We start from the raw sequence: 115343 nt of genomic DNA, 5'->3' as shown, positions 1-115343 counted from the left end.
AATTATCGCTAACCTAAATTAGTCCCCAATCCTTATGACAATCACTGATTGCAGGGTTGCAAATGGCGTGTATGCGACGCCGCTTTACAACCATTAAAAATTTAATGAATCGCTGATGGTCCAGGGAGGCCGCCCGTTACGCTCCGCAAAATATTTTTGCGTCTGGCGTCCAGTTTCCGAACCCCGTCGCGACCATATTTGCCATCACCCGGCAGACATATCGCTTCTGTGCGGGATTGTTGTTCGGGCCTGCATGATAGCGCGCGACAGCCATCGTCCAGTTGCCTTCACGAGTGTGAAGCTGCTTGAGAAAGCGCGCCGCGTAATCGACATTGAGGCTCGGCATCAGCATGGCTGCGACCGATGGAAATTCCTGCCCGTGATAGTAGTAGTTGATCTGCATGCAACCGAGATCGATGAGCTTGGCTCCCCCGGCGCGCACCTCGGTAAAACGCTTGAGGGCGGCCCCTTGCGACGGCAGAAATTCCGCCCGGCCCTCAATATTCATCGCATAGGGTTGCAGTGAATTCTTGCGCCCGGTTTCCGTCAGGCCGACAGCGTAGAGGATGCCGAGCGGCACGTCATAGCGCGCCGAAGCGCGATGCATTTCGCGCTCGCAGACATTCTCCGCCAGAGCGGCACTGGCGTTACACAACCAGACCGCGACTGCGGCCAGCAGTGCCTGCAACAGTGTCGCGCGCCGCAGTTTCGGAACCTGTCTGCTTGCCGGACCGGTCTTGTCCCGTTTGGCTGGAATCACCATTCTGCCTGCCCTCGCCGCTTGCAAACTGAGCCTGTGCCTGAGATTGCGCGCCATTGCGGCCATCGAAGCCGCCTTGCATATTGAAGGCCTGTTGCTGGCCGGATGATTGCTGTTGCGCGCCGGCCTGCTGCTGGCCAGCGCCTTGCCCCGCCGCCGTGTGCTGCACCGCGCTTGCCGCAGTGCGGTCTGTAACCGTTACGGAGATGCGGGCATCGTCCGCGATACCGGCACTTTTCAGCGCCTTCTCGATGATCGAGCGGTCAGCGGAAAGCGCTTCAGCGGCCTGCGCCTTATCCGCGACCAGATGCACTTCTACACCGTCCGGCACAACGCGGATGCGCGCCGTCACCTGCCCCAGATCGACGGGATCAAGCCGTATTTGAAGCGTCTTCACCGAACCAAAGCTGCGCTCGGAAACCACCTGCACATCCGCCACGCGAACCGCCTGCGGCGTGGCAGTCGCCACCTTGCCATCCACCGGAGCAGCGGACTTGCCAGCGGCTTGCAGCGGCTGGAAGACACCGCGATCAGCATTGCTGGAATTAGCCGGCTGATTACCCGCTGGCTTTTCGGCTTTCAGCAGATCGGTAAGGTTTGCATCGGCATTTTCAGTGGGCTTATCCGACTGCGCGCCATTCGTGTCGCCCGACACCGCCTCGCCGGATTTGGAAGACGGCTTTCCACTGACACCAGGCTGGAGATTCTGAGCTGCCTCGGCCTTCCGCCTCATGTCGCTGACGGTATCCGCTCCGACCTCAGCACCCTCGCCTTCAACAGCGTTCGGATTCATGTCATCTGATTGCGCCAAAGCAGCTATTCCAGCCTTTTTCGCGAGATTTTCTGTGGCGGAATTGTGGCTTTCGCCGTTCAAATTGGGCATGTTGGCGGCCAAAGAAAGGACATTCTGTGTCACGGCCCAGTTTGTCCCTTGCGTGGACGCATCCGCTTTCTGCTCATCCTGCTCATCGCTGAGCGCAGTATCGGCGTCATCGCCCTTCGCGACCGGTTTGCCATGCGGCTTTTCCAGAAGCGCGCCAAACAGCTGCGACGGCTCGGAATTTTCCTGCCCATCCACATTTGCCTTGCCTTGCCCATTGCTTTGCTGGGGCGCCAGACTGCGGGTCGGCGACGCCATCCGTCCGGCCTGACCGAGCAAAATATCCACGCTCATTGAATGGTCTCCCCTAGCAAGGCGTCGATCTCGGCAAGCTTGCGCCGGGCATCGTCCATGGTCTTCTGCAAATCGTCTGTTGGCTGCGCCGGTGTCGGGTTCCAGCCCGCAACCGGCGACGAAGCCGGTATTGCGGCGGGCGCGGTAACGGGTGCGTCCGCCACTGCCATAGCAGGCACCTTGCGGTCCTCCACAGCGGGTTCAGGCGCTGCTTTTGCTGGCGGCAGTGCGCTCGGCGCGCGGGTCACGACCGAGCCCACCGTCTCGGCTGCCTTCAACAGTTTGCGGTCAGGTTCCTGCAGGCGATCAGGCGAAATCTGCGACAGTTCACGCAAGGCGCTGCCCGCCGAATCGGAGGCGACATCGCTTGCCGCCGCATAGAGATTGGCGCGGGTCGGATCGGCTTTGAGTCGGTCGGCGAGCTTGCGCGCCTCCGCAGACATGAAACGCGCCCGCTCCGTCTGGCCGTCCACCAGAGCGCCGCGCGCAATCTGGAGATAGAGCGAATATTGCATCACCGGATCGGCGGCTGCGATCAGCTTTACCAGTTCGGCATTGCCGATGCGGTCATTGAGCTTGAGCGCCGCGCTGACGAATTGTCCCATGAAATCACGCATATAGGGCGAGCGGGGAAAGCGCTGCAGATAGTTGCGCGCCAGCATCCGGATCTTTTCCGCATCGCCAAGCTTGGCTGCAATCGGCATCGAACGGCGGATCGCCGCTTCCTCGAACAGCGTGCCCGGCGCTTCGAGCCGCACCTGATCAAGCCGCAGCAGCGCGGTCGCCGGATCGAAGGCTGTCATCTGGCTTGCGGTCACGAGCACGATGGAGGCTTTCAGCTCCGAAGGCACATCCGGCGACAGCGGAACGGAGAACAGCTTGACCACTTCGATCATCTGCCCGGAGGCATAGGCCAAAGCACCCTTGACCAGTTCCTGCGGCACGACATCCGACTTGAAATCGGCCAGAACCTTGCGCACCGCGTCGGGATTACCGCCATTAAAAAGATAGATGATCGCCGCATAAATGTTTTCGGGATTATCCCATGCTTCCTTCGGCGCGCGCGCCATGTCGGCGCTGATGAAAGCCAGAAGCTTGTTCAGCATGACCACGGCTTCCGGCTTTCCCGCCACCACCTGATCCTGCAACATGCGCAGCGAACGCACGAGCTTGTAAGGCTCAAGCACCGGCAAGGCTGCGCCCGCGCTGCCGCCCTGTTGCGCCTGTGCAAAGACATGCACCGGCGCTCCGGCCAGCGGCAGGCTCATGGTCAAGGCAATCATCAGGGAGCGCTGAACAAGCCGCTTCATGGGGCAGACTTGAGGAAAATATCGATGCGGCGGTTTTCAGCCGCATTCGGGTCATTGGCGATTTTCGGCTGGCGGTCGGCATAGCCTTCAACGCGCAACACGCGCTTTTCATCCAGCCCGCCGCGCACCAGCATGTAATAGGCCATCTGCGCACGCGCCGACGACAGACGCCAGTTGTCATAGCTTGCGCTTTTGAACGGGCGCGAATCGGTGTGACCGCTGATGATGACTTCGCCGGGCTGGCGGGAAATCACCTGCGCTATGCGTTCCAGCATCTGCACCACGCGCGCATCAGGCTTGGCGGAGCCGATTGTGAACATGCCGTAGTCGATCTTGTCGGTCAGCTGGATCATCACCCCGCCATCCACCGGAACCACCGTTACATCCGGCATCGGCTCAGCCTTGCTGCCCGGCCTGGCCGCAGTGGACTTTTCGCCTTCCGCAGCCTTTTTCAGTTCCGCAATGAGCTGTTCCTGATCTTTTGCAGGCGCTTCAGCGGGTTTTGCTTCCGGCGTTTCCGGCTTGGGCGGCGTGGAGGGCGCGGCATTCGGCGGCGTCAGCTCGTCCACGGCCTTGCTCGACCAGTAATCCGGGCTGAAAGGATCACGATAGGCATCGCCGCCATCGGCACCTGTGGCAGGGCCGGATTGCGACGTGCCGCCGTCACCCTTGGCAGACTGATTCTGCAACACACCGGTTTCATGCGCCAGTTCCGACAAAACCGCATAGGGCTCACGGAAAAGCTGGCGCTCCTCCTGCTCGCTCGGCGGCACGGTCGTGGCGTCGTTGATGACCTTGGTGCTGTTTTCGACCTGCTGGTCGCTTTCATAGCGAACCTTGCCATCCTTCTCATCGACATCCTGCACGCCCTTGGGGCTGGAATGCCGGTCCATCAGCTTGACGGGATTAAAATAGCTGGCGACAGCCGCCTTGGTTTCCTCATTGGCGGCATTGATCAGCCACATGACGAGGAAGAACGCCATCATGGCGGTCATAAAGTCGGCATAGGCAATCTTCCACACGCCGCCATGGTGGCCGTCATGGTCGTCATGCCCGCCACGGCGAACAATGATGATTTCGCGCTTGGTTTCGGGATCGATGCTCATTGGACCGCAGCCTTCAATTCATCAAGAAGCGGCGCGATGCGCGTTTCTAGCACCCGTTCGCCAAAGGAAAAGGACAATTCGTCCGACGCATTTTCGACAAACCGGCAGCCGGAGGGCAGCAGCGCTGCATGGTCGCGTATCGGGGCCAGCAGTCCTGCCGGACCGGAGATTTCCGGCGCTTCGCCTTCCAGCGCCAGCGCCGCAATGCGGTGGGCAAATTCTGCAACCGCGTCCTGTTCAAGCTTTCCGACGAGAAGCGGCGCTAGAATCTCGGCAATCTGGCCGGAGAAGCTCTGTTCCAGCGCGGTCAGCGCTTCGGTCAGGCTGCGCGCCAGCAACAGCGCCTGCTCCCGCGAAAACGCGGCGCGAAGATTTTCGATTTCCGTCTCATGCTCGCGCAAAAGCCGGGCTTTCTCAGCTTCGTAAAGCGCCTCGGCTTCTTTATGGCCTTCCTCGCGGCCAAGCGTATGGCCTTCGGCATGACCGTTTTCAAAGGCGGAGCGCTTTTCTTCCTCGGCTGCGATGAGGGCCGCCATTTCCGCCTTTTCGGCAGCGGCAAGCTTATCCGCAAGGGCCGCCGCTTTCGGGTCAATCGCTTGGGTGCGACGAACCGGCTCCGGCTTCAACGGTTGCGACGGCGCAGGGGCGGCGATGATCTCCACAGCCTCATCCGCCACGCGATGGGTCGAAAAATCAGGAAGGTAACGGCTGAGGGAGAGCGCGCTCATTATCAGGCAGCCTCAAGCTCCGGTGCATCGGCCCGTTCGGCATGGACAGGCTGCTTCACGGCGTTTCCGTTGATCCATTGCTTGAGAACGGCGGCAACGCGCTCCTCATCCATCTCGATCATCTGTTCCAGACGAAGCTTGGCGGGCATGCGCATGCGCTGGCGTAAATCACTGAGGCTGGTCTTCATCTGGTCGGCATAGGCTTCCGGCCCGCCGATCACAGCCTGCTGGCCCTCGCTGCCTGCTTGTGTACCGACGAAATTCGGCGTGGCAACCTCACCCGCTTCGCGGATGGCGACTTCCGTGCCTGCCGGTTTCGCGGTCTGGTCACGCAGCAGCGGACGCAGGCCAAACCAGATCAGAAGACCAACCGCGGCGAGGATGGCCAGCGCGTTGACATAGCTTCCGCTCTGGCGCAGCAGCGTATCGGTCCATGGCGCCGAAACCGGCTCCATATCCGCACCAGCCGGATCAAGGAAATTGACGGCGGTTACATTGATGACATCGCCGCGATCCGCATTGAGACCGGCAGCCGTGGCGACGAGATCGCGGATTTTGGTGATCTGCTGATCGACGAAATTGGCAGGCGGCGGCGTGGTTCCGGCCGTTTGCAGCAGACGCGCCTGATCGATGACGACGGCAATCGACAGACGCTTGACGGAATAACCGTCGCTCACCGTCGCAATCGTCTTGCTGTTCATTTCGTAATTGGTCAGTTCCTCGCGGCGGTCGGTCTTTTCCGACGAGGTTTCGCCATTGCGGTTCTGGATTTCTTCCTGCGGGATGTTCTGTTCCACACCCGTCGCGTTGTTATCGCGGTTGTTGCGGGAATCGCCGCTTTCGCGCACCACGCGGACCGAACGTTCGACACGCGATTCGGGATCGAAGGTCGTCTCATTGATCTGGCGGCGGTCGGTGTCGAGCGTCGCCTGCACGCTGGTCTGGAAATGGCCAAGACCAAGATAGGGTGCCAGCGCCTTGCGGATGCTGTCGTCCACATTACCAGCAACCTGCTGTTCCAGCGAGGCGGTCATGAGAGCCGCGCCATTGGCGGCCTCGCCAGCGGAGGCGAGAAGCCGGCCATTGGTGTCGAGGACGGTGACCGACGATGCATCGAGCGACGGCACGGCGGCGGCAACGAGCTGGCGAATCGACTGCGCCGATTCGGCGGCAAAGCCGCCTTCCGCGCGGATGACCACCGAAGCGGACGGCTTCTGGTCGCCACGGCGGAACGAGCCTTTTTCAGCCAGAACGATGTGCACGCGGGCGGCCTTCACGCCGCGAATCGCCTGAATGGTGCGGGCGATTTCGCCTTCAAGCGCGCGAACGCGGGTGATTTCCTGCATGAAGGAGGTGAGGCCGAGTGAGCCCATATTGTCGAACAGCTCGTAACCGGCATTATTGGAGGTGGGCAGGCCCTTTTCGGCGAGATACATGCGGGCGGTTTCCGCCTTGCCGATCGGCACCAGAATGGACGAACCATCCGACTTCACATCGAAGGGAATGCCTGCTTCACCGAGCGCAAGGCCCATGCGGTTCACGTCATCACGCGACAGGCCGACATAAAGCGTCTCATAGGAGGGGCGGCTCAGATAGAAACTCGTGTAGAGGATCGCCCCCATCAGGGCGGCCCCCACAAGCCCGAGCGCAACAAGCTTGCGCACGCCAAGCTTGCCAAGCGTTCCCCTGAGCTGTTCGATCAATTGCTGGATATTCTGCTGCATCGACACCACCGCCATCATGATGGATGCAAACTAGACCGCGAAGCTTGCGCGAAAGTGGCGGCTGATAAAGCACGTGCTTTCTGAACGCCGAAACGAAGCGGGGCGCGGAATTGATCCCGCGCCCCTTTTCCGCCCAAAGGCATCCGGTCCGATCAGGTCGGTCCGGATGCGAACCCCTGATTTGCCTGAGAACTCGCGAGAGCCGGTGACCCGGCTCTCCGTTTTATCTACTCAGTTACCGATTAGCCGCGGAACAGCGACAGGATCGACTGGTTCGACGAGTTGGCAATCGACAGAGCCTGAACGCCGAGCTGCTGCTGAACCTGGAGAGCCGACAGACGTGCCGATTCCTTGTTCATGTCAGCGTCAACGAGCGTGCCAACGCCCTTTTCGATGGAGTCCTGAAGACCGGACAGGAAGCTCTTCTGGCTGTCGATCTGCGACTTCGCTGCACCGAGCGTTGCTGCACCGGTTGCAAGGCTCGCGAGAGCCGTTTCAACCGTGCCCAGAGCCGTCGTGATAGCAGCGTCGTCCGTAGTGGACGTGAAGAAGCCCGCGGCAACGATCGAGGCAACCATGGTCTTCGCATCGGTGTCGCCAGAAGCGACGGTGATCTTGTCAACCGTAACGGTGGCGCCGGAACGGTTGTACGAAGCAACAACTTCGAGATCGTCCGTCGGTCCGTTCAGCAGGTTGGAACCAGCGTAGTTGGCGTTGCTCAGAGCCGAGTTGATGTTGGCAACGATCGACTTGATTTCGGTTTCGATCTTGCCCTTGTCTTCTTCGCTTGCACCAAGAGCCGAAACCAGCTTAGTCTTGATATCGTCAACGGATTCACGGATCTTGTTGATCGCGGAATAAGCGGTGTCAACCTTGCCAGCGCCGAGGCCGAGAGCGTCCTGAACGGCCGAGTTGGCCTTGTTGTCGGACTTCATCGACGTAGCGATGGACCAGTACGAAGCGTTGTCGGAAGCTTCACCGATACGCAGGCCAGTCGAAATGCGGTTCTGCGTTGCTTCCAGCGACTTGTTGGTCGAAGAAAGGGTCTGAAGAGCAGTCAGAGCTGCCGAGTTGGTCAGAATGCTAGCCATTATTTTGCCCCTTGGGAAAAATCATACAGAGGGACAGGCCGGACTTACCGGCATAGTGGAGCGGCATCATGCCTGTCTCCGCTCTCGCAGAGACCCACCATGTGCCGACGTTTAAAACCCAAATATTAAAGTAATGCTAATTTATTTTGCCGAATTTTACCGATCTCTCAGATTTTGACGCCGAATTTTGCCGGACGCTTTGGCAACTGTTCCAAATCGGGTCAGGAGAACGAGCGAATCAGGCTTCCGACCAGAATATTCCAGCCGTCGATCAGCACGAAGAACAGAATCTTGAACGGCAGCGAAATCACTGTCGGCGGCAGCATCATCATGCCCATGGACATGGTGAGCGTGGCCACGACCAGATCGATCACCAGAAACGGCAGCACGATCAGGAAGCCGATTTCAAAGCCGCGACGAAGCTCCGAAATCATGAAGGCCGGGACCAGCACGCGGAAATCCACAACACCGTCCTCGCCGGTGCGGAAAGACGGATCGGCAAGGTCTTCGAACAGGCGCAGATCCTTGTCACGCACCTGACCCATCATGAATTCGCGAAAGGGCTGCGAAATCTCGGTCAAGGCTGCCTGTTGCGTTATCTCGTTACGCATCAGCGGCTGCAAGCCATTGTTCCAGGCGCGGTCGAAGGCGGGCGCCATGACATAGAAGGTCATGAACAGAGCGAGCGAGATCATCACCATGCTGGCAGGCGCGGTCTGGAGACCAAGACCCGAGCGAAGCAGGGAAAAGGCTATGGCGAAGCGCGTAAAGCTCGTCACCATGATCAAAAGGCCGGGCGCGATGGACAGTACGGTCAAAAGACCGAAGAGCTGGACAATCTGGCCGCTGGCCGCACCGCTGCCTGCGGGTAGCAGATTATCCAGCGTCAAGGCCTGTTGGGCCTGTGCCGAAACGGTGAGTGCGAGCGTCAGGAGAACGCTTGTACCAAGGAGTTTTTTCATTCTACGACCAGTGCCGAAATAAAGACCCGGTCCACCGCGCCTTCCGAGCGCAGGCGGGCGCGTTCTTCGAGATCGGCGCGCAGATAGGCAAGCCCTGCCGCGCCTTGCAATTGCATGAGATTGACACTGCGCAGGAAGCTCAGAAAATCATCGCCGACACTGGCCGCCATGGCCGCCGGTATTTCATGACCGGGCTTGGCGACCAGCGAAGCTTCCAGCCGTACCCAAGTGTTCTGCGGAATGCCGAGATTGGTGATGATCGGCTTTAGCGGCACAACCGCGCCGATGGAGCGCGATTCGAAATCGCCCGGCTTCGGCTTGTCTTCCTTGGCCGTGGTCTTGGCAAGCGCCTGCTGGTCGGCGGAAATCATACCGCCCAGATACCAGCCGCCACCGGCGGCGATAGCGGTAAGAGCAACGACCGCCGCCAAAAGCCCCATCATGGAGCCTTTGGCCTTGCCGTCTTTCTTGTCCAGTGCCGTGTCGCTCATCGATGCTCAGCTTTAAAAAGGAGAAACCTGATCGAGAATTTGCTGGCCGTATGGCGGCTGCTGCACCTCGCTCAACCGTCCACGACCACCATAGGAAATGCGGGCTTCGGCGATCTTGTCGTAGGAAATGGTGTTGGAACCGGAAATATCCCGCGGACGCACGACACCGGCGACATTCAGCACACGCAACTCATTGTTCACGCGCACCTCCTGCGAGCCGCGAATGATCATGTTGCCGTTCGGGAGCGTGTTGGTGACGATGGCCGCAACCTGTAGGCTGATATCCTCGCTGCGCTTGATTGTGCCCTTGCCCTTGGACGAGCTGTCCGAATGGGTGTTGATGGAACCGTCCATGTCGCCGCCAGCACCGGCGCCCGTGCTGCTGCTGGTCGCGAACGAGCCGCCCGCGCCATAAATGCCTTTCGACACCCGCTCGCGATCGGTCTTGTTGTCGAGATTGGCGCGGTCATTGATGGAAATGATGACGGTGAGCACATCACCCGGCTCGGCCGCGCGCGGGTCCTTGAAGAAATTGGTCGAGCGCTGGTTCCAGAGCGAATAATCCGGCTTGGCCGGACGCGACGGATAACCATTATATTGCGGATTGTTGTTCATGCCGAGATTGGCGGCAACCGGCGACAGGTCCGGCGCACGACCGATTTCTTCCGGCTTCATGGCGCAACCGGCCAGAAGCGCCAGAGCGGTGGCGGCGAAAATGGTCTTGTTCATGCGTCCTGTCATTGCACCGTATTCCCGGTTTGCGCCTGAGCGCGCTGGTCCTTCACCGCCGGTGGCGTTGCGCCCGTGCGCTGCGATCCGACGATGATGCGTGCGAGCTTTGCTGCCTTTTCCGGCGGCATTTCATTCAGAATGATGCTCGAAACACGCGGGTTGAGCTTGAGGATCAGGGCTGCCGCCGCCTCATCGCCGATCATGGCCATCTGGGCTGCCGCTGCATCCGGCTTCATCTTGGAAATGATGTCGACCAGCGAATCCTGCGCCTTGCTGACGAACTCGTCGCGGCGCTTCAGCCACATCTCGTATTCCTTGCGCTTTTCTTCCAGCGCCTGCATCCGCTCGTCCACCTCGGCCTTGAGGTCGGTGAGCTGCTTGGCCTGCAACGAATAGCGGGCGTCTGCGGCCTGATTGTCGATATTGCCGCAGAACTTGCGGATTTCATCCAGATTGCCGAGGTTCGCAGGTGGCGCGGAAACAGGAACCGCCGCCGTTGGGGCCACAGTTGGCGCTTGCGGTGCAGGCGATGCCACCTCCTGCGCCAATCCCGGCAAGGCGCTGGCAAAAAGCAGCGCCAAAGCCGAACCGGTGCGGATTGCCAGTTTCACGATCATGTCTGCTGTCATCCCCGGCCTCATCATTGCACTACCAGTTCTGCGTGAAGCGCGCCGGAAGATTTGATCGCCTGCAGGATGGCGATGATGCCGGTCGGCTTCACACCCATCTGGTTGAGGCCCTTGACCAGATTTTCCAGGTTGGCGCCGGTCAGAATCCCGATCTTGGCATTGGGCTGGTTGACGGCGATATCGGTGTTCGGCTCCATCGCCGTCACGCCGTCACTGAACGGTTCAGGCTGCACGACCATCGGCGTTTCCGTCACGCGCACCGTCAGGCTGCCATGGCTGATTGCCACTTTGGAAATGCGTACTTTCGAACCGATGACCACCGTGCCGGTACGCTCATCCACCACCACGCGCGCCACCTCATCCGTGATGATCGGAAGGCCCTCCAGCTCCGCGAGAAAGCGGGCGGCGGGCACATTTTTCGGACGGGACAGGCGGATGGTCTTGGCATCGCGGGCAATCGCCACACCGCGCCCATAGCGGCGCTTGGCGAAGATATTGATCGTATCGGCGGTACGCACGGCAGTCGTGAAATCGGGATCGCGCAGCTCCACGATCATCTCGCTGTCCTTGCCGAAGTTTCCGGCAACCTCGCGCTCGACCAGCGCACCGTTTGGAATGCGGCCCGATGTCGGCACACCCTGCGTCACGGTGGCTGCATCGCCTTCGGCGGTAAAGCCGGACACAATCATATTGCCCTGCGCAACTGCATAAATCTGGTTGTCGGCGCCCATCAGCTGCGTCATGACCAGCGTGCCACCCTGCAAGGAGGTGGCGTCGCCGATGGACGAAACCGTCACATCGATGCGTGAGCCGGAACCGGCAAAGGCGGGCAGATTGGCGGTCACGATGACCGCTGCCGTGTTCTTCGAACGCGTGGAATTGCGCGGCGCATTGATGCCGAGATTATCGAGCATGGCGCGCATGGACTGTTCGGTGAAAGGCGAGTTGCGCAGGCTGTCACCCGTGCCCTTAAGGCCGATCACCAGACCGTAACCAACGAGCTGGTTTTCACGCACGCCCTGAATGGTCGCGATATCCTTGAGGCGTGCCACAGCGCTGCCACGACCAAGCTCAGCATAGGCCATCTTGGACGGATCGCCGCCTGCACCCAGCCAGTCGGCGTCCGCTTCGACGGCGGTGCCGAAATCCTTCACATTCTTGGCCGACTCATCCGCCAGAACCGCAACAGGTTGAAGCGCGAGAGCCAGAACGGTGATCAGCGTTGCCCAGGTTTTTCTCACCGCATCCCCACTTGAACACGGCCATCGGCCAGTATCGTGCCGGGCACGATGACGCCGCTGTCGCTGTTGCGTACCTTGATGAAATCGCCTGCCGCCCCGGACTCGAGCGGTATGCCGACGGCTGTGATCGTCATGACACCGGTGGAGAACACCATCGTCACCGGCTCGCCACGCTTGACCAGCGACGGCTCCGAGAGGGCGGCGACGAGGATCGGCTTACCCGCGATCAGCGTCTTGCGCGCGACCTTGCCGTCAGCCTGATCCACCGACAGCACATATTGCTGCGCGGCGGGCGCACTGATGTAGAACTTCTTCTCGACCAGCGCGATATTGCTGACGACCTGTCCGGGATAAACGGTCGCCGAAGGCACAACGAAAGCGATGCGGTCGGTGGCCGAAGCCCCCGAGACCGCAGCAGTGGCAAAACCGGCCACTGCGGCAGCAGCCAGTGCGGCGCGTCTGAACCGTGAACGGGCTTTGATGTCGTTTCCTTGGGCGCGTTTCATGGCGATCACCGTCAGCGCATGTTCTTCGATACGGTCGCCGCCATTTCGTCGGCGGCCTGAATGACCTTGGAATTCATTTCATAGGCGCGCTGCGCCGTAATCAGATCGGTGATTTCTTTCACCGGATCGACATTTGATGCTTCGAGATAGCCCTGCTTGACCGAACCGAAACCTGGATCGCCCGGATCGCCGACCAGCGGCCCGCCGGAGGCTTCCGTTTCGCGATAGAGATTGTCGCCCAGCGGTTCGAGACCGGCTTCATTGGTGAAATTCGCAAGCTGAAGCTGGCCGAGCGGGGTGATCTGGATGCCGTTCTGTTCCTGAATCTTTGCAAAGACCTGCCCGGTATCGCTGACGGTTACTTCAAGCGCATTTTCAGGAACCACGATGCCCGGCTGGACAATATTTCCGTCGAGCGTCACCAGCTGGCCATCGGCATTCTTGTTGAATGCGCCAGCGCGGGTATAGAGCGTTTCGCCGGTCGGGCTCTGGATCTGGAACCAGCCCTGCCCGGTCAGCGCCAGATCGAATGGATTTCCGGTCTGGTTGAAGCTGCCCTGAATATGCAGGTTGCGCACCGCCGCCGTCTGGACGCCAAGGCCGACCAGCGCGCCTTCGGGCACAATGCTCTCATTGGCCTGATTGGGAACGCCTGCCGTGCGCTCGGACTGATAGAGTAGGTCCGAAAACTCGGCACGCGCGCGCTTGAAGCCCGTTGTATTGATATTGGCAATATTGTTGGCGATCACTTCCAGATTGAGCTGCTGGGCGTTCATGCCGGTTGCGGCAATCGTCAGGGCTTTCATGGCGCTTCCTTGATCTGCTGGGCGTATGCGGGATGAGAGCGGCTCAGTTAAAACGGTATTGTCGAAGCCGCTCTAACCATTTGTTTTTGCGCATTATCCTACGCAAAACCACTTCGCACTTTTGCTGGAAATGCTTTAAATCGACATGCGGCTGATCTCGAGATACGCTTGCACGATCTTGTCGCGGATCGCGATTGCGGTCTGGAGCGACTGTTCAGCTTCCATGACGGAGCTGACCACCTCATTCACCGGCGCATCGCCCTTGATGCCCTGAATGGAGGTGGCTTCCGCCGCCTGCAATTTCTGGCCGACCGAATCCGTCATCTGCGACAGGACTTCACCAAAGGATGCGCCCGGCGTTGCGGGAACAGCCTGTGGAGCCGCCGTGGAAGCGGCAGAACCGACGCCATTCCCGGCGACGGTTTCGGAAAGGCGCGACAGCGCATTGCGCGCCGAAATGCTCATGATCGAGTCGTACATTATGTGCTCCTCAGGAGATCGATGGTCATCGAGATCAGCTCACGCGCCTGCCTGACGACCTGCAAATTGGCTTCATAAGAACGGTTGGCTTCACGCATGTCCGCCATTTCGACGACCATGTTGACGTTCGGGTAACGGACATAGCCGCGCGCGTCGGCGGCGGGGTGGCTCGGATCATATTGCTCGACGAAGGGCGAGGTATCCTTGCCCACTTCGGCCACGCGCACTTCTGCGGCACCCGTGCCATGCTCCAGCTCGGTGCGGAAGGAAACGGTCTTGCGGCGATAGGGATCGTCGGTCGCCGTCTGGCCCGTCGACTGGGCATTGGCGATGTTTTCCGAAACGATACGCAGACGTGTCGATTGGGCCGAAAGGCCGGAGGCTGCGATCTTCAGGGAATTCTGCAAGGCGTCGGAAGACATGGATTATCCCTTCGCGACCGACAGCATCATGCGGTGGAACGCTTTGACGATGCTGGTGTTGAGCGAATATTCGCGGGAAATCTCGCCTGCCTTCATCATTTCCTGTTCGACATCGACGGTATTGCCGGAATGGGTTTGCTCGGTGATGTCGTCGGGACGCAGGCGTGCGCCTGCGATGCCGTTTGCCTCGAATTCCAGATGCTGCGGACTCGTCGCAGCCATGGTGAGCTGCGTCTTGTCCAGCACATCGGTGAAGGGTTGAACGTCGCGCGCCTTGAAATCCGGCGTGTTCGCATTGGCGACATTGCCAGCGACGGTGGCCTGTCGGACCGACAGCCACTGCACTTGCCTTGCGGCCAGATCGAAAAGATGAATGGAGCTCATGGAGTTTCCCGCCTTTACCGTTGGTTAACTTACGGGGCGGAACTTGCGTCAAGCTTGCGAAGGTTAAGGGAGTAGGGGAATAGGGCAGTAAGGGAATATGTTTTTGGGGAATGGTATATCGTAGTTTCCAAGAGAGCGCTGATCGCGCAAGGCCAACATACTCCCCTATTCCCTTACTGCCCTACTCCCCTATCTCCGCATTTCAATCACGTCGCCTGACGACGTGGTCAATTGCCAGGTTCCCGACCCCCGACCGATGGAAACAAGGCGACTGCCATCGGGCAACAGAGATCCTTTTTCCACGAACCAGTAGCCGGACGTATCCTCGATCATTGCCATCCCGCCGACGACCTCGCGCAGCGCGAAGACCGGCTTCGGGAAAGCCTGTCCATCGCCGCCGCCTGCGCCGCCAGTGCCAGCGCCAGTTCCCGGCAGGCCCTTGCCGTTGGACATGACCGAACCGGTCATGGTGTTATCGATATCCGCACTGGGGGAAACGCGATCCGACGGGCGGAAGGACGGAAAGCGGCGCACCGTTTTCTGCTCCGAACGGTCCAGCGGATCGATGATCTTGCGTTCCGCCTTTTCGGCAGGCGCAAGCTCCATGCGCTGGAGATAGGTGATGAAGGGCAGCATCGCGCAGCCAGCCGCCAGCGTGACCGCCGCAATCTTCAGATAGCGGTCAACCTTGCTGTGGGGTTTCTTGCCACCTTCCTGTGCGGCGGCGGCGCTCACTTCCGCTTCCAGATCGGCCAATAGCTTTTCTTCGGCGTTTTTGCGTCGGTTCTTGTTGCCCGTCATCATGGATTGGATGCCTGTTTTTCCCCGCGCAAGGCGGCGGCGAGTTTCTGATAGGGATCGTCTGAACGCGGTGTCTCTGGGGACTGCTGCAAGGCATCATAGATGCGCGGAACGAGATCCACCGCCTGATCCAGAATCCCGTCATGCCCCTTTTGATACGCGCCGATGGCGCGCAGATCGCGCGTTTCCTCGAAGCGGGCCACCATGCTGCGAAGCTGGCTGACAAGCTTGCGCTGTTCCGCCGTCCAGTTGTGCTTGGCGAGGCGTGAAACCGAACCCGGAACATCGACCGCCGGAAAGCGCCCCAGCGCCGCAATCGTCCGGTCGAGCACGATGTGCCCGTCCAGCGTGCCGCGAATGGTGTCGGAAACCGGGTCATTGTGGTCATCGCCATCGACGAGCACCGAGTAGATGCCGGTAATACTGCCGCCTGAATCGGCGCTGCCCGGCCCCGCCCGCTCCAGAAGGCGTGGCAACTGGCTGAACACGCTCGGCGGATAACCGCGCGAAACCGGCGGCTCTTCCGCCGCAATCGCCACCTCGCGCGCCGCATGGGCAAAGCGCGTGACGGAATCGACAATCAGCAGCACATTCTGGCCGAGATCGCGGAAATATTCCGCAATGGCCGTCGCGGTATTGGGCGCAAGACGGCGCATCATCGGGCTTTCATCGCCGGTTGCAACGACAGTGATGGTCTTGTCGAGATGGCCAACCATGGTTTCTTCCAGCATCTCGCGCACTTCACGTCCGCGCTCGCCGGTCAGCGCCAGCACCACCGTGTCGAAATCGGCGGCGCGCGTCATCATGGCGAGCAGCGTGGATTTGCCGACGCCGGAACCGGCAAAAATGCCGATGCGCTGGCCAAAGCAGAGCGGCGTGAAAATGTCGATCACGTCAACGCCGGTGCGAAGCCCGCGATCCACGCGCCCCCGGCGCAGCGCGGCTGGTGCCAGATTTTCGGATGCCATCGGGCGTGGACCGGGCAAAAGCGCACCCCTGCCGTCAATCGGCTGCCCCAGCGCATTGATCACCCGCCCGCGCCATTCGAGCGCCGGACGGATGCTGAGCGGTCCTTCTTCGAAGACCGCTGCACCCAATGAGGGAATGATCCGGTCGTCGAAAGGTTTGACGAGAACCTGCCTGTCGGCAACGCGAATGATTTCCGCCAGACTGGTGCCGCCCACAGCCCTTATCGCCACCGCATCGCCAAGCCGCGCATCGCGTGACAGCCCGCGCACGGCAATCGCCGAGCGCGACACGTCGCTGACCGTGCCGCCGATACCGGACACGGGCTTCGGCTCTACGGCCTGTTGACGGGCAAAGGCGGCAAGCCGCGCGAGCGGTAGGTCTGGCGTCATCCGTTTTTGGAGCCCAGCGTCTTGATCGCTTCAGACACGGTCGCTTCCTGCTGGGTCAAAAGATTATTGACCTGCTCAAAGGCCCGGCTGACGCTGATGAGACGCGTCATCTCGGTCATGGCGTCGACATTCGAGCCTTCGATCATGCCCTGCACAACGCCGATGCTGTTATCGTCGAAGATCGGCGCCGCAGCCTTGTTTGGGATCACACCGGAATTGCCTGCATATTTCAGCTCGGCATCGGCGGGAATGGAGTAAAGCCCGAGAGCGCCGATCTGCGCGCCATTCTGATAGACCGCGCCATCGGCGGAAATCTTCGGCGCGCCACCATCCGGATTGAGCATGATCGGCGCGCCGCCGACATCGAGCACCGAATAGCCCATCATTGAAACCAGCTCGCCGGTCGCCAGCATCTTCATACGCCCGTCGCGGGTGAAAATTTGACCCTGCGGTGTGTTGAGCGACAGCCACGCATCGCCCTTGACCGCAATATCAAGCGGGTTGTCCGTCTTGACCAGCGGGCCGGGTTCGGTGCGGATATAGCTCTTGCCGGCGCTGGCAAAGCTCACATCGTCGCTTGCCTTTTTAGAGACAATCGAATCGAACTTGGTGCCCTCGCCCCGGAAACCGACCGTCGAGACATTGACGACATTCTGGGCAATCGAATCCATTCGCCGTTCAAGCGTAATGAGCGAGGAAAGCCCGACATAGATCGAATTATTCTGCATGGATCAGCGTCCGCCCGGCTTGAAGCTTTGCAAGGTGGTAAGAATATCGGTCGAGATGCCAACCGAAGACGCGCTGCCGAGCAGCAGCGAGGCGATGGATGCCGGGCTGCTTGAGGTCGGGTTGTTCATTTCATACATGGCCGTGAAACGCGAAATGAGTTTCGAGACATAATCGGGATCGGACATTTTGGAAAAGTCGATCTTGGCCTCAAGCATCTTGGCCTGCTTGTCCACATCGGCATTGGACATGGCCGCAGGCCAGCTGAATATCGTCTGCACCGTGGTCAGCAAGGCCTTGTCGCCGAGGATTTCATAGGCATTGGTGATCTTCGAAGCCTTGCGCTCGAAATAGAGCGCCAGACGCACGCCTTCGTTCTGGCCACCGGCTTCGGTTTCCAGCGTCTGGCGCAAATATTTGTCCACCACACCCTGCTGCGCCTCGGTGCTTTGGGTAGCCTCGGCGCCCTTGCCCGCAAAGTCGAAGACGGTCGCGAATTCCTTGTAGCGCTTGTCGGTCAGCTTGTTGGCCATGGCGTCGTCGCTCGTGACGCCTTCCGTCAGAATCTTGCGCACGAAAGCCTTTGCATAGGCCATGTCTTCCAGACCGAACGCCTTCATCGCATAATTGTAAAGGCGGCTGTCGGACATGAAATCGTCAATCGATTTCACATTGCCGATGTTTTCCTGGAAATAGGCCGTTTCGCGCGACACCAAAGGTTCTTTCGAAACGCGCTGCAAAGACCGCGTCATATCCGACGCGATCAGGCGATAGCTCGTCATCGTATCGACCATAGGCATGACCCCCTGCTGATAGTTGCGCCCTTTATGCGCGATCAAGCTTGTCCGAAGCTGATGGCGCCCAATAGTCCTCGGGCGACCTCGGCAAGCTTCGCGCAAGCCGCGCTGCCTATGTTCGGCTCAAAGAACTATTCTGCGGGAGTCTCGGGCTTTGGGCATTATCATCGGTCTCGCCATCACACTGGGCTGTATGCTGGGCGGTTTCATCGCCATGGGCGGACATGTGAGCGTGCTCATCCAGCCTTGGGAATTCGTCATCATTCTGGGCGCAGCGCTTGGCACGTTCTTCGTCGCCAATCCGTTTTCGCTGGTGAAGGATACCGGTCGCGCCTGCATGGAGGCGTTCAGCAACGCCGTGCCCAAGCAGCGCGATTATCTCGATCTTCTGGGCCTGCTCTACAGCCTGATGCGCGAATTGCGCGCCAAGTCGCGCAATGAAGTCGAAGTCCATATCGACAATCCCAAGGAATCGCCGATCTTTCAGGCCTATCCGAGCGTTCTGAAAAACGAAGACCTCACCCATTTCATCTGCGATTACTGCCGCCTCATCATCGTCGGCAATGTGCGCTCGCACGAGATCGAAGCGCTGATGGACGAGGAAATCCACACCATCGCCCGCGACAAGCTGAAGCCCTATCAGGCCATGGTCACCATTTCGGAAGCCCTGCCTGCGCTCGGGATCGTCGCCGCTGTTCTCGGCGTGATCAAGGCCATGGGCGCGCTGGACCAGTCGCCGGAAGTGCTCGGTCATCTGATCGGTGCAGCCCTTGTCGGCACCTTCGCCGGTATCTTCTTTTCCTATGGCGTTGTCGGTCCCATCGCGACCAAGATCAAATCGACCCGCGAAAAGAAGAACCGTCTCTATGTCGTCGTGAAGCAGACGCTGCTTGCCTATATGAACGGCTCGCTGCCGCAGATCGCCGTGGAATATGGGCGCAAGACCATCTCCGCTTATGACCGCCCGACCATCGATGTGGTGGAGCAGGAAACCATGGCCAGCGCGCCCACGCAGCAGGCCGCATAAGATGACGACGCCCGAAACCACCCCTGAAACGTCGGTTGAAACGACCATGGCGGAACAACACCGCAAGAATAACGTGCTGGCCGACAATCTGCTGCGCGCAGCCGGATTGTCCGGCGACGATCTGAAGTCGCTTGCCCATGTGTTCAAGGATGCCTCCACGCATTTCTGCGAGCGGCTGAAACATGGTTGCGCGGCGGCTTTCGAAGTGGAAGCCGGTGCGGTGGAAAGCACCGATGACGCGGGTTTCGCCGCCATTCTCGACAGCGCCGCCATCATCGCGCCGCTTAAAGTCGAACGCTGGGGCTCGACGCTTTATCTGACCGTCGATGCGCCGCTGGTCTTCTTGATCATCGAGGCCATGTATGGCGCGCAGGGTAATCTGGGCCAAGTCGATGTCGAGCGCCCGTTCGGCATGGTCGAACACAAGATTTCCGCCCTTCTTTCCGGCCATCTCGCCGGTGCGCTGGATCAGGTTTTCAACGCCGGTTCCCTATCGGGCTGGGTGGCAAATGCGCAGTCGATGTTCGTTGCCGGTGAATGCATCGATATCGCCGAATTCGACCGCACCGATTTCGAACGGTCGCGGCTTTTCGCTTGCCGGATCGATGTGACGGCGGCGGGCAAGACCGGACAAGTCCACCTTCTGCTGCCCCGCAGCACCCATAAGCCAATGCAGGATGCCGTCGCCGCTTTTCTGCGCCGCCCCATGAACCAGGCCGATCCGAGCTGGGCCAAGAAGCTGCGTCAGGAAGTCAGCCGCGCCCGTATCGAGCTTGAAGGCTTCATCCAGCAAGGTTCGATGACGCTGGATGCGCTGTCGAAACTCGAGATCGGACAGGTGTTGAAGCTGCCTGCCGACGCCATGGAGCAGGTGCGTCTGCGCTCGGGCAACCAGCAGCTTTTCAAATGCTCGCTCGGCAAGTCGGGCATTCATTTCACCGTCAAGGTCGGCGACCCGGTCAATCAGGAAGAGGATTTTATCGATGAGCTTGTTGCTGGCTAATATTCTTTCCACGCTGATGGCCCTTGTTTCGCTGGGCGCGCTGATCGTGGTCGGGCGCAAGGCCAACGAAACGATCAAGCTTGGCAAGGTGCTTGCGCTGCGCGTCGCGGCTGCCTCCAACGGTCTGGAACGCGCCGTGAAGGCGATCCAGAGCGAGCGCACCGATCTTGTCGATGAAAATGTAAAACTCGAAGCCCGCCTTGGCGAAACCCAGCGCGTGCGCCGCGAGATGGAAGAAGCCATCGAGGAACTGAACCGCTTGCGCAAGGCGCTGACCCGCGACATGCGCGAAGCGCGCACCGTTGCCGACAGTGCCGTTCGCACCCGCGAACCGATTGTCGAGCAGAAAGAAAAGAATGCGCTGCCGGTGTTCGTGCATCGCGCGGTCCGCAAGGCAACCGTTGATATTGCGGGGCAGGCATGAGCGCTGACAACAAGGACAAGAACATGCAGCAGGAACTGGACGAAGCCATCGAGGAACTGCGCGAGGAAAAGCCGCGCAGCGCGCAGAAAGGCGCTTCCAAGCCTAATCTCGAACTCATCATGGGCATTCCCGTCGATGTGCAGGTGGTTCTCGGCGGCACGACTATGCCGGTGGCCAATCTGATGAAGCTCGGTCGCGGCGCGGTTATCACCCTCGACAAGCAGATCGGCGATCCGGTCGATATCGTCGTCAACGGTCGCGTGATCGCTCGCGGCGAAGTCATCGTACTCGAAGATGATTCTTCGCGTTTCGGCGTCAGCCTCACCGAAATCATCGGCAAATAACGGATCGGCCCGGATATCTCCATGACCGAAAAAGAGCAGCAGGCCATCACTGAAGAAAGCGCGAGCGGCATCATCGATACGCTGAGCGGCGCACAAAAGGCGGCAGCCATTCTCGTGGCTATTGGCCGTCCGGCTGCGTCACGCCTTCTCAAGCATTTCAGCGCCGAGGACCTGCGCAAGCTTGCCGGTCATTCCCGCACGCTGGACCCGATCTCGCCGCTCGATTTCGAACAGCTGGTGAAGGAATTCGAGGATTCATTTGCCGAGGGCGCGCCCGTTTCGGAAGCCGCCCAGCGCTTCGAAGGTCTGCTGCGCGATACGCTGCCGCAGGAAGAAGTGGATGCCGTGTTCGAAGAACGCGTGCAGCCGCAGCTGGTGCAGGAATCGGTCTGGGTGCAGCTCGGTCGCCTGCCGGTTGACAGCCTGCAAGCCTATCTGGCCGACCAGCATCCGCAGATCATCGCCTATATCGTCTCCAAACTGCCGTCGGACCTTGCCGCGCGCCTGTTCGTCGCCCTGCCGCCGCAGCTGCGCAATGCCGTCGTGCAGCGCTCGCTGCATATCGGCAATGTCGCGCCCGCCGCAGCCGAACTGCTGGAAGATGTGCTGCGCCGCGATCTGCTTGGCCGCAGCGATTCCGGCCCGGTCAAAGCCCATCACGGCCAGATTGCCAATATCTTCAACCAGCTCGACAAGAACGAGATGGAAGAACTGATGGCGAGCCTTGAAGATCTCAATCGCGACGACCTCAACCGCATCAAGGCCAAGCTCTTCACCTTCGAAGATATCGAGCGCCTGTCGCAGCGCGCGCGTCTGCTGCTCTTCGATGAAGTGCAGACCGAACAGATCGCAACCGCGCTGCGTGGTGCAGACGCCAGGCTTCAGGAACTCGTTTTGTCCTCGCTCTCCACCCGTGGCCGCCGCATGGTGGAAACGGAGCTTGGCGCCGAGCAGGGCAATATCACCGCCCAGAATATCGCAGACGCACGCCGCACGATTTCGCGCATCGCCATCGACCTTTCCGAGCGGGGCATCATCACCCTCGACGCCAACGAAGCCTCTGCGTGAGTGCGCGTGTGACGCATGGCGGACGATACCGATAAGGAAAGCAAAACAGAAGAAGCGACCGAGCAGAAGATCCGCGACGCCTTGGAAAAGGGCAATATGCCTTTCTCCCGCGAAACGCCGATACTCGCTGGCGTCGCCTCGTTTCTGGTCATCGCCGTGTTTGTCGCCGCACCCGCCACGACAAAGCTCGCAGTCTTCCTGCGCGAACTGATCGACCGTCCCGAGGACTGGGTTCTCAACAGCGCCGAGGATGCTAGCCGCCTGTTCAGCGTGCTGGCGCTGGCGGTTGGCGCAGCCCTTGTGCCGGTCTTCATCATCATTCCGCTGGCAGGCATAGCCTCGTCCGCCTTCCAGAACGCGCCGCGCATTGTGGGCGAGCGCATTCGTCCACAGGCTTCGCGCATTTCGCCGCTCAAGGGGTGGCAGCGCATTTTCGGGCGCTCAGGTCAGGTGGAATTCCTGAAATCGGTGGCGAAGTTTCTCGCCGCCAGCCTCATCGTCTTCATCGTGTTCTTTCAGGGCAACAGCCTGTTCACGGATGCAATTGCGACCGAGCCGAGCGCGCTGCCGGAATTTCTGCGCGAGAACATGGTGCGCCTTCTGGTCGCCAATGTGCTGGCGATCACCGCCATCGCTGCTTTCGACCTTGCCTGGTCGCGCATCCACTGGCGTCAGGAACTGCGCATGACGCGGCAGGAAGTCAAAGACGAGCTGAAGCAATCGGAAGGCGATCCGCTGGTCAAATCGCGCCTGCGCTCGCTCGGACGTGACCGCGCGCGCCGCCGCATGATCAGCGCCGTGCCGACCGCCACCCTGATTGTCGCAAATCCGACTCATTTCTCCGTAGCACTGCGTTACAAGCCGAATGAAGACGCCGCTCCGGTCGTCGTTGCGAAGGGACAGGATCTGATCGCGCTCAAGATAAGAGAAGTCGCCGCCCAGCACTCGATACCAGTCTTCGAGGACGTGCCCCTGGCACGTGCACTTTATAAGCAGGTGAATGTCGACCAGATGATCGCACCGGAATTCTATAAAGCCGTTGCCGAACTCATCCGCATCATCAATACGCGGCATGCGGTACACTAATGGTACAACTATGACTTTGCCCTATTCCCAAATATTATTGGCCCGTTCTTATGGATCGATGGTGACACGATGAAGAGCCTGCAATTTTCGAACGAACGCGAAGCGATCATCGCCGAGAACCTGCATGAAGTGGTGGCGGAGCTGCGTCTCGTCGATCCGGCTGACTATATCGCCTTCATCCGCTGCGAGCTGTTTGCCAATATTGCCGATGTCGTGAGCTCCGCGACCGAGCTTTATTTCTTCCCCGGCACACTGGAGTTGGGCCATGGCGGCGACTATCGCTGCGACTGGCAATCGCCTCCATCGGTCGTGCTGGATATGGAATTCCGCAATCAGGGTGTTTACGCCTATTTCCGCTTGATCCTCAGCGACAAGACGGCGGGTGTGGAGTTGAACCACATCACCTTCGAAGACGCCGATCAGGACCCGGCGAAGAACACGGCGCGTTTGCGAGCCGCTTTCAGCGCCGCGAGAATGCCATTGAAAAAAAGAGCCTGAATACAAAACACCGGACGCGAGCGAACGCATCCGGTGTCATGCAAGCAGTTCAAGCGGCTAGTGTATTTTCCAGCAGGGCTGGAACGCCCTGCGTTCTAAAATGCAATCAATAAACACAATAAATAAAGTAGCCTGCGCTTCCTTTTTACCCGGAAGCGCCATGTCTGGCTCGCCAACGAGCCGCGTTTGCCTGAATTACATGAGATGCTCGGTGCCCGGCATTTCGATGATGCCGAGCGACAGAGCCGTCGCCACCGCCGAAGTGCGGTTGGAGCAATTCAGCTTGATTTTGGCGTTCTGCAGATAGGTCACCACTGTCCAGCGGGCGATGCTGAGAATATCGGCAATCTCGCCATCGGTCTTGCCATTGGCCGCCCAACGCAGGCAATCCACCTCGCGCGGAGTGAGCAGGCTTGCCACTGAGCTGGCGTCCTTATGGCCGCACAGCGCGTTGTGAATGACGCCCGAGACGCTCAACAGACGCGGACGCATCTTCGCCACGAACTGTTCGCGATCCTCGTCCTTGTCGATCTCGAACGAGAACAGCGTGCAGCCGGACGCGCCTTTCGGATTGCGCGCGGAAACGGCAATGAAAATATTGCCGAGCCCGTGCTTTTCAGCGTCCTGCAACAGTTCCGCAACCGCCGGGCAGATGGCGGCATCTTCCTGCAAATCGCGCACGATGCCGCTGCCATCGTTTGAGAAATAGGGCGCATCCTCCTGGAAGATCGGGTCGATGGCGAAGTAGTTCTTCGTCGAATAGCGCGCCGACCAGGCGGTCGGAACGGTCATCACCAACGTCAGATCGGAGGAATTCAGCTTGGCACACTCGTTCATGCGGCCACGATAGGCGTGCATGATGTGCCGGCAGCCGACTTCATCGCGGATGCGGGTCAGAAGTGTGAGCGTGTCGCTCTGAAATGCCGCTCCAAAAAACGTTTTCTTGAAATTAGGAAAATGAATCAGGTCAAGTGTCATGCGAAATATCCTTAAGAATCAAGCCGCTTAAGCTTTCGTTCTGTCGCCTTATGTCCTGCTGGCGACTATGTTTCGAATCGCGCCCGACAAACTGCTTAATTGTTTATAAGTGACAAAAAAAATACGCCTCATGGCAACTCGCAATTATTGTGCCGCAAGTTGTTACACACAAGAACAGAGTGAAAATAAGGCACAGTTTCGAAAAGCATGTTCCCTATTGGTACAAATACGTGATGTCAGCTTCTCTTGCCGTATGCTCTGAAGAAGAAATCGACCGCTGTTTCGACATTCTTGCGGATAGCTTCTTCTGTTGGCTCGTCAGCAATCACGCCGAACAGACGCGGACGATAAAGCCCGGCAAGGAAAAGATCGGAGAGCTGATAGGCAACCCGGTCAACCTCGAACGGCTCCAAAACGCCGTTCTCGATCATCTTTTCCAGATATTCGGCCATGGCGACCAGACTGCGCTTCGGACCCCGATCATAAAACCGCGCCGACAGTTCCGGCTTGCGCTCGCTCACGCCTAAAACGATGCGCTGGGCGCGAATGGCGGTCGATGAGGTTATTAACGTCACCAGCGCAATACCGAACTCCGTCAGTTCCTCACGATTGGAGAAACCATTGTCCAGCTTGCCGATCAGGGCGCTGAACATGGTATGGCGGTAATGCTCGCACAAGGCGACGAACAGGTCTTCTTTGCTGTTGAAATAGACGTAGATCGTGCCCTTCGACACGCCCGCCTCACGGGTGATGTCGTTCATGCTGGCGGCGTCGAAACCCATGCGCAGGAACACGCTTTGCGCGCCTTCCAGTATCTGGCTGCGCTTTGCCGGATCTTGGCCAGCGCCAAGCCTCGTGCGTCCGCATTCGGTTTCAGGCGCGCATGCAAATGAACCGGCTTTCAACTTTTCCGATTTTGGCAGCTTTTCCGACTTTTTGCCCGTTCCGGCGAAATTGGCCGCAGCTCCGCCCGCATCATGCCGATCAAGATCAGGCGTGGTAAGCGTGTCGGGGCTTTCTTTGGTATGCCGTTCGGGCTTCATATCACAAAACTCTTACATATTTTTCGAACCGAGCGGTTCGATATCGCTTGATATGCGCATCTTATTGGATTATGTCAACATCGAACCGAGCGGTTCAATCCACTGGATGTGCAGAAAGTTTCACCTATGACTGCCAAGAAGTCTGTAGATCAGGCCGATATTCGCCAGTTTCCCACGGCCCAACTTCCCACGGCCAAGACCTTTGCGCCGGGTGATGCACCCGAGACCAACGAGGCGCCAAAGAATGAGAGAACGCAGCCTCATGCTGTTCCCAATGCGCGCCCGCAGGAAGCGCCGCATAAGGATACCGCAAAAGGTGGCGGGAAAAAGAGTTTCGGCAAGCGCGTGGTGCTGCCGGGCGTTTTGATCGTGGCTGTGGCCGCAGGCCTCTGGTATGGCTATGATTATTGGACCGTTGGCCGCTTCATGGTTTCGACCGACGACGCCTATGTGCAGGGCGACATTGCGTCCATCGCACCGAAGGTGACGGGCTATATCGACAATATTCCGGTTGCCGCAAACCAGCGCGTCAAGGCTGGCGATGTGATCTTCCAGCTTGATCCTGGCGATTACCAGATCGCGCTTGATGAAGCAGAAGCCAAGCTTTCCACGCAAAAGGAAACGCTGGCCCGCATCGTCGCGCAGACGACGGCAGCCCAGGCAACCCAACAGCAGGCGGAAGCCCAGAAGCAGGCGGCAAGCGCCGTTCTGACCAATGCGCAGTCCACCCTGACGCGCGTGCAGAAACTGCACGAAACGCGTTTTGTCGCCCAGGCCGATCTCGACACGGCGCAGTCGTCGCTCGACCAGGCACGCGCCAATGTCGCCAATGCCGATGCGCAGATCGCTTCCGCCAAGGCGAATATCGACGTTCTCAAAGCCCAATATAAAGAAACGGACAGCGGCACGAAATCGCTAGAACTTGCTCGTGATAAAGCTGCCCGTGATTTGGCTTTCACTACATTACGCGCGCCGTTCGATGGCGTGGTTGGCAATCTGTCCGGCAAGAAAGGCGACCTCGTGTCTCCCGGCCAGAAGATCGCGGCGCTGGTCCCGGTTGGTGAGCTTTATATCGATGCCAACTACAAGGAAACGCAGCTCGCCGAGATCAAGACCGGCGAGACGGCGCACATCTATGTCGATGCCATTGATGGCACCAAGTTCGACGGCAAGGTCGTTTCGGTGGCCCCGGCCTCGGGCGCGGTGTTCTCGCTTCTGCCGCCGGAAAACGCCACAGGCAACTTTACCAAGGTGGTGCAGCGCGTGCCTGTTCGTATCGCCATCCCGCAGGATGCGCTGGACTCCGGCAAGATTCGCGCCGGCCTGAGCGTCATCGTGGACATCGATACGCGCACCACCCCTGAAGACAAGGCGAACTAACCGTTCGGCTATACGACTGTCGCAAGAATAAGCAGCGGCGCGGCTTTTAACTCTGCGCCGTCTTCTCTTTCATTCCGGAGTGCGCCGTTATGGCCGCAGACACCACGATGGGGCCTATGACCCCGGCAGACGACCGTATCGACCCCAAAAAGGCCGTCGCCTTTCTGGCCATGGTCTTCGGCATGTTCATGGCGATCCTCGACATCCAGATCGTCTCGGCATCGCTTTCCGAAATTCAGGCAGGCCTGAGCGCCAGTTCCGACGAAATCTCGTGGGTGCAGACATCCTACCTGATCGCGGAAGTCATCATGATCCCGCTGTCCGGTTTCCTCGGGCGGCTTTTGTCGACGCGCGTGCTGTTTACGCTGTCGGCAGCGGGTTTCACGCTGGCCAGCATGCTCTGCGCCACCGCGACGAATATCGATCAGATGATCGTCTATCGTGCCATCCAGGGCTTCATCGGCGGCGGCATGATCCCCAGCGTGTTCGCGGCAGCCTTCACCATCTTCCCGCCGTCCAAGCGCTCCATCGTCTCGCCGATGATCGGTCTTGTGGCGACGCTTGCGCCCACCATCGGCCCGACAGTCGGCGGTTATCTCAGCCACGCTTTTTCCTGGCACTGGCTGTTTCTGGTCAATGTCGGACCCGGCATTCTCGTCACCATCGCCGCCTGGAACCTGATCGACTTCGATGAAGGCGACAGCTCGCTTTTGAGCAAGTTCGACTGGTGGGGTCTTGTAGGCATGGCAGCCTTCCTCGGCTCGATGGAATATGTGCTGGAAGAAGGCCCGCGCAACGACTGGCTGCAGGATGAAGCCATCTTCATCCTGTCCATCGTCATGACCGTCGGCGGCATTCTCTTCTTCTATCGCGCCTTCACATCCGAAGAACCAATCGTGGATTTGCGCGCCTTCAAGAATGTCAATTTCGCGTTTGGATCGCTGTTTTCCTTCGTGATGGGCGTCGGGCTTTACGGCCTCACCTATCTCTATCCGCTCTATCTCGCCAGCGTGCGCGGCTATGATGCGTTGCAGATCGGCGAAGCGCTGTTCGTCAGCGGTCTGGCCATGTTCATGACGGCGCCGGTTGCGGGTTTCCTGTCCAATCGCATGGACCCGCGTTTGATGATGATGATCGGCTTCCTCGGCTTTGCTGCCGGAACGTGGATGGTCACCGGCCTGACCGCCGACTGGGATTTCCACGAGTTGCTGCTCCCGCAGATCCTGCGCGGCTGTTCGCTGATGCTCTGCATGGTGCCGATCAACAATCTGGCGCTGGGCACGCTGCCGCCTGCCTTGTTGAAAAACGCCTCGGGCCTTTTCAACCTGACGCGTAACCTCGGCGGTGCTGTCGGCCTTGCGGTCATCAACACCATCCTGACGCGCCGCGGCGATATGCATTACGACCGGCTTGCCGAACATGTGCGCTGGGGCAATGCGGAAGCCGAGCAGATGGTGGCCAATCTGACGGCGAAGTACAACGCCGCCGGTCTCGACGGCCCGACCATCGCCCTTTCCAAACTTTCCGGCATGGTCCGGCAGCAGGCAACGCTCCTGTCCTTCATCGACGTGTTTTTCATTCTGACGATGATGTTCTGCACGCTGGCCGTCTGCGCCATCCTGTTGCGCAAGCCAAAGCAGGTCGCCGGTGGTGGCGGCGGGCATTAACCCTCGAAAGCATCCTCCCAGGCTTTCATACGAAACCCGAAAGGTTCAAACACCTTTCGGGTTTTTTCGTTTTTCGCGGAGAAAAATACAACCGCGCCGCGAGCAGGCAAATCCTTGTCGTAGCGGGAACAGCTTCCGTTTAAAATGTGACAACCGCGAAAGCTCTGTCACATTTCTTGTCATAAAAATGTTCCTCCCCCACAGGGATGAATTGCTAAGTCACTGAAAACGTGTTTCACTTTCTGTTGTTGGCAATTTGTGACAAGCAGCAAACTGTCATCCAACCGTCATGTCGGGCGGGTAACGGGTAGGCGCGGGCTCCGGAATTGGCCGGGGGCTTTCGCCGACCTAATATTAGGGGAGTCAAACAATGCTTAGCTATACAGCGCGTCTGCTATCGCTTTCGACCGCTATCGCCGTTGCCGGAGTTTCCATCGCCGCTGCCGAGCCGTCAGCCGAACTGATCGCTGCAGCCAAGGCAGAAGGCGAACTGACCACCATCGCCCTCCCGCATGACTGGTGCGGCTATGGCGAAGTCATCCAGAGCTTCAAGGACAAGTACGGAATCAAGGTCAACGAACTGAACCCGGATGCCGGTTCGGGCGATGAAATTGAAGCCATTAAGGCCAACAAGGACAATAAGGGCCCGCAGGCTCCGGACGTCATCGACGTCGGCTTTGCTTTCGGCACCTCGGCCAAGAAAGACGGCCTGATCCAGCCATACAAGGTTTCGACCTGGGACGAAATTCCGGATAGCGCCAAGGACCCTGAAGGATACTGGTACGGCGACTATTACGGCGTTCTGGCCTTCGAGGTGAACAAGGACATCATCAAGGATGTGCCGCAGGACTGGGCTGACCTCCTGAAGAGCGACTATGCCAACTCCGTTTCGCTCGCTGGCGATCCGCGCGTTTCGGCACAGGCTATTCTCGGCGTTCATGCTGCCGGTATCGCAGCCGGTGCAGAGCCAGGCGAAGCCGCGGGCAAGAAGGGTCTGGAATTCTTCAAGGACCTGAACGCGAAGGGCAACTTCGTGCCGGTCATCGGCAAGGCCGCGTCGCTGGCGCAGGGCTCGACCCCGATCATCATCCGCTGGGACTACAACGCGCTCGCGGACCGCGACACGCTGAAGGGCAACCCGGAAGTTGAAACCATCATCCCGAAGACGGGCGTGATTGCTGGCGTCTATGTGCAGGCCATCAGCGCCTACGCACCGCATCCGAACGCTGCGAAGCTGTGGATGGAGCACATCTATTCGGATGAAGGCCAGATTGGCTATCTGAAGGGCTATTGCCACCCGATTCGCTTCAACGCGATGAGCAAGGCTGGCAAGATCCCGCAGGATCTGCTGGACAAGCTGCCGGACGCAGCCGCCTATGAAAAGGCAATCTTCCCGACCCTGGAACAGATCGACGCCGCGCAGGCAACGATCACCAAGGAATGGGATAGCGTCGTCGGCGCCAACGTCAAGTAAGCGACTTCGTTCGTTTCTGACGATGGTTCTATGAAAAGGGCGTTGGGCTGAACGGGGATTTCCCCAATCGGTCCAACGCCGATTTTCCCTTTTTGTGGCCTCTACTCGACCGATCTGTCGTGTATCTTGCCTGTTTCCGCACGCTTCGCGCCACAAGCCGAAATGCAGTGCGAAACGAACAGCCGAAGAAAGAGCGCATGAGTTCAGTAGCCGATACAGCAGCCCCAGCCAGTCCGGTCGGTAGCGTGCGCAAACGCCGACTACCGCTGACATGGCTTGGCGTGGCGCCGTTTTTCCTCTTCGCCATTCTCTTCCTGATCTGGCCGACGATGTATCTCATCATCGGCGCGTTTCAGGACCCGGCGGGCAATCTCACGCTCCAGAACATCAATGATCTGTTCCAGCCGCAGATCATGAGCGCCTACTGGATTTCGATCAAGGTCAGCCTTGCATCGGCCATTGGCGGCGCGATCATCGGTTTCTTTCTGGCCTGGGCGGTGGTTCTAGGCAATCTGCCGTCCTGGCTGCGCCCGACCGTGCTGACCTTCTCCGGCGTCGCGTCCAATTTTGCCGGCGTGCCGCTCGCCTTCGCCTTTCTGGCGACGCTGGGGCGCACCGGCTTCGTGACGATCCTGCTGCGCGAATGGTTCGGCTTCAATCTCTACGCGACCGGCTTCAACCTTTTGAGCTTCTTTGGCCTGACGCTGACCTATCTCTTCTTCCAGATTCCGCTGATGGTATTGATCCTCACGCCGGCGCTGGACGGTCTGAAGAAGGAATGGCGCGAGGCCTCCTCGATCCTCGGTGCAACCAATGCGCAATATTGGCGCATGGTGGCCTTTCCGATCCTGTGGCCAAGCCTGCTCGGCACCACACTGCTGCTTTTCGCCAATGCGTTTGGCGCTATTGCAACCGCCTATGCGCTGACCGGCTCGTCGCTCAACATCGTGCCGATCCTGCTTTATGCGCAGATCCGCGGCGACGTTCTGCATAACCAAAACCTTGGTTATGCACTGGCGCTCGGCATGATCGTCATCACCGGCATTTCCAATCTGATCTATATCTGGCTGCGTATGCGTGCCGAAAGGTGGCAGCGATGAAAGGCTCGACAGCCCAGAAAATTGGAGCGTGGATCGCCTTTTTCATTGGCGCGGTCTACTTCCTCGTCCCGCTCATTGGCACGTTCGAATTCTCGCTGCGCATGCGGCGCGGCGAATATTCCTTCGACGCCTATCGTGTCGTGTTCACCGATCCGAATTTCCAGGCAACCTTCGGCTATTCGATCCTGCTCGGCATCCTGACCATCATCTTCGGTGTGCTGCTGGTGGTGCCGACCGCCTATTGGGTGCGTCTGCGCCTGCCGCAGTTGCGCCCGGTGATGGAATTCATCACGCTGATGCCGCTGGTCATCCCGGCCATCGTCATCGTGTTCGGCTATCTGCGCATCTATAATTCGTCGTCATGGCTGCCATTTACGGCGTCCACCCGCGCGACCGACCTGCTTTTGATGTTCGGCTATATGACCTTGTCGCTGCCTTACATGTATCGCGCCGTCGATACGGCGATGCGCACCATCGACGTCAACACGCTGACCGAAGCCGCCCAGAGCCTTGGCGCAAGCTGGCCCACCATCATGTTCAAGGTCATCTTCCCGAATGTGATTTCGGGTGTGATGAGCGGCGCTTTCATCACCTTTGCCATCGTCATCGGCGAATTCACGCTGGCTTCGCTTTTGAACCGTCCGGCTTTCGGGCCTTATCTCCAGCTGGTCGGCGCCAACCGCGCTTACGAACCGTCCGCGCTGGCGATCATCTCGTTTGGCATTACGTGGCTCGCTATCATCATGTTGCAGCTCGTTTCGCGCCTCAATAAATTCAAGACAACCGCCGGGTAACGTTCATGGCTTTTCTCAATATCAAGAACCTGAAAAAGAGCTTCGGCGCCAATACCGTCGTCCACGATTTCAACCTCGCCGTGGAAAAGGGCGAATTCGTCTCCTTCCTCGGACCGTCGGGCTGCGGCAAGACCACCGTTCTGCGCATGATCGCCGGTTTCGAAGACCCGGATAGCGGCTCCATCGAGATCAACGGCACCGACGTGGTGGACCTTAAGCCCAACCAGCGCAATATCGGCATGGTGTTTCAGGCCTATGCGCTGTTTCCCAACATGACGGTTGCGCAGAATGTCTCGTTCGGCCTGCGCGTTGCGGGCAAGCCGAAGGCGGAAATCGATGCCACGGTGAAGGAAATGCTCGGCCTCATCCGCCTCGACCATCTGGCGGACCGCTATCCCTACCAGATGTCCGGCGGCCAGCAGCAGCGTGTTGCATTGGCCCGCGCGCTCGCCACCAAGCCGCAGGTGCTGCTGCTTGATGAACCGCTCTCGGCGCTTGATGCCAAGATCCGCATCAGTCTGCGCGAGGAAATCCGCACCATCCAGCAAAAGCTCGGCATCACCACGGTTTTCGTGACGCATGATCAGGAAGAAGCGCTGTCGATTTCCGACCGCATCGTGGTCATGCATGAAGGCCGCGCCGACCAGATCGGATCGCCTTTCGACATTTACAACCGCCCGGCCTCGCGCTTCGTCGCCTCCTTCGTGGGCACGCTCAACATGCTGGAAGCTTCGGTCAGCGAACCGGACAAGAACGGCATCGACCTTGACGGGCGCATGATCACCGTGCGCGACACGCTCGGCCATCATCCGAAGGGCAAGCCGGTCACGCTGGCGCTGCGCCCGGAAGCTGTCAGCCTCGAAGCGCGCAAGAGCCACGACACGTCGCTGGATGCGACCATCGAGGATGTGCATTTCCTCGGTTCCGTCATCCGCACACGCGTGGCGCTCGGCAAGAACCGCCTGTCCTTCGATACGTTCAACGACCCGACACAACCACCGCCGCAGCGCGGGGATAAGGTGACGGTGCATTTCGCCTCGCACGATCTTCTGGTCCTGGCGGACTGAACCACAAAACCCCGCGCAAGCGGGGTTTTTGCATTCTGACGGTGCAATCACAGCCTGTCATACACGCGTCATGCAATCCGAATAGAAGCGGCGAAACCGTTTTGATTGCAGGCAAATGTTACATAGCCGTCCAGTTTCCGCAGATATTGCCGTTGAGACGGCAGGTCTCAGCCTTGCCTATGGCCCGGCGACCATTCTGAACCACATCAGCCTGACGCTTCCCAAGGGAAAGACCCTTGCCCTGCTCGGGCCATCGGGTTGCGGAAAGACGACACTCCTGCGCCTTGTCGCGGGCCTGCTCGCACCGACCAAAGGTTCCGTCACGATCAATGGCGTCACGGTTGCAGATGCGGCCAGCCGCAGTTTCGTGCCCCCGGAAAAGCGCCATCTCGGCATGGTGTTTCAGGATTATGCGCTCTGGCCGCATATGACGGTTTTCGGCAATGTGTCTTTTCCACTCGAAATGCGCGGAATCAACCGCGCCGACCGTGAAAAGCGCGTCACCGCCGCGCTGGATCGCGTCGGGCTGACTGGCTTCGGCAATCGCTCCATCAGCGACATGTCCGGCGGGCAACAGCAGCGCGTGGCGATTGCCCGCGCCATCGTCGCCGAACCGGGACTGGTGCTGTTCGACGAACCGCTTTCCAATCTCGACCGTGAACTGCGCGAAAACATGGTCACGGAAATCGGCCAGCTCGTTTCCAATCTCGGCCTGACCGCCATCTATGTTACCCACGACCAGAGCGAGGCTTTCTCGCTGGCCGATCAGGTTGCCGTGATGCGAGGCGGCGTGATCGAGCAGCTTGCCGCACCCGAACTGCTGGTGGCCCAGCCGAAATCGCCGGAAGTCGCCGATTTTCTGCGTCTGGGCTGCGTCGTGCCGGTCGAACGGTATAACGATGCCTATCGCATCACCCAAACCGATATCCGCATCGCCCATACTGAAACCCCGGATGGGGTAACGCATGTGCTTTTGCCGTCGCGTTCCGTGCGCAGCGTACCACTCAATGACACGGCGATCCCGGCCACGGTTTTGCGCAGCCAGTTTCGCGGTGACGGCCATCTGACGACGGTTCGTATCGGCGACCAGAATGCCGGGCATGACCTGACCTATCTCGATGCCGTCCGCCTGTCGCCGGGTGTTCCTGTCGGCATCGCCATCGATCCGGGCCAGCTGCGCTGGTTCTCAAAATAAGACCATCACAGGCAATATCTCAGGAGGCACACATGACGAAATCCATTCTCGGCGCAGGCGTTGCGCTTATGACCGCATTGCTCGCCAGCACGGCGGCTTATGCCGACATCACCGTCTATTCGGCAGGCCCGGGCAGCCTCATCGAAAAGCTTGCCACCGGCTTTACCGCCAAGACCGGCGCCAAGGTCAATGTGTTTCAGGCCACGACCGGCAAGGTTATGGCCCGCATCGAAGCCGAGGCCGCCAATCCGGTGGTGGACGTGCTGATCTCGGCATCCTGGGACACGGCAACCGATTTCACCAAGCGTGACTGGCTGGTTGCCTATACCAGCCCCAATGCCGAAAAAGTGCCAGCGTTCCTGAAAACCGAAACCGCCGTCGCACAGGGCGTTTCGGCGCTTGGCATCGCGTGGAACCCGGCCAGCAAAACGCCGAAGCCAACCGAATGGGCCGATCTCGCCAAGCCTGAATACAAGGATCTGGTGAACCTGCCCGATCCGGCCCAGTCGGGCGCAAGCTTCGAACTGGTCGCCGCCCTTCAGTCGCAGCAGGGCTGGGATTTGTTCAAGAACCTGCGCGCCAATGGCGCGACCGTCGCCGGTGCCAATGCCGAAGCGTTGAACCCGGTGCTTCAGGGTGCTAAGGCCGCCGTTTTCGGCGCGGTCGATTACATCTCGCTTGCAGGCAAGGCCAAGGGCGAATCCATCGACGTGATCTTCCCGACTTCCGGCACGGTTGTCGCGCCGCGTCCGGCCATGATCCTGAAATGGTCGAAGAACCAGGACGAGGCCAAGCAGTTCATTGATTACATGCTGTCCGACGAAGGCCAGAAACTGGTTGCCGCAACCTATCTGATGCCATCGCGCACCGATATTCCGGCCAATCGTCCGCTGATCAACGACCTGAAAATCCTGACCATCGACGCCAAGGAAGTCTATGGCAAGCGCAATGAAACGCTGAAGGAATTCGGCGCGATCTTCGCAGCCAGCAATTAAGAAGCATCGTCATGAAGACAAATAGCAGCGCTGGCGCCAACCCGCTCGGACTTGTCGCCACCGCCGGACTGGCGCTGGTTGTGGCCGTGCCTTTTGTCTTCATCGTGCTTCAGGCTGTCTTTCCAAAACTGGGACAGGGCTCGCTGGCCGAGCCCTTCCTGCATCTTCCGGCCTTGTTCGGTGATCCGAAGCTTCTACGCATGAGCGCCAATACGGTGCTGCTTGGCCTTTGCGTGGTCGTGCTGTCAGCGCTGATCGCGTTGCCGCTCGCGGTGTTTCGCGCGCTTTACAAAGTGCCCTTTGCTGTTGTCTGGGACGTGCTGATGCTCGTTCCCTTCATGATCCCGCCTTATATTGCGACGCTTGGCTGGATCATGACCTTGCAGCCGCGCGGCTATCTCGAACAGCTTGCCGGATTCCATCTGGCACCGTTCCTATTTTCGCTCGCGGGCATGAGTTTCGTTATGGCGCTCAACACTTTTCCGCTGGTCTATTTCGCGGTATCGCGCACCATCGAAGCGGTTGGTGCGCGATACTCCGATGTGGGGCGTGTCTTCGGCGCCTCGCCATGGCGGTCCTTCTTCCGCATCACCCTGCCGCTCGCCACACCGGGACTGGCGGCAAGCCTGCTGCTCGTCTTCGCGGCAGCCATCGAGGAATATGGCACGCCAGCAGCGCTTGGACGCCGCTCGGGCTTTGAAGTGCTGGTGACGGAGATCGACCTGCGCATTTCCGACTGGCCGATTGATCTGGCCGGGGCCTCGGTCTTTTCGCTCACGCTGGTCTGCCTGTCACTAGCGGCTTTCCTCATCCAGCGCTGGATTTTGACCCGCCGCTCCTATGTGACCACGGGTGGCAAGCCGCAATCGAAGGACAAGCGCCCGCTGGGCGCCATGACCGCGCCGGTGGTGGCGCTGTTTGCGCTGGTCGCTTTTGCGGCCACCGGCATTCCATTGCTGGCGATCCTCGCCACGGCTTTGTCCAAAACCGTCTCCGGCGGACTGACGCCCGCCAATCTCGGCTTCGACAATTTCGCAGCCATCGCCGAAAACAGTGCTGGCGGCATGCGCGCACTGTTCAACAGCCTGTCGCTCGGCCTCGGCAGCGCGCTGTTGACCGGGTTCCTTGGTGCCGTCGCCGCCTATGCGGTGGTGAAACTGCGGTTTCGCGGGCGCTTCTGGCTTGATGTGCTGACCGTCCTGCCCAACGCCCTGCCCGGCGTCGTGGTGGCGGTTGGTCTCATTCTGGCATGGAACCAGCCATCGCTGCCGGTCTCGCCCTACAACACGCCGCTCATATTGCTACTCGCTTATTGTTGCATCCTGCTGCCGCAGCCGATCCGCTATGCCACCGCCGCCTTTCACCAGATCGGCGATAATCTGGAAGCCGCCGCCCGCGTTTGCGGTGCCAACAGTTTTATGGCTTTCCGCCGCATCATGCTGCCGCTGATCGCACCAAGCCTGATTACCGCCATGCTGCTGGTGTTTGCGGTCGCAACGCGTGAACTGGTCGCCTCGGTTCTGGTCGCGCCTGTCGGCATGCAGACCATATCCATCTTCATCTGGCGTCAGTTCGAACAGGGTTCGGTCGGCCTTGGCATGGCGATGGCCTTCATCGCCATCGTGATTACGACATTCGTGCCGTTGTTGCTGCTGGGTGTGCTCAAGCGCTTCGAGCGATAGCAGCAACTTCGCCAAGTCCGCCGCGCACGCGCTTGATCACTGTCACGGCCAGCAGCAGGCACAGCAGCGGTTGAACCCAGAACGCCCAGCCCGGCAACCCGCCGTCAACGGCGATCCACGCGCCAAGAACTCCGAAGACCACCGCGCGGTCGCTCTTGCCCATCGGGCCGTCATAACGGCGGCTTGCGCCCAACGATGCGCCGGTAACGCCCACGAACTCCGTCAGAACCGCAAGCAGGACGATGGCGAACATCCATGCGCCGGAAAAGGGTGCGACAATGGCGAATGGCGCATAAAGCGCGGCATCGGAAACGACGTCGCCAACCTCGTTCAGATAAGCGCCGAGTATACTCTTCTGGTTGTGCTCCCGCGCCAGCATGCCGTCCACCGCATTGAGCGCCATGCGCAGGAAAAGCCAGACAGGCACCAGCGCGAACCAAAGCGCACCGCCGCTGCAGAAAAGCAGCGCACCAAGTATGACCGACCCGAGTGCTGCGCCTATTGTGACCTGATTGGCCGTCATGCCCGCACGGGCAAGTCGCACCACCAAAGGCCGCAGTAAATTCTGGAATTGTGACTTTAGCTGATAGACGGACATCGAGAATCTCTTGGGAAATGAACAATATCGGACAAACAGCTATTTGCGGTTCGCATTTGCTCGTTTATTCAAACATTCTACTGCACTCAATACTAATTGGGGTTAATTGATTGCGGGCAGCTTGAATTAAGCAATTGGGAGGGACCGGATGAGCCAGCATGCAGAAATGCCGACGCACAAGACGGCGCATCGCGAAGCGACGGAAGCCCGGTTTACAACCCATGACGGTACATCGCTGTTCTACCGTGTCTGGCCCGCTGCCTCCGCCAAGCCAAAGGGTGTGATCGTCCTATTGCATCGCGGCCACGAACATAGCGGGCGCGTTGCGCATCTGGTCGATGAACTGGGCCTCGATGATTTCGCCTTCTATGCATGGGATGCACGCGGCCACGGAAAGTCCCCCGGCGAGCGCGGTTTCTCGCCGTCCTTCGGCGCATCGATCCGCGATCTCGACAGCTTTGTCGCGCATATACGTGAAGAAACCGGCGTGGCCATTGAAGACGTCGCCATCATCGCGCAGAGCGTGGGCGCAGTGCTTGCCGCCGCATGGGTGCACGACTATGCGCCGAATATCCGGGCGCTGGTGCTGGCGTCGCCCGCCTTCGACATCAAGCTCTATGTGCCTTTCGCCAAGGAAGGCATTGCACTGTGGCAGAAGCTGAAGGGCACGTTCTACGTCAATTCCTACGTCAAGCCGCAGTTTTTGACCCATGATCCCGAACGGATCGAATCCTATCGCACCGACCCGCTGATCACCCGCCCCATCGCCTCGCATATTCTGCTGCAACTTTATGAAGCGGCAAAGCGCGTGGTGGATGATGCACGCGCCATCACCGTGCCGACACAGCTTCTGATTTCCGGCAGCGATTTTGTGGTGCGCCCCACGCCCCAGCATCGCTTTTTCGAAAATCTCGGCAGCCGCATCAAGGAACGGCACGTGCTGAAGGGTTTCTATCACGATACGCTGGGCGAGAAGGATCGCAAGCAGGCTATCGACAAGATCAAGACCTTCATCGACCAGCGCTTTGCCGAAGCGCCGCAGCGCGCCGACCTGACCGAAGCGCATATTGCGGGCTATACACGCGACGAAGCCGACAGGCTTTCCAGTCCGTTGCCGCTGTTGTCGCCGCGCGGGCTTTACTGGGCCTCGACCCGCTCGTCCATCGCCTTTGGCGCGCTTTTTTCCGAAGGGCTGAAAGTGGGGCGGCGCACCGGTTTCGATTCCGGCTCGACACTCGATTATGTCTATGAAAACGAAACGCGCGGGTTTGGCCCTGGCGGCAAGCTGATCGACCGGCAGTTTCTCGACGCCATTGGCTGGCGTGGCATCCGTCAGCGCAAGGTGCATCTGGAAGAGCTGATCGGCAAGGCGCTGGCCCGCCTGAAAAGCGAAGGCCGCCCCACCAATATCCTCGATATTGCCTGCGGCCATGGCCGCTATGTGATCGATGCGGTGGCGCGCGCGGGCATCATGCCCGACAGCATATATTTGCGCGATTATTCGCCGATCAATGTGGTTGCCGGGCGCAAGCTGATCGCCGATCGCGGGCTGGAAACCATTGCCCGCATGGAAGAAGGCGACGCCTTCGATGCGGATAGCCTCGCCGCCATCGAGCCACGGCCAAATCTGGCAATCGTATCCGGCCTCTATGAGCTTTTTGCCGACAATGCGCTGATCGAGCGCTCGCTGTCGGGGCTGGCGCGGGCGCAAAAGCCCGGCTCTCTGCTGATTTACACCAACCAGCCATGGCATCCGCAGCTTGAAATGATCGCCCGCGCGCTGACGTCACATCGCGGCGGCGAAGCCTGGATAATGCGTCGCCGCACGCAAGGGGAAATGGATCAGTTGGTGGAAAAGGCCGGTTATCGCAAGCTAGAACAGCGCGTCGACCAGTGGGGCATTTTCACCGTTTCCATCGCCGAGCGCATCGGAGAGCCGGAAGCGTGACAGCAGCATTGGGCGGGATCGACGGTTCACCACGGCGGCCGGTCATCCGGCGCGCCATTCTATGGCTGTTGTTTCTCGGTCCCTTTTTCTACCTGACCTATGGCACCGCCAATTGGCTCGCTTCGCTGCGCGTCGAAGTTCCCAATCTGGCATTTGGCTGGGAAAGCCGAGTCCCGTTCATCGCGTGGAGCATCGTGCCCTACTGGTCGGTGAACCTGTTCTATGCCATTGCGCTTTTCGTCAATGAAAGCCCCGAACAGGTGGACCGTCTCGCAAAGCGCTATCTGACGGCGCAGATCATCGCCGTTATCTGCTTCGTCGCCTTTCCGCTGACCGCGACTTTCGTGAAGCCCGAGACCTCCGGCCTGCCGGGCTTCATGTTCGATGTGCTGGGCGGCTTCGACAAGCCGTTCAATCAGGCGCCTTCGCTGCATATCGCGCTGTTGATCGTCATCTGGGATCAGATGCGCCGCATCATGCGCGGCGGCACCCGCACCGTCTGGCATATCTGGTGCCTGCTGATCGGACTGTCGGTGCTGACAACCTATCAGCACCATGCAGTCGATATTCCGGCAGGGGCACTGCTTGGCTTTTTCGTGCTCTGGCTGTTTCCGCGTACCGGCCCATCGCCACTTGCCGGTTTTCGTCTGACGGATAATGCAAAAGCACGGCGTCTCGGCAGTTATTATCTGGCGGGTGCGCTATTGTTGCTGGCACTTGGCATTCATGGCCTGACGCTGACCGGCTATGCGATTTTCTGGTTCTGGCCAGCCCTTGCTCTCGCCATCGTGGCGGCGGGCTATTTCGGGGCCGGTCCCGACGTTTTCCAGAAACGGACAGACGGCACAGTCAGCCTTGCAAGCCGGTGGCTGCTCGCACCATACCGGCTGTTTGCGCGCCTCAATATCCTTTTCTGGACACGGAAATTACCGCCTTACATTGCTCTGACCGACACTGTGTTTCTCGGTCGCTTCCCGTCGAAAAGCGAAGCCCGCACCTTCTCAACCGTCATCGACTTAACTGCCGAACTGGTTGCGCCGCGCGGTGCGGAAGACTGGAAAAGCTTCTGCTGCATGGACCTGCTGCCGCCATCGCCGGAGAAGGTTCGGCTCGCCGCCGATACGGTGGAAGCGGCCTGCCACGCAGGCCCGGTCCTGATCTGCTGTGCGCTTGGCTTCCAGCGAAGCGCAACCGTTGCCGTCGACTGGCTGGTGCAATCCGGGCATGCGACCAGCGCCCGTGAGGCCGAAAACCTCATCCGCGCCAAAGGCTGGCCGCTCCGGCTGCACGCCCATGAGGTGCCCGAATGATCTCTCCAGCCGCACATAGTGCCAAAGCCTTGCGCCGCCGCGCCTTTATCGGGCTTGGTATTGCGATTGTGCTGGTCGGTGTCGCGCCGTTTGCGCGCGCGCAGCACGACCTCGCCTTCTGGCTGATATGGCCGGTGCTACTGGCAAGCACCCTGATTGGGCTGGGCATTGCCGCGCATCTCCTGTTCGACGCCGCCTTGTTTCGGATGATCGCCGCTGGCGACGATGAAACAGTAGCCCTTGCCGAAGTCGATTCCGTTCTGGAACGGATGGGCCTGCGGGCAAAACAACCGGCCGTGCGCCCGCTCTCCGACCGTATTGCGGGAACGCGCCGCATTGTCCGCCGTCTAAATCTTTCTCTCGGACTGGCTATCATCTTGTTCAGCCTGCTGGCGCTTCTGCCACCGGGCGCGGAGTTCTGACATGCGCACCATCATTCGTCATCAGGTGCAATCTTTGTTCGGCTCGTTGCTCGCCATCCTGTCACGCGGCATCACCGGCGTGCGACCGATCTGGAGCGGCACGGGGCCATCGCGCAACCAGCGCATCTATTATGCCAACCACACCAGTCATGGCGATTTCATCCTGCTCGCCTCCTGTCTCAATCAGGAAGAACGGGCGCGCACCCGCGCCGTGGCGGGCGCAGACTACTGGCGCGCCAATCGCGTGCGGCAATTCATGGCCGAAGTGCTGCTGCGCACCGTGCTGGTTGAACGCAACTGGGTGGAGCGAACGCAGGACCCGATGGAAGTGATGCTGACCGCGTTGGCCGATGGGCATTCGCTGATCATCTTCCCGGAAGGCACACGCAACATGACGGATGAGCCGCTGCTGCGTTTTCGCTCCGGTCTCTACAATCTCGCGCTGGCGCGGCCCGATGTCGAACTTGTCCCCTGCTGGATCGAGAACATGTCGCGCGTGCTGCCGAAAGGCGCTGCCCTGCCGGTGCCATTGCTGTGCCGCGTCGTGTTCGGTGCGCCGGTGCAACTTGGCGACGGCGAGGACCGCAAGGAATTTCTGACGCGAGCGCGCCAACAACTTCTCGATATTCAGCCCAGAAACGGGAACCGCCCATGAGCGAAACCACCCAATTATTCATCGGCCTCATGGGCGTTCTGGGGACAGCAAGCCTTGTCGCCGCCATACTGTCCTGGCGCGCGCCAAAACCGCTTTCATCCACACTGGTCAACCTCAATGCCCGCATCAAGGCATGGTGGATCATGGTCGCGGCCATGTGCATCGCCTTCCTGTTCGGCAAAGGCGGCGTGATCGTGCTGTTCGCGCTCGTATCCTTCGCATCGCTGCGCGAATATGTAACGCTGACCCAGACCCGCCGCAGCGATCACCGTATCCTGCTCGGCATGTTTCTGCTGGTCATTCCGGTGCAGTATTATCTGATCTGGATCGAATGGTATGGGCTCTATTCGATCTTCATTCCGGTCTATTGCTTCCTCGCAATGCCGGTGCTGACCGCCCTTTCCGGCGATACATCGCGCTTTCTCGAACGCATCAGCGAACAGCAATGGGGCATCATGCTGTCGGTCTATTGCATCAGCCATGTTCCGGCGCTGATGACGCTGGATATCCCCGGCTATGACAGTGAAAAACTGCTGCTGATCGCCTTTCTGGTCGCGACCGTTCAGGGCAGCGACGTGCTGCAATATGTGTTCGGCAAACTGTTCGGCAAGCATCGCATCGCGCCGAATATCTCGCCTTCCAAGACCTGGGAAGGCTTTGTTGGCGGCGTGGCCAGCGCATCCTTGCTGGGTGCGGGGCTTGCCTGGCTTACGCCTTTCTCACCGCTTCAGGCGGGCGCGCTGGCGGCGGTCTCTTGCGTCATGGGCTTTTTCGGCGGGCTGGTGGCTTCGGCCATCAAGCGCGACCGGGGCGTCAAGGATTGGGGCCACATGATCGAAGGCCATGGCGGCATGCTCGACCGCGCCGACAGCCTCGTCTTTTCAGCGCCGGTGTTCTTTCACTTCGTGCGTTATTTCTGGACGTAATCGGCGCTAAGCGGATTGCCGGCTCAACCATTCGTTGAGTTCGGCTTCTGCGCGCTCCAGTGCGCTGTAATTCAACAATTTGCGCAACAGCGCCACGGTCACGGCGCGGGCGCGAAAATTGAACCGTCCCTCGTCGCTATCGCTTTTTTCCTGATAGACGCCGAGCTTTTCATAAAGCTGCTGCAAGCGGTTTTGAACACTGCGCAGCGACAGATTGCGTCGGCGCGCAATCGTCTTGTCCGTCAGGCCGAGCGCGATATCAATCAGGATTTCATATTCGCTCTCGGTAAAGCCGCTGGCATGGCTGAGGCTCTTCTGCTGCAAGCCGCGCACTTCCCGGTCGACGACGCATTGCGCCTCGACGAAAATGCTGCGCAGCGCCAGCCGCAGTTTGTCGTCGGAGGCCGATTTCAGCACATAGCCATAGGCCGCACCTTCCGGCACAATGCGCGACACGCCGCGCACATAGGCCTCATCGGCATAGTTCGACCAGAACAGGATGCGGGTTTCGGGATTTTCCTTCCAGATGGTACGCGCCGCCTCGATGCCGTTGCGACCATTCATCTGCAAGTCCATCACGATATGCGCATCGCGATGCTGGCGCGCCAGTTTCTCGCCCGCCGACCCGTTTCCGGCCTCGAATATATCGCTGCATTCCGGCAGTGCTGCGCGCACCGCCTCGCTGAGATAAGTGCGATGCAGCGGGTCATCCTCAACGATCAGAACCTGCATCGCTCTCTCCATTCATCGGTTTGCACATTTCCGGCGGCAAAAGCACCGTTACGCTTGTCCCCGGGCCTGTCGCATTTTTGCGGATGGCGAAACCTGCCGAAATCAGCCGCGCGCGCGTGCGCATATTGTCGATGCCATGGCCCAATGTGAGTTCGGGCGTTAATTCGGCAGCCGAACCGGGGCGCTGGACCGGGCGGTCGGTCCCGATACCATTATCGATCACTTCCACCAGAAGCCGCCCGCCCCGGTCGCTCAGCTTCACCCGCAATTCGCTGGCATGGGCATGGCGGATGACATTGTTGATCGCTTCCTGAACGATGCGAAACAGCGAGGTCGCGACCGTTTCTTCCAGCCTGTCGGCCATGCCGTCGCTCTGGTCATCCAGCGTCCACTCAATCGCCGCATCACTATCGCGCACCGACCGGTCGAGATGGTTTTCCGTTGCCTGCACGAAACCGAACAGCTGTAGAATGGAGGGCTTGGCCTCCTCGATGATCTGCCGCAGATCGCGCATGCAATGCTGGAGACCGCGAAACAGCGGCTCCAGCTGTTCACCGGAAAGATCGGGCGCACGGGTGAGCCGCTCGACATGACGGGCAAGCCGGGTGAGATCAGCCAGCGTCTGGTCATGCAAATCCATGCCGATGCGGTGCCGCTCGGTTTCCAGCGCCTCGGTCAGTTTCAGCGCGCCGGACCGCAAGCCCTCCTCGCGGGCACGGGCTTCCGTTTCCACGATGGCCGAACGCTTGGCCTGCTCGGCGGCGCGAATGGCAAAAAAGTAAGGCGCGAGAAGATCGGCAATCGATTGCCCGTTCTCTACGTCGCGCATGGAATAGCAGGCAGGCGTCAAGCTGGAACAGCTCAGCGCGCCGATGATATCGCCCTGCGCCTTGAGTGGAACATGAACCCGGCCCTTGAGATCGTGCTCGATGATGGGGCTGGAAAAAGAGCCTTCGAAATGAAAGCGCGGATCGGTGCGGGCATCGTCGGTCAGGAGATAACCCGCCTCGCCGGACAACAGGGTGCGGATTGGACTGCCAGACAGAAGCGCTGGCGGATTGCGGCTCCAGGCGGTCGCGATACCGGCCTCATAGGCAATGTGGAACTTGCCGTCCAGCATCTTGATGCAGACGTCGAGATGGTCATAGGGCAGAATGCAGGCGATCTCCGCCGCCACCGCCTGTATGATGGAATCAAAATCGAGCTGCCCCGCCAGAAGCCGGGAAATATTCAGGTAGTGATCAAGGAGGCGCTCAGCCTGCCCGTGATCGTGCTTGCTATCCTGCCGTCCGGGCGCGAGTTCGGCCAAGCGTTTCTCCTCCAAACGCAAGTTACGCTCATAACCATGAGACTTATAATAAGCTGCGCCCTCCTCGGCGCGTCCTGCGGGAAACCGCAATTTTGCTGCGGGAACCCGCAGCTCAGTTGCTGCATTCGGCCTTCACAGACCGCGCCGCTTCTTTCATCTTCGCTTCACCAGAAAATTGCCCGCAAGACAAGAGTGGAAATCACGTCAATTGCGGTTGGTGCCGTTGAGGAGCGGCGGTGCGGGAGGCTTCGCACCAATTTTGAGTTTAAACGAACCGAAGCGCCGGGGCGCTGCGGGGCGGAATATTTGCAACCGGGAGGAAAAAATGAAGCTTGGGAAAATCCTTTTTGCGTCTGCGGCACTGGCAGGCGTTCTTGCGGCGGGCAGCGCGCTTGCCGACACGTCATCGAAGAAGATTGCATTCTCGAACAATTATGCAGGCAATTCCTGGCGTCAGGCCATGCTGCAAAGCTGGGACAAGATCACCAAGGAAGCCGTGAAGGCGGGTGTGGTGGCTGCCGCCGACCCGTTCACGACCGCTGAAAATCAGGCGACGGAACAGGCAGCCCAGATCCAGAACATGATCCTGCAAGGCTATGACGCCATCGTCATCAACGCCGCTTCGCCGACCGCCCTGAACGGCGCTGTGAAGGAAGCCTGCGATGCGGGCATCACCGTCGTTTCCTTCGACGGCATTGTCACCGAGCCTTGCGCCTGGCGCATCGCGGTCGATTTCAAGGCCATGGGCGAAGGCCAGATCGACTATCTGGCAAAGCGTTTCCCCGATGGCGGCAACCTGCTTGAAATCCGCGGCCTCGCTGGTGTTTCGGTCGATGACAACATCCATGCCGGTATCGAAGAAGGCGTTAAGAAACATCCGAAGTTCAAGATCGTCGGTTCCGTCAACGGTGACTGGGCTGCCGACGTTGCGCAGCGCGCCGTGGCGGGTATCCTGCCGAGCCTGCCGAAAATCGACGCTGTCGTGACGCAAGGCGGCGACGGTTATGGCGCCGCACAGGCCTTTGCGGCTGCCAAGCGCGAAACGCCGACCATCATCATGGGCAACCGTGAAGACGAACTGCAGTGGTGGAAGCAGCAGAAAGACGCCAATGGCTATGAAACCATGTCGGTTTCGATTGCACCGGGCGTGTCCACGCTGGCTTTCTGGGTCGCCCAGCAGATTCTCGACGGCAAGGACGTGAAGAAGGACCTCGTGGTTCCGTTCCTCAGCGTCAGCCAGGAATCACTCGACAAGGATCTGGCCAACACCCAGAAGGGTGGCGTCGCCAATGTCGAATATTCGCTGGAAGACGCGCAGAAGGTCATCGACGCCGCAAAGTAAGCGGATCGTCCTGCAACGTGAGGGGCGAGTTCATCCTCGCCCCTTCTTTGTCCCTTTTCTTTGACGCCTTTCCGACAGCCGCGCCCTTTGCTGGCTTCGCCGGAAAACGTCCAATCGTTAGTTGAGCGTATGACAGAAACAGCAGAGAAACAGGAGGTCGTCGCCGCGCGCAATATTCGCGTGCAGTTCGGTGCGGTAAAAGCACTGGATGGCGCCGAACTCGTGATCCGCGAAGGCGAATGTGTGGGGCTGGTCGGCCATAATGGCGCAGGCAAATCCACCATCGTCAATGTCATCAATGGCGGGCTTTCCCCACATGAAGGCAGCATTTCCTATCACGGCGAACCGGGGCATGGCGTTGTGACCGCGCGCAAGCACGGCGTGCGCTGCGTGTTTCAGGAATTGTCGCTGTTTCCAAACCTCACCATTGCGGAAAATGTCCGCATCATGCAACGCGACCTGACCGGCGCGAACTGGCGCGGTAAGGCCGTTGAACTGATCGCCAAGAAGCTCGACGAGATTTTCCCCGGCCACAAGATCGACTGCACTTCCACCATCGATGAGCTTTCCATCGCCGAGCGGCAGATGGTCGAAATCGCCATCAACTTCACCGCGCCCGGCACCGCACCGAAGCTCGTCATTCTGGACGAACCGACCTCCTCGCTCGACGCAGGCATTGCCGCGCAGCTGATGGCCTATGTGCGCCGTTTTGTCGGCACGGGCGGCTCCGTTATCCTGATTTCGCACATGCTGGGCGAAATTCTCTCCACCTCCGACCGCATCGTGGTGATGAAGGACGGCAAGGTGGTCGCCAACCGCGCGGCAAAAGATTTCACCAATCGCAGCCTCGTTGAAGCCATGGGAAGCGTCGAGCGCGAAAAGGCAGCGCGCCGCGTTGCAAAGACCGATGCGAGCGGCACGCCCGTTCTGTCCTTTGCCAAGCGCGCCAGCGACATCAAGCCGTTTCAGGCGTTCAAGGGCGAAGTCATCGGCCTTGCCGGTCTCGCCGGACACGGGCAGACCAAGATGCTGCTCGACCTTTACTATGCGCGGCGGCCAAACTGGGTTCCGGCCCGCACATGCGAAATCGCATTCGTGGCGGGCGACCGCAGCCTCAACGGCACTTTCCCGCTGTGGAGCATTCTGCACAATCTCACCATCGGCTCGCTGGACCGGCTGTCGTCGGCAAAGCTCGTTGACCAAAAGCGCGAAGACACGCTGGGCGGCCAGTGGAAAGACCGTATCCAGATCCGCACGCCGGATATGGGCAACCGCATCCTGTCGCTTTCGGGCGGCAACCAGCAGAAGGTGCTTTTTGCCCGCGCGCTGGCAACCAGCGCCAACGCCATTTTGATGGACGATCCGATGCGCGGCGTCGATGTGGGCACCAAGCAGGAGGTCTATGAAATCCTGCGCCATGAGGCCGAGAACGGGCGCACCTTCGTCTGGTATTCCACCGAAATGGACGAAATCGAACTTTGTGACCGCGTCTATGTTTTCCGCGACGGCGCTATCGTCGCGGAACTGACTGGCGAAGACATTACGGAAAAGAACGTGCTTGCAGCATCCTTTGAGGGAGGACACGAATAATGCGCCTTTCCTCTTCCTCCATCCGCCTGCTGACGCCGGTATTCTCGCTGATTTTGCTCCTTGCTGCCGTCTTCTACATGCAGCCTCGCGCCATGAGCTATACGGGGTTGAACCTGCTGTTCAATCTGGCTGTGCCTATCGCTCTGGCAACCATCGCGCAGATGCTCATCATGGCCGTCAACGATCTTGACCTTTCGATGGGAACCTTTGTGAGCTTTGTCGTCTGCGTCGCGGCGACCTGGCTCAACACGGCTCCCCTCATCGGTGTGCTGATCCTCGCAGCCGCAATCGCCGCTTATGCGGCGCTGGGCGCAATCATTCATTTGCGCAATTTGCCTTCCATCGTCGTAACGCTCGGCATGAGCTTCGTCTGGGGCGGCCTCGCCGTGCTTCTCTTGCCCTCGCCCGGCGGACAGGCACCGGACTGGGCGCGCTGGATCATGACAGCCAAGCCGCCATTCATCCCGATGGCCATCGTCGCCAGCATCGTGATTGCCGTCGTCACGCATTTCATCGTCATGCGCTCGACCTTCGGCGTGCTGATGCGCGGTGCGGGCGGCAATACCCGCTCCATCGAGCGCGCAGGCTGGTCGGTCACGGCCATCCGCGCTGCGACCTATGCGCTGGCCGCCTTTTTTGCCGTGCTGGCCGGGATCGCGCTCGTCGGCCTCACCACCTCGGCGGATGCCAATATCGCGTTACGTTATACGCTGCTTTCCATCGCGGGCGTCATTCTGGGCGGCGGTGAGTTCGTTGGCGGGCGCGTCTCGCCCATTGGCGCGGTGATCGGCGCGCTGACGCTGACACTCGCCGGCTCGTTCCTCTCCTTCATGCGCATCTCGCCGGACTGGCAGATCGGCGCGCAGGGCGGCATTCTCATCGTGGTGCTGGCCTTGCGCCTCTTCCTCAATCGCCTCGAAAAGAGGGAGAAAAAGCAATGAACGGCCTTGCCATTCTCACCAGTCGTCCGTGGATATGGTCGTTTATCGCGACCGCTGCGGTGTGGATTATCACCATTCTCTTCACCGGCGGCACGGGCGCACAAGGCCTGTCGCATGCAGCCTTCACTTTCGCGTCCTTTTCGGTGATCGTTGGTCTCGGGCAGATGTTCGTCATCACGCTCGGCCCCGGCAATATCGACCTGTCGGTGCCTGCCAACATGACGCTTGCCGCCACGCTGGCGCTGAAACTCATGGATACGCAGGACGGCATGATTCTGGCAGGCCTTGCCGTGGCGCTGCTGATCGGACTTGCCATCGGCATCTGCAACTATGCGCTGATCAAGCTCCTGCGCATTCCGCCCATTATTGCCACCCTGTCGATGAGCTTCCTGATCCAGTCCACCGCCATCTGGAGCAATCGCGGACTGCGCGTGAAGCCGCCGGAAAGCCTTGCGCAGTTTACCACCGCCTCCACGCTCGGCATTCCCAATGTCGCCATCGTGGCGCTGATCCTGTCGCTGATCGGCTGGGTGCTTTTGAAGAAGAGCATCTATGGACGCTGGATTTCGGCAATCGGCCAGAACCCCTTCGCAGCCCGCATGGCAGGCGTTCCGGTCGATGGCACACGCTTCGTCACCTATCTGCTCTGCGCGGTGCTGGCCTCGCTCTGCGGCTTTCTGCTGGCCTGCTTTTCCGGCGGCGCGGCGCTAAACATGGGCGCGGAATATCTGCTGATGTCGATTGCCGTGGTCATCATCGGCGGTACGGCGGTTGCGGGCGGCGATTCCAACATCCCTGGTATTTGGGGTGCCGCGCTCTTCATGTTCCTCATAGTCTCGATGCTCAACACCTACGGCTTTGGCGCCGGTGTTCGCCTCGTGCTGACTGGCCTCACCATCATCGCGGTGATCTTCCTTGCCAGCAGTCGCCGGGCAGAGCGTTAAAATTTCTCGGAGTACCTCCCTTGTCTCAGACTGTTTCGATCTACGAAATCCACGACGAACGTTTCAAGCAGATGATCGTGCCGAGCGCCGATCTGGACGAACTTTATAGCGGCTGCCGCTGGGCGGAAGGCCCAGTCTGGTTCAACGACCTGAACTGCCTCTTGTGGAGCGATATCCCGAACCAGCGCATCCTGCGCTGGGTGTCGGGCAGCGAAGTTGGCGGTGGCGTTTCGGTGTTCCGCAATCCGTCCAATTTCTCCAACGGCAATACGCGCGACCGCGAGGGACGCCTCGTCACTTGCGAGCATGGCGGTCGTCGCGTCACGCGCACGGAGCCAGATGGCAGCATCACCGTGCTAGCCGACAGCTATCAGGGCAAAAAGCTGAATGCGCCAAACGATGTCATCGTGCGCTCGGACGGAACGGTGTGGTTCACCGATCCGACCTACGGCATTCTGGCGGATTATGAAGGCTACAAGTCCGACCCGGAACAGCCGACGCGCAATGTCTATCGCCTCGACCCGAAGACCGGCGAAATCGACTCCGTCGTCACCGATTTCCACCAGCCGAATGGCCTTGCTTTCTCGCCGGACGAGACGAAGCTTTATGTTGCCGACAGCGCCTACAGCCACGACGAGAATGCGCCGCGCCATATCCGCGTTTTCGACGTTGTGGATGGCGGCAAGCGCGTGACGGGCGGCGGCATATTCTGCACCATCGACAACGGCCTGCCGGACGGCTTCCGCTTCGATACGGATGGCAATCTGTGGACCAGCGCGGGCGACGGCGTGCATTGCTTCTCGCCGGAAGGCACGCTGCTCGGCAAGATCAAGACGCCGCAGACGGTCGCCAATGTGACCTTCGGCGGCGCCCGCCGCAACCGCCTGTTCATCACGGCCACGAAGTCGCTTTATGCGGTTTATCTCACCGTGACCGGCGCGCAATATCCCTGAACAGTTGTTATGAACCTCACAAAACAAAACCGCCGGAGTTTTGAACTCCGGCGGTTTTGTTTTGGACTATTGCGGGATTATTCCCACTCGATGGTGCCGGGCGGCTTCGAGGTCACGTCGTAGACGACGCGGTTGATGCCGCGGACTTCATTGATGATGCGGGTGGCCGCATTGCCAAGGAAGTTCATGTCATAGTGGTAGAAATCCGCAGTCATGCCGTCCACCGAAGTGACTGCGCGCAGTGCGCAGACGAATTCATAAGTGCGGCCATCGCCCATCACGCCGACGGTCTGCACCGGCAGCAGAACGGCGAAAGCCTGCCAGATGGCATCATAGAGGCCAGCCTTGCGGATTTCATCGAGATAGATCGCATCGGCTTCGCGCAGGATTTCCAGCTTGTCGCGAGTAATGCCGCCCGGGCAGCGGATGGCAAGGCCCGGACCCGGGAACGGGTGGCGACCGATGAAGCTGTCCGGCAGGCCGAGTTCCTTGCCGAGCAGGCGAACTTCATCCTTGAACAATTCGCGCAGCGGCTCAACGAGCTGCATCTTCATGCGCTCGGGCAGGCCACCCACATTGTGGTGCGACTTGATCGTGACCGAAGGGCCGCCTGTGAACGAAACGCTTTCGATGACGTCCGGATAAAGCGTGCCCTGCACGAGGAAATCCGCGCCGCCGAGCTTCTTGGCTTCTTCTTCGAACACTTCGATAAAGAGACGGCCAATCGTCTTGCGCTTCTTTTCCGGATCGCTTTCGCCTTCCAGCGCGCCGATGAAGCGGTCGGATGCGTCCACGAGGATCAGCGGAAGGTTATAATGTTCGCGGAACATTTCCACGACTTGGCTCGCCTCGTTTTTGCGCATCAGACCGTGATCAACGAGGATACAGGTGAGCTGATCGCCAATGGCTTCATGCGCCAGAAGGGCTGCGACAGACGAATCCACGCCGCCGGAGAGAGCGCAGATAACCTTGCCGCTGCCGACCTGCTTGCGGATCGCCTCGACGGCCTGCTCGCGATAGGCGCCCATCGTCCAGCCCGGCTTCACGCCGACAATACGATGAACGAAATTTTGCAACAGCTTGGCGCCATCCGGCGTATGCACGACTTCCGGGTGAAACTGCACGCCGTAATATTTGCGCTTTTCATCGGCAATGGCCGCGAAAGGTGCATTCGGCGAGGTGCCGATGATGGTGAAACCGTCCGGGAGTGCGGTGACGCGGTCGCCGTGGCTCATCCAGACCTGATGGCGGGTGCCCTTGGCCCAGATACCGGCGAAAAGCGGGCTGTCTTCCTGCACGTCGAGGAAGGCGCGACCGAATTCGCGGTCATGGCCGCTTTCGACATTGCCGCCCAGCTGGGCGCACATGGTCTGTTCGCCGTAGCATATGCCGAGAACCGGAATGCCTTCGTCGAAGACCGCCTGCGGCGCGCGCGGCGAGCCGATGTCGGTCGTCGAATGCGGGCTGCCCGAGAGGATGACGCCTTTTGGCTTCAACCGCTGGAATGCCTCTTCCGCAGACTGGAACGGGACGATTTCGCAATAGACATTGGCTTCGCGTACACGTCGCGCAATCAGCTGCGTGACCTGGCTGCCAAAGTCGATGATCAGGATTGTGTCAGGATGTGCCGTGGTGCTCATGTGCAGCATCTATTTAAAAAGTGGTGAGGATGCAATGTTTATGTGGTGGGCATATACGGATTATATGCACTTCCCTCAACAGCGCAGTGACAGGAATGGGGCCTATCCTGACACACCATTGTCAGGAGGTGGCAAAAGTCCACCGGCAATAGCTGCTTCCAGTTCTTCCACTGCGACAGCCATTTTCTCGTCGATGATATGCAGATATTGCGTCCAGTCACCGACATGATGCAGCTCGTCCGCGCCGTCCGAAATGCCGCGCAGGCCATAGAGCGGTACGCCATGAATCTGGCAGGCGCGCAGGCAGGCGAATGTTTCCATGTCCACCATATCCGCGTCGATGGTCTCATAGACATTGCCGGAAACGATATTGGCGCCGGTCGATAGCGTGGCGCTGGCAACACCTTCCACCTGAAACGGCAGCTTGATCATCTTCGGCAGATCGAGAAATGGCGTCAGCCCCTTTTCGAAGCCGAGCGGCGAGGCGTCCATGTCGCGATAGGAGACGGCGGAGACCTGAAACACTTCCGCCTGCGGTAGTTTTGCCGACCCCGCCGAGCCGAGCGAAATCACCAGATCGGGCTGCTCACCGTCGATTTCCATGCGGAACAGCGCGCGGGACAGATTGATCGCCGCCTCGACCGGGCCGACGCCGATCATCAGCGGATCGAAGAGCTTGGCCAGATGACGCCCATATTCGGCGTCGGCAGCCATGACATAAAGCAGGCGTCGTCCGGCAACAGTCTTCAGCATGCGCGCCAACCCCTATCCTTGCAAACCCTTGCGATCCTGCACGACCATCATCGTGCCTGTCATTGTGGCGATGAGCCGAACTTCCGTATCGGTAACGGCAAAAGCCTGCCCGTCGCTGACCATGATCGTGCGGCCGGGCTTGGTGACCTCGCCGCGAAACAGGAAGCGCTCGCCCTTGCCGGGCGCAAGCAGATTGACTTTGAATTCAATCGTCAGCACCGCCGCGTCGGCGGGCATCAGGGTCAGCGCCGCATAGCCGCAGGCAGAATCGAGCGCCGCGGAAATCATGCCCGCATGCAGAATGCCGTGCTGCTGGGTGAGTTCCTCGCGGAACGGCATTTCCACTTCGACAATACCGGGTTCGCATCGCGTCAGCTCTGCGCCGATCAGTTTCATGGCGGCCTGCCGCCCGAAACTCTCCTCGACGCGTTCCTTGAAATCCGGTTCGGCTATGCGATGCGCTGACATTTGTTCCCCGATTTATGAAGCTTTCTTCATCACACTTACATAAAACCCGTCCGTGCCGGTGGACAATGGCGAAAACACACTGCCATGCGACGGAAACACCGGTTCCGCGCCATCGGCATCCGTTACGACAGACTGCCACAGCGCTTGCGCGGGCATTTCGGTAAAATCAGGATTGTCGGCCAGAAAGCGCGCAACCTGCCGCGTGTTTTCTTCTGCAAACAACGAACAGGTGACATAGGCCAGACGACCGCCCGGTTTCACATAATGCCTGGCCGCTTCCAGCACTTCCTGTTGATCCTGAACCCGACGCTCAAGCTGCTGGTCATTCAGCCGCCATTTTGCATCCGGCCTGCGCCGCCAGGTGCCGGAGCCGGTGCAAGGCGCATCGGTCAGAACGAGGTCCATATGGCCGGTGAGGGGGTCCAGCGCATCCAGATTGCCATGCACCTGCGTATTGCGCACGCCAGCCCGCTGCAAGCGTTCATGCATCGGCGAAAGCCGCGCCCGCTCCGCATCATAGGCGTGCACCTGCCCCTTGTTTTGCATGGCTGCTGCCAAGGCCAGCGTCTTGCCACCAGCGCCCGCGCAATAATCGAGAACCTGTTCGCCGGGTTTGGCTCCGGCAAAAAGTGCGGCGAGCTGTGAACCCAGATCCTGCACTTCGAACCAGCCATCGAGAAAGGCCTGTTCGCCCTGCACATTCGGGTGACGGCCCAGCGCTTCGATCGGCGGAATGCGTAATGCCTGCGCCAGAAATGGCGCGGGAGCAGCACCTGCTTTTTCCAGCGCTGCGAGTGTCTGTTCCGGCTTTGCCTTCAGGCTGTTGACGCGCAGATCGACCGGCGGGCGGGTGGCAAGCGCCTTGCCTTCTTCCACCCAGCGTTCGCCGAAAAGCTCTTGAAGCGAGGCGGCACACCATTCCGGCACATCGGCCTGAACATAATCGGGTGCGGCAGCGCTATCGCGGCTTTCCCAGGCGATACGGCGTGCCTGTTCCAGCGTTTCAGGTGCGAACTTGTCGCCATCCAGCGCTGCGTCGATGGCAGCAATATCCATGCCACCATCGGCCAGCAAAGCGCCAAAGGCCAGAGCGCGCGCATCGTCGGCATCCATGCGCCATGCGATGGAGAGTTTGCGGCGCAGTGCGTCATAGACAATGTTGCCAATCACCGCGCGGTCGCCCGCGCCTGCGAAACGATGAGCGGAACCCCAGTCCTTCAGCACATCAGAAGCCGGGCGTTTGCCCGCTTCGATATCGCCCAGAACCTCGATTGCCGCCTGCAGGCGTCCACCAAGCCGCATTGCTTCTCCTTACTAACTAACTGTCACGGCATAGCCTTCCTTGCAGGCAAAAGGCAATCGCCAAATCAAAACAAAAGCCGGAGCGCGAGGCTCCGGCTTTCATGCGCTTCAATACGAAGCGAGTTTGCCTTACATGCCGCCCGGATAGTTCGGGCTTTCACGGGTAATGGCGACGCCGTGCGAATGGCTTTCGCGCAGGCCCGCATTGGAAATGCGGACGAAGGTTGCCTTTTCGCGGAATTCTTCCAGTGTCTTCGCGCCGACATAGCCCATCGAGGCGCGCAGGCCACCGGCAAGCTGGTGCAACACAGCCGAGATCGGCCCCTTGTAAGCGACCTGACCTTCGATGCCTTCCGGCACGAGCTTCAGCTCGTCGCGCACTTCCGCCTGGAAGTAACGGTCTGCCGAACCGCGGGCCATAGCGCCGACCGAGCCCATGCCGCGATAGGATTTGAACGAACGGCCCTGATGCAGATAGACCTCGCCCGGGCTTTCTTCCGTACCGGCCAGAAGCGAACCGGCCATGGCGGCGACAGCACCGGCAGCAAGTGCCTTGGCGAAATCGCCCGAGAACTTGATGCCGCCATCGGCGATGACCGGAATGTTCTGCTTATGCGCTGCTTCCACCGCCGACATGATGGCCGAAAGCTGCGGCACGCCGACACCGGCAACGATACGCGTCGTGCAGATCGAGCCCGGTCCGATACCGACCTTGACGGCATCCGCACCGGCATCGATCAATGCCTGCGTACCGCCCGCGGTGGCGACATTCCCAGCCAGAATGGCGACATTGGGATAGGCCTTCTTGATGCGTGCGACAGCATCGAGAACGCGCTGCGAATGACCATGCGCTGTATCGACCACCAGAAGATCGACGCCTGCTTCGATCAGGCGTTCGGCGCGTTCATAACCGTCTTCGCCAACGCTGGTTGCAGCGGCTGCACGCAGACGGCCCTGCGCATCCTTGGCGGCATTCGGGTTGAGCTGCGACTTTTCGATGTCCTTGACGGTGATCAAACCAACGCAACGGCCCTTGTCGTCAACGACGAGCAGCTTTTCGATACGGTGAGCATGCAGAAGACGCTTGGCTTCTTCCTGATTGACGTTTTCGCGCACCGTGATGAGGTTTTCGCGGGTCATCAATTCATAGATCTTCTGAGCCGGATCGGAGGCAAAACGCACGTCACGGTTGGTCAGAATGCCGACGAGACGGCCCGGACCCTTGGTGGCGTTTTCAACGACCGGAATGCCGGAAATGCCATGCGCCTTCATCAGCGCCTGCGCATCGGCCAGTGTCGCATCCGGGCCGATGGTGACCGGGTTGACGACCATGCCGGATTCGAATTTTTTCACCTGACGGACTTCTTCGGCCTGACGTTCCGGCGTGAGATTGCGGTGAATGACGCCGATGCCGCCTGCCTGCGCCATGGCGATGGCGAGACGCGATTCCGTCACCGTGTCCATGGCGGCGGAGAGAAGCGGCAGATTGAGTTCGATATCCTTGGCGATGCGGGTGCGCAGGTCCACCTGACCCGGCATGACTTCGGAATGGCCCGGCTGCAGGAGCACATCGTCGAATGTGAGAGCGAGAGCGCCGGTGGGCGATTCCACGATTTTTGCCATTGCCAATTCCTTTGAATAAGAAAAGCCGCCTCTCCGGGAAATGTCCGGGAGCAGCGACAATCAGGGTTTACTTGGTTGAATTGGCACCGGCTGGTAACACGGTTATGACCAAATGGAAAGCCTTTTGCTTACAAGTTTCAGTTACCGCTAAGAATTAGCGTGATAGACCGCATAGGACATGTACCCGTCCCGAGGGGAGATAATGCGAAAGTCGTATAAGCGCGTTCCGTTGATCCGCCGTTCCAGAGCGATGTGGATGTCGCCACGGCTTTGGAAACCAAGGCTCGTTTTCTGGTGCGGCGCGCTCGCCATCGGCATCATCAGCGTCGGTTTTGCAGAAGCCGCCGATATCGCGCAGGATTGGTTCAAGGCGTTGACGGACGGCACCGGCGGCAATGTCTGGCGCGCATGGCTGCCGCTTGTGATCACGCCGCTCGGCTTCATGGCTTGCTCATGGATCGCCATTGCCTGGTTTCCGAATTCCGGCGGCAGCGGTATTCCCCAAGCCATCGCGGCGCGGCATCTCGACGATCATCAGGACCGGTCCCTGCTTCTCTCCATTCGCGTTGCAGTCGGCAAAATACTGCTGACCGTCGCCGGTCTTTTCTGCGGCGCATCCATCGGGCGCGAAGGCCCGACGGTACAGATCGGCGCATCGATCATGCTGCAATCGGCGCGGATCGGCGGCATGGAACAGGCGCGCGGGCTTATCCTTGCCGGATCGGCCGCCGGTATCGCCGCCGCCTTCAACACGCCGCTGGCCGGGATTGTCTTCGCGATTGAGGAAATGGGCCGCGCCTATGCGGCGCGCACCAACGGGCTGGTGCTGTCCGCCGTCATTCTGGCTGGTCTCGCCTCGCTCGGTCTGGTCGGCAACTACAATTATTTCGGCATGACCACCGTTACGGCAACGACCGCCCGCGACTGGGTTCTGGTCGTCGCCTGCGGCGTGATAGGCGGCGCTTTCGGCGCGGTTTTCAGCGCGCTTGCGCTCAATCTGGGGCGGCGTGTGCGCCGCCATGTGCAGAAGGTGCCGCTGCGCAACGCTGTGTTGTTCGCCGGTATTTGCGGTCTTCTGGTCGCGATTATCGGCATCGCTTCAGGCGGCGCGACGTTCGGCACCGGCTATGATCAGGCGCGCGGCGCGGTCGAGGGCGCGGCCTTGCCGCCATTCTATTTCGTTGAAAAATTCGTCGCCGGTTTGCTTTCGATGATTTCGGGCATTCCGGGCGGCATTTTCGCCCCGTCGCTTTCGGTCGGCGCAGGTCTCGGCAGCACCATCGGCCTTGTGCTCGGCACCAGCGCGAGCCTTGCCGCCGTGCTGGGCATGGCGGGTTATTTTGCCGGCGTCGTGCAGGCCCCGATGACGGCTTTCGTCATCATTCTCGAAATGACCGGCAATCATAACAATGTCATTCCGCTGATGTGCGCCTCAATGCTCGGTTACGGTACGGCGCGGCTCATCTCCAACGAGCCGCTCTATCATGCCCTGTCGCGCACCTTCGTGGCGGATGTGCTGCGCCAACGTCGCGCACGCGAAAAGAATGCGCTTTCGGAGTAAAGCGTTCAATGGAGGAGAAAACTGTTTATGGATCGCAGAACATTCGGCAAATCGCTTGCGGGGCTGGGAGCAATGCCCTTTGTCGTCAGCGCGGCATCGGCAGCGAGCACGGGAGGAAAGAGCATGCTTGAACTTATGGGCGGAAGCATTTCGGATGTACCAGGGATCAAGCTTGGCCATCACACGCTGACCAAGCGCCCGACCGGCTGCACCGTTCTCTTATGTGAAGAAGGCGCTTCGGCTGGCGTCGATGTGCGCGGCTCCGCGCCCGGCACACGCGAAACGGACCTGCTCGATCCGATCAATTATGTGCAGCAGGTGCAGGCCATTCTCCTGTCCGGCGGCAGCGCCTACGGTCTGAGTGCGGCGACCGGCGTCATGCGCTATCTGGAAGAAAACAAGCTCGGTTTCAAGATCGGCAGCGGCGTGGTGCCGATTGTGCCAGCCGCCATCCTGATGGATCTCGGCGTCGGCGATTTTTCGATCCGCCCCGATGAGGAAGCCGGCTATCTCGCCTGCAAGGCGGCCAAGGCGGAAGCCTCCGGTGAAGGCAATATCGGCGCTGGCGCTGGCGCGACGGTCGGCAAGATGTTCGGCAAGGATTTCGCCATGAAGGGCGGCCTTGGCACGGCAAGCTACACGGTGCCGGGCACAGAAATCGTGGTCGGCGCAATCGTTGCCGTCAACGCGGTCGGCGATGTCTATGCGCCCAGTTCGCGCCAGATTCTGGCCGGTGCGCGCACCGAGGACGGCAAGGGTTTCCGCGATACGATGCAGGCCATCATGCAAGGCCACGGCGTCGTCAAATCCGGCGGGGCCAACACGACCATCGGGGCGATTGCCACCAATGTGCCGTTCAACAAGGCGGAACTGAAGAAGATTGCAGGCATGGCCCATGACGGCTTTGCGCGCACCATCAATCCGATCCACACCATGTGGGACGGCGACACGATTTTCGCCCTCTCGACAGGCAAGGCCAAGGATGTGGAAGCGGACGTGACCGCCATCGGCGCCATCGCTGCAACGGTCATGGCGGATGCTGTCGCGCGGGCGATCGTTAACGCTGAAAGCCTTAACGATTTGAATTTACCCGCCTATAAGGATTATCACCCGCAATAGGGTAGATAACTTTGCACCATTGAGGGGATCGGTCCTGTATCGAAATAAGGTTATAAGATATCTGGCCATGCTCGATGGTGCAGTTTCGCAAGAAGGCAGAGTGAAGGCATGAGTGGCAGTTCCCTTAAATTTGGCACCAGCGGTCTCAGGGGATTGGCGGATGAGCTGAACGGCTTGCCCGCCTATGCCTATTCGCTCGCCTTTGTGCGAATGCTCGCCGAAAGCGGCAAGCTAAAAAAAGGTGCGGAGGTTTTCGTCGGACGTGACCTTCGCCCGTCCAGCCCCGACATTGCCGCGCTTTGCATGGCAGCCATTGAAGACGCTGGCTTTACGCCGGTGAATTGCGGTGTGCTGCCCACCCCGGCACTCAGCTTTTACGCCATGGCGAAACAGGCACCCTCCATCATGGTGACGGGAAGCCATATTCCCGACGACCGCAATGGCCTGAAATTCTATCGCGCCGATGGCGAAATCGACAAGACCGACGAACAGGGGATCAGCGCGGCCTATGCCGCCCTGCCCGCAGACCTGACCGCCCGTCATTTCAGCAATGATGCACAAAGTGATGCCGCGACCAGCGCCTACGAGAAACGTTATATCGATTATCTGGGCCGCGGCGCGCTCAAGGGCCTGCGCGTCGGCGTCTACCAGCACTCGTCGGTCGCCCGCGATGTTATAACGGATATTCTGACCGCGCTTGGCGCGGAAACCATTGCCATTGGGCGCTCCAACACTTTTGTGCCCGTCGATACCGAGGCATTGCGCCCGGAAGATATCCGGCTTCTCGACCAGTGGGCCAAGGAAAACCGCCTTGACGCCATCGTTTCCACGGATGGCGATGCGGACAGGCCGCTGATTGCCGATGCAAGCGGCCAGTTCGTGCGCGGCGATCTCGTCGGCGCAATCACCGCAAGCTGGATCGGCGCGGATACAATCGTCACGCCGGTCACGTCCAATGCGGCACTGGAAGAATGCGGGCGTTTCGCCCGCGTTGTCAGAACCCGCGTCGGCTCGCCCTATGTCATCGAAGGCATGCACCGTGCCAAGTCCGAGGGTGCAAAGATCACCGTCGGTTTCGAAGCCAATGGCGGCGTGCTTTTGGGCAGCGACAGTACCCGCAAAAGCCACACGCTGTCCGCGCTGCCAACCCGCGACGCACTTTTGCCGATCCTCGCCTGCCTAAGCGCGATCAAGGAGCAGGGCAAGCCGCTTGCGGAAATCGGCGCGGCTTTCAACTTTCGCATTGCGCTTAGCGACCGTCTGCAAAATGTTCCGCAGGAAAAGAGCGGCGCGTTTCTCGCCATCCTCAAGGATGAAGCGGGGCGCAAGGCGCTGTTTCCGTCCAATGATGCGATCATCCGGTCTGAAGCCATTGATGGCGTCAAACTGTTCTTCCATTCCGGCAATGCCGTCCATTATCGCGCTTCCGGCAATGCGCCGGAATTACGCTGCTATGTGGAAGCGGCCAATGAAAACCAGGCCGCCGAACTTCTGGCCATGGGCCTCGATATCGCCCGCAACGCAACAAAGGATGCCTGAGCAATGAGCTTTATTCCTGTCATCATCAGCGGCGGTTCCGGTTCAAGGCTCTGGCCGCTTTCGCGCGATGCTCACCCCAAGCCCTTCATCGAATTGCCCGACGGCAGCACGCTGATCGGTAAGACCTATAACCGGGCGGCACGGCTTGAAGGCGTCGATCACATCCTGACTGTCACCAATCGCGATTTTCTGTTTTTGACGCTCGACGCCTATGCGGACGCCAAGGCACCCAAGACCGATAATGCGTTTCTGCTGGAGCCGCTGGGTCGCGATACCGCGCCTGCGGTAGCACTCGCCGCCATGCATGCCGCCGCGACATACGGCCCCGATGCCACGCTTCTGGTGATGCCTGCCGATCATCTGATCGAAAACGAGCCCGCCTTTGCGGAAGCCGTCCAAAAAGCACAACAGCTTGCCGAAACCGGTCGCATCGTGACATTCGGCATTGTGCCGGATCACCCGGAAACGGGTTTTGGCTATATCGAGGCGGACGGCGTGGACGTGCTGCGCTTTGTCGAAAAGCCGGATGCGCAAACCGCGCAGGCCTATGTCGAGAGCGGACGCTATTTCTGGAATTCGGGCATGTTCTGCTTTACCGCGAGAACCATGCTGGAAGCGATGCGCGCCCACGCGCCGGAGATTTTCAACGGCGTGCAGGCCTCGCTTGAAAATGCGCGACGCGGCGTCAATGGCGACACCAAGACAATCGAAATTCCAAAGGACGAGTTTGCCGCGACCCCGGCCATTTCCATCGATTATGCCATCATGGAGAAGGCCGACAATATTGCCTGCATTCCGGTTTCCTGCGGCTGGTCGGATATCGGCTCCTGGGCGGCCATGGCCGACCTGATAAATCCGGACGCGGACGGAAACCGCCTGCGCGGCGAAACCGTTCTGGAAGACACGACCAATAGTTTCGTGCTGTCGGAGACCCGGCTGGTCAGCCTTGTCGGCGTGCACGACCTTTTAGTCGTCGATACACCGGACGCGCTGCTCGTCGCCCATCGCGACAAGGCGCAGGATGTGCGCAAGGTTTTCAACCGTCTGCGCGCCGATGGCCACGAAGCCGCCAAGCTGCACCGCACCGCCCATCGCCCATGGGGCACCTACACCGTGCTGGAAGAGGGCGACGGCTTCAAGATCAAGCGCATCGAGGTGAAGCCCGGACGCCGCCTCAGCCTTCAGGCGCATCATCACCGTTCTGAACACTGGATCGTCGTGTCCGGCACCGCCAAGGTGACCAATGGCGACCGGGAAATTCTGCTGACCAACAACCAATCGACCTATATTCCCTGCGGCTTCAAGCACCGTCTGGAAAATCCTGGCATTCTGCCCCTGGTGTTGATCGAAGTGCAGAGCGGCGAATATCTCGGCGAAGACGATATCGTGCGGTTCGACGATATTTACGGTCGGGTATAAAAGACCAGCGCCGACGAAGTTTTCTCCGTCGGCGCTTGTTTGAATTCAATCAGTTGAAAGCGCCGCTGTCGCTTTTGCTTTCCGGGCGTTCCGCCGCGACCTTCTGGCGATAACCGCTGGCGCGATAGGCGGCAATCGGTTCGATCGCCCCGCCGGTGCGGCGGCGCGCTTCGGCCAAAATCGGCTCGACATCGGTGCGATAAGCGCGTTTCAGCGTATCCGACGCCATCAGCGCATCGTTTTCCTGCTGATAGGTTTCCAGCGCCTCGCGGTCTACCAGCAGCGCTTGCGCATAGGCGCGGCGGATTTCATTTGCCGACGAAATAAGGCTCTCCAGCGGATCGGTCACATTGTGCGACTGGTCGATCATATGGGCCGGATTGAAATCCTTCACGCCGCGATAATCGGCATCGACCAGCTCGTTGAACACCAGAAACAGCCGATAGGGATCGATGGAACCGGCGTCGAGATCGTCATCGCCATATTTGCTGTCGTTGAAATGGAAACCGCCGAGTTTGCCGAACTGCATCAGCCGCGCCACGATCATTTCGATATTGGTGTTGGGCGCATGATGGCCAAGATCGACCAGACATTGCGCTTTGGGACCAAGCGTCGAGGCGATCAGATAGTTTGTGCCCCAGTCCTGAACCACCGTCGAATAGAAGGCCGGTTCATACATCTTGTGTTCGGAAAACAGCCGCCAGTCGTCGGGCAGAGCCTTGTAGATTTCGCCCATCGAAGCCAGATAGCGCTCGAAAGCACGGGTGAAATTCTGCTGGCCGGGGAAATTGGACCCGTCGCCGAGCCACACCGTCAGCGCCTTGGAGCCGATGGTATTGCCGATCTCGATACATTCGAGATTGTGCTCGACCGCCTGCGCCCGCACCGCCGGATCGACATGGGTGAGCGATCCGTATTTGTAGGACAGTTTTTGGTCAGCCGAATCCGAAAACGTGTTGGAGTTCATCGCGTCGAAGCCGAGACCAAGCGCTTCGGCATGGGCTTTCAGCTTCTTCGGATCGGTCTTGTCCCACGGGATATGCAGCGAAACATTCGGCGTCGCACGCGAAAGCTCGTTGATGACGGCGCAATCGTCCAGCTTGTCGAAAATGCCGCGCGGCTCGCCCTTGCCTGGAAAACGACCGAAACGGGTGCCGCCCGTGCCCGTACCCCATGACGGCACGGCGACGAAATAGCTTGCCACCTTGTCGGTGATGGTGTCGATCTCGATGCCGCGGCGCGAAAGCTGTTCGCCCAGCGCCTGATAATCGCTTTTCAGCGCATTTTCGAAACCGGAATTATGCTCGGCGATAAAATCCGCCGAAATACGTTGATCGGACATGGTTCCTCCCAGAATGTCCTCATTATACGGTCAGCGCGGAAAGCTCTGCTGGTTCCCGGCATCGACATTGATGATGTTACCGGTTGATTTTGCCGAAGCGTCGCTGGCGAGGAAATAGATCGCCTCGGCAATATCTTCCGGCAGCACATTGAGCTTCAACAGCGACCGCTTGCGATAATGCTCCTCCAGCTCCGAAACGTCGATCTTGGAGGACGCCGCGCGCTGTTCGCGCCACTCGCCATCCCAGATCTTGGAACCGCGCAGAACTGCATCCGGATTGACCACATTGACGCGGATACCGGCATCGGCACCTTCCAGCGCCAGACAGCGGGCCAGATGGATTTCAGCAGCCTTGGCCGTGCAATAGGCGGACGCATTGGGCGATGCGGCCAGACCATTCTTGGAGGCGACGAACACCACATTGCCGCCGATCTTCTGGCGGCGGAACAGACGGAACGCCTCCCGCGAAACGAGGAAATAGCCGGTCGCCAGAATGTCGATATTGCGGTTCCACATCGACAATTCGGTCGCTTCGACAGGAGCCGATGACGCAATGCCTGCATTGGAGACCAGAATGTCGATGCCGCCGAGTTCAACGCTGGCCTCGACAAAGGCGTTTGCGACGCCCTTTTCGTCGGTCACGTTCAGTTCGACGCTGCGCACCTGATCAGCGCCAAAACGCTTCGATAGATTGGCGTGAGCGGATTTGAGCGATTCTGCGTCAATATCCGCCAGAACCACGCAAGCGCCCTCGCCCGCCAGCCGCTCGGCGGTGGCATAGCCGATGCCGCCAGCGCCACCCGTGATAAGCGCAATGCGCCCGGCAAGGCTTTTCGGCTTCGGCATGCGTTGCAGCTTGGCTTCCTCAAGCAGCCAATATTCGATGTCGAAGGCTTCCTGTTCCGGCAGTCCCTGATATTCGGACACGGCAGATGCGCCGCGCATGACATTGATCGCATTGACATAGAACTCGCCGGCGATACGCGCTGTCGCCTTGTCGCGGGCAAAGGACAGCATGCCGACGCCGGGGATCAGGAAAATCACCGGATTGGGATCGCGCATTTTGGGCGAATTGTCGTGTTTGCAGGTCTCATAATAGCGCTTGTAATCGGCGCGATAGGCTTCGAGCGCATCCTCAAGCCCGGCAACGATGGCGTCCACATCCGGCTTGGCCGGATCGAAATTGACGACCAGCGGGCGGATTTTGGTGCGCAAAAAATGATCCGGGCAGGATGTGCCCAAAGCGGCCAGCGGGCGCAGTTCCTTCGCATTCACGAATTCCAGCACCGCATCCTGATCGTCGAAGTGACCGAGCTTACGCTCTTCCTTGCCGATAAGACCGCGAATTTCCGGCATCAGTCGCGCTGCAATGGCGCGGCGCTCGGAGGCCGCGAGACTTTGTGTGACAGCACCGCCGAAAGCGGGTTTGCCTGCCATCTTCTGGTCCAGCCATTCAATGGCTTTGTTGATGATGGCGAGCGTGGTTTCGTAACAGGTCTTCGCATCATTGGCCCAGGTGAAAAGCCCATGACTTTCAAGAACAACGCCTTTGGCCTTTGGATGCGCCTTGACGAAAGCCTCAAGATCGAGACCGAGCTGGAAGCCCGGGCGACGCCACGGCAGCCAGCCAATATCGTCACCGAAAATCTCGGCCGTCAGCTCGCGGGAATTCCTGGAGGCAGCAATCGCGATGATCGCATCGGGATGCATGTGATCGACATGGCTGAAAGCGACAAAACCATGCAGCGGCGTATCGATGGATGCGGCCCTCGGATTGAGGTTGAAGGTGCAATGCGGCAGGAAGCCGACCATGCGGTCCTCATCCTCGACGCCCTTATAGATGCCTTTCAGCGCATCGAGCTTGTCCTGATAAAGCGTGGCGAAACCGTCGAGCTTGATGGTGCCCACATCGCCGCCCGAACCCTTGACCCAGAGAACTTGAACCTTTTCGCCGGTCAACGGATCGATTTCCTCGACCTTGGCAGAGGTGTTGCCGCCGCCATAATTGGTGATGCGCTTGTCTGACCCGAGCAGATTGGAGCGGTAAAGCAGCTTTCCCGGCTCATCCAGCGTTGCCGCCTTGGCGTCGTCCCAGCGATTATCGAGCAGCCGATTGCTGTCCACCATGTCATCCTCCCAAGTCTGTATGGCCAATCGCGTCGCGCACCTTCCCATGCGCGAGCGATCATGTTGGCGGCAGATATGACGCATGAAACGAAATACTGTCAATCACAAACAATCATAACCGATCAAATATTTCACGCATGTGCGAATTATTGATTGTTTGTGATTGACATGCGCCACCAATTTGAGAATAGATGGAAGCAGGAGGAGCCATGCACGAAAGAGAGCGCCACCGCATCATCCTGAGCGCTGTTCAGGAAAAGCCGGTGATCACCATTCAGGATCTGGTGGAATTGACGGAGGCGTCGGAAGCGACCCTTCGGCGCGATATCGCATCGTTGCATATGCAGGGCCGCATCAAGCGTGTGCGCGGTGGAGCGGAAGCCATCCATCCGCCGCAGTTCGGCAGTCTGGCCGGGCGTCCCTTCAAGGTTTCGGAATCCGAAAATGGCGACCGCAAGCGCGCCATCGCCCGTGAAGCCGTGGCGCTTTGCGATGAAGGCGACAGCATCATTATCAATGGCGGCTCCACGACATTCCAGATGGTGCATTATCTGACGGCGCGCCGCCTTCAGGTGCTGACGAATTCCTTCGCCATTGCCGAACATCTGTTGCGGCAGTCGAAAAGCACGGTGATCGTGCCCGGTGGCGCGATCTATCGCGACCAGAGCCTGATCCTTTCGCCTTTCGACAATGACGTCATCCGTAATTTTTACGGTCGGCGCATGTTCATGGGCTGTCAGGGTATCAGCCCGCTCGGCGTGATGGAATCCGACGCACTGATCATCCAGAGCGAACAGAAACTGATGGGCCAGGCGGACGAGCTCGTCCTGATGGTCGATTCATCGAAATTCACCCGCCGTTCCAGCCTCATCCTTTGCCCGCTCGACCGTGTCAGCACGCTGATCACCGATGACGGCATTTCCGATGAGGCGCGGCGGATGGTGGAAAATGCGGGTATCCGGCTGATTGTAGCGCAGGCTTCCGCAAATGCCGGCAAGGGTGGCGAACAGGGGGATTCCGCCGAGGTTGCCTGAGCCAACTCTATTATCATCCCGGCCAATGCCGGGATCGTTGTGAAAATATGTCTTTATACTGGGAGGAATGAGACATGAAACTTTTCAAGAAACTCGCACTCGGTACTGCGCTGGCCGTCGCCTTCATGGCCGCCCAAGCACAGGCCGCCGACATCAAGATCGCGCTCGTCGCGAAGTCGCTCGGCAACGGCTTCTTTGAAGCCGCCAACAAGGGTGCGCAGGAAGCCGCCAAGGAACTGGGCGGCGTTGAGGTCATCTATACCGGCCCGACCACCACGACCGCCGAAGGCCAGATTGAAGTCATCAATTCGCTGATCGCCCAGGGCGTCAACGCCATCGCCATTTCCGCCAACGACCCGGATGCGGTCGTACCGGCGCTGAAAAAGGCCGCCCAGCGCGGCATCAAGGTGATTTCGTGGGATTCCGGCGTGGCTCCGGCTGGCCGTATCGTGCATTTGAACCCATCGTCCAACGAGCTGATTGGCAAGATGTGCCTGAAGCTTGTTGCCGACCACCTGCCAGACGGCAAGGGTGATTTTGCGATCCTGTCGGCCACCACCACCTCGACCAACCAGAATATCTGGATCGGCGAGATGAAGAAGCAACTGAAGGACTTCCCCGGCCTCAATCTGGTCACGACCGTCTATGGCGACGATCTTGCCGACAAGAGCTATCGTGAAGCACAAGGCCTCCTGAAGTCGAACCCGAACGTCAAGGTCATCGTGGCGCCGACCACCGTGGGCGTTCTGGCTGCTTCGCAGGCCGTGAAGGATGCGGGCAAGATCGGTGATGTCTATGTGACGGGCCTTGGCCTGCCGTCTGAAATGGCTGGCGCCATCAAGTCGGGCGCGACCAAGGAATTCGCCATCTGGAATCCGATTGATCTCGGCTATTCCGCAACCCAGATCGCCTATCACCTCGTCAAGGGTGATGCCGATGGCAAGCCGGGTTCCGAAATCGATGCCGGACGCATGGGCAAGATCAAGATCGGCGAAAACGGCGAAGCCGCGATGAGCGATCCTTTCGTCTATGACGAAAAGAACATCGACCAGTTCTCCAAGGTCTTCTGATCGGAAAGCGCATCCCGAAAGGATGCGCATTCATGAAAAGAGGCGGCATTCGCTGAACGGATGCCGCCTCCCATTCCCCGGATTCGATTTCAGGTGTCTGCAATGAATGCAGCTTTTCTCTCAAGCGGTGATTCCAGCGGTGAGCAGACGGTGCTTGCCCCGACGGATCAGCCCATTCTGGAAATGCGCGGCATTGCCAAGACATTTCCCGGTGTGCGTGCGCTCGATGACGTCAATATCGCGCTCTATCCCGGTAAGGTAACGGCATTGATCGGCGAGAACGGCGCGGGCAAGTCCACGCTCGTGAAAATCCTCACCGGCATTTATCAGCCCGATGAAGGCGAAATCCTCATCGACGGCAATCCGGTGCATCTGGCGACCGCACAGGATGCGACCGATCACGGCGTAACGGCCATTCATCAGGAAACCGTGCTCTTTGACGAATTGTCGGTGGGCGAAAACATCTATCTCGGCCATGCGCCGCGCACGAAACTCGGCTTCGTCAACTGGAAGGCCGTCTATGCCCGTTCGCAGGCGCTGCTTTCCTCGCTGGAAACGACGGTCGATGCCCGGATAAAGCTCAAGGAACTTTCCATCGCCCAGCGCCATCTGGTCGCCATTGCTCGCGCGCTGTCGGTGGATTCGCGCATCGTCATCATGGACGAGCCGACCGCGGCCCTGTCGCGCAAGGAAGTGGACGACCTGTTTCGCATCGTGGCGCGGCTGAAAGCGCAGGGCAAAGCCATCCTGTTCATCAGCCACAAATTCGATGAAGTCTACGAAATCGCCGATAATTATGCGGTTTTCCGCGACGGACACGCCGTCGGCCACGGTACGCTTGCCGATACGCGGCAGAACGATATCGTGCGTATGATGGTCGGGCGGTCTGTCGATCAGGCCTTCCCCAAGCAGAATGTCACCATCGGCAAGCCGGTGTTGAAGGTTGAAAACTATTCGCACCCGACCGAGTTTCGCGACATTTCCTTTGAGCTGCGCAAGGGGGAAATTCTCGGCGTTTACGGCCTTGTCGGCGCGGGACGCTCGGAATTCGCACAATCGCTGTTCGGTATCACCAAGCCATCGCGTGGCCGTGTGACGCTTGAAGATCGCGAGATCAGCATCCGCCGCCCCGGCGACGCGGTGGCGCATGGCATTGTCTATGTGCCGGAAGAGCGCGGACGCCACGGCGCGGTGCTGCAACTACCGATCTTTCAGAATGTTTCGCTGCCGTCGCTCGCCCGCACCTCGCGCAATGGTTTTTTGCGCATGGCCGAAGAACTGGCGCTGGCGCGTAAATATGCCGAGCGCTTCGACCTGCGCGCCGCCGCCCTTTCCGTCCCGGTCGGAACGCTGTCTGGCGGCAATCAGCAGAAGGTCGTCATCGGCAAGTGGCTCGCCACAAATCCGAAGGTCATCATTCTCGACGAACCGACCAAGGGCATCGATATCGGTTCCAAGGCCGCGGTTCACGCCTTCATCAGCGAACTCGCCGCCGAGGGTCTCAGCATCATCATGATCTCGTCGGAACTGCCGGAAATCATCGGCATGTCGGACCGCGTGATGGTCATGCGCGAGGGCCTGATGGAAGGCGTCTTCGAACGCGCAAGCCTCGACGCGGAAGTGCTGGTGCGCGCCGCCACGGGCAATGCCGAGGAGGCTGCGGAGTAGATCATGAAACAATTGCCGAAACAGCGGGAACTCCTGCTCCTCGTCATCATCGCGCTTCTGGTGGGCCTGTTCGCCAGCCGCGCGCCGGGCTTTGCCAGCGTCGGCAATCTGGCGGGCATCTTCAACGACACGTCGATCCTGATCATCATCGCGCTCGGCCAGATGGCGGTTATCCTGACCAAGTCGATCGATTTGTCGGTTGCTGCCAATCTCGCCTTTACCGGTATGGCCGTGGCGATGCTGAACGCGACCTATCCCGGTCTGCCGCTGGTGCTGCTGATCGTGCTTGCCATCGGCATTGGCGCTGTTCTGGGCGCGATCAACGGCATTCTCGTCTGGAAGCTCAACATTCCGGCGATTGTCGTCACGCTTGGCACGCTCACCATCTATCGCGGCATGGCCTTTGTGCTGTCCGGCGGCGCATGGGTGAATGCGCACCAGATGACAGCGCCCTTTCTCAACACGCCACGCACGCCTTTTCTCGGCCTGCCGCTCCTCGGCTGGACGGCAATCCTGATCGTCGCGCTCGTCTATGTGCTGCTGACGCGGACATTTTTCGGACGCGCCCTTTATGCGTCCGGCGGCAATCCGACCGCCGCCGTCTATACCGGCATCGATGTGGGTCGCACGCGCTTCTTTGCCTTCGTGTTGTCGGGGGCCCTCGCCGGACTATGCGGTTATCTCTGGGTGTCGCGCTATGCCGTCGCCTATGTGGATGTGGCCGCCGGTTTCGAACTCGACAGCGTTGCGGCCTGCGTCATCGGCGGCATCTCGACGCTTGGCGGCATCGGCACGGTAGCCGGTGCGGTTCTGGGCGCGCTGTTTCTCGGTGTCATCAAAAACGCTTTGCCGGTTATCGACATTTCACCCTTCTGGCAGATGGCGATTTCCGGTTCCGTCATCATTCTGGCGGTGATTTTCAATGCGCGGCAGGAAAAGCGGCGCGGACGCATCATCCTGCGCGATAAGGCCGCGAAGACTTATGAGGAGGTTGCGGCATGAGCGAGACCGATACCAACGACCAGCGCCGTCACATTCCAGACCGCCTAGGCACGCCCTTCTCGCGCATCTTCGCCAGCTGGGAAATGCTGCTGCTTGGCGTGGCGATTGCGATCTTCATCGCGAATTCCTTCGCCTCGCCCTATTTTCTCGATGCCTGGAACCTCTCCGACGCCACGTTCAACTTCACGGAAAAGGCGCTGATTGCCTTTGCGATGACGCTTCTGATCATTTCCGGTGAAATCGACCTCTCGGTCGCCGCGATCATCGCGCTTTCCTCGACGGCCATGGGCGCGGCCGCGCAGGCGGGCGTCGGCACGCCGGGTCTGGTCGCCATCGGCATCGGCACGGGCCTTGTCTGCGGCGCGATCAATGGCGGGCTGGTGGCCGGGCTGAAACTGCCATCCATCGTCGTGACCATCGGCACGATGAGCCTTTTCCGCGGTATTTCCTATATCGTGCTCGGCGATCAGGCCTTTGGCGGCTATCCGGAAAGCTTTGCCTATTTCGGACAGGGCTATGTCTTCTGGGTGATCTCGTTCGAATTTGCGCTGTTCGTTCTGTTCGCTGTGCTGTTTGGCGTTCTGCTGCATGCCACCAGCTTCGGACGCCGCGTCTATGCCATCGGCAACAATGAATTCGCGGCGCGCTTTTCTGGTATTCCGGTTGAAAAAACCAAATTCGTGCTGTTCCTGATGACCGGCGTGATGAGCGGTATCGCTGCCGTCTGCCTGACCTCGCGCCTCGGCTCCACACGCCCGTCCATCGCGCAAGGCTGGGAGCTGGAAATCGTCACCATGGTCGTGCTGGGCGGCGTTTCGATCCTCGGCGGATCAGGCACCATTGTCGGCGTGGTGATTGCCGCTTTCGTGATGGGCCTCGTGACCTTCGGGCTAGGCCTTCTCAATGTGCCGGGCATCGTCATGTCGATCTTCATCGGCCTTCTGCTGATTATCACCATTTCGCTGCCGATCCTGATCCGACAGTTCAGAGCGAGGCGCACGGCATGACGACGGAACGCTATGCATTTCGCATGACGCTCAATCCCGGCATGGAGGCCGAATATCGCCGCCGCCATGACGAAATCTGGCCGGAACTGGTAGAACTTCTGCACACGGCAGGCGTGTCGGACTATGCCATCTATCTCGATGAAGAAACCAATAGCCTGTTTGGCGTGCTGACGCGCAGCGCCGGACACGGCATGGCCGCCCTGCCCGACCATCCAGTGATGAAAAAATGGTGGGCGCATATGGCCGATATCATGGCGACGAACCCTGATAATTCGCCAGTTTCCGTCGATCTCAAGCCAGTGTTTCACATGTCATGAAGCGCATCGCCATTCTCGATATCGGCAAGACCAATGCCAAAGTCGTCATACTCGATGCGGCAGGCGGCGAGGAAATTGCCGCGCGCCGCATGCCGAACACTGTACTTCGCGACGGCCCCTATCCGCATTATGATATCGAGGCGCTATGGCGCTTCTTTCTGGCAAGTCTCTCGGAATTTGCGCTGGAGCCGGGTTTCGATGCCATTTCCATCACCACGCATGGCGCATCGGCGGCCCTCGTTGCTGAAGACGGCACGCTGGCAATGCCGGTACTCGACTATGAGCTTGAATATCCAGCCGAGATTCGTGCCGCCTATGCAGCCATAAAACCGGACTTTCGCGATACTTTTTCGCCGACCCTGTCGCTTGGCCTTAATCTCGGTGCGCAGCTTCACTATCTGAAAACGGCCTTCCCCGCCGATTTTGCGCGCACGCATTTCATATTCACCTATCCGCAATATTGGGCCTGGCGTCTGACCGGCATTGCCGCGTCAGAAGTCACGTCGCTTGGCTGTCACACGGATTTGTGGCTACCGAAGCAATCTGCTTTTTCGGCGCTTGTCGACCGTCTGGACATTCGCGAAAAATTCCCGCCGCTGCGCTCCGCCTTCGACGCGCTTGGGCCGCTGATGCCAGCGATCGCGATGGAAATAGGACTGCCCTTGCCCGTTACGGTACATTGCGGCATTCACGATTCCAATGCTTCGCTGCTCGCCCATCTGATGGATCGCGAAGGCGCGTTTTCGGTGGTTTCGACGGGCACTTGGGTGGTGAGCTTCGCCGTGGGCGGCAATCTCGACGGGCTAGACCCAAAACGCGACACGCTGGCCAATGTCGATGCCTATGGCTGTACCGTGCCTTCGGCGCGTTATATGGGCGGGCGCGAATTCGATCTGATGACCGAAGGGCTGCAAAGACCCTCCCCCACCGAATACGATGCCCTTGCCGCGCAGATTCTGCATCACGGGATCATGGCTCTGCCTTCCGCCGTTCCGAACTGTGGCCCTTTCCCCAACACGCATCTGCGTTGGCGCAATGCGGATCAGGCGAGCGATGCCGAACGTTATGCTGCCGCGTGCGTCTATGCCGCGCTGATGACGGAAAGCTGCCTTGGCCTGCTGGGTGCTAGGGGGCCTATTGTGGTCGAAGGCCCTTTTTCCGATAATGCTATTTATCTGAAAGCATTGGCGAATTTCTCGGGACGCGAGGTTGAAGCCATTGCCGGATCGACGGGAACGGCCACCGGTGCCGGGCTTCTGGCGGGTGCGACGCCGAAGGAAAAGCACGGCAGAACCTATCAGCCGGATAATGACGCTTCCGGCAATGTCTATGCCGCTTATCGCGCGCAATGGCTGGAAGCCGTCACGCCGCAACCAGCGCACTGACCGGCAACGCCCACTCCCAAAAAGTTGTCACGTGATTGTGAAATCGCGGGCCGCCGCCTGCGATCCAATTCGCTTGCCATATTCAAGACACTTGTCATAAGCTACAAATAATAAGGTAGCTTATAAATAAGTGGGCATACAAGTGGCGGACACCCGCGTTCTCGGTTTTCTGTTGCATGATGTGGCCCGCCTTCTTCGCAAACGTTTTGAGCAGCGCGCACGCGGAACTGGCCTGACACGGGCCCAGTGGCAAACGCTCGCTTTCCTCTCGAAGAATGACGGGATCATGCAACGCAGTCTGGCTGATCTGCTGGACGTGGAGGCTATAACTCTCACGCGCATTCTCGACCGGCTCGTTGAACAGGGATTTGTCGAAAGACGACCCCACCCGACCGATCGGCGTGCGCATCTGATTTTCATATGCGAGGCGGCTATGCCCCTTCTGGAAGATATGCGCGAACTCGGCGGCCAGACGCGGGCCGAGGCGCTTGAAGGTGTTTCGCAGGCGGAACAGGAGCAGTTGATCCAGACCCTCCTGTCGATGAAAGACAATCTCTCCCGGGCTTGCCGGACTCCCGTAAGTCCTGAAATCGTCAACGAAGATACAGATCATGACTGACACGTCCAATATCGTAAAGCATCCCGCCACTATCGAACGGGATGAGCCTGAAGCACGTCGGGAAACCCGCGCTGAAAGCACGGGTCCGACCGCACAGCCGCAAGCGGCCACCGACGCGTCCCAAAAGCCCGCCGCAAGCGAGATTGCCACTCGCCGCCGGTTAAAGCGCCGCCGCATGATGTTTTCTCTTCTGCCGCTGGCGCTTGTTGTCGGCGGCTATTTCTACGTTACCGGCGGGCGCTATGTTTCGACGGATAATGCCTATGTGCAGGCCGATATGGTGGGCATTTCGACCGATGTTTCGGGCCTTGTCGCTGGTATTGACGTGCATGAAAACGAGCTGGTCAAAGCCGGACAGGTGTTGTTTCGCCTGAAGCCGGATTCCTTTGCCATTGCGCTTGAAGGCGCTCAGGCCGAACTCGGCCATGTGCGCAATCAGATTCTTGCGCTTCAGGCCAGCTATCAGCAATCGCTTGCTGAAATCACGCAGGCCGAGGCCGATCTGCCCTTCTATCAGGCGACCTTCAAGCGGCAGCAGGATCTCGTGGCGACCAGCGCGTCATCGCGCGCGACTTTCGATCAGGCGAAACACGACCTCGATGCCGCCAAGCAGAAGGTTGCCGTGGCGAAGGCGCAGGCCCAGTCGGCGCTGGCTGAGCTCGGCGGCAATGCGGACCAACCGGTGGAGCAAAACCCGCTTTTTCTACAGGCCAAGGCCAAGCTCGATGAAGCCCAGCGCCAGCTTGATGACGCGACAGTTCGTGCGCCCTTCGACGGCATCGTCACCAATGTGAACAGCTTGCAGGTCGGCTCCTATCTGCAAGCCGCGCAACAGGCTTTTTCGCTCGTTTCATCCGATCATCTCTGGATCACCGCCAATCCGAAGGAAACCGAACTGACCGGGATCGAACCCGGCCAGCCGGTGACGATCTCGGTCGATACCTATCCCGATGCCCGCTGGGAGGGCAAAGTCGCCAGCATCAGCCCGGCTTCGGGTTCCAGCTTCTCGCTGCTGCCGGCGCAAAACACGTCCGGCAACTGGGTCAAGGTCGTGCAGCGCATCCCCATGCGCGTCAGCATCGACAATAAGAATGGCCAACCGCCGCTACGTGTCGGCATGAGCGTGAATGTGGAGGTCGATACCGGCCATTCGCGCGGTCTGCCGCGCTTCATTACCAATCTCTTCGGTGGCGGAAACCATGTCTAACGTCGCCATTTCCGGCGCGTCCATCGTCGCGCATCGCGGCGCGATCACCGCTTGCGTCATTCTCGCGGTCATCATGCAGGCGCTGGATACGACGATTGCCAATGTCGCACTGCCCTATATTCAGGGCAGCGTTTCGGCAAGCGCCGACCAGATCAACTGGGTGCTGACCTCTTATATCGTGGCGGCTGCGATCATGACGCCGCCGTCCGGCTTTCTGGCCGCCAAATTCGGTCGCAAGCGCGTGTTGCTGGCGGCTATTGCGGGCTTCGTGCTGGCCTCCGTCTTGTGCGGGCTTGCACAATCCCTGCCGCAGATTGTCGGTTTCCGGCTGTTGCAGGGCCTGTTCGGCGCTTCGCTGGTGCCGCTGTCGCAAGGCATTCTGCTCGATATCTATACGCTGGAAGAACGTGGCTCCGCCATGGCGCTTTTCGGCGTTTCGGTGATGGTCGGCCCGGTTTTGGGGCCTGTCATCGGCGGCTGGCTGACTGACAATATGAGCTGGCGCTGGGTTTTCTACATCAATGTGCCGATTGGTGCGCTGGCTTTCGGTGGCATCATGGTCTTTGTGTCTGAAACCAGGATAGACCGGACGGCGCGTCTCGACTGGACCGGCTTCGGCCTGCTCAGTCTCGCCATTGCCTCACTGCAATTGTTTCTCGACCGCAGCGAGCAGATGGACTGGTTTTCATCGAGCGAAATCGTCATCGAGTCGCTGGTTTGCGCGGCAGCCCTTTACCTGCTTGTGGTGCACACATTCACGGCAGAAAATTCTTTCGTCAAACCGCAGCTGTTTCTCGACCGCAATTTTGCGGTGAGCATGCTCTTCATCTTCATCATCGGCGTGACCTATCTGGCATCGCTGGCGCTGATGACGCCTTATCTCCAGACCTTGATGGGCTATCCAGTGACCACAGCCGGTATCGTGATGGGACCGCGCGGCATGGGCACCATGGCTTGCATGTTTCTGGTCGGCAAGCTGATTGGCCGCGTGGATTCACGTTATCTGCTTTTGACCGGTCTCGGACTGACGGCCTGGGCCATGTATGAAATGACGGGCTGGACGCCTGATGTTTCGCAATGGACCATTGTGCGGGTTGGCTTCATTCAGGGTGCAGGTCTGGGCTTCCTGTTCGTGCCCTTGACCACGATTGCCTTTTCCACCCTCCCCGCGCATCTGCGCGGCGACGGCACCGGCCTGTATAATCTGTCCCGCAACATCGGATCGAGCGTCGGCATATCGATTGTTGCAGCGCTGCTGACGGAAAATGTGCAGGCCAACCACGCCGCTATCAGCGCCTATGTCACGCCATTCAATCATAATTTCGATGGCGCTGTCGTTTCACAATATCTCAATCCGACAACAGCTGCCGGACGCGCGCTTCTGGACAATATCATCACCGAACAGGCGACAATCATTTCCTATATCGATGATTTCAAGCTGTTGATGCTGATGTCGCTTCTGGCGATGCCGCTCGTTCTTTTGCTCCGCAAGCCAAAGGTTGCGCAGGAAGTCGATCACAGCATCGCCATGGAATGAGATGAACGCTTACAGCTTGGCGAACTCGATATAGAAATCGTGAACGCCGGAGGCCAGAAACTGCACGGCAATGCAGGTCAGGAGAAAGCCCATGATCTTGGTGATCGCCTGCATGCCGTGATCGCCGAGCATTCTTTCGAGGAACGTTGCCGATGACAGCGCCGCATAAGCGATGCTGACCGTCAGCAGAATGGCCACGATCACGATAATATGGCCGATGATGGTGTGTTCGGCGGGAATTTGCGAACCAAAACTCATCACCACGGCAATCGACCCCGGACCCGCAAGGCTGGGCATGGCAAGTGGCGAAAACGAATAATCGATTTCCGCCTTCTTGATCTCGGAAGGCTCGACATTGACCTCCGACGAGGTGTCTTCACCAGAGAAGATCATTCGCAGCGCCAGGATCATGATGATGATGCCGCCTGCGACTCGGATGCCCGGAAGCGATATATTGAACAGCGCGATGATCCCCTGCCCCAGCAGCAGAAATGCCGTCAGGATCGAGAACGCGTAGATGCAGGCTTTGACAGCCTGTTTTCGCTTGTTCTCTACGCTCATCCGCTTGGTCAAAGCCATATAGAGCGGAATTGTCGTGAGCGGGTTCATGATCGGCAGAAGACCGATGAAAACAATAGAAACATATTTGATGAAATCGATAGTCAAGTTCACTGCACGGATACTCCGTTCTTAAATATTACGGTTGTCGGATGAGAGCCCTTACTTGGCTATTTGACCTACTCGTCAGGGGCCAGTCTTGGAATAAAGCGCGGCGTTTTCTGGTTTTGTAACGCGACTGTCAGGACCTGAAATAGAACCGCTGTAGACCAGCCGAAGAGCAAAACGCCATTCATTGCGGTCATCGGACCCATGAGATGCCAGCGTGCGAGCGGAACTATATCTCCATATCCGAGCGAGGTAAAATTCACGAAAGCAAAATAGAGCGCGTCTGCCCCGGCGGGTATGGCGAGAACCATGGTATAGGACGCCGACCATATTATGATTTCGATGACCTGTGTTGCCAGCAAAACCGACGCGGCAACCGACATTGTCGATATCAGCGCCAACATAGCGTATTTCCGCAGGGATTTATGGAGAAGTCGCGTCGTCCTGATAACCAGGATTGTTGCTAAAGCATGCAGAACAACATTGATCAGACCTATGGTGCTTCCAAATGCAAGTTGTTGAAATATTAGGAACATATAATATCTTCCTTTGTTTCCTTGTCTTGCGTAGCACTAAGCACTTTCGGTATCGATTACTCTCCTTTTTCGCCTCTTAGAAACGTTATATTTGATAAATTTGCTGTTACTGCCTATTGGGCGCGGCGTCGTGCATTCAGCGCGGCGAGCATCATCGGCTTGATCGAAAAACCACTATCCGCAGCCTTTTCCGTCAATATCCGCAGATAACCGCCTGCCGATCGAATCTGATCATAACGCTGGAGAATATAGGCAATTGCGATGGCCGTATTATAGTTTCCAAGCGTCTTTTTAGCCAAATCATAGAGTTTGGCGTCAATCCCGATGAAACTGCGTACTGTCTCTGCGGCATTCATCAGTCCATGCCATTGCCGGATAGGGCTGGATGAATAGGCTTCAATCTCCGGACAGGCGCGCAAAACCATATCGAGCGAGACCGTCGGTTCTGGCTGTGCCTTGTCGGTTATCATCTGGCACTGGTCGATTTGCGAAACGCTGTCCTTTTCAAAATAGGAATCTGGATTTGATTCAATTTGCTGCCGCTCATTTTGAGACTCATTGCCGCTCAAATTTTCGATATTTTGATGAATATTCAACAACTTATCGACTTCGACCAAAAGTGCCTCCATTGCGGCGACCAACAGAGCCAGTTCATCGCGTTCGGCACGACGTGGAATCGTATCAACAATGGCCCGAAAGCGCTGGTTGATTGCTGACCAATCACCGGAAAGCTTCTCGACCATAGCAAATTCAATCAGCTTGGCGATATCGCGACGCAGCAAGGTTAAGCGTTCACGCTGCTCGCGTAATCCAGCTTTCTCGGCCCTCACCTGTTCAGCGGAGGTTTCGAGTTCTTCGGCGCGCAACAGCAAAGGAGCGAGCGAAAAGCCAAATGCAATCTGCAACTCGCCGCCTTTGGCCCGACGTGCATAACGCTTGCCGTTCGGACTGTCCTGACGCGTGATGAAACCGGCATCGACCAGCGCGCTAAGATGACGCCGCAATGTAGCGTCCGCCATGCCATGGGCACGCAACGCCAATTGCTTGTTGGATGGAAAGACGACCAGTCCTTCATTGGCTTTGAGATGATTGTCCGGATGAAAGGACAGCAATGCTGACAGAACCGCCAGTGAGCGATCATTCAACCCATAAATCGTCTTTGCTTCGCACAGCCAGCGATGCATCTGCCACTTATCGACGGCAAGGTCTTGCGGCATTTGTCGGGCATTGCGTTGCGCTGCCAACAAGGCAGCCGTCATCGGTCGACTGCCAAACGGCGTCGAAGCCAAATGCATCTCCATTTTCTTTCACCTTCCACAAGGCAAAAGAAATCCACCCGCCGAAAAGACGCTTAAGACACTTGACAGTGATTCGTGGATTTGCGATTCTCTAGCTGCTAAACCAATGAGAAGGGCTTCCACGCGGCGACGTTTGGGGGCCTTTTTCTTTTGCTATCTCGTTCCTTTTCGCTTGAGCGATTTTCCAACCGGATTGTTGGCTACCACTCATCTCTTCAATTTAACGCCTGCATGACCCGCAAAACCGTTTCAGAGTTTCGCTGGAAATGCTCTTGATCGTCTCGATACAGATACGCAGATAATCGTACTCAGACACTGGACCGGGCTGCGGAAACCGCTTTCCAATCCGAAAGCTTGTTACTTCTCGTCGTTCTGGAAGGACGCATAAAGCGTATCCAGATTACGCGAGATCCATTCGGCAAAGCGAGGCCCATTGGCTGCACCAAGAGCCAGCGTTGTCGATTTGCCGTTCTGTTTGATTGTGGCGCTGACGGACTTGTCCGAAGCGGTCCATGTCGCACCGGGGCGCAAAGCGGCCTTGGTGACGGACTTCTTCTGACGGGCGCCCTTCAGATAACCGTAAAGCTGTTCGAAGCGATCAGCCGACGTTGCTGCCTTGAATGCAGCGGTCGCCATTAGTTCTTCTGCAGCGTCTTGTTTGCCGGGAATTTCGATCAGCTTACGCAGTTCAAGCCAGCGATCACGACCAATACCTTTGGCAGGGCCGATAGCCAGAAGAATGGCTTCTGGTATCGCCTTCGGAATGGTCAGCATCTTCGACAGGGTTTGATAGTCGATGGTCAAAGCGGCCTGAATAGCCTCACGCTCAAAGCCAAGCGCTTCCAGACGTGCCGCAAACAAAACCCGCTCGATGAAGCTGAGATTAGCGCGCGCCGAGTTTTCCTGACCCTGACTCAGAATATGTTCCAGATCGGCAAGCGGCTTGATGACGGCTTTGACCTTGAGGCCCAGTTCGCGTGCAACACGGGCACGGCGATGGCCAAAGACGATCATATAACGGTCGCTGGTCTCAGGATGCGGACGCACCAGAATAGGGCTGTCCTGGCCACGCTCGCGAATGGCTTCGAGAAGCTCCTGATATTCCTGATCGTCGGCTTCAGGCAGACGGTCGGCAACAAAGGACGCATCAAGATTGTTGGGATCAAGCTCAACGACAGTTTCGCCATCCAGCCTTTGTGAAGCCTGCTTGGCGAGTTCATCAATCGAAGCGGAAAGCGATTTGGCAGCGCCGAACCGGCGCGATATGGCATCGACCGGCTGGGAAGGCTGTTCCGCCGCCGGTTCGTTCCGCATCACGCTGTCAAATATGTTCTTCCGGGCCATTCTCTATTCCTCAAACCGGTCAGAGACCTGATTTTATTGCGTATTTGCCGTTTTAGACGGCAGTCTAACGCCCCCATGCTTCGTGGATAAGCCCGCGAATCTCCGAATTGACCGCTTCCATGGCTTCCATCGCGCGATCATAGGTGCCGCGGTTCATGGATGAACGTTCGACTTCGTAAAGCGTTTGCTTGGTCAGGCCGGCATCCGAAATCGCCGTCGATTTCAGCATCTGATGCTTGAGCATGTGAGAGGCCAGCATGCTCTGCATGAAACCGACCATCTGGGCCTGCGGCACGTCGGTCGGTTCATAACGGGTAATCAGATAGCGGAACCAGTCGAGTTGCACCGCCCCGCCTGCCTGTCGCACGGTCTTGAGAATATCGCCGAGCATCAGAAGGAACTGCGACATCGACATAAGGTCGAGCATCTGCGGATGAACGGTGATTAGCACCGATGTTGCAGCGGACAGCGCCGTCAGCGTCAGATAGCCAAGCTGGGGAGGGCAGTCGATAACGACCACATCGTAGGAATCATCGACTTCGGCCAGAGCCGTCGCGATGCGGTTCCAGAACATCTTGCCCTCGCCGCCATTCTGCATGGCCAAAGGCGTGTCATATTCATATTCCTGCAGCTCCAGCATGGCCGGAATAATATCGAGACCGGGAAAGTTCGTCCGGCGAATGACATCGCGGATGGGCTTCTTTTCGGAATCGTAACGAATGGCTTCGTAAAGCGACGGGAATTCATCCAGCTCTGGCTGGATACCGTGCAGTGCCGATAAAGAGGCCTGCGGATCGAGATCGATGGCAAGCACACGATGACCGGTCAAGGCGAGATGCTGCGCCAGATGCGCGGCAGTCGTGGTCTTGCCGGAGCCGCCCTTGAAATTCACAACGCCGATGACCTGAAGCTTTTCATGGCCACGGCGATGCGGAACATAACGCTTCACTTCGGCGCGACCATTCTGGTCAAGCCACAAACGCAGTTCATGCAGTTGGTCCACGCTATAGGCGCGGCGTCCACCTGTCAGTATAGTCGGCTCGACGCCTTTGCCCTCAAGGTGTAGCTTCTTCAGATTGCTGGGGGAGACGCCAAGGAAATATGCAGCTTCGGCCATAGAAAACTGACGCAGATTTTTCCGCGCATCCGGTGGGAAGTTTTCATGGCGCAGCAGATTGAGCTTGCGAGAGATTTCTCTCCCCTGCGTCAATATCATGTCGTCAAACGACACTGCTGCTGTTGAATTTGCGATATTCATTGACTTGGGATCCCTAGTGACGGCATCGGAACTAATACCGCCTAAATACCGTCATTATGTCCGATTCTTCTTGTATCGCAAGAGCTGCCCGAATTAACAAAGGGTTAGCAGGCAATTAAAAATTACGAAGAATTTTATCCTTCCGAATCGAATTGCTTTATCGAATTGTTTTTAAAGACTTTTATTGGAATTAGACGGCAGTCTATCATTGCAAGCGGCATGCTGGCGACCGCAGGTGGAGTCATTTATTGTCATCGTCCACGCTTTTAGGCGGGGATGGATGCCCGAATCGTCAAGTGCGCCTTGGCGTCCGATTGTCCGGTTCATATCCGGCAGGACGCGCCCCGCACAACGGTGTGGAAATGAAGTGACCAGCGCAAAAAGGGCAGGGCGCGTCAGCCAAATTGCTCCTGCAACGGGAACTGGATTTTTCTCGGAAAAGCTGTTCAACTGTTCCGATGCACGATTCGAGTTTCCAGTCGAGTTTCACTGGCCCTTTCGAAAGGAACGATGATTTTTGTGCTTTTTGGTTAAGCGCTGTAGATTTTTTAACTTCTTCGCGCTACCATCCGAAGCGTTGCTATAGAGATCCTTTTTACAGCGCCCAGCTCGTCTCAACGGCAAATTTTCCCCTCATAGATCGGGTTTTGAACTAGTCGCGCTAGGAAAACCTAACGCGGAATTAGCTTTCATATGCGATAAAATCTTGTTTATTCTCATTGCATTGAAATTTTCCATTCCGCGGACGAAACGACCGGTTTTTTAACCGCTTTTGCCACGCCGTCGAAGCGGGCCTTTGTGGGCCTCCGATCACAAATGCAAAACCGTTATATGCGCGTCATCTAGCTTGCTTATGGAAACCTGACACTTTGTAGGAAGGGATTTCCAACATGCGCAAGCTTTTGCTCGCTCTCGCGTCCGCAACAATTTTGAGCGGCGCCGCCAATGCCGCCGATATCTATCCGCTCGACAGGGCCACGATTCTGGTCGGCTCGCCATTCGATTTCAAAGTGGAACTCGACAAGGTGGTGAAGCCGGAAGAGGTCAAGGTGACCGTCAACGGCAAGGATTACGAAACAGTGTTTGGCGCCAAAGCAGAATTCGTTGCGGAAGAAAAGGGGAGCGAGGACAAGGTTCTCGGCTCAGCCCTCATTCTGCGCGATCTGAAAATTGCAGAGCCGGGCGCCTATAAGGTTGAAATCTCGGCTGGCGACGAGACGAAGGCCGTCACCTGGGATGTGTACCCGACCGCGACAGAAGCGAAAGCCAAGAACATCATCTTCCTGGTGGCCGATGGTCTTTCGGTCGCGCATCGCACCGGCGCGCGCATCATGTCCAAGGGCATGGCGGGTGGCAAGGCCAATGGCCGTCTCAATATGGATGATGTTCCGCCGGTTGCCTTTATCGGCACGTCATCGACCCATTCGATTGCGACCGACAGCGCCAACACCATGTCGGCTTACATGACCGGCCACAAAGCGCGGGTGAACGCGCTTGGCGTTTATGCTGACCGCACTCCGGCGAGTCAGGATGACCCGAAGGTCGAAACAATCGGCGAAGCGCTACGCCGCCAGACGAAAAAATCCATCGGCATCGTTTCCACGTCAGAAGTCGAAGATGCAACGCCTGCCGCGCTGGTTTCCCACACGCGCAAGCGTTCCGACAAGGCAGACATTGTCGGCATGTTCTACGATGTGAGGCCCGATGTGCTTCTGGGCGGCGGTTCGGCCTATTTCCTGAGTAAGGATGTTCCGGGCTCCAAGCGCAAGGACGACAAGGATTATATCCAGCTGTTCCGTGACGCAGGTTATGCCATCGTTACCGACAAGAACGAGCTGGCCGCTTCCGGGCAGTCCAACCAGCAGAACCTGCTTGGCCTGTTTCACACCGGCAATATGGATGTGACGCTGGATCGCGACTTTCTGAAGAAGGGCACTGTCGACAAGTTCCCGAACCAGCCGGGCCTGGTCGACATGACCAAGGCGGCACTCGACAAGCTCTCCAAGAACCCGGACGGCTTCTTCCTGATGGTGGAAGGCGCTTCGATCGACAAGATGAGCCATCCGCTCGATTGGGAGCGGGCGCTGGTCGACACGATCGAGTTCGACAAGGCTGTCGGTGTGGCGCAGGAATTCGCCAAGAACAACCCGGATACGCTGATCGTCGTGACCGGCGACCACACTCATGGCGTGGCAATTATCGGTACGGTCGATGATGACAAGCCGGGCGATGAAATGCGCGCCAAGGTTGGCACCTATGATGCGGCTGGTTTCCCGAACTATGAGGACAAGGACGGAGACGGCTATCCGGATCGCGTGGACGTTTCGCGCCGCCTGTTCATGGCTGCCAATAACGGCCCGGATCATTATGAAACCTTCCGGCCGAAGCTGGATGATCCGTTCGTTCCGGCCATCAAGAACGAAAAGGGCGAGTATGTCGCCAATGAAGCCTATAAGGATGTGCCGGGCGCGGTCTTCGTGCAGGGCAACATCCCGAAAGACGAGGATACCGGCGTTCACGCGGTAGACGATATCGTCCTTCAGGCGACGGGTCCGGGTTCTGAAGGGCTGCGCGGCTATATGGAACAGAGCGATGTGTATCGCGTCCTTGCCGATGCTTTTGCTCTTGGCAAGCCGAAGTCCGAATAGGAAGGCTTATCCTGAAACAGGGCAGGCGGCTCGCGCCGCTTGTCCGCAATTGATGGAGCGTCCGATGTTCAACCGGAACCATCTTAGCCGCCGACAAGTGATGCTTGGCGCACTGGCCATGCCGCTGGCGACAGCTATCCCGCAGGCGCGGGCTGCCGAGCAACTCGGCTTCAACAATCTCTATAAGAGTTTCGGCGTGCTGGGCCTTGAGTTTTCTGATCAGGTCAAACAGTCCGCTGGAAAGCAGGTTGCCATCAGCGGCTTCATGGCGCCGCCCTTGAAGGCGGAAGCCAATTTCTTTGTGCTAACCGAGATACCAATGTCGATCTGCCCGTTCTGCTCGTCGGATTCCGACTGGCCGGACAATATCGTCGTGGTCTATCTCGCGGCGAAGCAGACTTTCGTGCAGTTCAACGCGCCGATCCTCACGCGCGGCACGCTGGAATATGGGTCGTGGACCGATCCTGAAACAGGATTTGTTAGCCAGCTACGCATGCGCGATGCTTCCTTCACAACGGTCTGACATGCCGACTGACCATGGTTCCGGCCTTTCGCTGGATATTTCCGCGCTGGAAGTGCGTTTTCCCGGCCTCCGTGAGCCAGCGCTTGCCATTGAGAATTTCCATTTGCCGCAAGGCGAGCATCTTTCAATCGCAGGCGCGTCGGGGTCTGGCAAAAGCACGCTGATCAACGCGATCACCGGGCTTGAGGCCGTCAAAACGGGGAAGGTGATGTGGGACGGCGCGGCATTCTGCAGCCTGTCGGCTTTTCAGCGTGACGCGTTCCGGGCTCGCAATATCGGGCTCGTCATGCAGGATTTTCATCTCTTTCCGGGCTTGTCGGCCATTGCCAATGTCCTGCTGCCCGCGAAACTGAGCCGGGTAGTCAAGCCGGTGCGGCGCGAACGGGCGCTGGAGCTTCTGGAAACAGTTGGCATTAAACGGCCCGACCAGCATATCGAAACGCTTTCCCGTGGCGAGATGCAGCGTGTCGCCATTGCACGTGCGCTGTTTCCCGCGCCGCGGGTCATCATTGCCGACGAGCCGACCGCCAGTCTCGATCAGAAGACCGGCGCGGAAATCGCAGAACTTCTGGTGCAGCTCGCGAGCGCCCAGGGGGCGACGCTGATTGCCGTCACGCATGATCCGCAATTGATGAAGCGCCTGCGGCGGCAGATTTTTCTGGAGGGTGGCCGCATAACGAAAGACGCTGCGGGGCAGGGCACGACATGATCGCTTTCATCCTTGCCGATCTGCGCCGGTTCTGGAGCGGAGCCATTGCGGTGATTATCCTGCTGGCGCTGTCCGTTGCCCTGAGCACGGTGGTGACATTGCAGGAGCGGGCTGTGCGTCTCGGCACGGCGCGCGCGTCGGAGAAATTCGATCTGGTCGTGGGGGCGGCTGGAAGCGACACCCAGCTGACCTTGTCATCGGTGTTCCTGCAACCATCGCCCTTGCCGCTGATGTCGGGCGCGATGCTTGGCAAGCTTACTGCTGATCCGCGTGTCGCTTTCGCTGCGCCGATTGGCTTTGGCGATAGCGCGATGGGCTTTCCCATTGTCGGGACAACGACGCAATTGATTGCAGCCCTGTCGCCCGTACTGGCGGAAGGCGCTATTTTTGCCCGGCTGGGTGAGGCGGTTATCGGGTCTGCGGTGGATTTGCCGATCGGCGGTCGGGTTAATCCGATGCACGGCACGGTGGAAACGGGCGGTCACGCCCATGCGGAATTGAGCTATCACGTCAGCGGAAAGATGGCTCCGACGGGAACCGCGTGGGATCGCGCGATCCTCGTTCCCATTCGTGCGGTGTGGCAATTGCACGGCATGGGCGGTCATGATGACGACCACGAAGATGCGGCTGTGAAGAACGCGCAAGGCTCGCTCGCGGTGATCGGGCCGAACGATACCCATATTCACGATGCCCGGATCGATGTCGATGCGCCGCTCGATGAACAGTTCGATGCCAGCAGCCCCGGCATTCCGGCGGTTCTGGTCAAGCCGAAGACGATTGCTGATGCCTATCGCCTTCGGCAGGAATATAGGTCCGATACGACATTATCGATCTTTCCGGCGGAAGTGCTGACGCGGCTCTATTCTACGCTGGGCGATGCGCGCAAACTTTTGCTCGGAATTGCCATCGGCACGCAGGTGATTGTCGTTTTCGCGCTGCTGCTGGTTGCGGTCATGCATATCGGTGCGCGCAAGCGCCAGATTGGTGCCTTGCGGGCATTTGGTGCGCCGGTCAGTGCGGTGGTGGCGATTGTCTGGGGTGAGCTGTTCTTCCTGCTGGTGCTCGGCATCGTGCTGGGCGTCGCTGTCGGCTACGCTGCCGCGCATGTCATCACAGCATGGCTGACGGCGGCAACGGCTGTGAGAATGCCTGTCGAATTTTCAGTGGATGACCTTTACGGCGCTGGTGGCTTTATTCTCGTTGCAGCCATCGTGTCTCTGGTTCCGGCACTTCTCACACTGCGCACGAGCCCGGCCTCGGCGCTGCGTTCGTGATTATCAAATAGAAAAGCCCCCACCCGGATGACCCGGATGAGGGCTTTTTCAGTCAGCGCTCGCTGATGATCTTACGAGCGGGGAGGAAGGATCGGCAGAGGCTCTGCACGACCGACGATGAATGCATAGGAGCATGCACCGACAACGGCCATGATGGCGGCCATCAGGAAGGACGGCGTATAGCTGCCGTTGAACTGATCCAGCAGGAAGCCGAACAGGAACGGGCTGATGATGCCCGCGATGTTCGAAGCAAAGTTCTGGATGCCGCCGATGGAAGCCACATGGCGCGAGCTTGGTGCAACGTCGGCTGGCAGGGACCAGATCGCGGTCGCTGCAATGGCAAGGCTGCTATAGGAAATCGCCAGGAAGAACAAAGCTGCATACAGCGATTCAACCAGCGCTGCCGGAAGAATGGCGGCACCGCCCAGCATGCCGCCCACCATGACGATCTTGCGAACCGTGGTGACATTGGCGCCGTTGCGGATGGCGCGGTCGGCCAGAAGGCCGGCGATCCAGGCAGTGACGACGGCGGCAAGGCCGGGGATCATGCCATAGAGGCCAAGTTCAGCGAGGTTCAGGCCGCGTGCGGTCTTCAGATAGGTCGGGAACCAGGTCAGGAAGAAGTAGATGACGAAGTTCAGGCAGAAGAAGCCGAGCATCATGCCCCAGACGGTGCGATAGCGGAACAGATCGGCCCAACGGATCTTCTGTGCTTCTGCGCTGTCATTATCATCGGTGCGGGCACCGTTCTGGATGATGTACTGGCGCTCCAGATCATTGGCGCGCGGATGTTCAGAAGGATCGCGATAGGTGACGTACCAGAAGAACGCCCACACGATACCGACAGCACCCAGAATGACGAAGGAATAATGCCAGGTCGCAAAAGCGATGATCGAGGTCACGATCGGCAGGGCGAGAACCGTGCCGACGCGCGAACCGGAATCGATCACAGCGGTTGCGAAAGCGCGTTCGCTTCTCGGGAACCAGCGCGAAGCCGCCTTGGTCGCTGCCGGATAGGCAGGGGCTTCACCCGCGCCGAGGAAGAAACGGACGGTGAAGAAGGTCCAGAAGCTGTTGGCAAGCGGCGTGACGGCGGTGAAGACCGACCACCAGACGGCGGCGAGCGAAAAGCTCTTGCGCGCGCCCAGCTTGTCGGTGATCCAGCCTGCAAACAGCATCATGCCGTCATAGGCCCAGAAGAAGGCACCAAGGATGAGGCCCTTCTGCGTGTTGGTCAGGTTGAGGCCCAATTCGGAATCGATGAAGGGCAGCGCCACGCTCATATTGGCGCGATCGAGATAGTTGATCGCGATGCCGATAAAGCACATGAAAAGTATGAAATACCGGAAGCGGCTGGCGCCGAATGGCGCCTTGTTTGATGTGTTCATTCCCAATATCCTCCCGGGATACGTCTTCGCAGTTCGAATGATGGTCAGAGCGTTTGCAGTGCTGTAACCGCCCTGACGGTTTGGTTTTGCGCTTATGACCGGCTGGGTCAGGCGGGCAAGGTCACGCCGTATTTTTCAGCCATTTCACCGAATGACTGCCATGTCACCGGATCGATGGTTACACCGCTTTTTTCGCGCTCTTCGGCAACGCGCCATTCGCGGTCGCCGGGAGCCATGACGGTGCAGCCTTCGCGGGCTGGTGAATTGCGCAATGTTTCGAGATAACGGGTCATGCCCGCATCGAAGACATCGCGTTCGATAAAGGCTTCCGGCTTGATCGCCAGAACGAAAGCCCCCATGCCGCGCGGCGTGGAGAAATCGGGGCCGCCCATAGGGGCAATATCGAAGCTGAGTTTCATGCCGGTCAGAACGGCACTGAGAATTTCCGCAAAACCGGCCAATGCTGCGCCCTTGAAGCCGAATTCGCCGCCAAGGGGCGCCAGCATTTCAACCGCTTCCGCATCGCGCGTATCCACACCGTTGAGATCGGAGGCGGTGCCCTGCGGCAGCTCAACACCGAGGCTGCGATAGAGCAGCACGCGGTTATAGGGGATCGAGCTTGTGGCCATATCCAGAAGCCACGGATTTTCGTCGGTGGTGGGTACGCCGACCGAAATCGGGTTGGTGCCGTGGAACCGCATTGCACCATCATGAAGGCGCACGAAACTGTCGGAATTGCAGACGGCGATACCAATGCGGCCCTGTCGCGCCGCTTCCAGCGCATAGGCTCCGGCGGCAGCGAAATGCGAGCTGTTGCGAATGGCAACAGCGCCGATGCCGAACTGATCGGAGAGTGCGATGGCGCGATCCATGGCGGTATAAGCTGCCAGCGCGCCATGGGCATCGTCGGCGTCGAGCGTTTCAATGGCGCCGAAACTGCGCACTGCCTTGAGATTGGGCGTCTTGTTGACGCGACCGCCCACGAGAGCGGTCACATAATGCGCGAGCAGGCGGACGCCGTGGCTATCCACGCCGTAGCGCGTGCCGTGCATCATCGCGCGCGTCGCCGCGTCAGCGGTTGCATCATTGGCACCGCATGCGGAAAAAACCTCGCGGCAGAACCGTTCAAGTGAGGCGAGCGAGAACGCCGCCTGGTCAACTGCCTGTTGCACTATGAAACTCCTCCGGCCATAATGTATTGTGCATGCACTATACGAATTTTTTGGGAGACGCAATCCGAGATATATTAGGGAGGAAAACCGGCATTTATGGGCGCGTCCACGGGACGTTCAGGGGGATAAACATCAGTCCGCAAATCATATTGGACTCAATGGGTTGCATGTGGGCTCATCGATCCCGACATAGGAGGCACCATGCCTGTGGGTATCGGGATAAACCGGACAAAATAACAAGAAGCCGGACGCATTCAGGGGAGGAAAAATGACATGATGCGTAACATCGCACCTAAACTTTACCAGCGCGCGCGTGACAGTCTCGCGGCGGATATCGCCAATGGCGCCATTCCAACGACCAAGCGACTGACGGAAAGCTGGGTCGCGGAATTGTTCGGCATCAGCCGGGTTCCGGCGCGGCAGGCGCTGGCGGAACTGGAACAGCGCGGCCTCATTCGCAAGGCGGAGGGGCGCGGTTATGCCATTGCCGAAGAAGCGGCGAACAGATCGCGCCAGTCTGGCAGTTCGAACGGCGACCCGCTTGTCAGGAAAAGCGCCGACAGCCGCATGCAGTTCATGCCCAGCTGGCAGCTCATCTATACCGAAATCGAAAGCGAGATTTTCGCCCGCACATCGCTGGCCGACTGGCGCGTCAACGCGCTGGCCTTGGCCAAGCATTATGGCGTCAGCCGTACTGTGGCGCAGGACGTCATGGCCCGGTTACAGCAGCGCGGCGTCATCCAGAAGGACGAGCGCGGGCGCTGGTTCGCACCGGCGCTCACCGACAAGCACATCCACGATCTGTTCGAACTGCGATGGGTGCTGGAGCCGCTGGCGCTCGAAAAGGCGCTGCCGCGTCTGCCCGAGGGATTTCTGGCGCGGGTTCGCCGCAATCTGGACGAAGCGGTCACCGCTCCGCTGGTCGCGGGCGAAACGCTGGACCGGCTGGAACAGGAACTGCATGTCGAGCTTCTCGGCCATTGCGACAGCGCGTCCTTGCTCGAGGCGGTCCGGCTGCCACAGACGCTGCTCGTCGCGCATCATTTCCTGTATCAGTGGACATCGGGGCTTTTTGCGTCCGAGCCGTTTCTGCCGGAACATCTTGAAATCGTGACGTGTCTACAGTCCGACAATCTGGCGGGGGCACAGCGCGCGCTGGTGCATCATCTGCAAATCTCGCACGAACGCGCCATGCTGCGCATCAATACGCTGGCCAGCACGATCCGGCCGCGTGAACTGCCCTATCTGGAACGGCAATCTTAGAGCCTGTTCCAAAAGTCGTCCTGTGTGGCTGCAAATGGCAATTTGAGATTTGCTTTCGCATAATCTGAACCGAAAAATCTGCAACTTTTCGGGATTATGCGAGGCTTCCGGTGCTCACGTACCTTTAAGTACGCTCCGCTCCGGTCCTCGAAAATCACCATTTTCGCACACACATGCTGCTTTTTGATTCAGGCTCTTAAGCTTTGGAGCGGTTCCAACCGAAACATCGGAACCGCTCTCTTATTCATTGCTTGCTGGAAGCTTTAGCCCTGAACAAGCGCCAATGCGCGCACGGGCGATCCCGTACCAGCGACGAATTTCAAAGGCGCGGCTATCAGGATCGCACCCTTTGCCGGCAGCTGGTCGAGATTGCTGAGGCTTGCAAGGCCATAGCGATTGGCTTCATGCAGCAGGTGATGCGCCGGGAAGGGCGGGGTCATGCCGCCTGCCGAACCGGCATCGGTGCCGATGGTTTCCTGACCCCAGCCGATGATCCCCTTGGAGAGCAGATAGCGGATCGCTTCCGCAGTCGGGCCGGGCGAATGCGGGCCATTCTCGTCGGCATTCAGGAATGTCTCGGTGGAGCCGTTGCGCTTGTACCAGTCGGTGCGCAGGATTACCCACGATCCCGCTTCAATCTCGCCATGCTCGGCTTCCCATTCCTGGATGCTTTCCACCGTCAGGAGATAATCCGGGTTGGCCGTTGCTTCCGCAGAGCGGTCGATCACATTGACCGGCGCGACGAAGTTCTGCGGCGGGATGGTGTCGGTCGTGTTGTTCGCGTGGTCCTTGCCCGTGACCCAATGGCAGGGAGCATCAAAATGCGTTCCCGTATGTTCGCCAAGTTCGATCCAGTTCCACGCCCAGAACGGACCGTCCTGATTGTATTTGCTGATCTCGTGGATCTTCACATTCGGAGTGTTTTTGCCGAATTGCGGCGGCAGATAAAGCACTGGCGTATCGGGCCCGAGCGGCGCGGTAATATCCACGACCTTGATCGATTGCGATACCAATGCGGATGCAAGTCCGGTGAGAACGGATGTCTCTTTCATAGTTTCCCTCGTCTTTGCCGCTCTCGACCCAGTGTGGGTGGAGCTGCGGATTTGTGCAATGGCTTCTTTGAGCCTTGAGGAGAAGGCTATGCAATATCATATGACTTTGCAAGTATTTAAGCGGTTCTCATGCGCCGATAAACATCACAAATTGCCGTGAAATCTTTTTTAAGCGGGCTTTCCTTGCGGCGCCGGAATGGGGCGCCACAACAAGAAATATATGCATTTAGAAATAATTTGGCAGTGAGGTCGTTTTCTGCCCGGAGAAAAGGACGTTTCGCGGTCTTTCGCAGAGCTTTTGGACAATTTATTTAAGGCTTGAAATATTTTCCGGCAAACGCGATTCTTAGAGCACGGATTTTGGCTCGATTCCTGAGCCTGACCAGCGTGCTTTGAATAAAGGAAATGGGCGTGTCGGTGGATTTCGAGATCATAGTCAGCGACGATCATGAAAGCGAAAAGCCGGAACTGCGTCTCTGGCTGCGCATGCTGTCCACCACCAAGCTGGTCTCGCAGGAAATCCGGCGGCGTCTGCGCAATGAATTCGGCGCGACACTGCCGCAATTCGATTTGCTGGCGCAGCTCTATCGCGAGCCGGAAGGCTTGCGGCTGGGGGAACTGTCACGCCGCACGATGGTAACCAATGGCAATGTCACCGGTCTGGTGGAACGGCTGGAAACCGAAGGTCTGGTGAAACGTGAGACGCCGGGCGCCGATCGTCGCGTCACGGTGGCCCGTCTGACGGATCAGGGCATTTCGGTGTTCAGCCAGATGGCCAAAGCCCATGAAGGCTGGTTGCGGGAAATGATGGCCGATGTCGATCACGATATCATCCAGACCCTGCTGGCCGATCTCGATCCGCTGAAGAAGTCGGTGCGAAACCATCTTTCCGGAGCGGAAGACGAATAAGCCGTCTCCCGCCTGCCGGTTTTTATTTTGCCTGATCACTTGTTGCAAACATGGGTCCGCCCTTGATCGACGGGAAGCCATAGCCGTTGACCAGAACCAGATCGATATCGTCGGAATGGCGCGCAATGCCTTCTTCAAGCAGGGCTTGCCCTTCATGCGCCATGGCGGCGAGCAGACGCTGCATGATCGCCTCATCGCTGAAATTGCGAGGAATAATGGCGTTGCGCGCACGGTAATCATCGATCAATGCGTGGACGTCCGGATCGTTTGTGCGAACACCATCCGCATAGCGATACCAGCCGAGGCCAGCCTTGCGGCCAAAACGCCCGGCTTCGCATAATTTGTCGGCAACGTCGAAATAGGGAAGCTTCGGATCACGGCTTGCCGCCGCTCTCTTGCGCCGCGCCCAGGCGATTTCCAGCCCGGCCATGTCGTAAACCGCGAAAAGCCCCATCGGAAAACCGTAGGCTTCCATGGCGCGATCGATATCTTCGGGATAGGCGCCTTCGGCCAGCATTTTCTCGGCTTCCGTGCGATAGGCCGAAAACATCCGGTTGCCGATGAAGCCTTCGCAGACACCGGTGACGATGGGCAGCTTCTTGATCTTGCGGGCAAAAGCGATGCCGGTTGCAAGCGTCTCATCGGACGTTTCCGCGCAGCGCACCACTTCCAGAAGCCGCATGATATTGGCTGGCGAGAAGAAATGGAGCCCCAGCACCCGGTCGGTGCGGTTGGTGACGGCGGCCAGCTCATCCGGATTGAGATAGCTCGTATTGGTCGCCAGAATGGTTGCCGCAGGCAGCAACGCGTCAAGCTCGCGGAACAGCGAGGCCTTGACGGTGAAATCATCGAAGACGGCTTCGATGACGAGATCGGCATCGGCCAGTGCGGACATGTCGGCGCTGACGGACAGCTTCGCGCGTTGGGCGTCAGCGGCCTCAGCGGAAAGCCTGCCGGTATCGACAGCCTTCTGAATCATATCGCTGATCCGCGCATGGCCCTTGGCGGCGGCTTCTGCAGTCGTTTCATAGCCGATGACCTTGTAACCAGCAGCAAGACAGGTGACGGCGATGCCCGATCCCATCAGGCCGGTTCCGGCGATGCCGATACTGGAAAGAACACGAGGCTTTGCCTCCATGCCGTCCACTTTTCCAGCGGCGCGTTCGGCAAAGAACAGATGCCGCAAGGCGGCAGCCTCTTCGCTGTCGCGCAGGCGGATGAAGGTTGCGCGTTCTTCGGCCAGACCTTCGGCAATAGAGGCCGTTGTGGAAAGCTGCACCAGCCGCGCGGCTTCGCCGGGAGCCGTAGCGCCGCGTGCCTTTTTCAGGATTTTGGCCTTGGCTTGTTCAAAGGCTGTAGCATCCGGCGCGGTAACCGACAGATCGCCGGTCCGACGCAACGGCTTGCCGATCAGCGCATTGGCGAGCGCGATGGCGTCGGCCACAAGGTCGCCGACCGATATCTGGTCAATGAGGCCCAATTGCTGCGCTTCGTCCGGGGCGATCTGGCGTCCGGTGGCGATCATGTCGAGCGCTGCCAGCGGTCCGATCAATCGGGGCAGGCGCTGCGTGCCGCCAGCGCCGGGCACGATCCCGAGCTTGACCTCCGGCAGGGCAAAGGATGCGCTGGTCGATGCGATCCGCGCGTGAGCGGCAAGTGCAACCTCCAGTCCGCCGCCCAAAGCGGGACCGTTGATTGCGGCCACCACGGGCTTGTCAGCGCTTTCGATGAGCGTGATGACATCCGGCAATGTCGGTTCGACCGGCGGCTTGCCGAATTCGCGAATATCCGCCCCGCCGATGAAGATCTTGCCAGCGCCGCTCAGCACGGTAGCGCGGATCGCCGCGTCTTCTGACGCATGGCGAATGGCTGCGGCAAAACCTTTGCGCACCTCGGCGGAGGTGGCATTGACCGGCGGGTTATCGACCGTGACGACAAGAATGCCATCGACAACCGTGCCTGTCACAGCGGCGGAGAATTCGCTTCTATCGGTCATGGCGGTCTCAGTCCGGTATAACGGCAAAAGCCTGTATTTCGATCTTGGCCCGGTCTTCGACCAGCGCGACAACCTGCACCGCCGCCATGGCGGGGAAGTGCTTGCCGATCACATCACGATAGGCGCGACCGATGCCTTTCAGATTGGCGGTATATTCAGCCTTGTCGGTGAAATACCAGGTCATGGAGGCGATATGCTCCGGCCTGCCGCCAGCTTCCGCCAGAATGGCGACAATGTTTTTCAATGTCTGCTCGGTCTGCTCGACGAAATCGTCGGTCTCGAACTGTTGCTGTTCGTTCCAGCCGATCTGGCCGCCGATATAGACGGTGCGCCCACGCGCTTCAACGCCATTGGCATATCCGATGGGGCGGGCCCAGCCTTGCGGCTGCAGTGTCTTATGCATGTTGTGTCTCCAGAAAATACGTGCGGGGGCAGGCGTTAATTCGCCTTCAGCAGTTCGCGCGCGATAATGAGTTTCTGCACTTCCGTTGCGCCCTCATAGATGCGAAGTGCGCGTATCTCGCGATAAAGCCGCTCGACGATTTCGCCGCTTTTCACACCGCGACCGCCAAACATCTGCACGGCCTTGTCGATGGTTTGCTGGGCGTTTTCCGTCGCAACCATCTTGGCCATGGCGGCTTCCTTGGTGGTGTTCAGCTTCTGAACGTCGCGCCGCCATGCCGCGCGATAGGTCAAAAGTGCTGCGGCGTCGATATCGGTCGCCATGTCGCCAAGCGTGGCCTGCGTCAGCTGCAAGTCGGCCAAAGCGCCGCCGAACATCGGACGCGACCGCGCATGGGACAGCGCCTCGCTGGCTGCACGACGCGCAAAGCCAAGCGCTGCTGCCGCAACCGATGCGCGGAAAATATCAAGCGTGCGCATGGCGATCTTGAAGCCTTCGCCCGGCGCGCCGAGGCGGCGCGAGGCCGGGATACGGCAGTTGTCGAAGCGGATCGTCGCCAGCGGATGCGGCGCAATCACATCGATGCGCTCCGCGATGGAAAAGCCGGGATCGGTGGCGAACACGACAAAGGCCGAAATGCCCCGCGTGCCGGGCGCTTCGCCGGTGCGGGCAAAGACGGTGTAGACATCGGCGATGCCCCCATTGGAAATCCAGGTCTTTTCACCGTCGAGCACATAGTCATCGCCGTCGGCTTTAGCGGCGCAGCTCATCGCCGCCACATCGGACCCTGCCAGTTTTTCCGACAGGGCAAAGGCCGAAATCCATTCGCCGCTTGCCACTTTCGGTAGCACGGCCTGCTTGAGCTCGTCCGATGCGGTGAGGCTGATCGCGCCGGTGCCAAGGCCCTGCATGGCAAAGGCGAAATCGGCAAGACCATCGTGATAGGCCAGTGTCTCGCGGGCAATACAAAGTTTGCGGGAATCGATCCCTTCGCCGCCCGTCAGGCTGACGGCTGCTTCCAGCAGCCCGGCTTTGCCCAGCGCTTTCACCAAAGCGCGGCAGGCATTGTCCGTGTCGCTGTGATCGACATCGGCCAACGCCGGGCTTTGAGCAAAGGCATCCAGTTTTGCGGCCCAATCGGCATGAGCTTTGTCAAAAAACGGCCAGTCGAGATGCTCCCGCGTCAGCGGCAGTGCTGCGGAACTTTCCATCATCAGTTCCCCTCGAAAACGGGCTTCTGCTTGGCTGCGAAAGCCTCGAAGGCACGGCGGAAATCCTGCGTCGCCATGCAGATCGCCTGCGCCTGCGCTTCCGATTCCACCAGTTCTTCAATGCCCATGGCCCATTCCTGATTGAGCATGGTTTTGGTCATGCCATGCGCGAACCATGGACCGTCGGCAATATTGCGCGCCAGCGCTTCGGCCTTGCCCAGAAGATCGCCCTGCGGGTGCAGCGCGTTGAAAAAGCCCCAGCGTTCGCCTTCGTCTGCGCTCATGAAGCGCCCGGTATAAAGCAGTTCCGATGCGCGGCCCTGACCGATCAGTCGCGGGAGAATGCCGCATGCGCCCATATCGGCGCCAGCAAGGCCGACGCGGGTGAAGAGGAAAGCCGTCTTTGCTTCCGGCGTGGCGATGCGCAAATCCGAGGCCATGGCCAGAATGGCACCAGCGCCAGCGCAAATGCCATCAACGGCGGCAATGATCTGCTGCGGACATTTGCGCATGGCCTTGACGACATCGCCGGTCATGCGCGTGAAAGCCAGAAGATCGGGCATTGTCATATGGGTCAGCGGTTCGATGATCTCGAACACATCGCCGCCCGACGAAAAGTTTCCGCCAGCGCCGGTCAGCACGATGGTGCGCACATCGGAGGCATAGACGAGATTGCGAAACAGATCGCGCAGCTCGGCATAGCTTTCAAATGTCAGCGGGTTTTTCCGGTCCGGGCGGTTCAGGGTCAGCGTGGCAACGCGACCGTCTTCGCTTGTTTGCCATAGAAAATGCGTGGCCTGATAGTCCTTGAAAGGCTTCAGATTGCTCGCCATCGAAGTCGTGCCGTCGGTCATCCTGCCATTACCTCCCCACCGGCGATTGCAATCGCCTGTCCAGTTATCGATTGCGCGCCGGGCGATGTGAGCCACAGCACGGTTTCAGCCACCTCTTCTGGCTGTATCAGGCGTCCCTGCGGGTTCGCCTTGACGAATTCTGCCAGAACATCTTCCTCCGACCGTCCGGTCTTGGCGACAATGGCCGCAATCGAGCGTGAGATGATCGGCGTATCGGTAAAACCGGGGCAAACGGCGTTGACCGTCACGCCCTTGCGGGCGAGTTCCAGCGCCAGCGCGCGGGTCAGACCCACGACCCCGTGCTTTGCGGCGCAATAGGCCGAGACATAAGCATAGCCGCTCAGGCCCGCCGTGGAGGCGATATTGATGATGCGCCCGCCTTTGCCGCCCGCCTTGATGTCATCGAGGGTCGCCTGCGTCACATTGAAAACGCCTGTCAGATCGACATCGAGAACGCGGCTCCACATGTCGAGACTGGTTTTCTCAAACGGCGCGCTCGGTGCTTCTCCGGCATTGTTGATAAGAATGCTGACAGGCCCGAATGCGGCGCGCGCGCTGTCCAGCCCGGTTGCGATGGCTTCGCGGTTGGTCACATCGAACCCATCGGCAATAAAGCACCGTTGCCAGTCCAGAAGGGCGGCGGATGCTTCCAGCGGTTCGCGGCGGCGACCCGCCAGGGTCACATTTGCCCCGGCGCGCGCAAGACCGACCGCGATAGCGGCGCCGATGCCGCTACCGGCGCCGGTGACCAGCGCATGCTTGCCGGAAAGGGCAAGGCCAACAGCGGCATCGTTCATCGCAATCTCCCGTTACTTCGCACCTTGCGGCGCAGCTGCGGCGCGGGCGAGATTGGCTTCATACTGATATTTGGCGGAGCGATATTGCTTCGGCCATGCGATCGAGTTGATGCCGATTTTTGCCGCTTCATGCAATGCCCAGGACGGGTCGGCAAGATGCGGTCGGGCCACGGCGCAGAGATCGGCGCGGCCAGCCGCGATGATCGAATTGGCATGATCGGCTTCCGAAATCGCACCGACGGCAATGGTCGGAATGTGGATTTCGTTGCGGATCTTGTCGGAGAACGGGGTCTGGAACAGACGGCCATAAACCGGCTTTTCTTCCTTCCAGACCTGTCCTGACGAACAGTCGATCAGATCGGCGCCAGCAGCCTTGAACATGTCGGCAAAGATCGCAGCATCTTCCGGCGTGTTGCCGCCTTCAAACCAGTCGTGACAGGAAAGACGAACCGAGATCGGTTTGTCCTGCGGCCAGACTTCGCGGATTGCGTGGAAGACTTCCAGCGGATAGCGCGCGCGGTTTTCGTAACTTCCGCCATATTCATCCTCGCGCCGGTTGGTGAGCGGCGAGAGGAAGCTCGACAGAAGATAGCCGTGTGCACAATGCAGCTCCAGCCAATCGACGCCCGCTTCTGCGGCGCGTTTGGTGGCGGCGACAAAATCCGCTTTGACCCGGTCCATGTCGGCGCGGTCCATCGCCTTCGGCGTCTGGCTGTGCTTGAGATAGGGCAGGGCGGAAGCAGACAGAAGCGGCCATGAACCCTCTTCCAGCGGCTGATCGATCCCTTCCCAGGCAAGCTTGGTTGCGCCTTTACGTCCGGCATGGCCGATCTGCATGCCAACCTTGGCATTGCTGTTGCCATGGATGAAATCGACAACGCGCTTCCAGCCTTCGGCCTGCGCATCGTTCCAGATGCCGAGACAGCCCGGCGTAATCCGCGCATCGGGCGACACGCAGGTCATTTCGGCAAAGACCAGTCCCGCGCCGCCCATGGCGCGGCTGCCGAGATGCACCATATGGAAATCGTCGATCAGGCCATCGGTCGCGGAATACATGGCCATCGGCGACACGACGATGCGGTTTGGCAATGTCACGCCGCGCAGCTTGTAGGGCGTGAACATCGGCGGCAGGCAACGCTCGTCTTCCGTCACGTTCAGCCCCTGCTTGCGGGCGAACCAGCGCTCATAGCCTTCCAGCCAGTTCTTGTCGCGCAGGCGCAGATTTTCGTGGCTGATGCGTTGCGAGCGCGTCAGCATGGAATACATGAACTGTTCCGGCTCCAGCGTGTCGGCATAACGTTGGCCGACGACCTCGAACCATTCCATGGCGTTGCGCGCGGCGTTTTGAATGCGTGCAACATCGACCCGGCGGATTTCCTCATAGGCATGCAGGACTTCAGGAATGCCTTCCTTGCCGTGACCGAGTTTCTGGAACTGGTTGGCCAGTTCAATCGCGTCGTCGATGGCAAGTTTGGTGCCCGAGCCGATGGCGAAATGCGCGGTATGGGCCGCATCACCCATCAGCACCACATGGGAATTGCCGTTGAAGTGGCTCCACTTTCCGCAAATCAGGCGGTTGAAGTTCAGCCAGGCCGAGCCGCGCATATGGCGCGCATTGGTCATCAGCGGTACGCCTTCCAGCGTTTCCGCAAAAAGCTTTTCGCAGAAATCGATGGATGCGGTCTGGTCCATCTGGTCCAGTCCATGCGCCAGATAGGCTTCCTCGGTAGTTTCGATGATGAAGGTCGAGGTCTTGTCGTCGAACTTGTAGATATGCGCCTGGAACCAGCCGTGATCGGTCTTGCGGAAATCGAAGGTAAAGGCGTCGAACAGCTTTTCCGTACCGAGCCAGATATAGCGATTGGGCCGAACGATCAGATCGGGTTCGAACACGTCCTCATAGCGATTGCGAATGCGGGAGTTCAGGCCGTCCGAAGCGATGATGAGATCGGCGTCCGGGAAATCGAGATCGCTTTCCACGTCGGTTTCAAACTGAAGCTTCACGCCCAGCGCTTCGCAGCGCAGCTGAAGAATGTTGAGCAGGCGCTTGCGCCCGATGCCGACGAAGCCGTGGCCACTGGTGCGCTGGCGCGTGCCCTTGAACAGAACCTCGATATCGTCCCAGTGATTGAAGGCGTCCTGTATTTCAGCCGCACTTTCCGGGTCCCAGACCTTCATGGATTCCATGGTCGCGTCGGAAAACACCACGCCCCAGCCGAACGTGTCGTAAGGGCGGTTCCGCTCCACGACCGTAATGTCATGTTCCGGATGAAGTTTTTTCATCAGAAGGCCGAAATAAAGGCCGGCCGGACCTCCTCCAATACACACGATACGCATGTTGAGTTCCCTTTCCGATATGCTGCCGACCGATATTTGCCGAACGGAGCCGGTTAATTATTTTAAGCTTAAAATATAATTAGGGGTTCTGGCGCGTCAAGCGAAAAAATCATAGTCTTTCCCACATCGCGTTTGGGAGGCGAGAAAATGCGCCCAAACAGAAATATGCAAATGCAATAATTATAATCGTTCTGAAAAGCGCTATTGACACAGTTTAGAATTGGAAAATATGCTGATGCAAATGAATTGATATTCCGGCGAACGGAAAAGGGGAATTGTCATGGCGGAGCGCTCATTCGCCCGTGAGGTCGAGGATCTGAAGCTCGGCGAAGGCGATATTTTCAGTGGCGAGGGCATTCTCGCCATCACCAAAGCGCTGTTGCAGTCAGGCGTGTCCTATGTCGGCGGCTATCAGGGCTCGCCGATTTCGCACTTGATGGACGTTCTCGCCGATGCGAAGGACGTGATGGAAGATCTCGGCGTTCATTTCGAATCGTCCGCATCGGAAGCTGCGGCTGCGGCCATGCTTTCCGCTTCCGTGATGTATCCGGTGCGCGGCGCAGTAACGTGGAAATCGACGGCTGGCACCAATGTCGCCTCCGACGCCCTGTCCAACCTTGCCTCTGGCGGGGTGACTGGTGGCGCGCTGGTCATCATCGGCGAGGATTACGGCGAAGGCTCCTCCATCATGCAGGAGCGCAGCCACGCCTATGCGATGAAATCGCAAATGTGGCTTTTGACGCCGCGGCCCAATCTGCCTTCGATCGTGGAAGCCGTTGAAAAAGGCTTCGAACTGTCGGAAGCCTCCAACACGCCGGTCATGTTGCAGGTGGGCATTCGCAGCTGCCATGTGCATGGTCAGTTTGTGGCGAAGGATAACAAGCGGCCCGCCCACACGCTGGCCGAAGCGCTGGAAAATCCAAGGCGCGATGTGAACCGCATCGTCCTGCCGCCTGCATCTTTCCTGCACGAGAAGGAAAAGCTCGAAAAGCGCTGGCCCGCAGCCGTCGAGTTTGTCAAAGCCAATCGTCTCAATGAATATTTCGGCCCGAAAGAGGGCGATGTTGGCATCATCCTGCAAGGTGGGCTTTACAACAGCGCCATGCGGGCCCTGCAGCAAATGGGGCTGGCCGATGTTTACGGCGAAAGCCGCGTTCCGCTCTATGTGATGAATGTCGCCTATCCGATGATAGACGATGAAGTCATCGACTTCGTCGCCGGCAAGAAAGCCGTGGTGATGCTGGAGGAGGGCGCGCCTGAATATATAGAGCAGGCGCTGCATACGCTGCTGCGCCGCCGTGATATCCAGACGAAACTGACCGGCAAGGATGTGCTGCCGCTGGGCGGCGAATACACAACGCCCGTGCTTTTGAAGGGTCTGACGGCATTCTTCGATGCGCATGCGCCCCAATTGCTCGGCAACCGTCCGCCGCTGCCCGATCCATCGCCGGTTCTGGCCGATGAGCGCGTCAAGGCGCTGGCAGAAGTGGTGCCGCCGCGCCCCGCCGGTTTCTGCACCGGTTGCCCGGAGCGCCCGATCTTCGCCGCCATGAAGCTGGTGGAAAAGGAGCTGGGCGAGCATCACGTGTCTGCCGATATCGGCTGCCACCTCTTTTCCATTCTGCCGCCGTTCAATCTCGGTGGCACGACCATGGGTTATGGCCTTGGCCCGGCCTCGGCTTCCGCTTTCAATGTGCCTGCGGGCAAACGCTCCATTTCGGTGATGGGCGATGGCGGTTTCTGGCACAACGGTCTCGCCACTTCAGTCGGCAATGCCGTTTTCAACAAGCAGGATGGCGTCATCCTTGTGGTCGACAATTACTATTCGTCGGCGACGGGCGGTCAGGATGTGATGTCCTCCAGAGCGATCAATCCGCGCCGCAAGACCAACAATTCCATCGTCGATGCAGTCAAGGGAATTGGTGCGGGCTGGGTTCGCCAGATCGACCACACCTATGACGTTGCCAAGATGCGCGACACGCTGAAGGAAGCGCTGACGACGGAAGAAAAAGGCCCAAAGATCATCGTGGCGTCGTCGGAATGCATGCTCAACAAGCAGCGCCGCGTGAAGCCGCAATTCGCCAAGGCCGTCAAGGACGGCAAGCGGATGGTCAAGCAGCGTTTCGGCGTCGATGAAGATGTCTGCACCGGCGATCACGCCTGTATCCGCCTGTCGGGTTGCCCGTCGCTTTCGGTGAAGCATACCGACGATCCGCTGAAGGACGATCCGGTCGCGGCCATCGACAATTCCTGCGTCGGTTGCGGCAACTGCGGTGAAGTTTCGGAAGCGGCGGTTCTGTGCCCGTCCTTCTATCGCGCCGATGTCATTCACAATCCGACGGGTTGGGACAAGTTCATGCATCGCCTGCGCTCCGGTGTCATTGGCTGGCTGCAAAAGCGCCGCCGCGCGTCGCGCATCGTCTTTGCGGATTGAGGAACAGGTCATGGCCACACTGAATGCATCGCCGTCCGCTCTTCTGTCGCAGGACAAACCACTGTCAATTGCCATTCTCGCCATGGGCGGGCAGGGCGGTGGCGTTCTGGCCGACTGGGTTGTCGCGCTTGCGGAAGCCAATGGCTGGGTCGCGCAGACAACTTCCGTGCCCGGCGTGGCGCAAAGAACCGGTGCGACGATCTATTATCTCGAACTGTTGCGGGCCCGCGAAGGGGCGCATCCGATCCTGTCGCTGATGCCGACGCCGGGCGACGTCGATATCGTCATTGCGGCTGAACTGATGGAAGCGGGGCGCTCGGTTCTGCGCGGTCTCGTGACGCCAGACAAGACCTTGCTCATCACCTCCACCCATCGCTCCTTTGCGGTGGGCGAAAAGGAAAAGCCGGGCGATGGCATCGGCAATCCGGTGGTCGTCGAGGACGCAACAGCCTTTGCCGCGCGCAAGACCATCGCCTTTGACATGGAAGCGCTGGCAACGAAAAGCGGCAGCGTGGTGTCTTCAGCTCTGTTCGGCGCGCTTGCGGCTTCCGGCGCTTTGCCCTTCGACAAAGCCGCTTTTGAAACGACGATCAAGTCTGGCGGCAAAGGCATTGAGGCCAGTCTCAGAGCTTTTGAAGCTGCCTATCAGCGCGCGCTTGGCGGCGCGAATGACAAGCTGGCGGCAACGCCCGCAAAGCGGCTCGACCCTCTGCCCGAACGGTCCGATCATCCAGCGCTGGATAGGCTTATCCAGCGCATTCGCAGCGAGTTTCCGGGTGAATGCCATCCGATGTTTTTCGCAGGCATCAAGAAACTTACCGAGTTTCAGGACCCGGCCTATGCGGATGAATATTTGACCCGCTGCGCTGCCTTGCTCAAGGCCGATCGCGATAATGGCGGTGCGGCGCATGGTTTTGCCTTCACCGAACAGGCGGCAAAATATGTCGCTGTCGCCATGGCTTATGACGATGTGGTCCGGGTGGCGGATATCAAGGTGCGCGGCTCGCGGTTCGAGCGGGTGCGCAAGGAAATCGGCCTCAAGAAGGACCAGATCGCCTATACGACCGAATATATGCACCCGCGCATGGAAGAAGTGTGCGGCACCTTGCCGAAAGGCATCGGCGCATGGATTGAAAATCGCCCCAAACTCTTCGCGTGGCTCGACAAGCGTGTCAGCAAGGGTCGCCGGGTAAACACGGGAACGCTGTTCTGGTTCACCGGGCTTTATGTCGTTTCGGGCCTGCGTCGTTTCCGGCGCGGCAGCCTGCGCCATCAGCGTGAGGTCGAACATCGTGAAGCCTGGCTGGCACAGGCGCTGGCTGTCTTGCCCAAGAACTATGATCTCGCGGTCGAGGTTCTTGGTTGCCGTCGTCTGGTCAAGGGCTACTCCGATACGCATTCGCGTGGCCTGTCGAAATTTGACCGTGTCCTATCCGCCTTGCCTGTTCTGACTGAGCGGGACGACGGCGCGGCCTGGCTCCGGCGTCTGCGGCAAGCCGCCCTGCTGGACGAACAGGGCATCGCGCTCGATGGCGCGCTGAAGACAATCGCGACGCTCTGACAAAGAGCGCGCCCCGCCAATTCAAAATAAAAGGGGAAAGCTATGTCTCAAGCCCAGAGCATAGACGCGCCGGCTGTTGCCGGAAAGGAAATATCGGCAGGCAAAAGCCTGCTCGTCGTCGGCCTGTGCTGGCTCGCGATTTTCGCGGAAGGCTATGATGTCGGTGTCATCGGGGCCATTCTGCCCGCCTTGTCGGTCGATCCGGTCTGGCAACTGACGCCGATAGAGCTTGGTGCCATCGGCAGTTACACGGTGATCGGCATGCTGATCGGCGGCATTCTTGCTGGCACGTTGAGCGAGCTTCATGGACGCAAACCGCTGTTCATCGCCTGCATCACCCTGTTTTCGCTGTGCATGATCGTCAGCGCCATGGCGCCGTCCCCGTTCATCTTCGGATTGAGCCGGTTCATTTCGGGCATCGGTCTTGGCGGGATTATTCCGGTCGCAGCCGCGCTGACAGTGGAATATTCCCCGATCAAGAAGAAGAGCTTCAACTACGGTCTCATGTATTCGGGCTATTCAATGGGATTGCTTGCCGCAGCCTTGTGCGGTCGCGGTTTTCTTGAAGCGCATGGCTGGCGCACCATCGTGCTGATCGGCGCCATCCCGCTGCTGTTTGTCCCGATCTTCCTCGCATTCCTGCCGGAAAGCGTGGAATCGCTGGTCCAGCGCGGCAAGCATGATGCGGCGCGCAAGACGGCGGCACGCATGGGCGTTGGCGTTCCGGCGGCGATTGTCCGCAAGCATGGCAAGGTTGGCTGGCGCACGGTGTTCGGTGAAATCTTCTCCCCGAAAAAGGCGTTCGAAACCGCCTGCTTTTGGATCGCGCTCTTCATGGGTCTGCTGCTGGTTTATGGCCTCGCACAATGGCTGCCGCAGATCATGCGCAAGAACGGTTACGACCTCGGCAACAGCCTGCTGTTCCTCGCGGTCTTCAGTCTCAGCTCGGCAATCGGCGGTATTGTGCTTGGCACTTGGGCGGATCGCTTCGGTGTGCGCCGCACGGTCGCCTGTTCCTATGCGCTGGGTGCGCTCGGCATTGTGGCGCTTGCCTTCAAGGGTTCGCTCCTGATGAATTATGTGTTTGTGGCCATTGCCGGTTTCGGCACCGTGTCGGCATCGCTGGTTCTGACAGGCTTTCTGGCCCAGCGGCTCGATTCCTCGATTCGCTCCGCCGGAACTGGCTGGGCGCTGAGCTTCTCGCGCATTGGTGCGCTGTCGGGCCCGCTTCTGGGCGGCTTGATCGCAAGCCTCAATGTCGGCCCGCAGTGGAACTTCTATATCTTTGCTATCGTTGCCGCTTTGGCAGCTGTGGCAACCGCGCTGATCCCGTCACGCTCGACGGATTGATGGTCTGACAATTCCGGCTCGCTTTCTTGAAGCGGGCCGGTTTAAAGTTCGTTTTTACGGATATTGCGCAGCATTTTCTGCAAGGTGCCGACAAAGGCGCGATGCTCGTCTTCATCGATGCCTTCAAACAATTGCAACAGCAGATCATACATGACCGGCCATGCTTCGTTGAAGATGTTGCGGCCTTCTTCGGTCATCGAAATATCGCGGATGCGCATGTCTTCTGCGCGTGCCTGACGGCGGATGTACCCCTGCTCTTCAAGCGAATCGAGCGTGCGGCTCATCGTTGATTGTTCGGTCACGGTAAAGACCGCAAGCTCGTTGATCGTCGCCGAAGGGGTGACACTCAAGACGGCAAGCGTGCGCAATTTGACCGTCGTGATCTGGCGGCCTTTCAGCGCTTCCGCAAGGTTTGCATTATAGCGCGCCATCAGGCGGTTCATCAGGTAGGGCGCAAAACTGTTCAGGCCGATCTCGCCCAGCGAACGCGCGGGGTTCTCCTCCTGATGCTCGGAAGCCAGAACCGTACCTGAGAAGCGTTCCTCCATGAATTCCCTCGTCATCGATCATGGTTGCAACAGTCATGCGCCGGATGCATTTTGGCATCAGGCGCAACAAGGCGCTCTCATCGGTGTTAATATCGGTTGCGGAAAGATGCCAGTGAAAAGCGAGCCTGAAACGACAATCGCATCGACCTTCCCGCCCAGATCTCTGAAAACACCGCCGGTTTGACCGTCGGATCGCAGGTTGGTGTTAGGGGCAGAGAAATTGGACGGCGCGGCTTTCGGGATCGCAAAGCGTATCGATCACATTGCAATGATGCGTGCTGTCGATTTCCCAGGCGCTGGTCTCGATCCCCAATCCGTACCAGATGTTTGCCAGCAGCGTATTTTGCCGCCTGAATTCCATCAGCTCGTCGCCGCCGACACAGCAATGCACGGCGATGTCCGTGCGCGGGCGCTGGAGAGCTGCGCTTTCCGCGACAGCTTCTGCGGCATCCATATGGAAAATATCGTTCATTGCGGTCTTGAGCAGCGGGCGCAGATCATGCAGCCCGCTGATTGAAAGAACACGCCTGATCCGTTCTGCCGTTGCGGCGGCAATGGGCGCGTTTTCGCAGGCCATGCGGCTGACCAGATGCCCCCCGGCTGAATGGCCGGTCAAGGCAATGTCGCCGTCCACTTCCTGCGCCAGATGGTCGAGGAAGCGACCGATTTCCAGCGTGATGCCGGAAATCCGTGTTTCGGGGCAGAGCGTATAGCTTGGCATGGCCACGCGATAACCGCGCGCAAGCGCGCCTTGCGCCAGATGCGACCAGAAACTTTTATCCAACCCCTTCCAATAGCCGCCATGGACATACACAACGGTGCCCTTGGCCGAGCCGTCCGGCAGGAAAAGATCGTAGTGGTTGCGTGCGCCGTCGCCATAGGCAATGTCGGGTATCAAACGGCCCTGATCGCGCATTTTTTCGCGAAAGCTGGAGGCCAGTTCCGTCCAGCGCGGCGGATAGCTGGCGGAATCGCTGATAGCTTTCATATTGTCATAGGCGGTATCGAAGTCGTGAAGCACTGAATTCTCCTGCATATCCATGCGCAAGCCGCGTCAGGCGCGGGCTTCGCTAGCCGCCTGCGCACGCAGGGCGGATCGCTGCAATTTTCCGGATTCCGTCTTGGGCAGGCTGGAAACCCAGCATATCACGCGCGGATATTTATAAGGCGCGAGTTCGCTTTTGACATGGCTTTGCAGAGTTTCCTGCAAGTTCTGGTCGCCATTATAGCCCTCGTTCAGCACCACATAGGCTTTTACGATGCAGCCCCGTTCGTCATCGGGCGCTGCCACCACGCCGCATTCCGCCACGGCCGGATGCGCGAGCAGGCTGGCCTCGACCTCCGGTCCGGCAATGTTGTATCCGGCGGAAACGATCATGTCGTCATTGCGGGCCTGATACCAGAAATAACCGTCCTCATCCATGACATAGGTATCGCCGGTAATGTTCCAGCCGTTCTCGACATATTTGGTCTGGCGCGGGTCGGCCAGATATTTGCAGCCGAGCGGCCCGCGAACGGCAAGGCGTCCGGGCGTGCCGGGCGCGCATTCCTGCCCGTTGTCATCGATCACGCGCGCTTCATAGCCGGGGATTGGCTTGCCAGTCGCGCCGGGGCGAATATCCTTTTCCGGCGCGGAGATGAAGATATGCAGCATTTCCGTGGCACCGATGCCGTCCGCCAGCGAAAGCCCGGTGGCGCGTTTCCACGCTTCGAAAGTGGGGAGCGGGAGGGCCTCACCGGCTGAAACACATTTGCGCAGCGAGGAAAGATCATATTGATCGATCTTTGAAAGCACGGCGCGGTAAGCGGTCGGCGCGGTGAAACAGACAGTCGGCTTATATTCGCCGATGGCGAGCGCCAGATCATGCGGCGCGGTCTTTGCCGGAAGCACTGTGGAAGCGCCAATTCGGAACGGAAACAGGACCAGCCCGCCAAGACCGAAAGTGAAAGCCAGTGGCGGCGAGCCAATGAAGATGTCGTCTTCAGTCGCGTCCAGAATGTGATGCGCATAGCAGTCACAAACGATCAGCAGGTCGCGGTGGAAATGGATGGTCGCCTTCGGCAGGCCAGTGGTGCCGGATGTAAAACCGAGCAGGCAAGGATCATCGCCGCGTGTCGCGACCGCCTCGAAATCGCTGGATGCATCGGCCAGCAATGCGCCAAGCTCTCCGTCTGCATTGCCTTCCCATGTCACCAATGTTTTGACGAAACCTGTCTGCGCCACAGCATTTTGCATTTCGCCGATCAGAGCATGATCGCAAAAGGCAATGCTGATTTCGGCCTTGTCGATGATCTGGACCAGCTCGCGGGCGCGCAAAAGCGGCATGGTCGCGACCACGACACCGCCTGCCTTGATGATCGCCATATAGAGCGCAATCTTGGTCGGGTTATTGCCCGAGCGAATCATCACGCGATTGCCGGGTTTCATGCCAAGCTTGTCGGTCAGCACATTGGCGATCTTGTTGATCATCGCGGCAAGATCGCGATAGGTCCAGCGCACGCCCGGCGCCTGCAAGGCGATGCGGTCGCCTCTGCCGTTTGCCAGATGGGCGTCCACCAGCTCGGTGGTCGCGTTCAGCTGTTCCGGGTAACCGAGTTCTTCAAGGTTGATGATATCCGGTAGAAGTTCCGCAGCCGGAAGATTATCCAGAACGAATGTGTCCACATGAGCGCTGGGGTGCATGCTCGTCTCCTGTAGTGCCAGTAATTTGCGTTCGATTGCATGGTCAAACGTGCAAGTAACGTTCCTTGATGTCCGGGGTGTTCAAAAGGGCGGCGTTGTCGCCGCTCCACACCACACGGCCTTTCTCGATGACCACGTGACGGTCGGCAAAGCGCGCCAGCGCATCGACATTCTTGTCGATGACGAGGATCGCTTCGCCCTCATCCTTGATGTTGCGCAGGCAGGACCAGATTTCTTCGCGCATCAGCGGCGACAGGCCTTCCGTCGCTTCGTCCAGCACAACCATTTTCGGATTGGTCATCAGGGCGCGACCGACCGCCAGCATCTGCTGCTCGCCGCCGGAAAGCTGGTTGCCCATATTGCGCCGTCGTTCTTTCAGGCGTGGAAACATCCGGTAGATGCTCTCCAGCGACCATTTGCATGAGCGCGCATCCGCGCGCCGGGTGGCCAGTAGGTTTTCCTCGACACTGAGCGTCGGGAATATCTGTCGTCCCTCCGGGACCAGCCCTAGCCCCTCGCGGGCTATCGCATGGGGCGGCTTGCCGGTCACGTCATGACCATTGACGATGACCTTGCCGCCCTTGGGCGGCAGCAAGCCGAAGATCGACTTGATGGTTGTCGTCTTGCCCATGCCGTTTCTGCCGAGAATGGTAACGACCTCTCCCGCGCCGACTTCAAAATCGATGCCAAAGAGAATGCGGGACTGGCCATAGGCGTTCTGAAGCCCTTCAACTTTCAGCATCAGGCGGCCTCCTCTTCACCGAGATAGGCGGCGCGTACGTCCGGGTCGGAGCGTACGGCGGCGGGTGTTCCCGATGCGATGACGCGCCCGTAGACAAGCACGCTCACCTGATCGGCCAGCGAGAAAACGGCATCCATGTCATGCTCGATCAAAACCAGCGTGTGGGTCTGGCGCAGGGAGCGCATCAATTCGACCAGCACCACGGATTCCTCGTGGCTGGTGCCAGCCAGTGGCTCGTCGAGTAGCAACATCTGCGCTTTGGTGGCAAGCGCGATGGCAATCTCAAGCTGGCGCTTTTCGCCATGCGACAGCGCTCCAGCCCGGCGATGGGCGCGGTCGTCCAGCCGCACGCGGGCAAGTGCCGCCATGGCTTGCTCGTTGATTTCGGCCTCCTTGCTCGCCGCCCGAAAGAAGCGGAAGCTTGAGCCTGATCGCGCCTGAACGGCCAGCGCAACATTGTCCAGCACGCTGAAACCTTCCAGAACCGAGGTGATCTGAAAGGAGCGCGCAAGGCCCAAGTGAACACGCGCGGGCATGGCCAGACCGGAAATGTCGCGACCGTCAAAGACGACCGAGCCACGGTCACTTTTCAGATTGCCCGAAAGCTGATGGATCAGCGTGGTCTTTCCAGCACCGTTCGGGCCGATCAGCGCGTGAATTTCGCCGCGTTTGACGGTGAGATTGACGCCGTCCGTCACCTTGAGCGCGCCGAAGCTCTTGTGCAGGTCATGGACCTGAAGCAGTTCATCCGACATCGGAACCTCCACGCAGCTTGCGGATCAAGCCGCCAATACCGTCGCGGCTGAAAAGCACGACGAGGACGAGGAAAAGGCCGAGACCGAGTTTCCAATGCTCGGAGAAATGCGCCAGCACTTCTTCCAGCACGATGAAGGCGGTTGCGCCGAGGACTGGGCCGATCAGCGTGCCCATGCCGCCCAGCACGACCATGACGATCAGTTCGCCGGAGCGCTGCCAGCTCATGAAAGCAGGTGAAACGAACTGGATCTGGTTGGCGAGCAGCACACCGGCAATCGCCGCCGCCACACCGGCAATCACATAGGCGGTGAGCTGAAACGAGAAGGGCGAGAAGCCGATGGCGCGCATGCGCACCGGATTATCCCGCGTTCCGCGCAACACACGACCGAACCGGGAATGCACCAGCATACGGAAGGTGAGAAACGCACCGACCAGCAGCGCCAGCACGAAATAGAACAGCACCAGATTGCTGGAAAGCAGCGTATTGCCGAACAGCGTGGAACGTGTCGACAGCGTCATGCCGTCGTCGCCGCCAAAGGCCGACAGGGAGACCATGAAGAAGAAGGCCATCTGACCAAAGGCCAGCGTGATCATGATAAAATAAACGCCGCTGGTTCTGAGTGAAATATAGCCCGTGACGAGCGCGAAGAGCGCTGCAGCAATGATGGCCGCGACCAGCTGCAAGATCAGATCGTCAATGCCATAGCTGGACAGGATGCCGACCGCATAAGCGCCGATCCCGATATAGGCCGCATGACCAAAGGAAACGAGCGCGCCGTAACCCATGATGAAGTTGAGCGAAAGCGCGGCCAGCGCAAAGATCATGATGCGGGTGACGATCACGAGGAGGAAGCTGTCGCCGAGAACGGAGGCAAGAAGCGGCACGATTGCAAAGGCTGCAAAGACCAGCCACGGGCCTGCATCCAGCAAAGGCGAAGCTCGGCGCTTTGCCTTTTTCGGCATGGCGGTGTCGCGCGTGCTGTTATGGGTAATCTCGCTCATCGCGTTCCTCCCTGTGCCGGGAAGAGACCTGTCGGGCGGAAATAGAGCACGGCTGCCATCAGAATATAGGTGAGCATCGGCACCAGCGTGCGGCCCATTTGGGAGGCTGCGGCGGGGTCGAGCAGGTTGCGCAGCAGCATCGGCCCGAAGGTGCGGCCAAGCGTATCGACCAGGCCGACGGCGATGGCCGCAACAAAAGCGCCGCGCACGGAACCGACGCCGCCGATCACGATGACGACGAAGGTCAGGATCAGGATGGAATCGCCCATGCCGGGATCAACCGAGAGGATGGGCGAGACCATGCCGCCGGCAAAGCCCGCAAGCATCGCGCCAAGTCCGAACACCACCATGAACAGGCGGCGGATATTGATGCCAAGGGCCGACACCATGTCGCCATTGGTGGCACCGGCGCGCAGCAGCATGCCGATGCGCGTGTGATTGACGAGGACATAGAGACCTGCCGCCGTCAGAAGCCCAGCTGCGATGATCAGCAGGCGATAGACGGGATAGCGCAGGTTTCCGAAAAGCTGGATGGAACCGGAGAGCGATTCCGGCATCGGCACGCTGAGCGGCGCTGCACCCCATATGATCTTCACCAGTTCATTCACGATCAGGATCAGCCCGAAGGTCGCCAGAACCTGATCGAGATGGCTTCGTTCATATAGTCGTCGAAAGACCAGCACTTCCAGCACGATGCCGATGACAAGCGTGACGGGAAGCGCGATCAAAATGCCGTAGAAGAAACTGCCGGTCATGGCAGTGAAACTCGCGGTCAGATAAGCGCCGACCATATAAAGCACGCCATGCGCCAGATTGATCAGGTCCATGACGCCGAAGATCAGCGTCAGCCCGGCGGCGACGAGAAAGAGCAAAATGCCGAACTGAATCCCGTTAAGGGATTGCAGTAGAAAAAGATTGAGCATGGGGGATGTCCGGAACTCGTTGTACTGAAGCCCGGGCCACGCCAGACGGGCTGGCGTGACCTGTTTCAGACTTGGAAATTGAGAAGACTGGGCTCATCGGAGCGCCCTTCTTCCACCGGGTTACATCTTGCATTCAGCTGCGTAATTGTCCTTGTAGTCGTTGAAAACTGTTTCAACGTAGGACGTGGCGAACTGGCCATCGTCACGCTTGACGACTTTGGTCAGGTAGAAATTCTGGATCGGAAAGTGGTTGTCGCCAATGCTGAATTCACCGCGCGGCGAGGTGAATTTCGCGTCTTTCATGGCGGCGCGCAACGCGTCCTTGTCGGTGATATTGCCGTTGACCTGCTTGACGGCCGCATCAATCAGCATGGCGGCGTCATAGGCCTGCACGGCATAGGTTGCCGGAACGCGCTTGAACTTGGCCTCATAGGCTGTGGCGAATTCCTTGGCGGCGGCTGAATCGAGATCCGGCGCCCAGTTCGAACCGGCGAAGAAACCGACGGCTGCGTCTTGCTGTGCGGGCAGGGTCGTTTCATCCACGGTGAATGCGGAGAGGAACGGCGTGCCTTCAAGACCGGCCTGACGATATTGCTTGACGAAATTCACGCCCATGCCGCCGGGCAGGAAAGCATAGACCGCATCCGGCTGTTCAGCGGCGATCTGCGCCAGTTCTGCCGAATAGTCGAGCTGGCCGAGCGGCACATAGATTTCCTGCGCGACTTCGTTCTTGTAGGAATGCTTGAAACCGGCCAGCGCGTCCTTGCCCGCCTGATAGTTCGGGGCGATCAGGAAAACGCGCTTGTAGTTCTGCTTTTCGGCATATTTGCCGGAAACTTCATGCATCTGGTCGTTCTGATAGGAGGTTACGAACAGATTGGCGTTGCAATCCTTGCCAGCCAGATTGGATGTGCCTGCATTGGTCGAGATCAGGAACGCGCCGGAATCGGTCGCAGGCTTGACGATGGCGTTCAGCACGTTGGAGAAAATCGGCCCGACCACAAAATCCACCTTGTCGCGCTGGATCATCTGCTGGACCTTGTTGACGCCAATATCCGGCTTCTGTTCATCGTCCTGAATGATGATTTCCGCATCGAGGCCGCCGAGCTTGTTGCCGAGCTTCTCCATGGCAAGCAGGAAGCCGTCGCGGGATTGTTCGCCCAAAAGGGCGGACGGTCCGCTGAGCGTATAGATCAAACCGATCTTGATCTTGCCGTCTTCGGCCTGCGCGGTTCCGGTTAGCATGGTTGCGGCGAGCAGCGCGAAAGCCGCTTTCGTCGAAATTTTCATAGTTCCACCTCGATTGCAGATTTTTGCTTTGTTTTCTTATTCTTTCGCATTGTCCGATGCTGGAAATGCTTATTACCCGGCAGATGTACCCCCATACCTCTGCCGGGCGGATGCATTATTCTGCTGGCGCAGGCAAAAATTCAACCTCATGTGCCGGTGCAACGCGAACTATTTCGGCAGGATCACCGACATTGTTGATGCGAACGAACAAATCCCAGAGCTTCGCAGTGGGCGAAACCCAGAAAACGCACTTCACCGGCTGTTCGGTCTTGTTGAAAATGCCATGCGACACGTTGCGCGGCAGGCAGACGAGATCGCCAGCCTCTGCAACGGCTTCCTTGCCGTCGAGAAGCAGGTCGAATCGTCCCTCCAGCACATAGATGAATTCTTCCTGCGTGGTGTGGATATGCGGCGGAACGAAGGTGCCCGGAGGAAAGGTTGCGTGCCACGACATGGAGCTTTCGCAGACATGCTTGGGTACATAGGTCTGGCCCAGGATGTGCCAGACAACACCGTCCACGGAGGAGCCGGATTTGGTCACGCCAGCTGGAAGATCAGTCACTCTCATTCCCTTTCACAATAATTACAGATGTGAGTTTTCAGGCGGTCGCCCGGGTCATTTCCCGGTTGACCTGCTGCGTTGAAAAGCCAGCCTTTGCGGCATAGCCGCGAACGATCGCCTCGCGCTCGGCAAAGCTGATGACGCCATCCAGATCGGCAACGCCAGACGGTGCGCGGCGTTCGACCTCATCGATGACGCCTTCCGGGCCGCCCAGCCTGTTAAGCCGGACGATTTCCGCCGTCGCAGGCAGGCGGATGGCCTGATAGGCGGCAAGTGCTGCGCGGCCATGTTCGGCGGAGGCCAGATGATCAGCCAGCGTACGGGCGTCGATGATCGCCTGACTGGCACCATTCGACCCCACCGGATACATCGGATGGGCGGCGTCGCCGATCAGCGCCACGCGGCCATCGGTCCACCAGCGGGCGGGGTCGCGGTCGCACATCGGATATTCGAAGAATGTATCGGTGGCGCGCACCAAAGCGGCGAGGTCCACGACATTGATGCCGAACTTTTCGACATGGGGCATCAGCTCTTCATGCGTGCCGCGACGGCTCCAGTCCTCGCGTTTCGGCGCGGGCGATCCATCGGCGCCCGGACGATAGGTGACGACCCAGTTGTTGAGAATCTTGCCGGGCGTGGTGCCTCTGGCAATTGGATAAAGCACCAGCTTATAGGTAAAACCGCCGGCGACGATCATGGTGCGACCGTCAAGGAACGGATCGCTTTCCACCGCGCCGCGCCACATCATGACGCCGTTCCATTTGAGACCGGCTTCGTTCGGGAACATCTGCTGCCGGATGACGGAGTGGATACCGTCCGCGCCGATGATGACATCGGCAGTTGCGGATGCGATTTTCGATCCTTCGGCAAAGTGAATGGTCGCCGAACCTTCATTCTGGGCATAGCCGACGCAGCGCTGGTTGGCGACGATGGCTTCTGGTCCAAGCCGCTCGATCACCGCGTCATAAAGCAGTTTCTGCAAATAGCCGCGATGGATGGAAAACTGCGGCACATCATAGCCTGCATCCATGCCGCGGGGTTCGCGCCAGATTTCCTGGCCCTGCCGTGTGGCGTAAATCAGCTCACGGGTGCGGATGCCCGTAGCGTCGAGCGCGGGCAGGAGGCCGATTTCGGCCAGTTCACGGATCGCGTGCGGAAGAACATTGATGCCAACGCCCAACTCGCGGACTTCTGGCGCTGCTTCGAAAATCTGGCAGTCAATGCCCCGTGCATGCAGCATCAGTGCCATTGTGAGGCCGCCAATGCCTCCTCCGACGATAATCGCTTTCATTCGCGGTTCCCTTTTTCGTGGCTGCTCTCTGGCGCCTGGGTCCAACGATAAAAGCGGGAACAATGCTGTCTATCACCAAAACGCCACGCCTAACAGCAAAC

106 protein-coding genes are annotated in these 115343 nt (G+C 59.0%); 49 read left to right on the top strand and 57 right to left on the bottom strand.

Going from position 1 to position 115343, the window contains the following annotated elements; translation table 11 throughout:
* Positions 1-136 precede the first annotated feature (136 nt).
* From ABWW11_RS18815 to ABWW11_RS18715, 21 genes are all read right to left on the bottom strand, one after another.
* On the bottom strand, positions 137-607 hold the full coding sequence (locus ABWW11_RS18815) for a transglycosylase SLT domain-containing protein (RefSeq protein WP_319080433.1): 471 nt from the start codon (positions 605-607) through the stop codon (positions 137-139).
* Positions 608-647: 40 nt separating this feature from the next.
* Positions 648-1934 (bottom strand): flagellar hook-length control protein FliK, encoded by a 1287-nt coding sequence (gene fliK / locus ABWW11_RS18810; RefSeq protein WP_124915238.1) that lies wholly within the window; start codon positions 1932-1934, stop codon positions 648-650.
* Positions 1931-3244, bottom strand: coding sequence for a chemotaxis protein (locus tag ABWW11_RS18805; protein WP_121538376.1), 1314 nt, complete (start codon positions 3242-3244; stop codon positions 1931-1933). Before ABWW11_RS18805 ends, fliK begins: the two co-directional genes overlap by 4 nt.
* Positions 3241-4350 (bottom strand): flagellar motor protein MotB, encoded by a 1110-nt coding sequence (locus ABWW11_RS18800; RefSeq protein WP_109367885.1) that lies wholly within the window; start codon positions 4348-4350, stop codon positions 3241-3243. Before ABWW11_RS18800 ends, ABWW11_RS18805 begins: the two co-directional genes overlap by 4 nt.
* On the bottom strand, positions 4347-5078 hold the full coding sequence (locus tag ABWW11_RS18795; RefSeq protein ID WP_109367886.1) for a hypothetical protein: 732 nt from the start codon (positions 5076-5078) through the stop codon (positions 4347-4349). Before ABWW11_RS18795 ends, ABWW11_RS18800 begins: the two co-directional genes overlap by 4 nt.
* 2 nt (positions 5079-5080) lie before the next feature.
* Positions 5081-6817, bottom strand: a complete 1737-nt coding sequence (gene fliF, locus ABWW11_RS18790; RefSeq protein ID WP_109368045.1) for a flagellar basal-body MS-ring/collar protein FliF — start codon at positions 6815-6817, stop codon at positions 5081-5083.
* A 227-nt stretch (positions 6818-7044) separates the two neighbouring features.
* Positions 7045-7893 carry a flagellin N-terminal helical domain-containing protein gene (locus tag ABWW11_RS18785; protein WP_109367887.1) on the bottom strand — a complete coding sequence of 283 codons (849 nt, stop codon included), beginning with the start codon at positions 7891-7893 and terminating at the stop codon, positions 7045-7047.
* A 221-nt stretch (positions 7894-8114) separates the two neighbouring features.
* On the bottom strand, positions 8115-8855 hold the full coding sequence (gene fliP, locus ABWW11_RS18780; RefSeq protein ID WP_109367888.1) for a flagellar type III secretion system pore protein FliP: 741 nt from the start codon (positions 8853-8855) through the stop codon (positions 8115-8117).
* Positions 8852-9346, bottom strand: a complete 495-nt coding sequence (locus ABWW11_RS18775) for a flagellar basal body-associated FliL family protein (protein ID WP_124915240.1) — start codon at positions 9344-9346, stop codon at positions 8852-8854. The genes fliP and ABWW11_RS18775 overlap by 4 nt, the downstream gene beginning before the upstream one ends.
* Before the next feature lie 12 nt (positions 9347-9358).
* Positions 9359-10087 (bottom strand): flagellar basal body L-ring protein FlgH, encoded by a 729-nt coding sequence (gene flgH / locus ABWW11_RS18770; RefSeq protein WP_371831102.1) that lies wholly within the window; start codon positions 10085-10087, stop codon positions 9359-9361.
* Entirely contained in the window at positions 10084-10707 is a 624-nt protein-coding gene (locus tag ABWW11_RS18765) for a MotE family protein (protein WP_235858966.1), read from the bottom strand. The genes flgH and ABWW11_RS18765 overlap by 4 nt, the downstream gene beginning before the upstream one ends.
* 11 nt (positions 10708-10718) lie before the next feature.
* Entirely contained in the window at positions 10719-11948 is a 1230-nt protein-coding gene (locus ABWW11_RS18760) for a flagellar basal body P-ring protein FlgI (protein ID WP_109367890.1), read from the bottom strand.
* Complete coding sequence (gene flgA, locus ABWW11_RS18755; RefSeq protein WP_413464684.1) at positions 11945-12469, bottom strand: flagellar basal body P-ring formation chaperone FlgA; 525 nt, start codon at positions 12467-12469, stop codon at positions 11945-11947. The genes ABWW11_RS18760 and flgA overlap by 4 nt, the downstream gene beginning before the upstream one ends.
* Positions 12466-13260 (bottom strand): flagellar basal-body rod protein FlgG, encoded by a 795-nt coding sequence (flgG, locus tag ABWW11_RS18750; RefSeq protein ID WP_109367891.1) that lies wholly within the window; start codon positions 13258-13260, stop codon positions 12466-12468. Before flgG ends, flgA begins: the two co-directional genes overlap by 4 nt.
* A gap of 135 nt (positions 13261-13395) precedes the next feature.
* Positions 13396-13740: a flagellar hook-basal body complex protein FliE gene (gene fliE / locus ABWW11_RS18745; protein ID WP_109367892.1), complete on the bottom strand. Its 345-nt coding sequence runs from the start codon at positions 13738-13740 to the stop codon at positions 13396-13398.
* Positions 13740-14162 (bottom strand): flagellar basal body rod protein FlgC, encoded by a 423-nt coding sequence (flgC, locus tag ABWW11_RS18740; RefSeq protein ID WP_109367893.1) that lies wholly within the window; start codon positions 14160-14162, stop codon positions 13740-13742. Before flgC ends, fliE begins: the two co-directional genes overlap by 1 nt.
* 3 nt (positions 14163-14165) lie before the next feature.
* Entirely contained in the window at positions 14166-14546 is a 381-nt protein-coding gene (gene flgB, locus ABWW11_RS18735; protein WP_109367894.1) for a flagellar basal body rod protein FlgB, read from the bottom strand.
* 189 nt (positions 14547-14735) lie between these two features.
* Positions 14736-15350 carry a hypothetical protein gene (locus tag ABWW11_RS18730; protein WP_109367895.1) on the bottom strand — a complete coding sequence of 205 codons (615 nt, stop codon included), beginning with the start codon at positions 15348-15350 and terminating at the stop codon, positions 14736-14738.
* Positions 15347-16705: a flagellar protein export ATPase FliI gene (gene fliI / locus ABWW11_RS18725; RefSeq protein WP_109367896.1), complete on the bottom strand. Its 1359-nt coding sequence runs from the start codon at positions 16703-16705 to the stop codon at positions 15347-15349. Before fliI ends, ABWW11_RS18730 begins: the two co-directional genes overlap by 4 nt.
* Positions 16702-17433 carry a flagellar basal-body rod protein FlgF gene (gene flgF, locus ABWW11_RS18720; RefSeq protein WP_109367897.1) on the bottom strand — a complete coding sequence of 244 codons (732 nt, stop codon included), beginning with the start codon at positions 17431-17433 and terminating at the stop codon, positions 16702-16704. The genes fliI and flgF overlap by 4 nt, the downstream gene beginning before the upstream one ends.
* 3 nt (positions 17434-17436) lie before the next feature.
* A complete protein-coding gene (locus ABWW11_RS18715) occupies positions 17437-18225 on the bottom strand; it encodes a DUF1217 domain-containing protein (RefSeq protein WP_109367898.1) in 789 nt (262 codons plus the stop codon).
* 157 nt (positions 18226-18382) lie between these two features.
* Here ABWW11_RS18715 and motA point away from each other — a divergent pair, with 157 nt between their 5' ends.
* The 7 genes from motA to ABWW11_RS18680 all read left to right on the top strand — a co-directional run bounded on the left by motA (position 18383) and on the right by ABWW11_RS18680 (position 23678).
* Positions 18383-19255 carry a flagellar motor stator protein MotA gene (gene motA / locus ABWW11_RS18710; protein WP_109367899.1) on the top strand — a complete coding sequence of 291 codons (873 nt, stop codon included), beginning with the start codon at positions 18383-18385 and terminating at the stop codon, positions 19253-19255.
* Positions 19256-19301: 46 nt separating this feature from the next.
* Positions 19302-20258: a FliM/FliN family flagellar motor switch protein gene (locus ABWW11_RS18705; protein WP_109368049.1), complete on the top strand. Its 957-nt coding sequence runs from the start codon at positions 19302-19304 to the stop codon at positions 20256-20258.
* Positions 20239-20682 (top strand): BAB2_0123 family type IV secretion system effector, encoded by a 444-nt coding sequence (locus ABWW11_RS18700; RefSeq protein ID WP_109367900.1) that lies wholly within the window; start codon positions 20239-20241, stop codon positions 20680-20682. Before ABWW11_RS18705 ends, ABWW11_RS18700 begins: the two co-directional genes overlap by 20 nt.
* Positions 20679-21026: a flagellar motor switch protein FliN gene (gene fliN, locus ABWW11_RS18695; RefSeq protein ID WP_109367901.1), complete on the top strand. Its 348-nt coding sequence runs from the start codon at positions 20679-20681 to the stop codon at positions 21024-21026. Before ABWW11_RS18700 ends, fliN begins: the two co-directional genes overlap by 4 nt.
* 21 nt (positions 21027-21047) lie before the next feature.
* On the top strand, positions 21048-22094 hold the full coding sequence (locus ABWW11_RS18690) for a flagellar motor switch protein FliG (RefSeq protein WP_109367902.1): 1047 nt from the start codon (positions 21048-21050) through the stop codon (positions 22092-22094).
* A gap of 15 nt (positions 22095-22109) precedes the next feature.
* Positions 22110-23180 (top strand): flagellar biosynthesis protein FlhB, encoded by a 1071-nt coding sequence (gene flhB, locus ABWW11_RS18685; RefSeq protein WP_109367903.1) that lies wholly within the window; start codon positions 22110-22112, stop codon positions 23178-23180.
* Between the two features lie 69 nt (positions 23181-23249).
* The gene (locus ABWW11_RS18680; RefSeq protein WP_109367904.1) at positions 23250-23678 is read left to right on the top strand and encodes a BspJ family T4SS effector nucleomodulin; all 429 of its coding nucleotides are present in this window, start codon (positions 23250-23252) and stop codon (positions 23676-23678) included.
* A 195-nt stretch (positions 23679-23873) separates the two neighbouring features.
* Here the strand turns inward: ABWW11_RS18680 and ABWW11_RS18675 are convergent, their stop codons facing one another.
* Positions 23874-24656 carry a helix-turn-helix transcriptional regulator gene (locus tag ABWW11_RS18675; protein ID WP_109367905.1) on the bottom strand — a complete coding sequence of 261 codons (783 nt, stop codon included), beginning with the start codon at positions 24654-24656 and terminating at the stop codon, positions 23874-23876.
* 236 nt (positions 24657-24892) lie between these two features.
* On the bottom strand, positions 24893-25699 hold the full coding sequence (locus ABWW11_RS18670) for a TetR/AcrR family transcriptional regulator (RefSeq protein ID WP_109367906.1): 807 nt from the start codon (positions 25697-25699) through the stop codon (positions 24893-24895).
* Positions 25700-25825: 126 nt separating this feature from the next.
* On the opposite strand from ABWW11_RS18670, the gene ABWW11_RS18665 reads away from it, so the two are divergent.
* From ABWW11_RS18665 to ABWW11_RS18625, 9 genes are all read left to right on the top strand, one after another.
* The gene (locus tag ABWW11_RS18665) at positions 25826-27079 is read left to right on the top strand and encodes an HlyD family secretion protein (RefSeq protein WP_319080431.1); all 1254 of its coding nucleotides are present in this window, start codon (positions 25826-25828) and stop codon (positions 27077-27079) included.
* A gap of 89 nt (positions 27080-27168) precedes the next feature.
* The gene (locus ABWW11_RS18660) at positions 27169-28746 is read left to right on the top strand and encodes a DHA2 family efflux MFS transporter permease subunit (RefSeq protein ID WP_109367908.1); all 1578 of its coding nucleotides are present in this window, start codon (positions 27169-27171) and stop codon (positions 28744-28746) included.
* Positions 28747-29116: 370 nt separating this feature from the next.
* On the top strand, positions 29117-30220 hold the full coding sequence (locus ABWW11_RS18655) for an ABC transporter substrate-binding protein (protein WP_109367909.1): 1104 nt from the start codon (positions 29117-29119) through the stop codon (positions 30218-30220).
* 197 nt (positions 30221-30417) lie between these two features.
* On the top strand, positions 30418-31320 hold the full coding sequence (locus ABWW11_RS18650; RefSeq protein WP_109367910.1) for an ABC transporter permease: 903 nt from the start codon (positions 30418-30420) through the stop codon (positions 31318-31320).
* Entirely contained in the window at positions 31317-32114 is a 798-nt protein-coding gene (locus ABWW11_RS18645; RefSeq protein WP_109367911.1) for an ABC transporter permease, read from the top strand. Before ABWW11_RS18650 ends, ABWW11_RS18645 begins: the two co-directional genes overlap by 4 nt.
* A gap of 5 nt (positions 32115-32119) precedes the next feature.
* The gene (locus ABWW11_RS18640) at positions 32120-33181 is read left to right on the top strand and encodes an ABC transporter ATP-binding protein (protein WP_109367912.1); all 1062 of its coding nucleotides are present in this window, start codon (positions 32120-32122) and stop codon (positions 33179-33181) included.
* A 115-nt stretch (positions 33182-33296) separates the two neighbouring features.
* Positions 33297-34376 (top strand): ABC transporter ATP-binding protein, encoded by a 1080-nt coding sequence (locus tag ABWW11_RS18635; RefSeq protein WP_109367913.1) that lies wholly within the window; start codon positions 33297-33299, stop codon positions 34374-34376.
* Between the two features lie 32 nt (positions 34377-34408).
* Complete coding sequence (locus ABWW11_RS18630) at positions 34409-35371, top strand: ABC transporter substrate-binding protein (RefSeq protein WP_109367914.1); 963 nt, start codon at positions 34409-34411, stop codon at positions 35369-35371.
* Positions 35372-35382: 11 nt separating this feature from the next.
* Positions 35383-37053, top strand: coding sequence for an ABC transporter permease (locus ABWW11_RS18625; RefSeq protein ID WP_109367915.1), 1671 nt, complete (start codon positions 35383-35385; stop codon positions 37051-37053).
* On the opposite strand, the gene ABWW11_RS18620 is transcribed toward ABWW11_RS18625, so the two are convergent.
* Positions 37034-37651, bottom strand: coding sequence for a CDP-alcohol phosphatidyltransferase family protein (locus ABWW11_RS18620; RefSeq protein ID WP_109367916.1), 618 nt, complete (start codon positions 37649-37651; stop codon positions 37034-37036). The genes ABWW11_RS18625 and ABWW11_RS18620 overlap by 20 nt on opposite strands.
* A 166-nt stretch (positions 37652-37817) precedes the next feature.
* On the opposite strand from ABWW11_RS18620, the gene ABWW11_RS18615 reads away from it, so the two are divergent.
* The 5 genes from ABWW11_RS18615 to ABWW11_RS18595 are packed head-to-tail and all read left to right on the top strand — an operon-like array spanning position 37818 to position 42912.
* Positions 37818-39599 carry a bifunctional alpha/beta hydrolase/class I SAM-dependent methyltransferase gene (locus ABWW11_RS18615; RefSeq protein WP_371830824.1) on the top strand — a complete coding sequence of 594 codons (1782 nt, stop codon included), beginning with the start codon at positions 37818-37820 and terminating at the stop codon, positions 39597-39599.
* Positions 39596-40909, top strand: coding sequence for a phosphatase PAP2/dual specificity phosphatase family protein (locus ABWW11_RS18610; RefSeq protein WP_109367918.1), 1314 nt, complete (start codon positions 39596-39598; stop codon positions 40907-40909). The genes ABWW11_RS18615 and ABWW11_RS18610 overlap by 4 nt, the downstream gene beginning before the upstream one ends.
* Positions 40906-41331: a hypothetical protein gene (locus ABWW11_RS18605; RefSeq protein WP_109367919.1), complete on the top strand. Its 426-nt coding sequence runs from the start codon at positions 40906-40908 to the stop codon at positions 41329-41331. The genes ABWW11_RS18610 and ABWW11_RS18605 overlap by 4 nt, the downstream gene beginning before the upstream one ends.
* Before the next feature lies 1 nt (position 41332).
* A complete protein-coding gene (locus ABWW11_RS18600) occupies positions 41333-41986 on the top strand; it encodes a lysophospholipid acyltransferase family protein (RefSeq protein ID WP_109367920.1) in 654 nt (217 codons plus the stop codon).
* Positions 41983-42912 carry a phosphatidate cytidylyltransferase gene (locus tag ABWW11_RS18595; RefSeq protein WP_109367921.1) on the top strand — a complete coding sequence of 310 codons (930 nt, stop codon included), beginning with the start codon at positions 41983-41985 and terminating at the stop codon, positions 42910-42912. The genes ABWW11_RS18600 and ABWW11_RS18595 overlap by 4 nt, the downstream gene beginning before the upstream one ends.
* Before the next feature lie 6 nt (positions 42913-42918).
* Here the strand turns inward: ABWW11_RS18595 and ABWW11_RS18590 are convergent, their stop codons facing one another.
* Both ABWW11_RS18590 and ABWW11_RS18585 read right to left on the bottom strand, forming a co-directional pair.
* On the bottom strand, positions 42919-43644 hold the full coding sequence (locus ABWW11_RS18590) for a response regulator transcription factor (protein ID WP_109367922.1): 726 nt from the start codon (positions 43642-43644) through the stop codon (positions 42919-42921).
* Positions 43625-44953: a GAF domain-containing sensor histidine kinase gene (locus tag ABWW11_RS18585; RefSeq protein ID WP_109367923.1), complete on the bottom strand. Its 1329-nt coding sequence runs from the start codon at positions 44951-44953 to the stop codon at positions 43625-43627. The genes ABWW11_RS18590 and ABWW11_RS18585 overlap by 20 nt, the downstream gene beginning before the upstream one ends.
* A gap of 325 nt (positions 44954-45278) precedes the next feature.
* On the opposite strand from ABWW11_RS18585, the gene ABWW11_RS18580 reads away from it, so the two are divergent.
* From ABWW11_RS18580 to ABWW11_RS18560, 5 genes are all read left to right on the top strand, one after another.
* Positions 45279-46295 (top strand): ABC transporter substrate-binding protein, encoded by a 1017-nt coding sequence (locus tag ABWW11_RS18580; protein ID WP_109367924.1) that lies wholly within the window; start codon positions 45279-45281, stop codon positions 46293-46295.
* A gap of 129 nt (positions 46296-46424) precedes the next feature.
* Positions 46425-47885 carry a sugar ABC transporter ATP-binding protein gene (locus tag ABWW11_RS18575; RefSeq protein WP_109367925.1) on the top strand — a complete coding sequence of 487 codons (1461 nt, stop codon included), beginning with the start codon at positions 46425-46427 and terminating at the stop codon, positions 47883-47885.
* Positions 47885-48826 (top strand): ABC transporter permease, encoded by a 942-nt coding sequence (locus ABWW11_RS18570; RefSeq protein ID WP_121538390.1) that lies wholly within the window; start codon positions 47885-47887, stop codon positions 48824-48826. The genes ABWW11_RS18575 and ABWW11_RS18570 overlap by 1 nt, the downstream gene beginning before the upstream one ends.
* Positions 48823-49770 (top strand): ABC transporter permease, encoded by a 948-nt coding sequence (locus tag ABWW11_RS18565; RefSeq protein WP_109367927.1) that lies wholly within the window; start codon positions 48823-48825, stop codon positions 49768-49770. The genes ABWW11_RS18570 and ABWW11_RS18565 overlap by 4 nt, the downstream gene beginning before the upstream one ends.
* 71 nt (positions 49771-49841) lie before the next feature.
* Positions 49842-50723 (top strand): SMP-30/gluconolactonase/LRE family protein, encoded by an 882-nt coding sequence (locus ABWW11_RS18560; protein WP_109368050.1) that lies wholly within the window; start codon positions 49842-49844, stop codon positions 50721-50723.
* A 77-nt stretch (positions 50724-50800) separates the two neighbouring features.
* Here the strand turns inward: ABWW11_RS18560 and guaA are convergent, their stop codons facing one another.
* From guaA to guaB, 5 genes are all read right to left on the bottom strand, one after another.
* Positions 50801-52363 carry a glutamine-hydrolyzing GMP synthase gene (guaA, locus tag ABWW11_RS18555; RefSeq protein WP_109368051.1) on the bottom strand — a complete coding sequence of 521 codons (1563 nt, stop codon included), beginning with the start codon at positions 52361-52363 and terminating at the stop codon, positions 50801-50803.
* Positions 52364-52465: 102 nt separating this feature from the next.
* Positions 52466-53116 (bottom strand): 5'-methylthioadenosine/S-adenosylhomocysteine nucleosidase, encoded by a 651-nt coding sequence (locus tag ABWW11_RS18550; protein ID WP_109368052.1) that lies wholly within the window; start codon positions 53114-53116, stop codon positions 52466-52468.
* Between the two features lie 12 nt (positions 53117-53128).
* Positions 53129-53584, bottom strand: coding sequence for a PaaI family thioesterase (locus ABWW11_RS18545; RefSeq protein WP_109367928.1), 456 nt, complete (start codon positions 53582-53584; stop codon positions 53129-53131).
* A 12-nt stretch (positions 53585-53596) separates the two neighbouring features.
* Positions 53597-54886, bottom strand: a complete 1290-nt coding sequence (locus ABWW11_RS18540) for an RsmB/NOP family class I SAM-dependent RNA methyltransferase (RefSeq protein ID WP_109367929.1) — start codon at positions 54884-54886, stop codon at positions 53597-53599.
* A gap of 129 nt (positions 54887-55015) precedes the next feature.
* The gene (guaB, locus tag ABWW11_RS18535; protein WP_109367930.1) at positions 55016-56509 is read right to left on the bottom strand and encodes an IMP dehydrogenase; all 1494 of its coding nucleotides are present in this window, start codon (positions 56507-56509) and stop codon (positions 55016-55018) included.
* 202 nt (positions 56510-56711) lie between these two features.
* On the opposite strand from guaB, the gene ABWW11_RS18530 reads away from it, so the two are divergent.
* The 4 genes from ABWW11_RS18530 to ABWW11_RS18515 all read left to right on the top strand — a co-directional run bounded on the left by ABWW11_RS18530 (position 56712) and on the right by ABWW11_RS18515 (position 62147).
* Entirely contained in the window at positions 56712-58070 is a 1359-nt protein-coding gene (locus ABWW11_RS18530; RefSeq protein WP_109367931.1) for a chloride channel protein, read from the top strand.
* A gap of 27 nt (positions 58071-58097) precedes the next feature.
* On the top strand, positions 58098-59189 hold the full coding sequence (locus tag ABWW11_RS18525; RefSeq protein WP_109367932.1) for a P1 family peptidase: 1092 nt from the start codon (positions 58098-58100) through the stop codon (positions 59187-59189).
* A gap of 108 nt (positions 59190-59297) precedes the next feature.
* Entirely contained in the window at positions 59298-60728 is a 1431-nt protein-coding gene (locus tag ABWW11_RS18520) for a phosphomannomutase (protein WP_109367933.1), read from the top strand.
* Positions 60729-60731: 3 nt separating this feature from the next.
* Entirely contained in the window at positions 60732-62147 is a 1416-nt protein-coding gene (locus tag ABWW11_RS18515) for a mannose-1-phosphate guanylyltransferase/mannose-6-phosphate isomerase (protein ID WP_109367934.1), read from the top strand.
* A gap of 49 nt (positions 62148-62196) precedes the next feature.
* On the opposite strand, the gene rhaI is transcribed toward ABWW11_RS18515, so the two are convergent.
* Positions 62197-63489, bottom strand: a complete 1293-nt coding sequence (rhaI, locus tag ABWW11_RS18510; RefSeq protein ID WP_109366809.1) for an L-rhamnose catabolism isomerase — start codon at positions 63487-63489, stop codon at positions 62197-62199.
* 30 nt (positions 63490-63519) lie between these two features.
* Positions 63520-65616: a bifunctional rhamnulose-1-phosphate aldolase/short-chain dehydrogenase gene (locus ABWW11_RS18505; RefSeq protein WP_109366810.1), complete on the bottom strand. Its 2097-nt coding sequence runs from the start codon at positions 65614-65616 to the stop codon at positions 63520-63522.
* A gap of 209 nt (positions 65617-65825) precedes the next feature.
* Between ABWW11_RS18505 and ABWW11_RS18500 the strand changes: the two genes are divergently transcribed.
* The 10 genes from ABWW11_RS18500 to ABWW11_RS18455 all read left to right on the top strand — a co-directional run bounded on the left by ABWW11_RS18500 (position 65826) and on the right by ABWW11_RS18455 (position 76462).
* Positions 65826-66650, top strand: coding sequence for a DeoR/GlpR family DNA-binding transcription regulator (locus ABWW11_RS18500; protein WP_109366811.1), 825 nt, complete (start codon positions 65826-65828; stop codon positions 66648-66650).
* A 74-nt stretch (positions 66651-66724) separates the two neighbouring features.
* A complete protein-coding gene (rhaS, locus tag ABWW11_RS18495) occupies positions 66725-67720 on the top strand; it encodes a rhamnose ABC transporter substrate-binding protein (protein ID WP_109366812.1) in 996 nt (331 codons plus the stop codon).
* 102 nt (positions 67721-67822) lie between these two features.
* Positions 67823-69388 (top strand): sugar ABC transporter ATP-binding protein, encoded by a 1566-nt coding sequence (locus ABWW11_RS18490; protein WP_167836088.1) that lies wholly within the window; start codon positions 67823-67825, stop codon positions 69386-69388.
* Between the two features lie 3 nt (positions 69389-69391).
* Positions 69392-70390, top strand: a complete 999-nt coding sequence (locus ABWW11_RS18485) for an ABC transporter permease (RefSeq protein ID WP_109366813.1) — start codon at positions 69392-69394, stop codon at positions 70388-70390.
* Positions 70387-71397, top strand: coding sequence for an ABC transporter permease (locus ABWW11_RS18480; protein ID WP_109366814.1), 1011 nt, complete (start codon positions 70387-70389; stop codon positions 71395-71397). The genes ABWW11_RS18485 and ABWW11_RS18480 overlap by 4 nt, the downstream gene beginning before the upstream one ends.
* Positions 71394-71714: an L-rhamnose mutarotase gene (gene rhaM / locus ABWW11_RS18475; protein WP_109366815.1), complete on the top strand. Its 321-nt coding sequence runs from the start codon at positions 71394-71396 to the stop codon at positions 71712-71714. The genes ABWW11_RS18480 and rhaM overlap by 4 nt, the downstream gene beginning before the upstream one ends.
* A complete protein-coding gene (locus ABWW11_RS18470) occupies positions 71711-73099 on the top strand; it encodes an FGGY-family carbohydrate kinase (RefSeq protein ID WP_109366816.1) in 1389 nt (462 codons plus the stop codon). Before rhaM ends, ABWW11_RS18470 begins: the two co-directional genes overlap by 4 nt.
* Before the next feature lie 142 nt (positions 73100-73241).
* A complete protein-coding gene (locus tag ABWW11_RS18465; protein WP_109366817.1) occupies positions 73242-73718 on the top strand; it encodes a MarR family winged helix-turn-helix transcriptional regulator in 477 nt (158 codons plus the stop codon).
* Entirely contained in the window at positions 73711-74925 is a 1215-nt protein-coding gene (locus ABWW11_RS18460; RefSeq protein ID WP_109366818.1) for an HlyD family secretion protein, read from the top strand. The genes ABWW11_RS18465 and ABWW11_RS18460 overlap by 8 nt, the downstream gene beginning before the upstream one ends.
* A complete protein-coding gene (locus ABWW11_RS18455; RefSeq protein ID WP_109366819.1) occupies positions 74918-76462 on the top strand; it encodes a DHA2 family efflux MFS transporter permease subunit in 1545 nt (514 codons plus the stop codon). The genes ABWW11_RS18460 and ABWW11_RS18455 overlap by 8 nt, the downstream gene beginning before the upstream one ends.
* A gap of 9 nt (positions 76463-76471) precedes the next feature.
* Here ABWW11_RS18455 and ABWW11_RS18450 read toward each other — a convergent pair whose 3' ends face one another.
* From ABWW11_RS18450 to repA, 5 genes are all read right to left on the bottom strand, one after another.
* A complete protein-coding gene (locus ABWW11_RS18450) occupies positions 76472-77134 on the bottom strand; it encodes a MarC family NAAT transporter (RefSeq protein ID WP_109366820.1) in 663 nt (220 codons plus the stop codon).
* Positions 77135-77199: 65 nt separating this feature from the next.
* A complete protein-coding gene (locus ABWW11_RS18445) occupies positions 77200-77532 on the bottom strand; it encodes a potassium channel family protein (RefSeq protein WP_283736238.1) in 333 nt (110 codons plus the stop codon).
* 245 nt (positions 77533-77777) lie between these two features.
* Positions 77778-78965, bottom strand: a complete 1188-nt coding sequence (gene repC, locus ABWW11_RS18440) for a plasmid replication protein RepC (RefSeq protein ID WP_109366822.1) — start codon at positions 78963-78965, stop codon at positions 77778-77780.
* Positions 78966-79319: 354 nt separating this feature from the next.
* On the bottom strand, positions 79320-80306 hold the full coding sequence (repB, locus tag ABWW11_RS18435) for a plasmid partitioning protein RepB (protein ID WP_109366823.1): 987 nt from the start codon (positions 80304-80306) through the stop codon (positions 79320-79322).
* A gap of 64 nt (positions 80307-80370) precedes the next feature.
* Entirely contained in the window at positions 80371-81564 is a 1194-nt protein-coding gene (gene repA, locus ABWW11_RS18430) for a plasmid partitioning protein RepA (protein ID WP_109366824.1), read from the bottom strand.
* 890 nt (positions 81565-82454) lie between these two features.
* Between repA and ABWW11_RS18425 the strand changes: the two genes are divergently transcribed.
* The 4 genes from ABWW11_RS18425 to ABWW11_RS18410 all read left to right on the top strand — a co-directional run bounded on the left by ABWW11_RS18425 (position 82455) and on the right by ABWW11_RS18410 (position 86718).
* Positions 82455-84212: an alkaline phosphatase gene (locus tag ABWW11_RS18425; protein WP_109366825.1), complete on the top strand. Its 1758-nt coding sequence runs from the start codon at positions 82455-82457 to the stop codon at positions 84210-84212.
* A gap of 64 nt (positions 84213-84276) precedes the next feature.
* A complete protein-coding gene (locus tag ABWW11_RS18420; RefSeq protein WP_121538412.1) occupies positions 84277-84735 on the top strand; it encodes a hypothetical protein in 459 nt (152 codons plus the stop codon).
* A gap of 1 nt (position 84736) precedes the next feature.
* Positions 84737-85444 carry an ABC transporter ATP-binding protein gene (locus ABWW11_RS18415; protein WP_109366827.1) on the top strand — a complete coding sequence of 236 codons (708 nt, stop codon included), beginning with the start codon at positions 84737-84739 and terminating at the stop codon, positions 85442-85444.
* The gene (locus ABWW11_RS18410; RefSeq protein WP_109366828.1) at positions 85441-86718 is read left to right on the top strand and encodes an ABC transporter permease; all 1278 of its coding nucleotides are present in this window, start codon (positions 85441-85443) and stop codon (positions 86716-86718) included. Before ABWW11_RS18415 ends, ABWW11_RS18410 begins: the two co-directional genes overlap by 4 nt.
* Positions 86719-86789: 71 nt before the next feature.
* Here ABWW11_RS18410 and ABWW11_RS18405 read toward each other — a convergent pair whose 3' ends face one another.
* Together ABWW11_RS18405 and ABWW11_RS18400 are read right to left on the bottom strand one after the other, a co-directional pair.
* Complete coding sequence (locus ABWW11_RS18405) at positions 86790-88106, bottom strand: MFS transporter (RefSeq protein WP_109366829.1); 1317 nt, start codon at positions 88104-88106, stop codon at positions 86790-86792.
* A 107-nt stretch (positions 88107-88213) separates the two neighbouring features.
* Positions 88214-89278 (bottom strand): Ldh family oxidoreductase, encoded by a 1065-nt coding sequence (locus tag ABWW11_RS18400; protein ID WP_109366830.1) that lies wholly within the window; start codon positions 89276-89278, stop codon positions 88214-88216.
* Positions 89279-89551: 273 nt separating this feature from the next.
* On the opposite strand from ABWW11_RS18400, the gene ABWW11_RS18395 reads away from it, so the two are divergent.
* Positions 89552-90541, top strand: coding sequence for a GntR family transcriptional regulator (locus tag ABWW11_RS18395; RefSeq protein ID WP_109366831.1), 990 nt, complete (start codon positions 89552-89554; stop codon positions 90539-90541).
* 263 nt (positions 90542-90804) lie between these two features.
* Here the strand turns inward: ABWW11_RS18395 and ABWW11_RS18390 are convergent, their stop codons facing one another.
* Positions 90805-91593, bottom strand: a complete 789-nt coding sequence (locus ABWW11_RS18390; protein ID WP_121538418.1) for a cyclase family protein — start codon at positions 91591-91593, stop codon at positions 90805-90807.
* 405 nt (positions 91594-91998) lie between these two features.
* Between ABWW11_RS18390 and ABWW11_RS18385 the strand changes: the two genes are divergently transcribed.
* On the top strand, positions 91999-92502 hold the full coding sequence (locus tag ABWW11_RS18385) for a MarR family winged helix-turn-helix transcriptional regulator (RefSeq protein WP_371830821.1): 504 nt from the start codon (positions 91999-92001) through the stop codon (positions 92500-92502).
* 22 nt (positions 92503-92524) lie between these two features.
* On the opposite strand, the gene ABWW11_RS18380 is transcribed toward ABWW11_RS18385, so the two are convergent.
* Genes ABWW11_RS18380 through ABWW11_RS18355 form a run of 6 tightly spaced genes read right to left on the bottom strand, consistent with a single transcriptional unit; the run spans position 92525 to position 100100 of the window.
* Positions 92525-94498 (bottom strand): 3-hydroxyacyl-CoA dehydrogenase NAD-binding domain-containing protein, encoded by a 1974-nt coding sequence (locus ABWW11_RS18380; protein WP_109366833.1) that lies wholly within the window; start codon positions 94496-94498, stop codon positions 92525-92527.
* Between the two features lie 7 nt (positions 94499-94505).
* The gene (locus tag ABWW11_RS18375; RefSeq protein WP_010659199.1) at positions 94506-94901 is read right to left on the bottom strand and encodes a RidA family protein; all 396 of its coding nucleotides are present in this window, start codon (positions 94899-94901) and stop codon (positions 94506-94508) included.
* Between the two features lie 35 nt (positions 94902-94936).
* Positions 94937-96112, bottom strand: coding sequence for an acyl-CoA dehydrogenase family protein (locus ABWW11_RS18370; RefSeq protein WP_109366834.1), 1176 nt, complete (start codon positions 96110-96112; stop codon positions 94937-94939).
* Positions 96113-96114: 2 nt separating this feature from the next.
* On the bottom strand, positions 96115-96966 hold the full coding sequence (locus tag ABWW11_RS18365) for an enoyl-CoA hydratase family protein (protein ID WP_109366835.1): 852 nt from the start codon (positions 96964-96966) through the stop codon (positions 96115-96117).
* Positions 96963-97763 (bottom strand): SDR family NAD(P)-dependent oxidoreductase, encoded by an 801-nt coding sequence (locus tag ABWW11_RS18360; RefSeq protein WP_109366836.1) that lies wholly within the window; start codon positions 97761-97763, stop codon positions 96963-96965. Before ABWW11_RS18360 ends, ABWW11_RS18365 begins: the two co-directional genes overlap by 4 nt.
* Before the next feature lie 12 nt (positions 97764-97775).
* A complete protein-coding gene (locus tag ABWW11_RS18355; RefSeq protein ID WP_109366837.1) occupies positions 97776-100100 on the bottom strand; it encodes a bifunctional salicylyl-CoA 5-hydroxylase/oxidoreductase in 2325 nt (774 codons plus the stop codon).
* A 280-nt stretch (positions 100101-100380) separates the two neighbouring features.
* Between ABWW11_RS18355 and ABWW11_RS18350 the strand changes: the two genes are divergently transcribed.
* The 3 genes from ABWW11_RS18350 to ABWW11_RS18340 are packed head-to-tail and all read left to right on the top strand — an operon-like array spanning position 100381 to position 105445.
* A complete protein-coding gene (locus ABWW11_RS18350) occupies positions 100381-102534 on the top strand; it encodes a ferredoxin family protein (protein ID WP_109366838.1) in 2154 nt (717 codons plus the stop codon).
* 10 nt (positions 102535-102544) lie between these two features.
* The gene (locus ABWW11_RS18345) at positions 102545-104095 is read left to right on the top strand and encodes an indolepyruvate oxidoreductase subunit beta family protein (protein ID WP_109366839.1); all 1551 of its coding nucleotides are present in this window, start codon (positions 102545-102547) and stop codon (positions 104093-104095) included.
* 42 nt (positions 104096-104137) lie between these two features.
* A complete protein-coding gene (locus tag ABWW11_RS18340; RefSeq protein WP_109366840.1) occupies positions 104138-105445 on the top strand; it encodes an MFS transporter in 1308 nt (435 codons plus the stop codon).
* Between the two features lie 41 nt (positions 105446-105486).
* On the opposite strand, the gene ABWW11_RS18335 is transcribed toward ABWW11_RS18340, so the two are convergent.
* From ABWW11_RS18335 to ABWW11_RS18290, 10 genes are all read right to left on the bottom strand, one after another.
* Positions 105487-105993 carry a MarR family winged helix-turn-helix transcriptional regulator gene (locus tag ABWW11_RS18335; protein ID WP_010659191.1) on the bottom strand — a complete coding sequence of 169 codons (507 nt, stop codon included), beginning with the start codon at positions 105991-105993 and terminating at the stop codon, positions 105487-105489.
* Positions 105994-106198: 205 nt separating this feature from the next.
* Complete coding sequence (locus ABWW11_RS18330; protein ID WP_109366842.1) at positions 106199-107014, bottom strand: hormone-sensitive lipase; 816 nt, start codon at positions 107012-107014, stop codon at positions 106199-106201.
* 33 nt (positions 107015-107047) lie between these two features.
* Positions 107048-108676 (bottom strand): benzoate-CoA ligase family protein, encoded by a 1629-nt coding sequence (locus tag ABWW11_RS18325; protein WP_109366843.1) that lies wholly within the window; start codon positions 108674-108676, stop codon positions 107048-107050.
* Between the two features lie 43 nt (positions 108677-108719).
* Positions 108720-109418: an ABC transporter ATP-binding protein gene (locus ABWW11_RS18320; protein WP_109366844.1), complete on the bottom strand. Its 699-nt coding sequence runs from the start codon at positions 109416-109418 to the stop codon at positions 108720-108722.
* Entirely contained in the window at positions 109418-110173 is a 756-nt protein-coding gene (locus tag ABWW11_RS18315; protein ID WP_109366845.1) for an ABC transporter ATP-binding protein, read from the bottom strand. Before ABWW11_RS18315 ends, ABWW11_RS18320 begins: the two co-directional genes overlap by 1 nt.
* Positions 110163-111176 (bottom strand): branched-chain amino acid ABC transporter permease, encoded by a 1014-nt coding sequence (locus ABWW11_RS18310; protein ID WP_109366846.1) that lies wholly within the window; start codon positions 111174-111176, stop codon positions 110163-110165. Before ABWW11_RS18310 ends, ABWW11_RS18315 begins: the two co-directional genes overlap by 11 nt.
* Entirely contained in the window at positions 111173-112099 is a 927-nt protein-coding gene (locus tag ABWW11_RS18305; protein ID WP_109366847.1) for a branched-chain amino acid ABC transporter permease, read from the bottom strand. Before ABWW11_RS18305 ends, ABWW11_RS18310 begins: the two co-directional genes overlap by 4 nt.
* A 120-nt stretch (positions 112100-112219) precedes the next feature.
* Complete coding sequence (locus ABWW11_RS18300) at positions 112220-113389, bottom strand: ABC transporter substrate-binding protein (RefSeq protein WP_109366848.1); 1170 nt, start codon at positions 113387-113389, stop codon at positions 112220-112222.
* Between the two features lie 115 nt (positions 113390-113504).
* The gene (locus ABWW11_RS18295; protein ID WP_109367937.1) at positions 113505-113951 is read right to left on the bottom strand and encodes a cupin domain-containing protein; all 447 of its coding nucleotides are present in this window, start codon (positions 113949-113951) and stop codon (positions 113505-113507) included.
* Between the two features lie 37 nt (positions 113952-113988).
* A complete protein-coding gene (locus ABWW11_RS18290; RefSeq protein ID WP_109366849.1) occupies positions 113989-115242 on the bottom strand; it encodes a flavin-dependent oxidoreductase in 1254 nt (417 codons plus the stop codon).
* Positions 115243-115343 lie beyond the last annotated feature (101 nt).

The organism is Brucella sp. NBRC 113783, assembly GCF_040372265.1.
GTDB lineage: Bacteria > Pseudomonadota > Alphaproteobacteria > Rhizobiales > Rhizobiaceae > Brucella > Brucella teleogrylli.
This window is presented reverse-complemented; position numbering and strand designations above follow the sequence as displayed.

Bases quoted from the DNA above. Each gene is read 5' to 3' on its own strand.
- ABWW11_RS18815 (WP_319080433.1), bottom strand. From the start codon at position 607: ATGCATCGCGCTTCGGCGCGCTATGACGTGCCGCTCGGCATCCTCTAC.
- fliK (WP_124915238.1), bottom strand. From the start codon at position 1,934: ATGAGCGTGGATATTTTGCTCGGTCAGGCCGGACGGATGGCGTCGCCG.
- ABWW11_RS18805 (WP_121538376.1), bottom strand. From the start codon at position 3,244: ATGAAGCGGCTTGTTCAGCGCTCCCTGATGATTGCCTTGACCATGAGC.
- ABWW11_RS18800 (WP_109367885.1), bottom strand. From the start codon at position 4,350: ATGAGCATCGATCCCGAAACCAAGCGCGAAATCATCATTGTTCGCCGT.
- ABWW11_RS18795 (WP_109367886.1), bottom strand. From the start codon at position 5,078: ATGAGCGCGCTCTCCCTCAGCCGTTACCTTCCTGATTTTTCGACCCAT.
- fliF (WP_109368045.1), bottom strand. From the start codon at position 6,817: ATGGCGGTGGTGTCGATGCAGCAGAATATCCAGCAATTGATCGAACAG.
- ABWW11_RS18785 (WP_109367887.1), bottom strand. From the start codon at position 7,893: ATGGCTAGCATTCTGACCAACTCGGCAGCTCTGACTGCTCTTCAGACC.
- fliP (WP_109367888.1), bottom strand. From the start codon at position 8,855: ATGAAAAAACTCCTTGGTACAAGCGTTCTCCTGACGCTCGCACTCACC.
- ABWW11_RS18775 (WP_124915240.1), bottom strand. From the start codon at position 9,346: ATGAGCGACACGGCACTGGACAAGAAAGACGGCAAGGCCAAAGGCTCC.
- flgH (WP_371831102.1), bottom strand. From the start codon at position 10,087: ATGACAGGACGCATGAACAAGACCATTTTCGCCGCCACCGCTCTGGCG.
- ABWW11_RS18765 (WP_235858966.1), bottom strand. From the start codon at position 10,707: ATGACAGCAGACATGATCGTGAAACTGGCAATCCGCACCGGTTCGGCT.
- flgG (WP_109367891.1), bottom strand. From the start codon at position 13,260: ATGAAAGCCCTGACGATTGCCGCAACCGGCATGAACGCCCAGCAGCTC.
- fliE (WP_109367892.1), bottom strand. From the start codon at position 13,740: ATGTACGACTCGATCATGAGCATTTCGGCGCGCAATGCGCTGTCGCGC.
- flgC (WP_109367893.1), bottom strand. From the start codon at position 14,162: ATGTCTTCCGACGCCTTGCAGAATTCCCTGAAGATCGCAGCCTCCGGC.
- flgB (WP_109367894.1), bottom strand. From the start codon at position 14,546: ATGAGCTCCATTCATCTTTTCGATCTGGCCGCAAGGCAAGTGCAGTGG.
- ABWW11_RS18730 (WP_109367895.1), bottom strand. From the start codon at position 15,350: ATGATGACGGGCAACAAGAACCGACGCAAAAACGCCGAAGAAAAGCTA.
- fliI (WP_109367896.1), bottom strand. From the start codon at position 16,705: ATGACGCCAGACCTACCGCTCGCGCGGCTTGCCGCCTTTGCCCGTCAA.
- flgF (WP_109367897.1), bottom strand. From the start codon at position 17,433: ATGCAGAATAATTCGATCTATGTCGGGCTTTCCTCGCTCATTACGCTT.
- ABWW11_RS18715 (WP_109367898.1), bottom strand. From the start codon at position 18,225: ATGGTCGATACGATGACGAGCTATCGCCTGATCGCGTCGGATATGACG.
- ABWW11_RS18705 (WP_109368049.1), top strand. From the start codon at position 19,302: ATGGCGGAACAACACCGCAAGAATAACGTGCTGGCCGACAATCTGCTG.
- ABWW11_RS18700 (WP_109367900.1), top strand. From the start codon at position 20,239: ATGAGCTTGTTGCTGGCTAATATTCTTTCCACGCTGATGGCCCTTGTT.
- fliN (WP_109367901.1), top strand. From the start codon at position 20,679: ATGAGCGCTGACAACAAGGACAAGAACATGCAGCAGGAACTGGACGAA.
- ABWW11_RS18690 (WP_109367902.1), top strand. From the start codon at position 21,048: ATGACCGAAAAAGAGCAGCAGGCCATCACTGAAGAAAGCGCGAGCGGC.
- flhB (WP_109367903.1), top strand. From the start codon at position 22,110: ATGGCGGACGATACCGATAAGGAAAGCAAAACAGAAGAAGCGACCGAG.
- ABWW11_RS18680 (WP_109367904.1), top strand. From the start codon at position 23,250: ATGAAGAGCCTGCAATTTTCGAACGAACGCGAAGCGATCATCGCCGAG.
- ABWW11_RS18675 (WP_109367905.1), bottom strand. From the start codon at position 24,656: ATGACACTTGACCTGATTCATTTTCCTAATTTCAAGAAAACGTTTTTT.
- ABWW11_RS18670 (WP_109367906.1), bottom strand. From the start codon at position 25,699: ATGAAGCCCGAACGGCATACCAAAGAAAGCCCCGACACGCTTACCACG.
- ABWW11_RS18665 (WP_319080431.1), top strand. From the start codon at position 25,826: ATGACTGCCAAGAAGTCTGTAGATCAGGCCGATATTCGCCAGTTTCCC.
- ABWW11_RS18660 (WP_109367908.1), top strand. From the start codon at position 27,169: ATGGCCGCAGACACCACGATGGGGCCTATGACCCCGGCAGACGACCGT.
- ABWW11_RS18655 (WP_109367909.1), top strand. From the start codon at position 29,117: ATGCTTAGCTATACAGCGCGTCTGCTATCGCTTTCGACCGCTATCGCC.
- ABWW11_RS18650 (WP_109367910.1), top strand. From the start codon at position 30,418: ATGAGTTCAGTAGCCGATACAGCAGCCCCAGCCAGTCCGGTCGGTAGC.
- ABWW11_RS18645 (WP_109367911.1), top strand. From the start codon at position 31,317: ATGAAAGGCTCGACAGCCCAGAAAATTGGAGCGTGGATCGCCTTTTTC.
- ABWW11_RS18640 (WP_109367912.1), top strand. From the start codon at position 32,120: ATGGCTTTTCTCAATATCAAGAACCTGAAAAAGAGCTTCGGCGCCAAT.
- ABWW11_RS18635 (WP_109367913.1), top strand. From the start codon at position 33,297: ATGTTACATAGCCGTCCAGTTTCCGCAGATATTGCCGTTGAGACGGCA.
- ABWW11_RS18630 (WP_109367914.1), top strand. From the start codon at position 34,409: ATGACGAAATCCATTCTCGGCGCAGGCGTTGCGCTTATGACCGCATTG.
- ABWW11_RS18625 (WP_109367915.1), top strand. From the start codon at position 35,383: ATGAAGACAAATAGCAGCGCTGGCGCCAACCCGCTCGGACTTGTCGCC.
- ABWW11_RS18620 (WP_109367916.1), bottom strand. From the start codon at position 37,651: ATGTCCGTCTATCAGCTAAAGTCACAATTCCAGAATTTACTGCGGCCT.
- ABWW11_RS18615 (WP_371830824.1), top strand. From the start codon at position 37,818: ATGCCGACGCACAAGACGGCGCATCGCGAAGCGACGGAAGCCCGGTTT.
- ABWW11_RS18605 (WP_109367919.1), top strand. From the start codon at position 40,906: ATGATCTCTCCAGCCGCACATAGTGCCAAAGCCTTGCGCCGCCGCGCC.
- ABWW11_RS18600 (WP_109367920.1), top strand. From the start codon at position 41,333: ATGCGCACCATCATTCGTCATCAGGTGCAATCTTTGTTCGGCTCGTTG.
- ABWW11_RS18595 (WP_109367921.1), top strand. From the start codon at position 41,983: ATGAGCGAAACCACCCAATTATTCATCGGCCTCATGGGCGTTCTGGGG.
- ABWW11_RS18590 (WP_109367922.1), bottom strand. From the start codon at position 43,644: ATGCAGGTTCTGATCGTTGAGGATGACCCGCTGCATCGCACTTATCTC.
- ABWW11_RS18580 (WP_109367924.1), top strand. From the start codon at position 45,279: ATGAAGCTTGGGAAAATCCTTTTTGCGTCTGCGGCACTGGCAGGCGTT.
- ABWW11_RS18575 (WP_109367925.1), top strand. From the start codon at position 46,425: ATGACAGAAACAGCAGAGAAACAGGAGGTCGTCGCCGCGCGCAATATT.
- ABWW11_RS18570 (WP_121538390.1), top strand. From the start codon at position 47,885: ATGCGCCTTTCCTCTTCCTCCATCCGCCTGCTGACGCCGGTATTCTCG.
- ABWW11_RS18565 (WP_109367927.1), top strand. From the start codon at position 48,823: ATGAACGGCCTTGCCATTCTCACCAGTCGTCCGTGGATATGGTCGTTT.
- ABWW11_RS18560 (WP_109368050.1), top strand. From the start codon at position 49,842: ATGATCGTGCCGAGCGCCGATCTGGACGAACTTTATAGCGGCTGCCGC.
- guaA (WP_109368051.1), bottom strand. From the start codon at position 52,363: ATGAGCACCACGGCACATCCTGACACAATCCTGATCATCGACTTTGGC.
- ABWW11_RS18550 (WP_109368052.1), bottom strand. From the start codon at position 53,116: ATGCTGAAGACTGTTGCCGGACGACGCCTGCTTTATGTCATGGCTGCC.
- ABWW11_RS18545 (WP_109367928.1), bottom strand. From the start codon at position 53,584: ATGTCAGCGCATCGCATAGCCGAACCGGATTTCAAGGAACGCGTCGAG.
- ABWW11_RS18540 (WP_109367929.1), bottom strand. From the start codon at position 54,886: ATGCGGCTTGGTGGACGCCTGCAGGCGGCAATCGAGGTTCTGGGCGAT.
- guaB (WP_109367930.1), bottom strand. From the start codon at position 56,509: ATGGCAAAAATCGTGGAATCGCCCACCGGCGCTCTCGCTCTCACATTC.
- ABWW11_RS18530 (WP_109367931.1), top strand. From the start codon at position 56,712: ATGCGAAAGTCGTATAAGCGCGTTCCGTTGATCCGCCGTTCCAGAGCG.
- ABWW11_RS18525 (WP_109367932.1), top strand. From the start codon at position 58,098: ATGGATCGCAGAACATTCGGCAAATCGCTTGCGGGGCTGGGAGCAATG.
- ABWW11_RS18520 (WP_109367933.1), top strand. From the start codon at position 59,298: ATGAGTGGCAGTTCCCTTAAATTTGGCACCAGCGGTCTCAGGGGATTG.
- ABWW11_RS18515 (WP_109367934.1), top strand. From the start codon at position 60,732: ATGAGCTTTATTCCTGTCATCATCAGCGGCGGTTCCGGTTCAAGGCTC.
- rhaI (WP_109366809.1), bottom strand. From the start codon at position 63,489: ATGTCCGATCAACGTATTTCGGCGGATTTTATCGCCGAGCATAATTCC.
- ABWW11_RS18505 (WP_109366810.1), bottom strand. From the start codon at position 65,616: ATGGTGGACAGCAATCGGCTGCTCGATAATCGCTGGGACGACGCCAAG.
- ABWW11_RS18500 (WP_109366811.1), top strand. From the start codon at position 65,826: ATGCACGAAAGAGAGCGCCACCGCATCATCCTGAGCGCTGTTCAGGAA.
- rhaS (WP_109366812.1), top strand. From the start codon at position 66,725: ATGAAACTTTTCAAGAAACTCGCACTCGGTACTGCGCTGGCCGTCGCC.
- ABWW11_RS18490 (WP_167836088.1), top strand. From the start codon at position 67,823: ATGAATGCAGCTTTTCTCTCAAGCGGTGATTCCAGCGGTGAGCAGACG.
- ABWW11_RS18485 (WP_109366813.1), top strand. From the start codon at position 69,392: ATGAAACAATTGCCGAAACAGCGGGAACTCCTGCTCCTCGTCATCATC.
- ABWW11_RS18480 (WP_109366814.1), top strand. From the start codon at position 70,387: ATGAGCGAGACCGATACCAACGACCAGCGCCGTCACATTCCAGACCGC.
- rhaM (WP_109366815.1), top strand. From the start codon at position 71,394: ATGACGACGGAACGCTATGCATTTCGCATGACGCTCAATCCCGGCATG.
- ABWW11_RS18470 (WP_109366816.1), top strand. From the start codon at position 71,711: ATGAAGCGCATCGCCATTCTCGATATCGGCAAGACCAATGCCAAAGTC.
- ABWW11_RS18460 (WP_109366818.1), top strand. From the start codon at position 73,711: ATGACTGACACGTCCAATATCGTAAAGCATCCCGCCACTATCGAACGG.
- ABWW11_RS18455 (WP_109366819.1), top strand. From the start codon at position 74,918: ATGTCTAACGTCGCCATTTCCGGCGCGTCCATCGTCGCGCATCGCGGC.
- ABWW11_RS18445 (WP_283736238.1), bottom strand. From the start codon at position 77,532: ATGTTGGCGCTGATATCGACAATGTCGGTTGCCGCGTCGGTTTTGCTG.
- repC (WP_109366822.1), bottom strand. From the start codon at position 78,965: ATGGAGATGCATTTGGCTTCGACGCCGTTTGGCAGTCGACCGATGACG.
- repB (WP_109366823.1), bottom strand. From the start codon at position 80,306: ATGGCCCGGAAGAACATATTTGACAGCGTGATGCGGAACGAACCGGCG.
- repA (WP_109366824.1), bottom strand. From the start codon at position 81,564: ATGAATATCGCAAATTCAACAGCAGCAGTGTCGTTTGACGACATGATA.
- ABWW11_RS18425 (WP_109366825.1), top strand. From the start codon at position 82,455: ATGCGCAAGCTTTTGCTCGCTCTCGCGTCCGCAACAATTTTGAGCGGC.
- ABWW11_RS18420 (WP_121538412.1), top strand. From the start codon at position 84,277: ATGTTCAACCGGAACCATCTTAGCCGCCGACAAGTGATGCTTGGCGCA.
- ABWW11_RS18415 (WP_109366827.1), top strand. From the start codon at position 84,737: ATGCCGACTGACCATGGTTCCGGCCTTTCGCTGGATATTTCCGCGCTG.
- ABWW11_RS18410 (WP_109366828.1), top strand. From the start codon at position 85,441: ATGATCGCTTTCATCCTTGCCGATCTGCGCCGGTTCTGGAGCGGAGCC.
- ABWW11_RS18405 (WP_109366829.1), bottom strand. From the start codon at position 88,106: ATGAACACATCAAACAAGGCGCCATTCGGCGCCAGCCGCTTCCGGTAT.
- ABWW11_RS18395 (WP_109366831.1), top strand. From the start codon at position 89,552: ATGATGCGTAACATCGCACCTAAACTTTACCAGCGCGCGCGTGACAGT.
- ABWW11_RS18390 (WP_121538418.1), bottom strand. From the start codon at position 91,593: ATGAAAGAGACATCCGTTCTCACCGGACTTGCATCCGCATTGGTATCG.
- ABWW11_RS18385 (WP_371830821.1), top strand. From the start codon at position 91,999: ATGGGCGTGTCGGTGGATTTCGAGATCATAGTCAGCGACGATCATGAA.
- ABWW11_RS18380 (WP_109366833.1), bottom strand. From the start codon at position 94,498: ATGACCGATAGAAGCGAATTCTCCGCCGCTGTGACAGGCACGGTTGTC.
- ABWW11_RS18375 (WP_010659199.1), bottom strand. From the start codon at position 94,901: ATGCATAAGACACTGCAGCCGCAAGGCTGGGCCCGCCCCATCGGATAT.
- ABWW11_RS18370 (WP_109366834.1), bottom strand. From the start codon at position 96,112: ATGGAAAGTTCCGCAGCACTGCCGCTGACGCGGGAGCATCTCGACTGG.
- ABWW11_RS18365 (WP_109366835.1), bottom strand. From the start codon at position 96,966: ATGACCGACGGCACGACTTCGATGGCGAGCAATCTGAAGCCTTTCAAG.
- ABWW11_RS18360 (WP_109366836.1), bottom strand. From the start codon at position 97,763: ATGAACGATGCCGCTGTTGGCCTTGCCCTTTCCGGCAAGCATGCGCTG.
- ABWW11_RS18355 (WP_109366837.1), bottom strand. From the start codon at position 100,100: ATGCGTATCGTGTGTATTGGAGGAGGTCCGGCCGGCCTTTATTTCGGC.
- ABWW11_RS18350 (WP_109366838.1), top strand. From the start codon at position 100,381: ATGGCGGAGCGCTCATTCGCCCGTGAGGTCGAGGATCTGAAGCTCGGC.
- ABWW11_RS18345 (WP_109366839.1), top strand. From the start codon at position 102,545: ATGGCCACACTGAATGCATCGCCGTCCGCTCTTCTGTCGCAGGACAAA.
- ABWW11_RS18340 (WP_109366840.1), top strand. From the start codon at position 104,138: ATGTCTCAAGCCCAGAGCATAGACGCGCCGGCTGTTGCCGGAAAGGAA.
- ABWW11_RS18335 (WP_010659191.1), bottom strand. From the start codon at position 105,993: ATGGAGGAACGCTTCTCAGGTACGGTTCTGGCTTCCGAGCATCAGGAG.
- ABWW11_RS18325 (WP_109366843.1), bottom strand. From the start codon at position 108,676: ATGCACCCCAGCGCTCATGTGGACACATTCGTTCTGGATAATCTTCCG.
- ABWW11_RS18320 (WP_109366844.1), bottom strand. From the start codon at position 109,418: ATGCTGAAAGTTGAAGGGCTTCAGAACGCCTATGGCCAGTCCCGCATT.
- ABWW11_RS18315 (WP_109366845.1), bottom strand. From the start codon at position 110,173: ATGTCGGATGAACTGCTTCAGGTCCATGACCTGCACAAGAGCTTCGGC.
- ABWW11_RS18310 (WP_109366846.1), bottom strand. From the start codon at position 111,176: ATGAGCGAGATTACCCATAACAGCACGCGCGACACCGCCATGCCGAAA.
- ABWW11_RS18305 (WP_109366847.1), bottom strand. From the start codon at position 112,099: ATGCTCAATCTTTTTCTACTGCAATCCCTTAACGGGATTCAGTTCGGC.
- ABWW11_RS18300 (WP_109366848.1), bottom strand. From the start codon at position 113,389: ATGAAAATTTCGACGAAAGCGGCTTTCGCGCTGCTCGCCGCAACCATG.
- ABWW11_RS18290 (WP_109366849.1), bottom strand. From the start codon at position 115,242: ATGAAAGCGATTATCGTCGGAGGAGGCATTGGCGGCCTCACAATGGCA.